This window comes from Gemmatimonadaceae bacterium (assembly GCA_035633115.1).
Lineage (GTDB): Bacteria > Gemmatimonadota > Gemmatimonadetes > Gemmatimonadales > Gemmatimonadaceae > UBA4720.
On record DASQFN010000045.1, the window covers coordinates 1 to 115,343 of the forward strand.

A 115,343-nucleotide genomic window follows, 5' to 3' on the forward strand; every position below is an offset into this window, starting at 1 on the left:
CAGGTCGTTACGCAGCAACGCCGTTCTGCGCTGGGAATGGCACCCGGGCAGCACGATGTTCGTGGTGTGGCAGCAGGACAAGAGCGCGAACCGCGAGCTGGGACTGGTACGGCCCGGCGACATCTTCGACGCATTCCGGGCGAAGGGTGACACCTTCCTCGCCGTGAAGGTGAGCTACTGGATTCCGCTGAAGTAAGTCAGCAGCAGCGAGTACCCGGCCTGCTGTACTTCCTTTCCAAGAGGTCCGCCGCGAACTGATCCTTCGTCATCGGTTTCGTATCCGGATGATGACTTTGGCAATGCGACATGTATCGCTCGTAGTCGGGCACGCCGAGCATCGCGCGCAAAGTGCGCGCGATCCCGGAGACGAGAGCGGTTAGTCGATTCACTGCGGCGGATCGGGTTGGAAGGGAACGCGTGACGGCAAGTTCCGCTCGAAGAGCTCGAAGATCCGGCGGTACTCGTCGGTCCATGACGATGGTCGCAGGAACGCGTGATCCTCAACCGGATAAACGGCAAGCTCCCAGCCCGTTGTACCGAGCTCGATGAACCGCTGCGTAAGACGAACGATGTCCTCGAAGTGCACGTTGATGTCCACCATCCCATGCGCCATCAGCAGCGGATCGCGAAGCCCCTCGGCAAAATAGATGGGCGATGACCGGCGGTAGGCAAGCGTGTCCGTCTGCGGAAAGTTGAGAATCCGCGACGTGTAGCCGTGGTTGTAATGCGCCCAGTCGGTGACGCTGCGGAGCGCCGCCCCAGCGCCGAAGAACTGCGGCTGAGTGAACAGCGCAAAGAGCGTTATGAATCCGCCGTAACTTCCCCCGTAGATTCCGATCCGCTCGGGGTTGATCGAGTATTCCTTCGTGAGGTATCGGGACGCGTCAACCTGGTCCTGAAGATCCCGGCCGCCCATGTATCTGTAGATCGCCGTCCGCCAGTCACGCCCGTATCCATCCGACGCGCGATAGTCCAGGTCTAGAACGACGTACCCCTTCGACGCGAGATACTGATTGAACATGTACTCGCGCGGATACTCCGACCAGAAATTGCCGACGTTGTGCAGATAGCCCGCTCCATGAACGAAGATCACGGCAGCGCCGTTTGGCTCGGCGTTCATGTCCTTCGGACGATAGATGTGCGCGGGAACTCCAACACCGTCCGAGGCGGGAATCTTGACGATCTCCGGCACGATCCACGGAAACGACAGCCACTCCGCGCTCGGCGATACAGTGAGCTGAACTGCGTCGGCACGCGCGCGGTTGCGCATCAGAAAGAGATCAGGCGGGCGATTCACGAAGGAGTAGACGTCGGCGATCCATTCACCGTTGGGCGACACGACGCCAAGGTGCCGGCCCGATTTCGTGGTGAGCCGCTCGCGCGAGCCGCCGTTCACGGACATGCGGTAGATCTGCTCCTCGGCCGGCGATATCTCGCTGGTGTGGAGATAGAACCATTTCTCATCGGGTGAAAAATCGACGTCACGGACTTCCCATCGACCGCTGGTGAGCTGGCGGCGGTCGGTGCCGTCGGCAGCAACCGTGTAGAGGTGTGCAAATCCCGTTGCCTCGGAGACATACCAGAAGCGCCGGCCGTTGGCGTACCATCCGCCGCATGAGCTGCAGGGACCGCCAACCCAGGCGCTGTCGCGCAGCGTCTCCAGCGTTCGGAGCGTACCCGTCGCCGCGTCGATCGACTGAAGCAGCCGGAGCTTGCTGTCGCCGGTGTAAGAATAAAACGCGGCGCGCGATCCGTCGGCGCTCCAGTCGAGGATCTGAACGAACCCGTTTGCTGTATCGGTGGGGAAGGGGTTGAGCCACTTGATCGTCCCGGATGGCAGGCTCAGGAAGCCAAGCCGTCCCCGAACCTGCACGTCACCAACGTTTGTCCGGCCGCGGATGACTTCGGGGTAACCGGTCTCTGTTACGAGCCGCACGACCTCCACAGCGCGCGTTCCCTGCGGCGGAATGCGCGTCTGCACCAGAAGCGCATTGCCGTCAGGCGCGACCGAGAGTGCGGAAAGCTCTTCGCCTCGCTGCGTGTAATGGATTTTGACCCCGCGGGCCTCACGCTCGCGCTCTGCAGCTTTGCGAATGCTGTCCGCGCTAACGCGGTCGCGGATTGCCTCGAAGAGGTCGCGTTGCTGCTGCTCGATCCGGCCGCGCTGGCCGGTGGCTCGGGCGGAGTCCACCGGTGCGGGCCCCGGACGAATATCGGTAAGCTGTCGAACAAGACCGCCCGAAAGATCTATCGAGTAAACGTTGTTGTCGCGCACGAAGAAAAGGCGGTTCGCGTCAACGGCGAATTCCGGGGTGTGCTCACGGGCAACCGTCTGCGTGAGCCGCCGCGTTGTTCCGTTCTGCAGATCGGTGACGTATATGTCGCCGTTGTGCTCGACCGCCATGTAGCGGCCGTTCCTCGATCGGTCGCCGCTCGAGATGAGTGCGCCGACCGAGTCGAATTGCGCGGGCGAGACGCGTTCCGGCTTCGAGCCGGGCGCCGCACGCACGCGGTATCGCTTCACCTGCTCGCGCCAGTCGGTGCCCGGCTCGAGCCAGTTGAAGTAGATCCACCTCGAATCCGCGCTCCATCGCACGTCAGCCGGCGGCCGGCCGTAGAGCTCCGGTCCGCGCATGATGTTCTTGATGGAAAAGTCGAAGCTGGACGTGCGCTGAGCGCCAGCAGGAGGCGCGGTTAGCGAAGCCGCGACAGCGAGGCAGCAACCAGCGGCGAAATACCGTAACAATTGACGCGAGACTCCCAAAAAAAACTCCGTGTTCTTCGTGGACTTCGTGGTCGCTTCCTCACGCATGTTCGCCCTCAGCCATGACTCACGTTCCGCCATGACTCACCCTCCGCCAGCTGCTTGAATGACAAAATCCCGAGTGTGACTGTATTCGACTTCAGTCGTGATTGCACTTTTCCGTCCACTCACGACGGAGAACCACTCGTGCGCGGAGGCTACGATGATCACTACAACCGAGATCATGAAGAACGCGGCAACTCCGGCATCGAGGTAGTCGTTGAAGATCATGCGTCGTGCCGCTTCAATGCTCGCGACGCCGGGCGGCACCGTTCCCGCGGCAACCATTCCCTCGAACAAACGCGCATGCGACAGAAATCCCAGCCGCGGACTATCGGAAAAGATCTTGATCCATCCGCCAGTGAGCGTTACGACCGCAAGCCACGTGAGAGGAAGAACCGTAACCCAGGCGTATCGCGCCTTGCCCATCTTGATGATGATCGTCGTCCCGACGCAGAGCGCGACGGCGGCCAGCAGCTGATTGGAGATTCCGAAAAGCGGCCAGAGAGAGTTGATGCCGCCGAGCGGGTCGAGGACGCCCTGATAGAGGAAGTAGCCCCACATCATCACGAACACGGCGCTGGAGATGACGACCGCCGGATACCACGATACACGGCCCATGGGAGCCCATACATGTTTGGCGAGGTCCTGGAGCATGAAGCGGCCGACCCTCGTCCCCGCGTCGAGTGTGGTGAGGATGAACAACGCCTCGAACATGATCGCGAAATGGTACCAGAGGGCCATGGCTTCGCTGCCGCCCAGCACGCGCGAGAAGAGGAGCGCCATTCCCACCGCGAGGCTTGGCGCACCCCCGGTGCGTGAGAGGAGCGAGCTCTCGCCAACCTGGCGAGCAAGATTTTCCATTTCACCCGGGACGAGCGTAAATCCCCAGTTGCTGATTGCCGCCGCCGCCGATGCCGCGGTTGTCCCGAGCGCGCCGACAGGGGCGTTGATTGCGAAGTAGACCCCGGGAGTGAGCAGGCACGCTGCAATGAGCGCCATCACCGCGACGAGCGACTCCATGAGCATCGCCCCGTACCCGACCATCCGCGCATCACTCTCGCACTCGATGATCTTTGGCGTGGTCCCAGACGCAATGAGAGCGTGAAACCCCGATATCGCCCCGCAGGCAATTGTAATGAACGCAAACGGGAACACCTTTCCGGCAAACACCGGCCCTGTTCCATCGGTGAAGCGCGTCAGCGCCGGCATCTGGAGCGGCGGCAGCACGAAGAGAATGCCCAGCGCCAGCGCGACTACGACTCCGATCTTTACGAATGCCGACAGGTAATCGCGCGGGGCGAGGAGCAGCCACACGGGAAGCACCGACGCTGCGAAGCCGTACGCCATGATGAGAAGAGCGATCGTCGTTGCCTTCAGAGTGAAGATCGGCGCCAGCGTCGGATTCTGCGCGACCCACTGGCCCGCGAACAGCGCAAGCGTAAGGAGAACAATTCCTATCGCGGTCGCTTCGAGAACGCGGTGCGGGCGGACCCACCGCAGGTATGCACCCATGAACATCGCGATGGGAATCGTGAGACCAATTGTCACAATCCCCCACGGGCTCGCCTTGAGCGCATTCACGACGACAAGAGCGAGCACGGCGATCAGGACGACCATTATGCCGAGCACAGCGACGAGTGCGGTCGCGCCCGCGACCTTTCCAATCTCGTCCCTCGCCATCTGCCCCAGCGATTTGCCGTCGCGCCGGATGGATGACGCGAGGATGACGAAGTCCTGCACCGCGCCGCCCAGCGCGACGCCGATGATGATCCAGAGAGCGCCGGGAAGGAATCCGAATTGCGCCGCGAGAGTAGGACCAACGAGAGGGCCGGGCCCGGCAATCGCAGCGAAGTGATGGCCGAACACGATCCACCTGTTCGTCGGCGAGTAGTCGCGGCCGTCGTTCAGACGCACAGCGGGGGTCGCACGATCGTCACGCAGGTCGAAGATCTTCGCCGCGATGAACTTGCTGTAGAACCTGTACGCCACGGCGTACGTGCAGATCGCCGCGGTGAGCAGCCACGCCGCGTTCACCGTCTCGCCGCGCGACAGGGCGAGCCGTGCGAAGCTGCCTGCACCGAGTAACGCGATCAGCGCGAAAATCAGCGGCTGAAGAAATCTGCGCATGTGTTTCGCTGGAGAGTGTGGCAGGTGGAGGCGGTGAAATTGTGTATCGGTTAACTTTCCCGCAATCAGCCCATGGGTTCACTCGCCAGACTGAAAGACACGCCGTTGGCAGTCGCCGCTGCAGTTGCCGGCCTCCTGTGTGCGGGTGCACTCATCGGATGCTCGGGCGGCGGCGTGCCTGGTGGCATTCCGCGGCCACAGAGTACCCCGCTCGCGTACATGGCCGGCCGACAGGTGGTGGTGCTTCCCGTTCAACGGAACATCTCGTTCCCGGACTCGACCTGGCAGCAGCCGCCCTCGGTAACGAGCCAGTTCCTTGCCGCCCTCGACGACTCCATCGCCTCCGCACTCGGCGACCGGGGGCTGAGAAGCACCTGGACATTCGCGCAGGAAATATCCGCCGCGGCACGGCGCAACACCGGGATGCTTCCTGACCCTCATGCGCTGGCCGCCGCTGGACTCCGCCGGCTCGTAAGGGCGGGCGACGACCCGCTGAGTGAGCCGCTCGCATCGCAGGTCCGCTCGCTCGTCTCGATGAGGGACGCGCGGTACGCCATTCTACCCGCGACGCTTGTGTTCGAGAAGGCGGCGGGAGGACTGCGCGGCACCGTTCTCGTCTATCTGATCGACGCGCGAACCGCGCGCATTCAGTGGTCCGGCGCAGTCACGGGCGAGGTTTCGCGAAGCCTTTCGCCGGCGATGGCGGGCGATATCGCGCAGCGCATCGCCGACCTCGTCGCGGCGCGATAGAGTGGAGGCGATTAAAGTCTTCCATGTTTCTGATCTGCACTTCGGACGGCCGGCCGTGCCGGCGCAGATCGAGGCCATCGAAGCAATAATTCAGAACGAGAAGTTCGACGTCGTTGCGATATCCGGAGACCTCTCGCAGCGCGCGCGGTCGGGTGAGTTTCAGCGTGCGGCCGTTTTTCTTCGCGACGCGCAGAAGGTGAGCAAGACTATCGTGGTGCCGGGAAACCACGACGTGGCGTGGTGGCATGCGCCGTTCGGGATCGGCCGGAAGGACAAGCTCTACGAGAACTACTCGAAGTTCATCTCGAGTGAGCTCGAGCCGGTGCTGAGATTACCCGGAACAACCTTTGTCGGCCTCAACACCTCGCATGGCGTGACCATGCGCACGCTCACCTGGAACGTTCGCGACATCTCCATCATCGGCGACATCAGGCGGGAGCAATTCAGAAAGGCGGAGATTGCGTTCAACCAGTCGCCGCCGCCCGACGCGCGGGTCATCGTGATGCACCACAATCCGGTGAAGGGTGAGCTCTCGCAGCGTCACGGCCTCAAGCGAACGAAGAAAATCCTCGGCGCTTTCGCCGCGATGGGAGTGGATCTCATCCTTTGCGGTCACGATCACCAGGAGTCGGTGCATTACATCGAGCACACCAAAAAGGGAACGGTCATCTCCACTGCGGGAACGGTGTCGAGCCGGTCACGCGGTGGCAGGCCGTCGTCCGTGAACGTGATTCGCATCCTGCCAGGGCAGGTCGAGGTAACGACGCACATCTGGTCGGAGGCGGGCAGGACCTTCGTGGCCGGCCCACACGAATGCTTCGAGCGCTAAAGCTTCTCCTCGGCCTCGGTCGTCGAAGACGCCGGGTAACTCGCGCATACGACGAGTCGCAGCTCACGCTGGAGCTCGAGGCGCCTCCGCGAAGGCGTCGCGCCACTGAAAGAACTCATCCTGACGATGACGCGATTGCTCAAAAGCTCGTGCGCGCTTACGAGGTGCTCAATCGCGAGCGGTTCGACGGCTCACTGTCGAGGATTCCGATACGCGTGTCGCGGCGCATGAAGAGCAGACTCGGTCACTACACTCACCGCGATCCATCGGGCGAGGGCGCCGAGATCGCTATCAGCCGCCGTCACATCCGACGACATGGTTGGGGCGAAGCGATCGAGACGTTGTTGCATGAGATGGTGCATCAGTGGCAGGACGAGAGCGGGCTGCGGGTGGACCACGGGCGGCAGTTCCGCGCCAAAGCGCGCACGGTCGGCATAAGCCCGAGAGCGCACCGCGACGTGGCTTAGCCGCGCCGGCGCGACGTATCTTTCCGCGATGCCCAAGGCCGACCTCTACAACATCGATTCCGCGTTCTCCGAGGAGGAGCGCGCGGTGCGCGACAGCATTCACCGCTTCGTCGACGAGCGTGTGCTTCCGGTCATCGGAAAGTGCTACGTCGAAGGACGATTCCCGAAGGAGATCGTGCCGCAGATGGCCGAGCTCGGCGTGCTCGGCGCGAATCTCCCCGAGGAGTACGGCTGCGCAGGCCTGAACAACGTCTCATACGGCCTCATCATGCAGGAGCTCGAGCGTGGGGACTCCGGCGTGCGATCGTTCGCGTCGGTGCAGGGCTCGCTCGTCATGTATCCGGTCTACGCATTCGGAAGTGAGGAGCAGAAGCGCGAGCTACTGCCGAAGATGGCGAGTGGCGAGGTGATCGGGTGTTTCGGACTGACGGAGGCCGATTACGGCTCCAACCCGTCGGGTATGATCACGCGCGCCCGGGAGGAGTCCGACGGGAGCTGGGTCCTGAATGGCGGGAAGATGTGGATCACGAACGGATCGACTGCGCAGGTTGCAATCGTGTGGGCGAAGACGGGCGACTCAAAAGAGGAGAGCTCCATTCGCGGATTCATCGTTCCGACCAACACGCCGGGCTTTTCAGCAAAGGATCAGAAGGGGAAGCTCTCGTTGCGTGCGTCGGACACCAGCGAGCTGGTGTTTCAGGACGTCCGGCTTCCCGCGACCGCGCTTCTGCCGAGGTCAGGCGGGCTCAAGAGTCCGTTGATGTGCCTGACGCAGGCGCGGTACGGAATTGCGTGGGGTGCTGTTGGCGCCGCGATGGCGTGCTACGAGGAGGCCCTGGCGTACGGAACGAACCGGGTGATGTTCGGCCGCCCGATCGCGGGATTTCAGCTTCAGCAGCAGCGCCTGGCAGACATGGTGACTGAGATCGTGAAGGCGCAGCTGCTGGCCCTGCATGTCGGGCGCCTCAAGGATGCGGGGACGTTCACGCCGCAGCAGGTCTCGCTCGCCAAGCGGAACAACGTGAACATCGCCACGGATATCGCGCGTGAGGCGCGCCGGCTGCTTGGTGCCAATGGAATTCTCGCCGAGTATGCGTCGATGCGTCACATGGAGAACCTCGAGAGCGTTTACACCTACGAGGGGACGCACGACATCCATACACTGATTATCGGCCAGGCAGTGACGGGGTTGTCCGCTTTCGAGTGAGACCGGATCCAGCGGATCAACGGATTAAGCGGATCAGGCGCACTGCGCGCATCAGGCGCATTGCCCGGTCAAGAGCGCACGGAGACCGCTGACGGCTCGCTGACGCACCCCGGATAGGTTCTTCGCATCGAGGAAGCTGTCCTCCGAGCGGAGCGAAGAGCGCGTTTTGGGCACGGGGTCCGGATTCGAATCCGGACCCCGCTTTGGTTTCCGGACCAGTAAACCATCCGACCCGCCTTCCGGTCGAACCGTTAGTACTTACTGTAACCACTTACCTAACTCAGCCTGGTTCACTCTCATGGACTACATCCGCCAGCTCGGCCCCGTTGTTCTCGACCACCGCTTCCGACGCCTCATGGAAGCCCTTCTCCGCACCGCGCAAAACGTCTACGACGTGCGAGACCTGGAATTCCGTTCGCGATGGGCCTCGACGTTCCAGCTTCTGCACGGTGGATCACCGCTCGCGGTGGGCGAGATCGCTGCCCGCCTACGCCTCACACACCCCGGCGTAATCGGCATCACCGACGAGATGATCTCGGCTGGAATCGTTCGCGCCGTACGCGATGAAGACGACGCCCGCCGGCGCATGATCGCTCTCACGCCAAAAGGACGGCGGATGGCGCCCGAGCTGTTCCGTGTCTGGAAAGAGCTCGGCGCCGCGCAGCGTGAGCGCTTTCTCGCGGCCGGATGCGATATCCTGCCGATCCTCGACAAGGTCGACGATGGACTGGAGCAGCGCAGTCTCGCGGAGGAAGTAATCGAGCGCCTTTCCCGAAAATCCAAAGACCGCAGTCTGAAAGAGCCCGGTAGGAAGTCCATCGCGAAAGGTCCTGCCCGGCGAGCACGCGCCGCCGCAGCTCGCTCGTTCTTGCTCCTCGCCGTTTGCGGATTCGGTGGTGTGGCGGTCCCTGCCTATGCTCAGTCGGGACAGCAGACCTCCACGCCGTCGCCACAGCTCACCGCGGTCGCAAAGGAAGCGGTCATCTCGGCGCTCACCGACACGCTCATCGCCGGCTACATCTACGAGAAAACCGCGCGGATGCTCGCGGACACATTGCGCGCCGAGCTCAAGGCTGGGGCGTTTGACTGTTTCGCGACCGGCGACTCATTCGCTGAGCGGGTAACCACGACGCTCCGTCGAATCAGCAACGACAGACATCTGGGGCTCCACTACGGCGGCGGATCAGCGGAAGCCGGGCCAGTGCTTCGCCGGGTGCCCCGCTCGAGCGGAACCATTCAAACAGGTCCGGCGACTCCTCGACCGCAGCCGTCTGCCTCCGCCACGCCGACGCCTCGCAGAGTGAGAGTTTCCGAGAGCGGCGCTTATGGGTTCGGCCGCGCCGAGATACTCCCGGGCAACATCGGGTACCTCGAGCTTCCCGGGTTCTCCGGATCTCCCGAAGCGGTTGCCGTCGCCGATTCGATCATGAAGATGTTCGCAAACGTGAAAGCGCTGATCATCGACGTCGGGCAGAATCGCGGCGGCGGACCCGAGATGGTCCGGTATCTGTCTTCATACCTGTTCGACAAGCCGACTCATCTCGTGTCGACCTTCGCTCGCGGAATGGACGGGCCCAGTGAGCGACGGACATCGGAACGAGTCGGCGGCAAACGTCTGCCGAACACTCCCGTTATTGTCCTCACGAGCAAGCGCACGATTTCGGCGGCCGAGTCGTTTGCCTTCGGGCTCAAGGTCAAAAATCGCATCACGATCGTTGGCGAGCGGACAGCTGGCGGAGGCCATTTCGGAGGGTTCGTCTCGCTCCCCGAAGGCTTCCGGGTGTTTCTGCCGCGCGGCCGGACGTACGATCCCAAAACGAACCAGGGGTGGGAAGCGCAGGGCCTGAAACCGGACGTCGAGGTTAAATACGAGGATGCCCTTCGCACCGCAACGGAGCTCATCAAACGTCGCTGACGCTTTTGTGACGCAACCAGCATATCTTCTGCTCCCCGAGTCTCGGTTCTCGGCAGCGGAGCTCACGGCAGGTCAGGTTGTTGGGTGTACGCAGGTCATGCTTTTGGATGTGCGCAGGTCATATTGTGAGTGCACGGCAGGTCATGATGATTGGACTACGGCGCGTCATGACAACGGAGTGAGGGTCCGGAAGAGGGAGCCGGACCCCGCTTTGCGTTCTGCACCCTCTGGCCCGCTTCTGGTATCTTTGTGTGAAATCTTTCACAAGGGATGCCGGGTTGAAGATTGCCGTTTGTATCAAGCGTGTTCCCGACATGGACGTTCGCTTCAGGATCGGGGCGGATGGCACATCGCTCGATGACTCCGGGCTCAAATACGACATCAATGATTTCGACGCCTGGGCCGTGGAGGCTGCACTCCAGCTCAAGGAAAAGGCGGGTCAGGGCGAGGTAGTCATCCTCTCGCTCGGACCCGATGCTGCCGCCGAGACGATTCGGAAGGCCCTCAGCATGGGGGCGGACCGTGGAATTCATCTCAAGACAGATCGCATCCCGTTCGACGGATTTGCTATTGCTTCGGCACTCGTCTCCGAGCTGAAGGACGGCGGTTACGATCTGATCTTCTTTGGCAAGATGTCCCCCGACTCGTCGAACGGAGTTGTCGGTCCAATCGTCGCGGAGCTCCTCGGTCTTCCCTGCGTCACCGCGATCTCGAAGCTCGACATCGCCGATGGAAAAGGAACGGCGAAGCGTGAGCTCGAGGGCGCGCAGGAAATCGTCGAGTTTCCCCTGCCGGCCGTGCTGACTGTCGACGAGGGCCTGAATACCGCGCGGTATCCCTCGCTCAAGGGCATCATGGCCGCCAAGAAAAAGCCGCTGGATGTAAAGCCTGCGACACTCGGCGAGAATAAGGTCACGGTGCAGAAGCTCGAGCTGCCGCCGGAGCGCGCAGCTGGGCGGATAATCGGCGAAGGCTCGGCCGCGGTGCCGGACCTGATCAAGGCTCTTCAGACCGAGGCGAAGGTTCTCTGATGGCGAACATCTTTGCATTCGCGGAAGCTCGAAACGGTGAGCTGCGAAAAGTCGCGCTGGAGACGATAACCGCCGCGCGCACGCTTGCCGACTCCACCGGTGGTGAAGTCCACGCACTCCTCGTCGGTGCACCTGGAATCGGCGCAAAGGCGGAACAGCTCGCGCAGCATGGTGCGGACATCGTGATCCTCTGCGAGCATCCGGGATTCACGCAATACAATCCCGAGGCGACTGCAGCGCTGGCGGCCGAGCGAATAAAGGGTGGCGGCTATCGAGCCGCGGTGTTCACGACATCGGCGCAGGGTCGCGATCTCGCGCCGCGTGTGGCCGCGAAGCTGGGCGTAGGGCTGGTCACCGACGTAACCGGCCTGGAGCTCACGGGGGATACGCTCATCGTGAAGCACCCGATGAACATCGGCAAATTGATCGCAACCATCGCCATCGCGCACACGCCCGCCGTGATCGCCATACGTCCCAACACGTTCACTCCGGCGCAGACGCCGACGGCCGGCCGCGTGGAAACGGCCGAGCCGGTTGGGGATCCGTCGGCATCGCGCGTCGTAGTGAAGGAGCTCGTGCAGGGAGGGGGAGGGAAACTCGACCTCGCGGATGCGCCGGTCATCGTCGCGGGCGGGCGTGGTCTCAAAGCGGCGGAGAACTTCAAGCTCGTCGAGGAGCTTGCCGACGCATTCGGCAACGCCGCCGTCGGCGCGACTCGCGCGGTGACCGACGACGGTTGGCGGCCGCACAGCGACCAGATCGGTCAGACGGGGCGCCTTGTGAGTCCCGATCTGTACATCGCGGTAGGAATCTCCGGTGCGGTGCAGCATCTCGCGGGAATGCGCACTTCGCGGACGATCGTTGCGATCAACAAAGACAAGGACGCGCCGATCTTCAATGTCGCGGACTACGGGATTGTCGGGGACGTCTTCGAAGTTGTCCCCGCTTTGACCGCGGCGGTGCGCGAAGCCAGAAAGGGACATTAATGGAAGAGGAAGCGACCGCGCGTAAATGAGCACCTTCCGCGTCGTTCCCAGCGAGTACCAGCCCCCACTTCCCACCGAGCGGCTGATCATTCGTGAGCCGCTCGATTCAGAAGCTGTTCCAATGGATGTCGTGTTCGTCGGTGGGGGACCGGCCGGACTTGCGGGCGCAATCGAGCTCGCCAATCTCGTAAAGCAAGACAATGAAGCCGGTGGATCACTTGGCGAGATACAGATCGCCGTCCTCGAGAAAGCCCCCGGACTCGGCGAGCATTCGCTCTCGGGCGCAGTCGTAAATCCGATCGCGCTGCGCGCGCTCTTTCTTCAGTTGAAGGACAGCGATTTTCCGTTTCGCGCGCCGGTCACCAATGAGCGGGTCTATTTCATGATGGGCGACCGCGCACAGCGGATCCCCGCGCCGCCGACGATGCAGAACCACGGCTACTTCATCGCGTCGCTGTCGGAGATCGTGCGGTGGCTCGGTGAGAAAGCCGAAGCGCTCGGCGTCAACGTCTTCACCGGATTTCCCGTTGCATCGCTGGCGATGGAGAACGACGAGGTGATCGGTGTGCGGACGGCGCCGGCTGGTCTGGGGCGCGACGGAACGCCGGGCAGCAGCTACTCGCCGCCGACGGACATTTCGGCGCGAGTCACCGTCCTTTCCGAAGGCACGCGCGGCTCGCTGTCGCAGGCGCTGATGGCATCCGAAAAAATCGGATCGGAGAATCCGCAGATCTTTGCTCTCGGTGTAAAGGAAATCTGGGAGACAAAAAAGCCGCTCGACGCGATCATTCACACGCTCGGCTGGCCGCTGCCGAAGGACGCGTTCGGCGGCAGCTTCATGTATCCGCTGACACCGACGCTCGTTGCGCTCGGCATCGTTGTCGGCATGGATTACAAGCAGACCACGCTCGACATCCACGAGCTGCTGCAGCGACTGAAGACTGCGCCGCTGTTTCGCGATTATCTCGAGGGCGGTGAAATGGTGGAGTGGGGCGCAAAGACGATTCCGGAAGGTGGTTATTACGCGCTGCCCGAGCGGCGCCACGGCAACGGATTTCTCATTGCGGGCGATGCCGCGGGATTCGTGGAAGTCGCATCGCTCAAGGGCGTCCACTACGCGATGCAATCGGGAATCTTCGCGGCGCGCACGATCTTCGATGCACTGAAGAAAAACGACACGTCGCGCGAGGCGCTCGCCGGTTATGACTCGCTTGTGAACTCGAGCTACATCGTCAGCGATCTGAAAAAACGGCGCAACATGCGGCTCGCATTCCAGAAGGGCGGCCTGTACGGCGGCGGATTCAAGGCAACGCTCATGACGCTGACTGGGGGCGCGCTGCTCGGGAGAAAGATCGAGTCCGAGCCCGACGCGCACGTGGCACGCGAGGTAGCGCCCGAGACTCGATTCGTCCCGGACGGCAAGCTGACCTTCAGCAAGCTCGACGCGAACTTCAAGTCACGCAACGCGACGCGCGATGATATTCCTTCACACCTCGTCATTGGAAAGGACATTCCGCCCGAAGTCGCGACGCTCTATCAGCACATGTGCCCAGCCGGTGTCTACGAACGTGACGGCGATCGTCTCGTCGTCAGTCCTGCCAACTGCATCGACTGCAAGGCAACGGACGTGATCGGTCCGCGGTGGACGCCCCGCGAAGGCGACGCCGGACCACGATATCGATTGATGTAGGTTCTCTATGGCGCTGGAGAAAGAGGGAGTGACAGGTTGCTCCAAACGTCCAACGCGCTTGGCGCAGCGATCCGACGCGCGCCTTCGGCTTATCCCGCGATAGTGATCTTTCCGCAGGTCCCCAGTGATTCCTCGTGGGTAGGGATCCCGGCGCAGGTCGCAATGGGCGCGCTCGATAAGGCGGTCGCCGAGTTCCGCATCGATCCCGATCGCGTCTATCTGACCGGTTTGTCCATGGGCGGCAACGGCACATGGCATCTCGCGTACAATCATGCCGACCGGTTCGCGGCGATTGCTCCGATTTGCGCGTTCGTCACCCCGCTTTCCACGAGGACTTTCAAGTCGGCAGTACCTGCGGACAGCGCCGCTGCGTTTTCAACGCTGGCGCGACGCATCGCAAAGCTTCCGACGTGGATCTTTCACGGCGAGATCGATCAGGCTGTCCCGGTGTCACAGTCCCGTCAGGCGGCGGAAGCCATCCGCAGCGCGGGAGGCGACGTCAGGTACACAGAGTTTCTCGGGATGGACCACAATGTCTGGGACGCGACGTATGCGTCACCACAATTTGTCACGTGGCTCTTCGCGCAGCGACGCAAGCGATGAGCGCTATCTGGTCCGACCCAGCTCGTAAATATCGATCTTCTGGCTGATCTCCCCTACCTCGTAGGGGAACGTCTCCTTTCCCAGGAGCTCCAGACCGACATTCTCGCACTTCTCCAGAAATTCCGGCGCGGCGATGCGACCGGGATCGGCGATCAACGCGACGCCGTGCAGTGACAGCGTTCCCATCAGCACTGCCGGAAGGATCTTCGCGTACTCGCTCTCATAGAGAACGTCCGACGCGATCACCTTGTCGAAGTTCGTCGCGTCCGCGGGAAAGCTCCGCCAGTTCAGCATCTTGGCCTCTGGCGATTTGCCGAGGTTCTGAAATGCGTTCGCGCGCGTGAACGCCAGCGCATCCGTGTAGTAGTCGGACGCAAGTACCTCGTGTCCCGACGCAATCGCGGCCGTCGTCACGAGGCCCACTCCGCATCCGAGCTCGAGCAGACGCCGCCCATGTCCATTTCTGGCGAGAATCTGCTCCGCCAGGATCGTCGACGCAGGCCAGATGTCCGCCCAGTAGGGAAGCCTCTCGTCCTCGACGAAATCCTCCTCTCGAATCAGATCGTCTGATTTCCGCGGCCGCAGAATGCTGAACGTCCGATCGCCGACAGGGACGTCTTCGATGACCGTGTCGAACCGCTTCTCCAGCGCCGCGACAAGGCGTTTGCCGCTGAGATCGTCGAGCGGCTGTGTCACGGCGTCACTGAATCGCGAAATGCGACGTCATGCCCATGTCGTCGGTCAGCGGAAGTGCGTTGAGCATCGTTCCAGCCGGATTCGATGCGCTGTCTGCCGGGACCACGAGCAATGCATTGGCGCGCGCCATCGCAGTGAGCACGGCGGAGCTCTGCGATCCGGCCAGGTGCGCGATGTAGGCACCGTCGTCGGCGCGCGTGACGGTTGCCCGAAGAAAATGTGTGAGCCGCGTGGCAATATCGACCGGCTCGCCAAGACGAACCGGAATCAGCGCTCGATGCAGCGTTTCGTGGCCTGACATCTTCCGTATTACCGGCCGGGCAAATACCTCGAACGATACCATCGCCGAAACCGGATTCCCCGAGAACCCAAGCCACGGAATTCCGCGAAGCGTGCCGAAGGCCATCGGCGCGCCGGGCCGCATGCGTACTCTCCAGAAGTCGAGCTCGCCGCCCATCTCCGCAAAGACTGAGCGCATGTGATCTAGGTCTCCGACTGAAACGCCCGCCGAGGTAATGATGAGATCGACGCGCTCGTGCTGCGTGAGCTCGAGCTTCTCGCGCAGTGAAGACGGCGTATCGGCCGCAACGCCGAGGTCCACAGGCTCGCCACCAGCGTCTGCAATGAGCTCACGAAGCGTCCATGAATTCGCGTTGATGATCTTCGCCGCAGAGTCGGCCGGCGAATAACCAGCGAGCTCGACGAGCTCGTCACCCGAGCTCAAGATTGCAACGCGGGGCGTGCGGTACGCCCGGATTTCGCGGACCGCCGCGGCCGCGAGCACGCCGAGATGCGCAGCGCGGACCTCCGTGCCCGGCTCGAACAGCGTCTGTCCCTCGTTGAAATCCTCGCCGGCCCGCCGAATATTCCTTCCAAGGTCGCGAAGATCAGTGACCCCGACGCGCTCTGCACCGCGGTCTGTATCCTCGATCCGAATTACCGTGTCGGCGCCGAGCGGAATTGGCGCGCCGGTCATTATCCGCATCGCTTCGCCTGCACCAAGCGGACGAAGCGCATGCTGTCCTGCCGCGATAGTAGCGACCACCTTCAGTTGTGGCCGCCCGGCGTCAATCGACGCCGCTCTTGGTGAGTGGAGATTATTCCCCGTCACAAGATCGGAGCTCCGCACGGCGTAGCCGTCCATGGACGAGTTGTCCCACGGCGGCGAGGTGGTGTTCGCCACAACCCTGTCCACCAGAACGCGTCCCGCGGCCCGCTCCAACGGCACGGCCTCGGCGTCGAGCGGCTGAATCTTCCTGAGGATCCTCGCGCTCGCTTCGCCGACTGTGATCATCAGCGGCGTCTGGCGCGATAGCCGGCGAGGAGCACACCGACGCTGTTCTGGAAGCGGCTCACACTGTCCACCGGCACCGTGAAGTGATTGTTGAGGATGCTGAATACGAGGCGATCGCCGTCGCCGTTGTTGACGTACCCCGACAATGAGCGCGCGAACTCGAGGCTCCCGGTCTTGGCGCGCATGTTCCCGGCGGCGGGAGTCCCGACCATGCGCGTTCTTATCGTGCCGTCGACGCCGGCAATTGGCAGCGCATCGTAGAAAACCTGAAACGCGGTGTCGCGCTGAATTGCGACGAGCGTTCTCACGACCGTTTCGGGCGTGAGCAGGTTATGACGCGAAAGTCCACTACCGTCGTACACGATGAATCCGTCCCGCTCCGCGCCCCACGCCACGAGCTGGCGCGAGACAACAGCTGATCCGCTGTCCGCGCTGCCAATACCCGAGCGCTCGAGGCCGATCGTTCGCAGCAACACTTCCGCGATCTGGTTTTGCGATGGCTTTTCCATGTAGCGAAGAATCTCACGCAGGGGTGGCGACGTGATTTTGAAGAGCTCGAAACCGTCAGTGATGAGTGGCTCATGGGTGTACGAAATTCCGCCGCTAATGACGATGCCCCGCGAGCTGAGCGCAGACGCGAGCGCTTCGAGGTACGTCCTTGCCGGCGAAGTTGTGGCTGTCGCTACGGTCGTGTCACGACCCGCGATACGGCGCGTCACTGTTGTCATTCCTTCGTTGTACAGCAGCTCGTCGATTGGTGCGGCACTCCCGCCACTCAGGTCGTCCCACTCCCACCCGTACCCATAGATCGTATCGGGAAACACATTGGGGCCACGCCACAGTTGGCCCGTCACGCGCTTGATGCCGTGGGCCAAGAGTGAGTCGGCTACACGCGCCATCCAGTTCATGGCGTTGCCTTGCTGGACCCGATCGCTCACAGTGGGGTCGCCTCGCGCGGCCACTACAAGATGCCCCTCGAGCACACTGTCCCGGATCAACCCATGTCCGACGAACGCCGTCTCGAACCTATAATCGGGCCCGAGCAGCGCGAGCGCGGATGCGCCGGTGATGATCTTCATGTTCGACGCCGGAATGAACAGCTTCCCGGCGTTGCGTGAATAGAGCGTGTCGCCGCTTGCCGGATTGACGACGAGAAGTCCGATGTGCGAACCCCGGAATTGCGGATTCGAGACGAGTGAGTCGATCGAATGCCTCAGCGTCTCCAACGGAGTTCGGACGGGAGCGATACCGCCCTGAGTAGTAGGCGCGCACCCCCAGAGGAACACCGTTAACGCCGCAAATCGAACCACAATGCGATATGCGGTCGCTCTCGTCGCGTCTCTCATTCGGAGCGATAAGACGCGCTGAGCGTTTTATCCTCGGCGACCCTGACCTCGGTCACTCGCGTTTCAGGTGGGAGTGAAGCCTGAACGCGCTCGCTGATGAAGCGGGCGATGTTCTCGCCTGTCGGCACCAGCTCGCCGTCGGCGAACTCAGGTACCTCGAGATTGATGTTGCGATGATCGAACCGCTGGCGCACTTCTGTCTCGAGCACGCGGTCGAGAAGGCCGAGATCGACGACGAATCCCGTGACGTCGTCAATCTCGCCCCGCACGGTGACATCGCACGTGTATGTGTGGCCGTGATAGCTCGGCCGGGCGCAGGCGCCGAACACGGCTTCGTTCTTTTCGTCGCTCCACTCGGGGCGACGATAGCGGTGCGCAGCGGCGAAGGTAACGCGTCGCGTCAGGTATGCGGTCGGCATAGGGGGTTAAATGTGCCGTCGCACTGCGGCAGCGGGGAGGTCCGCTATCTATCGCCCCCGCGCACGTGCACGCGGGCGCGACGCTCAGTCGAATGCGTCGCGCCGCGACTCCGGCTCATCGAGGCCTTCGGGCGTCGGCCCCTCGGGGGGAATCCACGGCTCCGCTTCCTGTATCGCCTGAGTGACGTCGTGTGTTGCGCGCGGGTTTTGATTGCGATCCCGCGTTAGGTGCTCCGCCTCCGGGTTCTGTTGACCCGGCCCATCGCCCAGAAGTATTCCGGAGTGCTCGTCCTCGTCGACGAGGTGCTCGTCGATCGCCTCGGGACTCTCGGCCCGCCGGATATCGTCCACAACGAGCAGGTTCTCGGCGTCCTTGAGTCCGATGAGGTCGGTCAACACATGATCGACCACGCGAAGCTCGACGTTGGTTCCGACCCGTCCGGAAACGCTCACGCGTCCGTCGCGGACGTTGACCGTGATGTCGTCGGCGTCGAATGCCTTCTGCGCGCGAAGCTCGGTTCTCACGAGCGTCCGAAGCTCATCGTCGGAGAGATTCGCGATCTCGTCGGTATTATCGTAGTCGTCGGCCATTTCGTCCTCGCGCTCCTGCCGGACGCGTGGAGCGCCGGCTGTTATCGGAAGAGGAGGTACGACACTCCGAGCGTGAACGCTCCGTTTCTCTTCCAGAAGTTCTTGGCCTGATCGGCGTCGAGCACCGCAGTATTGTCGCTCGTCAGAAAGTAATACTGACTCGGATACTTGATCTGATACATGTAAGTACCAACGTCCGCCCGAATCTGCAGACGGCCACCCGGTACGAACCGCAGGCCACCGGCAACCGAAATGGCAAATGTGGTGCCGAGTCTGTACGGATCCTCGTCGACTTTCTTGCCGGCGTCGGTGGCGATGCCCAGCCCCGTGTAAATCACAGGAACGATCCCGTGAAAGCTTCGCTGCCCCGTGAGGTTGAGGGAGATTCCGGCGTCCGCCAGATATACCGGCCAGCTGCGAACTCCAAGGCTACGCGTAGCAGCGGGCTCCGTCGGGTTGATCACGTTTCTCTCGCTGAATGCCTGCGCGAGGCGGACAACGAGCTGCGCCGGCCCTCCAACGACAACCTCGTAGCGGACTCCAGCGAGTCCGCCGCCTCTCGGTGCCACGCCGGCGGGATCGGAGCTCGGCCGAAAGTATCCTCCAAACAACGTTGCCTCATGATGGTACTCGAGATCGCGGTAAGGGCTCCTCTCCGGCGGGTACCCTGTGCTCACCTGCGCCGCCGCAGGGCTCGCTGCAATCGCCGCAAAAACTGCAAACACGAACAAGCTACGCTTCATCCGGTCTCTCCAAGTGGGGTTCCAGTCATCTCTTCCGGCTGATCCATGCCGAACATTCCTAATATAGTTGGCGCAACGTCGCACAAAGCGCCGCCGTCGCGAAAAGCGCGCACATCGTCAACGCCAATCGCCACGAACGGCACCGGATTCGATGTGTGCGCGGTGTGCGGACCACCGCTCTCGGGGTCGATCATCATCTCGGCGTTGCCGTGATCGGCCGTTATCAGTAGCCTGAGGCCTGCGCTCTCCGCCGAAGCGAGAACGCGCGCGAGACAGGTATCCACGGTTTCCACCGCGCGGATCGTCGCCGCCAGCGAGCCACTGTGTCCCACCATATCGGCGTTGGCGTAATTGCACAGAATGAAGTCGTGCTCCCTGCGGGCGATTGCCGAGCAAAGAACGTCGGTGATTCCGGGGGCGCTCATTTCCGGCATCAGATCGTATGTCGCAACCTTTTGACTCGGCACGAGAATCCGCTCCTCCCCTTTGCACTGTGCCTCGCGCCCTCCGTTAAAGAAGTAAGTCACATGCGGGTACTTCTCCGTTTCCGCCGTCTTCAGCATCGTCCGCCCGTTGTTCGATAGAACCTCGGCGAGAATGCGCGCCATCGATTGCGGCGCAAACGCAACGGCGACATTGAGGGTTGGGTCGTATTCCGTGAGTGTCGTCACGGAAACGCTCCGCCTGCTGGAGATGTCGAATCCGTCGAACTTCGGATCGGTGAGACCTCTCACGATCTGCCGCATTCTGTCCGAGCGGTAATTGAAGCAGATCACCTGATCGCCGTCATGCATCGGCGCGACAGCTACTCGATTCTCGACGATTACAACCGGCACGATGAACTCGTCGGTCACACCGGCGTCGTACGCAGCACGAATTGCTGCCAGTGGATCGGTCGCGCTCGGGCCAGTCCCGTCGACTATCGCCCGATAAGCCAGCTCAGTTCGCTGCCACCGGCGATCGCGATCCATCGCGTAATAGCGTCCCGATACCGACGCGACGCGCACACTCGTGGTCTCATTGCGTCGCTCGCCTCCGATCTCACCGAGCAGCTTCTGCATGTATCCCAGTGCTGAACGGGGCAGTGTATCGCGTCCATCGGTGAATGCATGAATCGCGACCCGCGGAACTCGCTCACGCCGGGCCAGCTCGATGACCGCGAGAAGGTGCGTGTCGATCGCGTGAACTCCACCCGACCCGATGAGTCCGAGCAGATGGAGCGGCCGACCGTGTTCACGCGCGGTGCGGCAGGCAGCGACCAGAGCGTCGTTTCGGAAGAATGATCCGTCAGCGATTGCGGTCGAGATACGCACGAGGTCCTGCATCACGACACGGCCAGCGCCGAGATTCAGGTGCCCGACCTCGCTGTTTCCCATCTGCCCTTGTGGCAGGCCTACGCGAGTGCCCGACGCGTCGAGCAGCGTGCGCACGGGATGCCGCCATATCGAGTCCCACGTGGGCGTGCTGGCCAGTGCAATCGCGTTCCCTTCGGTCTCTCTCCGGTAGCCCCAGCCGTCGAGGACGATCAGTGCAACCGGACGCGATATATCTCGGGCCATTATTGCTCGATGAGGGTAACATTGTACGTTAGAAGCCGGCCGCCAAATGTACCCCCCCTAAAAGACACCATCCAGCGATGCGCATTCTATTTGTTCTCGCGTTATTTGCCGCGCCCGCGGTCTCCGCGCAGGAGGCACTTTACAACGCGGCCCGGGTCACCCCGATGCGTTCGGCACCAGGCCCCGACGCAGCTCCCTCACCGGTAGTTGGTCAGGTGAACCGTGGCTCGACGGTCGAGGTAATCGCTCGCGATCGCGGCTGGGTGAGGGTAAAGCTCGAGGGATGGGTGCGCGAGTCGGACCTCGTGGTCGCCGACAGCTCGCTTCGTCCGTTGAGCGCCGCTGACATCCGAAGCGATCCCGGGGCTGCGCAAGGCAAGCTCGTGCGCTGGAACGTTCAGGCAGTGTCGCTTCAGACCGCCGACGCTTTGCGGGTTGGACTCTCGCCCGGCGAGCCCTATCTCCTGGCCCTCGGCCCCGGCGTCGAAAAGAGTCTGGTATACCTCACGGTGCCCCCGGGCCTCTTGCCGAGCGTTCGAAATCTTCCCGCGATGGCCGAGGTCGTGGTGGTTGCGAGAATCCGCAACGGGCGCAGTGAGCCGGCAGGAGTGCCCATTCTCGATCTTCAAAGCGTGACGAGAAAGTAGATGGAATCACCCGACAGCACTCGCGGCGGACCGGGTCAGCCGCAGGACGAGCCGGGCAGTCGTCGAGACCCTGCAAAGGGACGCGAGGGCGACCGCCGTCGCGGTAACTGGCGCGACTTCAGGCAGTCGTATCCCGGGTTCGTCTTCACGCTCATCCTCGCGCTGCTCGCCATTCTCATGCTCGACGGGTTTCTCGTCTATAAGCGCCGCGCATACACGGAAGAGGTGAACCGGCTGCGCGGGGCGATGACGGAAGCAGAGCGGGAAAGGACAGACGCCATAGTGCAGGCCGAGCAGGACAAAGCGCGCATTGCGATCGAGCTCGCGAAGCGACAGGCAAAGCTGGAGAAGTCTTTGCATCTGGGTGTGGCGCTCGACAGCGGGAGGATTTACCTCGAGCGGGAAGGCGCGGTTCTACGTGAGATGGCGGCGCTTTTCGGACCCGAGGTCGGTGTGACCCCGGGGTCGGATTCTCTCCCTGTGGTGATACCTCGCGGGCAGCGAACGGTTGTGCGACTCGATGAGAATAGAATCGTCCTTGAAGGGGGAAGTGCAATCGAAGCCGCGAGCACGGACGTGGCTTCCACGGATACCTCGCCAATACCTGCCGGCAACGTTCGCATCGGACTCACAGACATGAAGGCGATTCGCCCGAATCTGAGTCGCGGCATGCGCGTATACTTTTATTGAAGGTGTGACAATGGGTTTTGTTAATACTCTCACGCACGGCAGCAAGTGGATCTGGATCACGCTGCTTGGCTTCGCCGGGGCCACGGTGGCGAGCGCGATGCTGGTGACGAAAACAGCAGACCTTCGCTATCAGCGCGACGTGAATCGAATGGTCTTCAACGACAACCTGAACGTCCTTCAGGAAGTGAAGGCCAAGCTTGGCTTGACGACGGACAGTCTGAACCGCCTCGTGTCGAGCCCTGCGGCTCAACCCAATCAGCCTTACATCGTGATCAGCATCGCCGAACGCGAGCTGTGGTACAAGCGGGGCAACGAGGTGTTGTTCCATACGCAGGTTGCGACAGGCAGCGGGAAGACTCTCGTCTCGGGGGCCAGCGGCAAGGAGTGGAAGTTCGAGACGCCGCGGGGACGTCTCAGGGTGGAGGCGAAGGAAGTAGATCCGGCGTGGGTTCCTCCCGACTGGCACTTTCAGGAACAGGCGATGAAGCGCGGACTCGGCGTTGTCCGGCTCGAGCGCGGACGCGCGATTCCAAGCTCTGACGGGTCCGTGATAACGGTCTCGGGCACGGAGGTCGTGAGGCGGTATCCGAACGGGTCGGTCGTTCCACTGGAGGCGGCTGACGGACGGGAGATAGTCGCCAACGGCAACATCATCATTCCGCCGTTCGGCACGACGCAGCGGCGTTACCTCGGTGTCCTCGGAACCCGCCGGCTGAAGCTCGGCGACGGATACGGGCTGCATGGCACAAACCAGCCCGAAACAATCGGACGAGCAGTCAGCCACGGTTGTGTCCGCCTGCGCAACGAGGATATAGAAAAGCTCTACGAAATGGTACCGGTGGGGACGCCGGTTTTCATCTACTGATGTCCGGCCTGGCGCCGGAAGTTTCGCAAGACCTGGGCAACGTCGTGCAGGCCACGTTTTTCAAGCGGCCGAAGCCGGCAACCTTCGTTACCATCCTGCTGGTCGTCGCGGCCACGCTCGGCGCAGTCCAGTTCCGATCGAGCATCACGCCCTTCGCAGTGAAGCCGTTCGGCAAGTTTCTCTCTGAAGCGCTCCCCATTGCGGTCCCGTCATCAACCGCGTTCGGCACGAGTGGCGGAGTTCTCCTCCGTTTCGCACTGCCCGGCGAGCGAATCCGTTATCCGCTCGACGTGCATGGGGACCCAACCTCCCTGCAGTACGACTGGGTGAGACTCGGCGAAACCGTCGCGTCCGGCAGGCCGCAACCGCTCGTCGGCGCGGATGTGAATGCTCCGTTCAAGGCCGGCTTCTATCGCCTTGCACTCGTGCGGGGGGACCAGCTTCGCATCATCGACGGATTGACGCTCGCCGTGCTCGTGCCTTTCAAGGAAAAGGAAGGGACGATGCTCAACGGCTATCGCATCGGAACGTATCTCAAGGAGAAGCTAGCGGGCAATCAGGATCCTCCGGCCGGGTTTCTCGAGATTACCGAGCGCGACGTGAGTCTTCCGATAAGCAAGCACCTTCGGGTGGGCGATTTCCTGAGCCACGACAATCAGCAGACGTGGCCCCGGTATGCCGCTGTCAGTCCCCGCCTGCTGGACAAGCTGGAGCTCGTGATCTCCGAAATCATGAGATGGCACGGCTCGGCTGCGCCCAGGAGTCTGGCGCTCGACGTACATTCGGGGTTTCGCGCGCCCGCGTACAACAGCCGCATCAGGCGCGCGGCACGAGACAGCCAGCATCAATACGGTGACGCTGCAGACCTCATCCTTGACGCCAACGGCGACGGGAAGCTGACTTCACTCGACAGCCGGATGGTTGGGCTCGCGGTTGAGATCGTGGAACTCAAGCATCCCGAGCTCGTAGGTGGGTTGGGGGTCTACACGAGCGGGCACGCACGAACCACCTACGTGCACATCGACGCGCGCGGTAAGCGGGCGCGCTGGCGCGGATAAGCGGGCGAGGGAGGAGGGGGAGCCGACGATGAACGATATTCTGCGGGACAGGCTGATCAGGAAGCTGGACACTCTGCCTGAAGAGCGCGTGTACCAGATCTTCGACTTCATCGATTTTCTGGAGTCGAAGTACGCTCAACGGTCGAGCCAGTCCTCGAATCCTCTGAAAAGGTTCGCCGAGGGAATGGAGGACACGCTTCGAGCGGGGAAAATGTCGGCAAATGTGATTGGCGGCACGATGAACATCATGAACAAGGCAGTAGGCGCGATCAACGATGTCGCGGCGGCTGGCAAGTCTGTTGCAAGTGAAATCATCGGCGTTGCGACCGGAGGGCCGGCCGAGCCGAAGCCGCCGGAAGTCACTCCCCCGGACATACCGCGGGGCGGGCCGCACGAATTGGGGAGTCAGCTGCCAAAACCCCCGGGAGACGAGCGTAAGTGACAATCAACATTGGGCGGGTTACACCGACCGGAAAAGAGGTGACGTGATGGCCCGCAAGACTACTCCCTCGACGGCCGCTCCAACGGGCAGAAGGACGCGAGCCATCCCGGCCGAAGTAAAGAGCTCGAACCGTCCGAGAACCGGCGCAAAGCGAACCGTGATGGGAACCGTGAGCGAGATTCCGAATTTTCTGAGGCTTCTGTACGGTCTCATCACGGATCGCCGGGTTGCGAACATCGACAAGCTCGTCGTCGCCGGCGCGATCGCGTACATTCTGATGCCGCTCGACCTCATGCCCGACTTCATTCCGTTCCTGGGAGAAGTGGATGACGTCTTCCTGCTGATCTTTGCGATCCAGCGACTTATCAGCAACGCGGGCAAGGCGGTCGTCGCCGACCACTGGGTCGGCGATGCGGCTGAGCTCCGAGCGCTCAACCTCGAGCGCATTCTCGCGGCTTGCGCCTTTTTTCTCCCGCGGCGCATGCGACGTCGCCTCCGCGCAATAGGGCGCGTCTGAATTGGCGCCCGGTCGTTCTGCTGCGACGCGACGTATCACCGCGCTGTGCTGCACGTGCGCGGCCGTCGCGACGACGACGGGCTGCTCGATGATGATGAATATCCGGCCGGCCGCGGACAGCTACACGTACGATCTGGGAACGGCGTCGGCTCAGGACGCACGGGCGAAGGCGGAGACAACGTTGAAGCCTTTCGGCTACCGTTTTTCTGCCGACGACGGGCAGCCCGGCGTGCAAATGGAATCCCAATGGCAACCCCGCGAGCCAATCGATGAGCAGGAGCGCGCAAGCGGCTACGAGATCATCTCGAGGGTCAAGGTCACCGGGCACCGGAGTGAAGCAGCAGGCCAGCCGAAGCTCTATCACGTGCTGCTCACGATCGAAAATCGATTTGTGCCTTCGCGCGAAACGGGTCGCACGAGCCGCCGCCTCGGGACGCCCGTGGGATCGACTTACGCGCGGTCGATTGTGAAGCAGATGAGTCTTGCCTTCGGCGGAGCATCTCGCCCGATAGCGGACGAGCCTCGACCGTTCTGAGCCGGCGCACAAGGGCTCGAGCGCCTTCGCACTCCCGGTAGAGCTCCGAGCCACGCCGTGAGAGTGCACCGAGTCAGGAATCTTCTGTGGCTGGCGTGCGCTTCCGCAGCCGCGTCATGCACACCTTGGTCGGGACCAATCGCTTCGGCGCCCGAGCCATCCGCACCGTCCCGTTCAACACTACCGCAAAGGGTCGGCGCCGCACCCGGCGGTCGACAGCCAACGCCTCTCCCGGTGCCGCTGGCATCGGCGCCACAGGATCAGTTCGATCTCCAGCGCCTCTTCAAGCAGATGACAGACCTTTCCTTCATGACCCAGCTTGGCCCCGAGATGGTCGTGAGGAAAATCACCTACAGCGGCGCCGACAAGCTCCCGATCCCGGCCTACTTTTTTGCTCCGCGTGACACGAGCCGCAGGCGCGCGGCTCTCCTCTTCGTGCACGACGGCATCCATGGCGACCTCAAGGACATCTATGTGCGGCACATCCGCTCTCTCGTGCGCGAGGGGTACGTCATCGTCGCGCCGGAGTACCGGGGCAGCTCCGGTTACGGAAGAGCCTTTTACGATTCGATCGACTATGGCGGCAAGGAAATCGACGATGTGATCGCCGCGCGCGCGTATCTGCGATCATTCGTGCCGTACGTGGATCTCGGGCGCCTCGGCATCATCGGATGGAGTCACGGCGGTTTCATCACGCTGCACGCGATATTCAGGCATCCCGAGTTTTTCAAGGTTGCCGTCGCGCACGTACCGGTGGCGGACCTACCGACACGAATTCGCACGCACTCGCCTGCGTATGAGAGGCTCTTTGCCGCGCAAAAGGCGTTTGGCGGGACGCTCGCGGAGAGGCCGCAGCCTTACATCGAGCGCTCGCCGATCGCTCACGCGCGAAAGCTGCGCACTCCACTTCTCGTGCATGCGGCGACCAACGACGACGACGTGCTGATCATCGAGACTCGCAATCTCCGCGATTCGATGGTCGTCGCGGGGAAGCACACGGAGGGTCTGTTCTACTATCGTGAATGGGTCGATCCGCCCGGCGGCCACGCGTTCAACCGTATCGATACTCCGGAGGCGCGGGAGAGCTGGAACGCGACGCTGGCTTTCCTGAGGAGCTACCTGAATCCCGGGCGGCGCCCCTGACACTGGACTGAGAGCGGGCGCTGCCATACATTCAGCTATGGCGACTACAACTCGTCCGACAACCAGGCCCGCTCAACCGGCAGCAACCGGCAGCGGGCCTTCGCGTTTCAGGGAACAGCCCGACGCGGGCACACCTGAAAAAGTACCTGGACGAGTGCGCGAAGACGTCGTTCTCACATTCGACGACGTACTGCTTACGCCGCGCCATTCCGTAGTCCATCCGAAGGACGTCAGCACGAGCTCGCGTTTCACCCGCAGCATCAGGCTGAACGTTCCGTTCGCATCCGCGGCGATGGACACCGTCACCGAAGCGGAGATGGCGATGGCGATGGCCCGCGGCGGCGGCATCGGTGTGATCCACAAGAACATGTCGGTCGACCGGCAGGCTGCCGAGGTGGATCGGGTCAAGCGGTCGGAGAGCGGAATCATTCTGAATCCGATCACTCTGCCGCCCGAAGCGACGCTTCGCGAAGCTGCCACTCTGATGACACGATTCAGAATCTCCGGACTTCCGATCGTCAATCGGGAAGGTCACCTGGTCGGCATCATCACCAATCGCGATCTGCAGTTCGAGCGGAATCTCGACCAGGCACTTTCGGAGGCGATGACTTCGCAGCTGGTTACCGCGCCGGTTGGAACCACGCTCGAGGATGCCGAGCGTATACTTGGCAAACACCGGATCGAGAAGCTTCCGGTGGTGGACGAGAAGGGCACGCTTCGCGGATTGATTACTGCTCGCGACATTCACCAGCGGCGCGCATTTCCGAACGCGAACAAGGACGACCGCGGAAGACTGCGTGTGGCGGCGGCAATTGGCGCCACTGAATATCGTGATCGAGCGAAAGCGCTTGTTGACGCCGGAGTGGACGTGCTCGTGATCGACACGGCGCACGGGCACAGCGGCGGCGTGCTCGACGCGGTGGCCGACGTGCGCGAGATGTTCCCCGAGATTCAGCTCATCGCCGGAAACGTGGCGACGCGCGACGGTGCAGCGGCCCTTGTCGAGCGCGGAGTGGATGCGGTCAAGGTTGGAGTCGGGCCTGGCTCCATCTGCACGACGCGAGTGGTGACGGGCGTCGGAGTCCCGCAGCTGACGGCTGTGCTCGATGCCGTGGAGGGCGCCGGCGACGTACCGGTGATTGCCGACGGCGGAATCAAATACTCCGGCGACATCGTGAAGGCGCTCGCAGCGGGCGCATCGAGCGTGATGATGGGCTCGATGCTCGCGGGAACGGAGGAAAGTCCGGGCGAGTCGATTCTTCTGGAGGGCCGGCGGTTCAAGATGATTCGCGGCATGGGAAGTCTATCAGCGATGCAGGACGGAAGCGCCGATCGTTATTTCCAGGAAGGCGAGATGTCGGCGCGGAAGCTCGTACCCGAGGGAATCGAAGGGCGCGTGCCGTACAAGGGCCCCGTAGCGGACGTCCTCTTCCAGATGGTCGGTGGGCTCAGAGCGGGGATGGGTTACGTAGGGTGCGCGACGATCGATGAGCTGCGCACGAAGGCGGAGTTCGTGCGCATCACGGCCGCCGGTCTGCGGGAATCGCACCCGCACGACGTAACCATCACTCGCGAAGCCCCCAACTATTCGGTGTAGCCGAAGCAATTTGTAGTGAAGGTGTAAGAGTCCGGAACGCCCGGATGTTTCCTTGACAACCTCTCAGTTCGGGCAGCAACTTCTCCACGCATCCCGTTGTCTACTGTATAGTAGGCGCAGATTCTGCTGAGCGTCGCCGCGTCCCTCGCAGGTCCCACATCCGCCGGTTTCCGGAGAATCGCATGGGCATTTGGACTAAGAAGAGCATTGCCAGCCTGCAGGCTGAAGCCGGCGCCGAAGAGGGCGAGCACACTCTCAGGCGTGCGCTCGGCGCGCTGAACCTCACCACGCTTGGCATCGGCGCGATCATCGGCGCGGGAATCTTCGTTCTCACCGGAACAGCCGCGGCGAATTACGCCGGACCCGCCATCGTCTATTCGTTCATCCTCGCGGGACTCGGCTGCCTGTTCGCCGGACTTTGCTACGCGGAGTTCGCCGCGATGATCCCAATCGCGGGCAGCGCCTACACTTACGGATACGCGACGCTCGGCGAGCTCATAGCCTGGATCATCGGCTGGGATCTCATTCTGGAGTACCTCTTCGGCGCCGCTACGGTCGCCGTCGGCTGGTCAGGGTATTTCTCGGCGTTCATGAACGAGCTCGGCTTCCGGATACCGGTTCAGTTCACCGGAGCGCCACTCAGCGTCGCCGGAGGCTTCAACCTCGTTCCATCGCAGATCTGCTTCAACCCGACGACCAATGAAGTGATAAGCGTCGCCACGGGACAGGTTTGCCAATACTCCACGGTGCAGGGGGTGGTCAATCTGCCGGCGATGGTACTCATCGGCTTGGTGACCGCCCTGCTGGTGATCGGCATCCGCGAGTCGGCACGCTTCAACAACCTCATCGTGATCGTCAAGCTCGCAATCGTACTGCTCGTAATCGGATTCGGCTTCATGTACGTGAACTCCGACAACTGGCATCCGTTCATTCCCGAGAGCACGGGGGAGCGCGGGCAGTACGGATGGGGGGGCATCGTCCGCGGGGCGGCGGTGATCTTCTTCGCGTACATCGGATTCGACGCGGTATCGACGGCAGCGCAGGAAGCAAAGAACCCGCAGCGCGACATGCCGATTGGAATTCTGGGCTCGCTCGCCATCTGTACCGTTCTGTACATCCTGATGGCGCTCGTCATGACGGGCCTCACGAAGTACACGAATCTCAATGTTCCGCACCCGGTTTTCGTCGCGATCGCGGCTGCAGGTCCAGCCCTGGCGTGGCTGCGTCCGATCATCAACATCGGCGCGATTGCGGGACTCGCTTCGGTGGTGCTCGTGATGCTGCTGGCACAGCCCAGAATTTTCTACACGATGTCACGCGACGGCCTGCTGCCGCCGGTCTTCAGCAAGGTGCATCCGAAGTTCCGGACTCCGTACATCACGACGATTCTGACGGGAGTCGTCTGCGCCCTTATCGCAGGCGCGTTCCCGATCGCTTTGCTTGGAGAGCTCGTGTCGATCGGGACACTGCTGGCCTTCGTCATCGTATCGGCGGGAATTATCATGCTTCGCCGGACGAGTCCCGACATTCCACGACCGTTCCGGACGCCGCTCGTGCCGCTCGTTCCGATCCTGTCGATTCTCATCTGCGGCTACATGATGGTCAGTCTGCCCGGTGATACCTGGCTCCGTCTGATCGTGTGGCTCATACTCGGTTTCCTGATCTACTTCCTATATGGGAAGGCGCACTCGCGCGTGGCGGCCACCGAATCGAGTGGTTGATCTTCTATCGGTACCGCCACACCGAGCCGAAGCGATAGAGCGCCTCGCGCGGGAGTTCCGCGCGGGGCGCTCTGTCGCAATCAGCACTCACATCAACGCCGACGGTGACGGCTGCGGCTCCGAGGCAGCGCTCGCGCGGCTGCTCGAGAGTCGCGGGCTCAAGGCCCGAATCGTCAATCCCACACCGTGGCCCGAGACCTTCCGATTCCTGTTGGGAACGGATGTGACGGATGAAACGGATAAGGGACCTGCGGCGCTCGCCGGTATCGACCTTTTAATAGTCGTGGACATCGCTGATGTGAAGCGGCTTGGCTCGCTTGCCGAGACAGTGCGGAGCTTAAAAATCCCGAAGCTCGTAATTGACCATCACATCCCGAGCGACGAGCCGCCGTCCCAGAACATGCTGGCTGACACGACGGCCTGCGCGACGGGAGAGCTGATTTACGACGTCGCCGTCACGCTTGGACTCGAGATTACGCCGGAGATTGCGAGCGCCCTCTATGTCGCCGTGCTCACCGACACGGGCGGATTCCGGTTCAGCAACACGAGCGCCCGGTGCCTTGCCGTGGCGAGCCAGCTTCTCGCCGCCGGAGTCGAGCCGGAGGAGATGTACCGGCGCCTGTATGCATCCCTGCCCATTGGACGCCTGCATCTTTTGCGCGATGCGTTGGCGACTCTGGAAGTGGACCCCGCCTACGGAATCTCGTGGATTTCAGTCGCTGCAGGCGCTGCTGAAGAATACGGATTGAAGTCAGAGGATCTCGAGGGAATCGCCGAGCATCCGCGGTCTGTTGGCGGGACGAGGCTTGCGGTTTTCTTTCGCGATCTTGGTCACGGAAAGATCAAGGTTTCGTTCCGCAGCACCGGCAAGGTCAATGTCAACGAGTTTGCCCGGCTTTTTGGAGGGGGCGGGCACGCTCGCGCGTCCGGTGCTCTTGTTCCCGGGACGCTCGAGGAAGTGCGGCACAATGTCATTGCGGCTGCGAGGGAGTTTGTTGGGGCGATTGGAACTTCGAAAAGCTAAACAATCCGGTACGGGCAACGGCTTGACGGGATACGGGTTACGGGTTTTTCCCCGGTTATCCGTATCCCGTTGCGCGTCAGAAGCGCGATGCCGTCAGTTTGACGTCAGCTCCGGCCCATGCCTTGGCAAACCGCCTCTCAGCGGCGGCCGCTTCAGCCGACTTGCCCTGCGCCCGGAGTGCGGCAGCAAGACCGAACAGCGACCACCCGTTCTCGGGAAACCTCTTGAGGTCCTCGCGGTAGACGACTTCAGCTTCCGCGTTCCGCCCCGCCTTCAAGAGCGCAGCACCCAGTGACTGACGGATCGGGTAGTACCATTTCGGCGGCTCGAAATAGAGTCCGGCGTCCTCGATTTTCAGCGCCTCGCGGAAGTGCGCGATCGCCTCAGCGTGCTTGCCGCTCCGCGTTGCGATCTCCGCCATGAGAGCGTGGACGGCAATCGAGACGGGCGTCTTCGATTCAGCGTCGACCGGCGTGGCCCCGTCTATCGCCTTGACTGTGTCGAGAGCGACTGCCGCCTCGGCGAACTGACCCTTCGCTGCGTGTGCAACCCCGCGCGCGTAGTAGGCTATCGCAAGCGGGAAGCGGAGGTCGGACGGCGGGAGTGGTTCGGCGAGCACCTCATCCCAGCGCCCGAACGTCGTGAGCGTGAGCGCATAGTACGGAACCATCTCCTGGAGCATTCCGACCGATCGTGCGACGTCGAGATTGACCTTGGACTTCAGCGCCCGCGCATTCTCGATTGCCTGCGCGCTCTTCCCGGCCAACGTCGAGACAAATGCGAGGAAATGGATGTTGTGCGGATAGTAGGCCAGGGAATAGACCGTTGTCGGCTTCTGCCCCTCGATGAACACCTCGTCGGAGTGGATCGCGTGGACGTTGGCCGTCGCCGCGTCGCCATATCTACCCACGCGGACATAGATGTGGGCCGGCATGTGGACCATGTGGCCAACGCCCGGCATCAGACGGGCGAGTCGCTCCGCACAGGGGACGGCGAGCTGTGGAGTTGCTGCCTCGACTGCATGGATATAGTAATGACACGCTCCGGGGTGGCGCGGGTTGCGCGCTATCACCCGCTCGAGCTGGCGGACGATCTCACGCGTGCCGGGATACGGCTGCCCCGCCGGCGTCCAGTAATTCCAGGGTCGCAGATCCATCAGTGACTCGGCGTAGAGAGCAGCCGCGTCGAGATCGTTCGGATAACTCCGGGCAACTTCCCTCATCGCGTTGGCGTACGCGGTGTCCAGTCTGGCGCGATTTGCAGGCGGCACGGCCGCGTACCGGGCCGCCACAGCGCGAATGTATGCGCGCTCCCGCGGCGCAGCGTTGCGGCTTACCGAGAGAGCCTTCTGCGCCGCTTCATAGGCTTTGACCCCGCTCGCAGAGTCCATCCCGGCGTTCACGTGGGGGCCGTACGCGTACGCGATTCCCCAATAGCACATCGCGCAGGTGGGATCCAGCTCCGTCGCGCGCGTGAACGACCTGATCGCCTCCGCGTGATTGAAGCCGTACACCAGGCGAAACCCCTGATTGAAGTACTGCTGAGCGCCCGGGACTTTCGTGCTCACTACCTTGGCGTGGCTGCCGAGATCCTTGTAGAGTGGAACGGTCCCCTGCTGGCCGGGAAGGCTCGAGGCGACGAGCAGCAGGGCGGTGGTGATTCGAACGATCATATCAGCTCCCTTATTTCGTCTTTCTCCATCTTAGCGTCGCCTGCGTCGCCCGCAAGAGCCCCGGGCCCGGCTGTCGCCTGTTGCGCCGCCTCCCCGAGAGGAGCCTCTTGCCAGTCTTGGCAAGAAGGTCCCCGCCGACCAGGCAGCGCAGCCGGCTAGCGATCCAGCCGAAACACGAACTGCTGCTGAACCAGCTGCGCGACGGCGCGGCCGCCGATTGTCGCCGGGCGGAAGCGCATGCGTGGGAGAGCCCGTCGAATCGATTCGACGAATGCATCGTTAGTTGCTGTGATGATTCGTAACGAGCTCACATCCGCTCTGCCGGACTCGCGCACCACAAACTCCGCCGCGACCATTCCCTCAATTCCTGCAGCGCGCAACGCGGAAGGATAAACGGGGACTGTTTCGCCGATCATGCTGACAGCGGTTTCGACTTCCGTAATACTGTAGGCGCGCTGTCCCTCGCCGCCTGAGGCGGCGGATCGCGACAAACTGGTCGAGGCGCTATTCCCGGTCGCAGTCGGCACGAGCTCCGATGTCACCGGAGCAATCTGGACCTCGATCGAGGGAAGGGAGGTCGGAACGTCAACCGAGAACGCGGGGGACATCCGTATCAGGCCGACGTTCGCAGCGCGTGGCGAGTTATGTGGAGCCCTCGGAAAGACAGGGGCCGCCTGCTTCGGCATGGGCACCCAATGGATCACGACCGGCTCGTCCGGCTTGGCCTCCGCGGCCGCGCCGACTGCAGTGGCGTACACCGCGACAAAGATGATTGCGGTATGGACGGTCGCGCTCGCGACCATGAAGTGACTTGTTCGCGTACGATGTGCTCTCGATTCCAGCAGAGTAGTGAGCATGGCGTCTCCTCCGGTTGCCAATAGGTACTGCATATGAGACGCGGTGCGCCATCGCTCAAAACACGATTCACCGACTTGTAATGGTATGTAACGCCTAGCGATAATCCGGCGCTAACGCTGGCTTAATCCAGCTGATGGCTATCCGTGCGGACGGTTCAGACTGTTCTTGGTGCTGAACCCCTCGGGGTATCGCTTTCGGAGCTTCTCGACATTCATTCGCGCAATGTCCGAAAGGCTCACACCAATGCCCTTCGAGCCAACGGCGCAATACCACAGGATGTCACCGATCTCTTTCGCGATCTTGTCGCGCGTCGCGTCGTCCAGCGGATGACCGTGATACAGAATCTTCTTCACGTGGTCGGCGATCTCGCCTGATTCGCCCGACAGTCCAAGAGCAGCTGCGTCGAGCATTGTCTGCTCCGACTCCGTGCTCTGCGGCGACGCAGTACGCAATGCGAGCTCCTGATACTCGTCGAAGGCCTCGAAGTTCTCCATCAGCTTCCGGGTGAGCCGGTGACACGAATCCGGCCATACATGCCGAGGACCTGAAAGGCGTAGTCGCTTCCGACGACCTCTACAACCTGTCCCTCGGGCATGCTTTGTTTCGCGCTGCAACCGCTGAGGGCGAACAGCAAAGCGATGAGCGAAATCCTCAAGGCGCTACCAGGCCGCCGTAGGTCTCGGGCCGGCGGTCACGATAGAACTGCCAGACGTTCCGCACCTCGCGAATCTTGTCCAGATCGAGCTCAGCCGTTACAAGCTCTGTCTGATCGCGCGATCCGCTGGCGAGGAACTGACCGCGGGGGTCGCAGAAGTAGCTCTGGCCGTAGAACTCGCCGATATCCCACGGCTGCTCGTGTCCAACGCGATTGATGGCCCCAACGAAGTACGCGTTGGCGACAGCGTGCGCGGGCTGCTCGAGCTTCCACAGATACTCCGACAATCCGGCGACAGTGGCCGAGGGATTGAAGACGATCTCGGCACCGTTGAGGCCAAGCTCGCGCGCACCTTCGGGAAAATGACGATCGTAGCAGATGTACACGCCGACGTCGGCGTACTGCGTCTTGAACACCGGGTAACCGAGGTTGCCGGGCTTGAAGTAGAACTTCTCCCAGAATCCCGGTGCCACGTGAGGAATGTGGTTCTTTCTGTATTTCCCCAGGAACGTCCCGTCGGCGTCGATTACCGCCGCGGTATTGTAGTAGACGCCCGGTGACTCTTCCTCATAGATCGGGACGATGATCACCATGTTGTGCCGGCGGGCAAGCTCCTGCATCAGCTTGGTCGTCGGCCCATCCGGAATCTCCTCCGTCGACTCGTACCAGCGCGTGGTCTGCTCGGCGCAGAAGTACGGGCCGGTGAAGATCTCCTGCATGCAGATGATCTGGACGCCCTCGGCTGCTGCTTTCTCGATCAGTGGAACGTGCTTGGCGAGGTTCGCCTCGCGAATCGTGTCCAGCGACTCGTCAGTCCTGCAGGCATGAGTCGCCTGGATGAGGCCGCATTTTACGACTCGGGGCATACCGCTCAACTCTCTGTGATTGGATGACTGAATGAAGGCGCTTCAACCGGCCGCTCCGCCCGCTGCGTGCGCATCAACAAAAGATAAACCGCGAAGCTGAGGATGAACGTGACGAACCACGCATAAGTGTAGAGTGTGTCGAAAACGTTCGGATTAGCCACTTGGCCGCCGGGAGTGGTTGCGGCGCGGACGAAGCCCGGCACGACGGGAAGTATCGCGATGACGAGCGCGGCGATAGCCCGAATGTTAACACCGTTAACATAGGAGTACCGGCCCTCAAGCAGGAAGAGATCGCGGACCGACAGCTGCTGACGCCGGATTATCCAGTAGTCGGCAATGAGGATTCCGCCGAGAGCGCCCATCAGGCTCGAGTAACCGATTAGCCACGTGAAGATGTACGCCGCCGCATCGGAATACAGCCGCCAGGGCATCATGAGAATCCCGATGACCGCGGTGATGAGCCCGCCAGTGACATAGCTGATGCGCTTCGGGCTGAGATTCGAGAAATCATTTGCCGGCGAGACGACGTTCGCCGCCATGTTGGTCGTCAGCTGCGCGGCGAGAACAATGAGCGCGCCGAAAATTATCACGGCGGGCGAGCCGATCCGCGTGATGAGCTCGACCGGATCCCAGATCGCTTTGCCGAAGATGACGATGGTCGCGCTCGTGACGGCCACGCCGATGAATGCGAACAAAACCATCGTGCCCGGAAGGCCGAGCGCCTGACCCAGCGCCTGCGATCGCTGGCTCTTCGCGTAACGCGTGAAGTCGGGAATGTTGAGGGAAAGTGTCGCCCAGTAGCCCACATTCGCGGTGAGCGCGGCGGGGAAGAGCGTCCAGAAGGGCGTCGCGCCGCCCCGAAGCCTCGTCGACCCTTCCAGAATTGCCGTCAGTCCGCCACCGTTTCGTATCGCCCACACGAGAAGAGCGAGCCCGCCGGCGAGCAGCAGCGGCGCCGACCAGCTCTCGAGAACCTTGATGCCTTCGGTCCCCTTGAGAATGATGAAGACCTGAATCACCCAGAACACCGCAAAGGCGATGGCAGTGTGTATTCCGATCTGCGCCCATCCATCCCATGCCGCTGTCATGAGCGCGTCGAGCGCCAGGCCTCCGATCCACGTCTGAATGCCGAACCATCCGCAGGCGACGATTGCGCGCAGCATCGCCGCGACATTCGCACCGCGCACCCCGAAGCTCGCCCTGCACAGAACAGGAAACGAGATTCCATACTTCGTTCCGGCGTGGGCATTGAGAATCATCGGAACGAGCACGATGACGTTGCCGAGGAGAATCGTGAACAGCGCCTGGTACCAGTTCATGCCTTGCTGCATGAGACCGGACGCGAGCGTGTAGGTGGTGATGACGACGGCCATCCCGATCCACAGCGCGGCGATGTTGTAAGTGGACCATGTCCGGCGCGACGGCGGGGTCGGGGCGAGGTCCGGATTCCAGAGCGGGCTGGAGGCGAGCTCCTCATCGTGCGTCTCGTTTTCGACCATCGCTTCCTCGCGGTGAGTGAGCTCCAGCCCGGTCAATACAACTTGCCTGTACCCGGTGTCAAGAAACAGAAGAAAACGGCGCCGGGATAGCCACGTGTGTCTTTCTACGTTGCCGTCATTCCCAGCGGAATATCTTGGCCGACAGTGCGGTACATATCACGAACACGAGAGCAAGAGCGCCGATATCTCCAAGATGCATCGACCACGGGTTGCCCTTCCAGATTCCCTGAAGCAGCGAAACGGCGGGCGTCAATGGCAGCAGTCGCGCAAAGGTCCGAACCGACGGAGAGAAAGCGGACATCGGCACGAACAAGCCAGAGACAGCGATCATCGGGTAGAGCAGAATACTGGTGATCGGTTGAGCAAAACGCGCTGTGGGAACGATGCTCGCAATCACGAATCCCACTGACAGGATGCTTGCAGTGGCGATCAGCATTGCGACCGTGAATCGTCCGAGTGGAATACCCGAGTCAGTCAAGACCGATTCTCTCGCGAACATGAACGTGAGGGCAAGCGTCGCGCTCGTCAGCAGGAGCTTCACGATGACGTGCGCTGTCAGAATCGTTTGCGGTCTGAGCGGCGTGGTGCTCAACCGCTTCAGAATGCCGCTCTCCCGGTATATCGACATGATCGACACCAGCGACACAACGGCGTTGATCGCGATGAGTATCGCAACGAAAACCGGAACGTTGACCCTGAAGAAAGTGCTGGCGGCTGCCTGCGCTCGGGGAGCCACGGCGGTTCCGATCCGACCGAAAAGCACGAGGATGAGAACCGGAGCGATGACTGTGCCAAACGCTCCCATCGGCTCTCTGAAGAAAACCTTTATCTCGATCCAGATGAGGCGCCACAGCCCCTGCATTAGCACTTAATCACGGATGGAATGGCCCGTAACCTTGATGAACACGTCCTCGAGGTTGGGCAGAATAGTACGGAAGTCGCTTACACGAATTCGATTCTCAGACAGACACCACACCACGCTGGTGACGAGGTCCTCACCGCTGCCCCGAATCGTGAATCGGCCGTCGCGGGCTGTCACCTCCGCAACTCGAGGCATCGCCCGGAAAAGCACTTCAGCACCCTGGTCCTCCGTGAACAGCACCACGGTTCGCTCCGGACAATACTTGTTGATGAGTGCTTCGGGAGTGTCGATGTCTATGATCCGCCCGTGGTCGATGATCGCCACTCGATCGCACAGCCGCTCGGCCTCTTCCATCAGGTGCGTCGTCAGGAACACCGTCTTGCCGCGCTCACGGATGCCGCGCACGAGCTCCCAGATCGCGCGTCGCGCCTGCGGGTCGAGGCCGGTCGTAAGCTCATCGAGAAATACGACTTCAGGGTCGTTGATCAGCGCCAGAGCTACGAAGAGTCGTTGCTTCTGCCCACCGGACAGCTTCATGAACCACGCATTGCGCTTGTCGACCATGCCGAGCTGCTCGAGGAGACGATCGCCGTCCGACGACTTTTTCCTGTACAGCGACGCCCAGAGGTGTACAGCCTCCCATACCTTGATGCGCTTCTGAAGTTGCGCCTCCTGGAGCTGGACCCCCATCCGGTTCCGCAGGGTGTAGAGGTCACGAATGGGATCGAGGCCCAATACCGAAATTTTCCCGCGGTCGGGCGTGCGCAGGCCCTCGACGCACTCCATTGTCGTTGTCTTGCCTGCGCCGTTCGGGCCGATCAGGCCAAAGATCTCTCCGTCGCGGACCTCGAACGACACGTCATCCACCGCGACGATGGAGCCGTACGTCTTGCGAACTCCCGAAACCTGGATGACAGCACGGCCGGATTTGGTTCCGTTCATCCGCCCAATCTAGTCGCTGCGTCGAGACACGTCATCGCGGGTGGAGGCTGCTTACATTGCCTGGAATGACTCGGACTGCTGAAGTCAGCACCGCAACAGCAGGCCGCCGGGAGTGGATCGGATTATCCGTGCTTGCACTGCCCTGCATGCTGCTCGCGATGGACTTGACCGTCCTGCATGTGGCAGTTCCCGCATTGAGCGTCGATCTGAAGCCGAGCAGCGCGCAGCTTCTGTGGATCGTCGACATCTATGGATTTCTGATCGCCGGGTCGCTCATAACGATGGGAACTCTCGGCGATCGCATCGGGCGTCGGCGGCTGCTCCTGATTGGAGGAGCGGCGTTCGCCGTTGCGTCGGCCGTCGCCGCATTCTCGACGAGCGCAGAGATGCTCATCGCAACTCGTGCGCTTCTTGGCGTTGCCGGCGCGACGCTGATGCCATCCACGCTTGCGCTGATACGCAACATGTTCCACGACCAGCGCCAGCGTACGACGGCGATTGCGGTGTGGCTCAACAGCTTCATGGTGGGCAGTGCTGTCGGTCCACTCCTCGGCGGCGCGATGATCGAGCATTTCTGGTGGGGGTCAGTATTCCTGCTGAATGTCCCGGTGATGGCGCTGTTGCTCGTGCTCGGTCCGTTTCTGCTTCCGGAGAATCGCGACCCTAACGCGGGCCGGCTCGATCTGGCGAGTGCCGGGCTGTCCCTCGTTGCAATGCTGTCGATCGTCTACGGAATCAAGCGTCGTTGATCATCACTGCCCGGCGCCGCTCGCAGTACTCGATCGCCGCAGATCGATGGCTGACATCGACCTCACTGTCTGGCATTACCAGAATGTTGAACAGATCCACGTTATCGAACGCATGGATCCCGCTGCCGTCGGCTTCGCTTCCAATGAATCCGTCCGCATCGGGATCGACTCGGACGACGTACGCTTCCTTCCCACCGTTATCGAAGAAATGCTGAACCGCATGACCGAGCAGCATGGTGGAATGGAAGCCGCCAAAAGCGGGTGCGAAGTCACTCGCTTGCGACAATCGTACTGCGTGTTTTACAGGCCCTTGGGGAGCGAGGCCCACAAAGCCGGCGGTAGTGGTACCGACTGCTTCGATCGGGCGTGGCATTGTCTATCGGGGACGCGTCATCGTGGAGGATTCCTAGCGACCGCCCCCGCCGCCACCACCGCCACCGCCGCCGGACGAGCCGCCGCCACCACCACCGGAGCTACTCCCCGGCGGACTCGACGCGGAAGAAATCTGCGAGCTCAGGCTCGAGCCCATCGACTTACTGAAATCACCCAGGTTGGTGATGGGTCCGCGGCCGCTGTACCAGGACATGCGCGACGCCGCCTCGGCGGCAGCTGCCGCGCCCACCGCCGCGGTGAACTTCTCTGTCCACGCTTCCTCTACCTCGAGCGCCACCGCGTAAGGCAAAAGTGCCTCGTAACGCTCGGCGTCGAGCATCGGCGGCTGGCCCGGGCCGCGCATGCTCGCGAGCTCGTCTCTCTCCGCAACACTCAGGTAGAGCTTCAATCCCTCGATCTCGTCCATCAGCTCGCGGCCTTCCCTGGTGGGTGCGCGAACGAGGCGCCCGAACACGATCAGCGTCAAAACCATTGCGACGACAATCGCCACGATCACCGGAATGCCGAAGCCGCCGGAGATGACGAATGCGGCCGCCGCGGCGACAAGCGCGATCGCCGTCGCGATCACGAGGCTGCGTGTATTGCGCTGGAAGTAGCGCGGATGAAATTCGCGATCCAGCTCCTTCTTGTGCGCGTCCTGCGCCGCGGACACGATTGCTGCATTCGTGTTCTTGAGCTTGAGAGTCTTCCTGCCGTCGGGGAAGAGCAGAGTCAGCAGCACACTGTCCGCAGCCGATGCCGGTGCCGAGACGGATTCATTGCGATCGAGTCGCCACGAGTCCTTCAGAAGCTTCTTGTCGCGATTGATCCGCAGCTGGCCGCCAACCGCAAGATCCAGCACCTCGGCGGAGAAACATCGCGTGTCATAACCCATGCGCTGCACGAATCTCAAGCCTGCGGCAGTCTTGTCGGCGGGCGGCTCGTAACGCGCGAAGATCGCGCGCTTTTTCGGATCGCGGCCAACTCGCCGCCATTCCCTCACGCAGAACAGAATGAGCAGTACCAGACCCAAGAGCCCGACGAGCACGCCGCGGTTGTCGGCGAGGAACCATCGCGCGCGGTCGCCTTCTGTTGGCGCCGCGATCAACCCCTTGGGGAATTGCAAAACGGTAGTGAAGCCTTCGTTGGGGCCGAGGGGCTGTGTGAGGCGGTAGGTGGCAACTCCTGGGCGAGTGAGCTCCGCCACGTAGTTCGCACCTCTCGCTCCCTGGGGCCCGGTATAGGCTTCCGCCGTCATTCGATCGATGGGCACCGCGGCGGGCAACCGCACCTGCACCGTTGCGCTTTCGATCGGGAAAATCCACCCGGTGCCGATCGCGTTCCAGTACAGCTCGTCGTGATTGTCGAAGAATCCCAGCTGGCGAGTGGTGCGGTAGCGCAACGTATATGTGTAGCCGGCGGGGACAGGAAGGAAGTCGTCGTTGCCCGTGTTGATCCGCACGCCGTTGCTCATCCGCTCGGTAAACCACGGCTCCGGATTTCCGTCGCGCTCGACGCCGATCACGTCGAGTGCAACCCGGACGCGATTGCCGTAACGGTCCCGGTAGCGCGTGGGGAAGTCCCGGTAGATGCCACGGCGGATCTGCTGCCCTTCTGCGTGGACCGTGATTCGCTCGGTGACGTCCAGACTTCCGTCCGCGCGAACATCGACGTCGACATCGTAGGCGCGGATGCGCTCCTGCGCACTCGCCGGAAATGCGAGGAGCATCATCGCAAGGGCAAGGGCGGCTCTCTTCATGATGCGAGGTCCACTCTTACGCCGCGCCTGTCGTCTTCGTCGGCCTGGAAATATTCCTTCTCGGTGAAGCCGAAGCTTCGCGCGACGATCATGTCCGGCACGCGCTGTATCGCGGTGTTGTGGTCACGCACGGCACCATTGTAAAATCGACGCGCATACTGCAATTGATCCTCGACCCCGACGAGGTCGCGCTGAAGCTGAAGGAAAGTCTCGTTGGCTTTGAGATCAGGATACGCCTCCTTCAGTGCGAACAGTTGAACGATCGCCTGTTCGAGGGATGATTCGACGTTTCCGAGCTTCGCGGGACTATTCAGCGCCACGGCCTGCGTTCGCAATTCAGTTACGGCTTGCAGCACCCCGCGCTCGTGCCCGGTGTAGCCTTTCACCGCGGCGACGAGCTGGGGCACGAGATCGTGCCGGCGCTTGAGCTGGACATCGATATCTGCCCACGCGTTGCGCACCTGGTTGCGCAGGTGAACGAGACGATTGAACGCAAACACCGCCCATGCGCCGGCGGCGACGACGATCACCACCAGAAGAATGAGGAGGCTCATTCGGAGGTTGCGTCGGCGTTCTGACTAGAGATCGACCAGTACCTTTTTCTTTGGAACGGGCAGGACGAATCCATCGACGTAGCGGGGCATGGGTCGAGGCCTCCTCGGGTGATGTTGAAATGGTCTCGCATCAATGTACGAAGGTTCAAACGGGTTCGGACGACTTCGAGCCAGGAGTGCTCGACCTCAGTAGCACGTTCTTCAATTACTTCCCCGCAAAAGAGCACGCTCAGCACTGGTCTAACGTTGCGCAGACTCCACTCGGCGGAGAAACTCGCGCACCGTGCGCAGCAGCGCTTCCGGATTGTCGTTCTCCGTCGAGTGACCACTCTCAGAAATGACCTTGAACTCCGCGTTGGGCACAAGCCTTGAGAATTGCTCTGTGGAGGCCGGAGTTGCCTGATCGAACTCGCCCGTCACGAACAACGTCGGCACTCGCACGGCTCTGAGCCAGCTCGTCCCATCGAACGTCTTGAGCGTACCAGTCGACGTAAACTCGCTCGGTCCCCACATGTACTCGTACACCAGCCTGCCACGTGTCTTGCGCGCGCTGTCGGCGTCGGCGGGCGAGCGGGCCGGTTGTCGTCTGCCGTAGCGTTTGCTGTACTCGCTAGCGGCGGCAGCATAAGCGGGGGAACTCGTAGTACCCGCCGTCTCATGATGCGCGATCACCGCCTGCACCGAGTCCGGGAGCAACTTCACCAGAGAATCCGCGTCCCGCTCCCATTGCGCGGTGGTGACGAGCGGGCTGGAGAGCGTGAGGCTGCGTACTCCGGTCGGATTCGTACTCACGTATGCCTGGAGGAGCATCGCCCCCCACGACCGTCCATACAAATGCACTTCGCGCAGGCCGAGTGAATCGCGGATGGCCTGAAGCTCCTGCACTGCACGGTCGAGAGTGAACAGAGCCGTGTCCGTCGGATGATCGGACTTTCCTGAGCCAAGCTGATCGTAGCGGATTACGGGCCGATCGTCTCCCAGCGCCGCCCAGGGCTTGAGCCCGAAGCTGCCGCTTCCCGGTCCGCCGTGAATGACGAGAAGAGGAATGCCGGGACCGTCGCCCATTCTCGTCCACCAGATCCTGCCGCCAGGGACGGTGACGTATCCTTCGTTGCGTGGAGTCGCGGTCGAGCAGCTGACCAGTAGAACGAGAAAAGCTGCGGCGGCTCTGACGCTCCGCACGACTATTGCGGCCACCCCGTCTGCGGGAGACCGCGAGTGATCTTCAGCGCGTTCTGATAGTAGATCTTCTTCAGAATCCTGTCGGGCAGGTCGATTCCGTAGAGCTTCCACGACGCGTGGTAGTCGCGGTAGTAGTCGAAGTAATCGTCGCGCGTTTCGAACACGCGCCAGTAATACCGATACTCCTCGGGCTGGAACGAATCCTTGCCGAACAGGATCCGATTCTGATACTTCACGAAGAAGTCGTGTGCACTGCGCGGCTGGCGGCCGATATCGTACAGCACAGCACCGACTTCGGTGTACACATTCGGGAAAGCATCCAGAAGCTTGGCGAGCCTGCCCAGATCGTTGGCGTGCCAGCCCATGTGCGCGGCAACGAACGTCGTCCTCGGATGCCTGCGGAAAACATTGTCCCTTTCCTTCATGAGCTGATCGAAGCTCGGGAACTGGTCCTGGGGGTAGCGGCGGCCCGGGAACAGCGCGAGCTCGAGCCAACGCTCGTTGGTGTAGTCGACAACCGGGCGGAAGAATTCCTGGGGGTCGGCTGTGTGGATGAACACGGGAGCTCCGAGCCGCGCGGCTGCCCGCCAGACCGGATCCAGCTCAGGCGCGTCTATCCGCAGCCGCGACCCGTCAGCCTTCTTGATCGTCAGGCCGAGGCTCTTTGAGATCTCGCCAATGCCAACCGCGCCAGCCGCGATGTCCGCCTCCAACTGCTCGACAACCTTGGCTGCCCAGCCCGGGCCGCCGACGTTTCGAAAATCGATTCCGGCGAAGACGCGGACGCGATCCCTCATTCTCGGTGATGCGCGGATCGCGGCGACAGCTCGTTGCAGTCGTTCGCCGGAGAGGTTGTCTGCCGCCACCATGGCGCGCACGTTCAAGCTGTCGAGCGATGCGGCGAGCTGAGACAAGCCCTCGGCCGATGTGATCATGTCCCGGGGATGTCCGTGGAAATCGATGGCGGGATATTTCGCCATCCGCACTGGGTGCGCGGGCGTGACGAGCGTTGACCGCGGACGATAGTCCAGAATGCTTGGCGCCGGCATCTCCGGCGCTCTGCAGATTCCCGGGCGAATTTCGGTCGTCCCGGACGGACAGGATTCACCAGCGCGGATTCTTGTCTCGCGGTCGGGCTGACTGCCTGGCGCTTGTGAAGCTGCAACGCCAGCGAAGAGAAGCTCGGCGCCCACAGCCGCGTAGACCGTCAGTGTGCGCAGTCGTTGCATCCGTCTCACGGCGACGAGCCCCACGGCGGAGGCGGCGGCGCGACCGGGCGCTTCAAGTCGAACTCCACGCGGAAGCGCCGGTCGGTGCCCTCGCGCCTCAACGCGTAGGCGAAGCGGTGGGACGCAGGCACGATCTCTACAGTCCACACGTTGGTGCCGGCAGCGGGGATGAGTGACGCGGTGTGCGCATCAGCGTGGAACTCCTGCCGCGTCGGCAATCCCGGGTCGCGAGTATCTCCGCCGTATTGAGTGATGGGATCCTCTCTGCCGTCAGCATGGCGATGGTCGTGTTTGAGGCGGAGCCCGCCTTCAGTTCGTGTGAGCACCCATGTCCGCGACCGATCCGCGCCGAGATGGAATGGGATCCGGATCTCGGTCGGGGTGCAACGGCGGACGTGCATTGTCAGCGTCGCACGGCGGAACGCGCTGTCGCCAGCTGAGCCTTCGGTCATTTGGCCGTTGAACGCGCGGCCACAGAGCGCCTGCAGCTCGTTCCAGAAGGCGTCCTGTGGCGAAACGGCCGCCGTAGGCTGCGGCTGCGGCTCCGGCGCTTGCACCGGGCGACAGCTCATTGCGATGCAAAGCAGCGCTGCGCTCAGGTAAAAACGGTTCGTGGGAATCCGCACTGGATATGAGTCAGGCGTTGCGCTCGCGAGCTCGTGAACGTCGCTTCCACCAGATCGTGTAGACAATGATGTTGAGCGCGACAACCGCCGCGCCGAGAATGAACTGCACCTGCCTGGTAAGGCCTGCCGGATAAATCGCCGCGGTGATGTAGTGCTCGATGAATCCGCCTTCGTAGCCCGCCTCGCCACCCTGGCGGCGCAGGCTCACTTCCAGCGGCGTAAGCGGGCAGACGAATCCCATGAACTCGATGACTGCGCCGTAAACTGCGACGGGGACGTGGATCCAGGCGAGGCGAGACCAGCGCCACACAAGTGATCCGCCGAAGATTACGAAGAGGACAAACGCGAAGTGAGCGACGAGAACGAGATCGGCGAAAGCGCGATACCACATCAGCTATAACCAATCGCCGTCACATCACGCGACATTAACGGACGATCCGCTCCATCTGATAAACCGTGGTCTGTGGCCGCTGCTCTCGCCCGACGCATCGGTTGGTCATAAGGGCTGCCTCACTCCTTTGTGCTCAAGGTTGCGACGCGACTCGGGCGGATGCCTCGGCGGACGTCATTACAGGGTGTACCTCGAACTCCATGAGATCTTCCCATGCCGCCATCCATGTGTCGAGCAGCGCTCTATCGTCACACTCCATGACCTGGTAACAGCGGGACAGGTCAGATGTGATCCAGCTGTTGACATACATGAGACCCTCAGGCATCAGGCGTCCCTGAGCGCGAAACCGTGAGTAAACCGGTGTCGCATCTCCATTCCTGAAATGCTCGACGACCATGTAAAGCATACGCCGCTAGCGAATCAACGTTTGGGTTTGCCGCTGCGGGATGGGGCATACGCGCTGAAATGCGTCGTGTGGTGCAGCCTCTGCTCGTCGGTCCAGTCGTCTGCTTCCGGCGACGGCTCTGTCTCACCCAGCCGTCGAACATCAATTGCGACCGTCCCATCGGCATGCACGGGCTTATAGATGTTCACGAAGCGATGGCCGAACACAATCTCCGACGGCTTGTACGACGTCCGCGCATGAACCAGCTGCGAGAACGTCTCGTCGATGCCTGACAGGAGGACGAGAAACTCGGCATCCCTCTCTGCAAGCTCGTCGGCGGTCATGCCCCACATCGGGCTCTTCTCATCGATCGGATGAACTATAGTCCAGCTCAACGGGAAAAAGACCACGCGCTTCCGCTCGAGAGCGAGCTGGTCGTACTGCCGGGAATCGCCTTCCATGCGACTGAATAAGACTTTTGCTTCGAGCTCGAGCAGCTGATTCGCGCGGGCGTTTGTAAGGCGGAACATGAGCCCGGTCTGACCTCGATAACCCGTAACGACTGCCCGCCTGCTGAAGACTATGGCGGCTGTAGGGCGGGAAAACCGCGCAAAAAAGAGGCCCGTCATCAGGGCGAGCATGAGAAGTCCACTAAGTGACTCCACCGCGATGATTACGTTCGGTGCAACTCCGATAGGATAGATATTGCCATAGCCGATGGTTCCGAGGGTCTCGACACTCAGAAAGAAGGCGCGACCAAATTGACCGCCGAAGAGCTCAGGTGCCTGTCCGCCTATTGCGTCCGGACCGCAGGCAAGGTAAGCAAGCGCGAAAAGGAGGTTGGCCGAAACATATCCGGAAACCACTACGACGAAGAAACGCCGCCAGGAAATCGTGAGAAGCAGGTGGTAGGGATGCAGTCTCGAGAAGAAAGGCATCCCTTCGCGCCGCGGGTTGAACGAGCCGTCGCGATTAAGCAGACGCTTTTCGTTGGCGCCTCCAACAACGGTGCCAAATCCGAGGTCGTCGTATGCCTGCGACTCAGCTGTGATGAGAGTTGGATCGGACATGTGGGCCGCTCGCGATTGAGTGAATGCCAGCCCTGAAAATGTAGGGCGGCGGAGCGGCCTCTGCTCGTGCCCCCGTTCAGGCGCCCGATATCGACCTTAGTCTCTCAGAAGGTCGCCAACAGTACCGACCGTGTAGCCGCGCGCATGAAGGCTGTCGATCAGAGGGCCCACGGCAGCGAGTGAGGTCGCGCGACGTTCATACCAGGGGTGCAGGAGGATGATGGAGCCCGGTCGAACCCGCTCCAGAACGTGGCGGACAATTCCGTCCGCAGTTGCCGACACTTCCGGATACGAGTCAGGCTCGACGTCCCACATGACAGTCGTTCGATTCGTGCGATCGAGATGCCACGGCAGCAGGAACAGCTTGTACCCGTAAGGCGGCCGAAAGAAAATCTGTCCGCGATAGCCGGCTACCCTGATGAGCGAATCCGTTCGATCAATCTGCGATCGAATGAAGCCGGGCGAGTGCAGCACCATGTGCGGATGTGTGAACGTGTGGTTGCCGAGCTCGTGTCCTGCCGCGGCGAGAAGATGACCGGCTTGTGGTGCGGCTGCCAGGTCGGCGCCGATAACGAAGAACGTTGCCCTTACGCGACGAGCTGAGAGAAGACGCGCGAGACTGTCAGCGAGCCTCGATGTCGGTCCATCATCGAAAGTCAGGGCCACTCTGCGGTCGGGAGTATCGACATGAGCGACGAGTCGGCCAAACAGCTGAAACGTGCGAGCGCGGGCGAGCTCGCGAAGCCCGGCGATTACGAGGATTGCGAGCAGAACCCCGACACCGGCGTGAATGAGCCTCCTTTTCAATGACCCGCGCCTTATTCTCGGCGCGTTACGTCAATGAGTTTGGTCGGCTCGGCAGCCACCGGTGCACGCGCTCGCAGCGCCAGGCCATCAGCCCGCCGGCACGCAGCGCACATCAGTCTTGACCGAGCTGGCAATGTAGCATTGCTCGTGAGAGTCGTGGTGTATTTCGGCGAGCTCATCGGGCGTCGGTCGCGTTCCACCGCCGAACGTGATGTCTGGATGAAGCGTTACGTGCGTCATCGCGAGCTTCCCGGATGAGTCCTTTGCCAGCAATCCGACCGCTTCGTCGCGGTAGCTGTCCACGACAAAGCCGCGCTTTGCGGCGAGGAAAAGGAACATCAGCATGTGACAGCTGGAGAGGCTGGCGACGAAGGCTTCCTCCGGATCCACAGCTGCCGCGACCGACAGCGGGAGTGGAACGACACTTGGCGATGCCGACGCGGGCACTTCGACGCCTCCATCGAACAGCCATCGATGGCCGCGGCTGTAACGCGAATCCGTGAAGACTGCGTCAGCTCGGCTCCATTCAACTACAGCCTTGTACTCGCTCATGGAGTGCTTCTCCTACTCGCCGTACATCTCAGTGATCAGACGTCGGAGCGCGGTAGCTTCTTCGTCGGAAAGGGTGCCGACTTTTCGGCCGAGGCGTGACTTGCTGATGGTTCGGATCTGATCGACCGCAATCTCCCCGTTCTTTCGCCCAACGCGGATTCCAAGCCGGGCTCGCCACGACGGGTGGAGCTGACTGGTAATCGGGCAGACGGTGATTGTCTGAAGGACATCGTTGAGTGCATCGAGGCTTACGATAACTACTGGCCGGGTCTTCGCCATCTCCGCACCTCGCACGGGATCGAGCGAAGCCCAGCGCACCTCGTAACGTTTCATTTCTTTCGCGGCCGCCGAGCATTGTATGCAGCTCCCTTTTCGGCGATGCGACGGCCGGCCTGGAGCTGCCACGGGATGACCTCGAGGCCATCGGCCGTCAGGGCGTCCCATTCGCTCCAGTCCTCCTCGGATGCCGCCATCGCGCGGGCCGTATCTTCCCACGAGAGCTTTGGCTGCACGGATCCCGGCGGGCGGAGAAGGATTCCATCGCTGCGCTCTTCCATGATCAGGCTCGTCCCGACGTCGTAGCGCTCCAAAGTGTCGGCAGGAATGCGCACGCCTCTGGAATTGCCGATCCGCGCCACTTTCAGCTCTTTGGGCTTCATGTAATAACTGTAATTACATCGTCTCCCGTCGGCAAGCCGTCGCTACGGCTTGGCAGCGGTACGGTCGAGGACTCGCGGGCACGCTTCTGGATGCGAAAAGTGCTTTCGCTACTTGAACAACGCCACAGTCAGGAGGTACGATGCTGGTCGTCCGCGAAGTGTTTCACTGCAAGCCGGGAAAAGTGCGTCCCATGGTCGAAAAGTCGCTCGCAATGTCGAAGCTCATGGAGCAGTCGGGCATGGGCACGATGAAAGTCATGACCGACTTCTGCGCAGAGCGCTACTGGACCATCGTGTACGAGTACGACGTCCCGAGCATGCAGGCGTTCGAGGAGATGATGAAGGGTGAAGGGCAGACTCCCGAGCAGCAGAAGGAGTTCGAGAAGATCATGGAAGGCTATCATGATCTCATCGATAGCGGGCGGCGGGAGATCTACAAGATCGAGGGGTGAGCAGGCGAAGGCGATTCGGTGTCGAAGCCTTCGAAGAGCCAGTCGTCGCCGGCGTGCGAATGACGTTCGCCGAGACGCTATAGCTCCTTCACTTCGACGACTTCCGCAATGCGCGCGGTTGGGTTCTGCATGACCGATTTGCCCGGCCCGCCCCAGATGCGTCGCATGGTTGCGACAAACGCTTCCGCCTCAGGCATGGTGTCGAACTCGAGGTCGATCATCACGTAGTTCGGGTCATCCCGAAGGCGAAAGACCCGGTAGCGGCGGACGCCGGATCCCTTCCGGTCGGCGGGATCGCTGTCGAATGCCTGTCTCCACCTCTCGAAGCTCGGGACCGAGTGCTCGATTCTTACAATGGGCATGGACGTTCTCCCCCGTTAACGGCGATTGCTAGGTCCGGGAACCTCATCGCGTGCTCCGATCCACGATGGCGGAATAGGGTTGTTCGGCCGCTCTTCGTCCCAGACCCATGCGGTCATCCACCATCGCTTTCCATCCCAGTTTAGCGTGATATAGTTGACATAGCGCCCAATGACCGGTCCGTCAGGCGTGCGGCGCGATTCACTTATGCTCCGCACCTGCGCGACGTTGCCAAACCGCTCGATCCTTGATCCTACCTGTGTCTCGAACAACCCGTTCTTCACGAAGCTCGAGTCGTTGGCTCGCCGGTACGACTCGGGTGTCATCTGCTTGACGACTGTCTTCCCATCCTTCTCACTCGTAGCCGTGAACGTTGCGGCGAGGGCGTAAAGCGTGCTGTCGCGCCGCCATTGGCGTGGAGCGCCGATCGGACCACTGATCACTTCGTACGACGCGCGCACGATATCGGCTATTGTTCCCACATCGCGAGGGTCGGCGACGGGGGTTTGCGCAGCCAGCGAACCTGGGGCAACGGCAACGAGTACAACGAGACCCTGAAGGACGCGCATTTGCCACGGCACGAAACACCTCGTTGGACATTTGAGCCGTGAAATTACCGCGCAGCGGAGTAGGTGCATACCATTTGCGTAATGCTGGTAGATTGTCCGTACTCACCCTCCGTGGCGTTCCAGGCTCAAGGAAACCAGGCATTAGAGGCTCCCATGAAATACAGGTTTCATCTCGTCACATTACTCGCGATCAGCGCATGCACGCCAACGGTTAACACAGCCGTTGCGCCGTCCGGCTCGTCCGCCACCACTGACCGTATCGCCGCCGATATCCGTACCGTGTCGTCGGACGCGTTCCTCGGCCGCGGCCCGGCTACGCCAGCTGAGGAAATGACCGTCAACTACATTCGAGACCGTCTCCAGGCGGCGGGCGTGCAGCCCGGTGGTCCGAACGGCTCGTGGTTTCAGGAGGTGCCGCTCGTAAAGGCCGACATCGTCGGCGCGCCGTCGCTCACGGTCAATGTGAATGGGCAGCCGACATCGCTCAGGCAGGGGGAACAGATTGCCGTCCGCGCCTCGATGCAGAACGTCGACCGCGTGAGCATTCAGAACGCGCCCATCGTTTTTCTCGGCTACGGTGTGCGTGCCCCCGAGCGCAACTGGGACGACTTCAAGGGTGAGAACGTGCGTGGGAAGGTCGGCCTGGTTCTCATCAACGATCCGGATTTCGAGACGGGGCAGGGCGACTTCGGCGGCAAGGCGATGACCTACTACGGCCGCTGGACCTACAAGTACGAGGAAGCCGCGCGTCAGGGACTCGCCGGCATGCTCGTGGTTCACGAGACTGCTCCGGCGTCGTACGGCTGGGCGACCGTTAAGAATTCCAACACCAACACGATGTTCGACATCGTGCGATCCAATCCCGCGGAGGTGCACCCGTTGCTCGAAGGGTGGGTTCAGAGGGACGATGTCGTGCGGTTGCTCACCGCTGTTGGTCAGGATTTCGAGGCGCTCAAGAAACGCGCGCAGACGCGTGACTTCAGGCCGGTCACGCTCGGCAATGCGACCTTCTCGGCGAGCTATCAGGTGAAGCGCGAGACGATTCGCTCGAAGAATGTGCTCGGTCGCCTGCCGGGTACGACGCACCCCGACGAGAGAATTCTCTTCGGTGCACACTGGGATCACCTCGGCGTTGGCGCACCGGATGCGCGCGGCGACACGATTTACAATGGCGCGGTGGACAATGGGACTGGCATCGGCGCAGTGCTGGAGCTTGCGCGCCTGTTTGCGGCCGGTCCGCGCACGCAGCGCTCGCTCGTCTTCGCGTTCTGGACCGCGGAAGAGAAGGGACTTCTCGGCTCGGAGTACTACGCGAGCAATCCCGTCTATCCGCTCGAGACGACCGTCGCCGGCTTCAATATCGACGCGCTGAGCCCGACAGGACGCGCGCGGGATGTGCGCGTTGTCGGCTCGGGTCAGACTGATATCGAGGACCGACTCAAGACTGTTCTGGCATCGACCAATCGCGTGATAACGCCCGATCCGAATCCGGAGGCGGGCTACTTCTTCCGTTCCGACCATTTCCCGATGGCCAAGCGTGGCGTGCCGATGCTGTACATGGGTAGCGGGATCGACCTGTTCAACGGTGGCACCGCGGCGGGCCGAGCCGCCGGCGAAGCCTATAGGCGCGACGCGTACCATCAGCCGGCGGATGAGTTCAGGCCGACCTGGAATCTCGCGGGCATAGCTGAAGACGTGTCCGTGCTGCATCAGCTCGGATTGCAGCTCGCGAATTCCCGGGAGTGGCCGAATTATCGGGAGACGTCAGAGTTCCGTCCCGTGAGAGACAAGTCGGCGGCGAGGCGACAGTAATCCTCTCGGCTGCTTTACCCGGCGGAAGCCGTCTTCCTGGGTGGTGCTCGGGATCTACGTGCGAGGCGGCGGAATCGCGCCGGGGCGGGGATGACTCTGGATAATCTTCGAGTGCGGCATCCGCGCCGACGAATCTGCCACAGCGGGATCCAGCCTCCTGATGCGGGGCAATGTTTCTTCGGAGAGCTTTGAGTCCTTTGTAACGTCCGCCACCATCATTATTCCAAGAAGCGGTGCAAGCTCATCAGGAGCAAGCTGCGCCGACCGACGGTATTGCGAGAGCGCCCGATCGTATGTCTTCACCCGAAAGAGCATGTTGCCGCTGTCGAGCGCCAGCTTCGCCGCACCCGTTATTGCCGGTGTGGCTTCGTCTGCGGCCACCCCGCTCGAGCTTCTCTCACCGAGGGGCGTCTTCGGCGCATCAGTCCCTCCGCACGCCAGGGTGCCGACGACTGCCGCGAACGAGTAGAGGCGTAACGCTCTCATAAGGGAAACCTGCAGGCCTGTTAACGGAAAAGCTATGTTTCCCTGACTTGATATCAGGCCGTTGCTGACAGCGCGCCCGCTCACCCGCCTGCAGCGTTAAGGTTCACAATTGGCTTTCGCTCGAAGGAGCATGAGCACATGAAATTCCAGACAATCATCGAGCCTTTCCGCATAAAGACGGTCGAGCCGATACGAAAGACCACGCTGGAAGAGCGGAAAGCTGCGCTCGAAGCCGCCCACAACAACGTGTTCCTGCTGCACTCCCGCGATGTGCTCATCGATCTGCTCACCGATTCCGGAACCGGCGCGATGTCAGTCTACCAGTGGTCGGGAATGATGAAAGGTGACGAGTCATACGCGGGCGCCCGGTCATTCGATGTGTTCGAGAAATCGGTGCGCGATATCACGGGATTCACTCACGTTATACCGACGCATCAGGGCAGGGCCGCGGAGCACATTCTCTTCCACGCCATCGTCCGTCCCGGCGACATAGTCCCGAACAACACGCATTTCGACACGACGCGCGCCAACGTCGAGGACGTCGGAGGAATCGCGCTCGATCTGCCGATTCAGGAGGGACGTCAAGCCGTGTCGAGCCATCCCTTCAAGGGGAACATGGACGTCGCAGCGCTGGAAGCGACACTCGAGAAGTATGGCGACCGCGTCCCCCTGGTCATGCTCACTGTAACGAACAATTCCGAGGGGGGTCAGCCGGTAAGCCTCCTGAACATCCGCGAGGTAAGTGCGCTCTGTCATCGCTATGGAGTCCCGCTTTTCATAGACGCCTGCCGGTTCGCCGAGAATGCGTGGCTCATCAAGACGCGCGAGGCGTCACTGTCGCACCGCTCGGCGCGGTCGATTGCGCAGGAGATGTTCAGCCTTGCCGATGGATGCACGATGAGCGCGAAGAAGGACGGAATGTCGAACATCGGCGGCTTCCTGGCGATGAACAACGGATCGCTCGCGGTGAAATGCCGGACGCGTCTCGTTTTAACGGAGGGCTTCACGACTTACGGAGGCCTCGCCGGGTATGACCTCGAGGCAATTGCCGTTGGACTCAACGAAGCGCTCGATGAGGACTACCTCCACTATCGGATTCGCTCCATCGAATATCTCGGAGAAAAGCTACTGGATGCAGGCGTGCCGATTGTGACGCCGACCGGAGGACACGCGCTGTATCTCGATGCGAAGCGGATGCTGCCGCACGTGCCGCAGCGCGAGTACCCCGCGTGGGCGCTGTCGCTCGTCCTCTATATAGAAGGTGGAATTCGGGCGGCGGAGATAGGCTCGATGATGTTTGGCCGACGGTCCGATGGCACCGAGCGACCAGCCGCGCTGGAGCTCGTACGCCTGGCGTTCCCACGCCGCGTCTATACCCAGAGTCACGTCGACTACGTCGCAGAGGTGGTGCAGCATGTGAATGCGATTGCGCCGCATATCCGCGGGGTGCGGATCGTTGAAGCTCCAGCGGTTCTTCGCCACTTCACGGCGCACATGGCGCCAGCGCACGGCCGGCTTGTGGCCTAGATCCGCCAGCGTGATTAGTTAGAGCTAACGCGCGTCTGGTATGACCCGTCCGTGGCACGCAATACAGACGGACGGGTTCTTCGACCGTGCGCGCGCCGCGTTGAAGCCAGGGCCATGGGGACTGAAGCGGAATCCACCGCCAACGGCAGAGTGACATGCGGTGCAGTCGCGCTCCGCATGGCATGACGCACACGACTCGAGACTCTGACGCGCTGCCTGCCCGTGCCCGAGGCTGAACCCGCGAAATGCGTCGTGGTATCCGGTAGTGCCGATTCGCCCGATGGCGACGAGGCCCGCCTGCCGATGGCACGACTGGCAAAACTGAGCGGGATTGTGACAATCGCTGCAGGTCGCTTCGCGAGTGTAGGCCGAGCTCGGGTGGCGTGTCAGGAAATTCTGAGGGTGGTAGCTGGACTGCCGCGCAACTTCGGGGCGATGACACTCGAAACACGTGGAGCGCACGTGGCAGGTCTCGCACGTCGTCGGGCGCGCGCTCGCCTCGGCCCCGTGTCGCTCCCTGAAGTCCCACGTGTGACTCGACGGCGGGGTGCGCGTCCACTGCGCGGCTACCGTACGTCCCGTCGCAGCGGCCGGCATGGTAGCGACAACCCGCGGCACCGACCCGACGTGACAGCTCGTGCAACTCTCTCTAGCGTGACAGCTCGCGCACGCCATCGGGCGGGCGTTCGCTGCCGCCCCGTGCCGTTCCTTGAAGTCGCGTGTGTGACTCGATGGTTTGGCACGCGTCAACAGCGCGCCGGCCGCGCGACCCGGCCCGGCAGCCGGCAGCGCCGCAATGGCGCGCGGCGGCACCCCGATGTGGCAGCTCGCGCAGCTCTCTCTCGCGTGACAGGTCGCGCATGTCGCCGCGGGTTGCTGCGCAAGCCGGCCATGTGCCCGTAGAAAATCGCGAGCCGTGTGACTTGGCGGCACGGGTTGCGTCGTCGCGTAAACCGGTGTTCGTTCGTCGAGCGCAAGCGCGGCAATCACGGGTGACTCAGGGGCGTTCACATGGCACGTGATGCACAGATTCCGCGAGTGGCATGTTGCGCAGCTGAACGCGATGCCGCCCTCATTAGGCGACGTTCCCGCCACTCGTGCCAGCCTGCCGTGACCGGCAAGCCGAAAATCCGGCGCGTCGTGCGAGCGGGGACGAGGAAAGCGCGCGATGTCGGCCCGAGTCAAGCTGGGCGCGTCGGTCAAGCGCACGTGACAGGTTGCACATGCCTGGCTTGGAACATCCACATGAGGATCTTTCAATCCGTGACAGCTGAGACATTGTCCAACAACTGCACTGCGCACCGCCATCCGGGCGGTTCCGGCCTGGTTGTGACAGGCGGAACAGTTTCTGATCGAGGCGCTGTCGGCCGGATTCTTCACTGTCACCGCGCGGTCATGATTCTGATGGGTGAAGCGTCGATTCCCGGGGCGCGGTCCATTTCGCGGCTCCCACGTCACTTTCGGCTGCACGACGCCATCGTGGCACGACGCGCACCCCTTTGGCTCTGGAAACATGGCCTGTCCGGGCTCGACTACTCCCGCATGGCAGGTCGTACAAAGCGGAAAGACTTTGGAATGCTTTTCGTGCGGAAATCGCCCCTCCGGCGCCCGGCCGACAAGCGGCGCCGCGAACAACGCCCCGGCCGCGAGGACGCCAAAACCAAGCGCCGGCCAAACCCGTCGTGCCAGCTTCACCGAAGCGTGGGGCGGGCCGGAGGCAGGGGCGTTCGGTCGGCCCCCGACCCGAACGCGAGACTTAGCCCTGCCCGGACACGGACCTGGTCAAGCGATGACGCACTCGCATCGGGTCGGTCGCGATCGTCATTGACCATCGAGACATCGCCCCATACCCGTCGCTGCGTGCTATGCTGCCACTGAATCCGGCCGCCTACCCAGCGACTTGTCGCGTCGTAAAACCGAAGCTCGAGTGGCCGTGCGAGACTTCCACCGTACAGATCCAATGCCAGCCTCTCATTCGGAGTGAACGTCAGGGCGGCATCGGCCGAACGAGCTGAGGCGCCCGGTCCATACTCCAGACCATAGTTGCCGTCGAACGTCCAGCGCTCAGTCATTGTCGCCGTGGCGCCTATCCGTGCGCGCCATCCGCGATCTTCCAGTTCCGGGACGAGAGCGGTCGAGACCCCCGCGCTCTCGTAGCTGTAGCGCTCAGCGCGTCCATGCAGCGACAGCCACTCCGCGGGGCGGATCTGCGCGGAGATGTTCACGGCATTGTAAGGCACCGGACTGAACGCGCCCCAGAGTGTCCACAAGCTGAAGTACGGGCGATATCGTCTCGCGCCGGCGGACACCGAGAATGTCCGGCGCGGGTAGGTGATTGCCACATCCGCATTTCCCAGCTGGCCGTCGGCCATGTTGTAATCCAATCCAGCGTTGAGCCGAAAAGCTCTGATGAGCGCGCCAATCGAGAGTGCCGTCCGCTCCGACACGAAATAGTCATTCTCAGGGTCTACCTCACGCCGATATTCGCCGTGAACGTCAACGTTACGGAAGAGCCACGCAGCTTCGGCCCCGGCTACGATCTGCCGGTTGCGCGGTCGCCACTCGTCGAGAGGATTGAGCGCGGGACTCAGCGGCGTGACCGCAGTCGCCTGTCCGAGTCCCCAACCGCCGTAGCCGGTGATCTCGATTCGCGGCTGTTCCCACCGGTATCTCAACCAGCCGCCGTCAAAACCCATTGACTCGAGGCGCGATGAGACCAGTTGACGTCCGACACGGGCGACAATCGCTGAGCGTTGGTACTCGAGGAGGCCTTCGATAAGCTGCATTGAAGGCTCGGTGCCCGGCCACGCTTCGTCACTCCCGAGATTTCCCAGGACCCGCCCCGTTGCGCGGAGCGAAAGGCCGTCGACGCCCAAGCCCCACATGATCAGGCTTGCCGCAGCGGTCACCGGCACGCCGCGCATCACGGGGCCTGGCCTCAGGAAATAGCAGTACTCGCCTGCGCTGCAGCGCACGGCATGCCCATCCGGAGTCTCGAAGCCCCCGCTCGTCCCCGGGACCGCGTCTGCAACCAGAATGCTGTCGGAGATGAGACCGCGAAATGAGACTGACTGAGCGCGTGCGTCGAGACGCACGCGATAATCCTGCGCGGGAAGGGAAGCGACCCGAAGAAAAACAACGCACACGCTGATGAGAGGCAGAGCACGCTTCATTCTCGCGATCGCGTGACGAGCTTAGAGCGATAAGTGACCGGGTCCGCGAGGAAATGGCAGACCGTGCATTCCTTTGCGTCGTAATGGTTCTTTGACTTTGCGGCGTGACAGGTGCTGCAAAAGCTGCGTGTCGGCGTCAGCCGCGCGACCGTCGTCGCGGTGTGGCATGCGTCGCAGCGCTGATGTGCTGTCTCCAGCGTCCGGTGCGCTGCCGCAGGCTGCGCGGGCGCGTGACATGTGGAACAGCTTCGCTCGGCGGCATGATGGTCTTCGTGGCAATCCCGGCATTCGGCGTTCGCCCGCGATGGCTCGAGCGTGACCGGCGTCGTGTGACACTCGATGCACGTTCGCTTCGCGTGCCGAGCGTGTAAAAAATCAACTGAACGGGGCTTCGGCTTGTGACCCGCGACCGTGACCACTGCCGTCATCTGCTTCGGCGCCGCATACTCGGAGGAGCGATGGCAGGACGCGCATCGTGCGCTTGCGGGTGCCTGATGATGGCATATGGCGCAGCCTCGCGGTGCCTTGAACGTAAGTTCGCCGTGGGCATCGCCGGTCGCATGACACACGAGGCACGCAATTTTCTCGTGCCTCGAGTGGGGAAAGCTGTCGGGCTCAGCACTGGCGGGCCCGGGTGGGCCGATTCCCATGAATACCGCCGCCGGCCGGAGTGGGTCGAAGACGGATCGCAGCAGATTGTGTCCGGACTGCGATGCCGTTTGCTCGAAGCTCGCCAAAGCCAATCTGACTGGAGCCGACGCCCGCCGGCCTTTTATCGCCAGGTCTTTTCGCGCCGTGTTGGCTTCGGTGCGCCGCAGCGCCTTCGTCGTATCGAAAGGCAAGGGCGGCTGAAACTTTCCTCGCGCCCGAACGCTCACGTGGCAACCCTGACACTGGCTTGCATCGACCTTTGCTGCGTGCGGAACGTGACATGTAAGACACTGTGACGCGACTCTCCGATGACTGGCGCCCATGTGGAACGGCTCATCCCGCCAGTTCGAGTGGCAACCGGCCGTCGCGCACGAATTCGCAGCTTCCATCGCATTCTTCTGCGTGTGCGGGTTGTGGCATGTGCCGCACTTTCCACCGTGAGGATCTTTTGCCTCGCTGAAATCGGCGAGAATCTTTCGCATCTGGTGGCAGCCGAGGCACTGTGGCGCGCCGGGTACGAGAGTGCCGCTTGCGGAATCGCGCGTTGCGAGGTCGGGTACTGCGGCGGTGAACTCGTGGCAGACCGTGCAATGCCGCACCGTTTGTCCCGCCATCTTGGCGATGGCGATGCCCGTTTCCTTTGGATCGTGGCATCCGACTTCACCGCATGTCTGCTTCACCGGCTGGAACTGATGGAGCTCGGTGCCATGGCACTCTACGCAATTCATGTTCTTGAGCACGCTCGAGTCAGACTCGAGATGCACGCGGTGTCCGGCGGTTGAGGCTATTCGCTGCCACGCGGCCGTGTCTCTGGTGACGTGACAGTTTTCGCACACGCCATTTGGCACGTTCGCATGCTTCTCGATCTTTTCCGGACGCTCCGCCACCCACACGTAAAGCTGCCACGCGCTCGCGGCCAGAGACTGCTGATGACATGAGTGGCACGAGAGCTTCGAGTGCTTGCTTTCGCCGCCAGTCATTCTCTCGACCGCGCTATCCATCACGTGACACCCGGTGCAGAAGTCGTTCGAGTGCTGCGTGTAGTTCCAGGTAGTTGCTCCAGCCACGCCGGCCACCGCGACGGTAAAAATGGCGGCGACAGCAAGCGCGACTTTGACGGCGGTGGATCGCGTCGTGAGCCAGCCGGCGATCGCGCGACGGCGCGCGATCATCCACCAGAGGATCGCCACACCAGCGACGACCGCGAGGACGACTCCTCCGATCTGAATCCACGGCGGTACTGACGACAGGAGGAACCGAACAACGTCGGCGACCCCGCCGGGCAGTGGAGACTCGACCCTTACCGAGTCGATTGCTGAAGCGTGGGGTTGCTGAAGCGCCGCGGCCGAGCTGAGTGCTCGGCCGGTCCCCTTGAACTGTGCTCCGATCACATCATACAGCGCAATCGGATCAACTACCTCCGAGGCGTGCGAGCGACGTGCATCGAGCTGTTGAACTCTCCGCCGATTGGACGATTCATGCGGGCCTCGACGCCAGCCGACGGGGCCGGCAAGTTGTAGTAGGTCCGAACGTACTTGATAGTGGCGCTGAGCAACGCCTCGCACAAGAACGAGTTGTGGACGCCCTTCGAGTTGTCGGCGTTTGACTGGTTGTATTCCCCGCAGAGCCGCGCGTTGAACTCGGCGCCCTCGGCCGGCGTGATGGTGTTGTCCGTGTTGCTCCATTCGCCTGGCCGCGTTGCTTTCAGTGTAGCGAGCCAGCCACCATCGGTGGGCGCTGCCTGGAGAGTACCGTCATTGTTCGAGTTGAGCCACAGCACGCCGGTGAGGTCCTTCATGCGGGCTCGAACAACCGCAAACCGGGTTGCGGCTACGTTGGCATCACCGTGACATCCGGCAGTAGTGCATGTCTGCCACGACCGCGCCGTCGCCGTGTATTCGCAGGTCTTGACACCCGTCGGCTGACCCGTTGCGACGTCGAGACACGGAATCGGACGCATCAGGTGGCCAGTCGACTGGAAGCTGAATGCTCCCGTCAGCTTATCAGTAACCGTGAACTTCGCGACGTGACATCCGGCACAAAGCTTCGGGTTCCTGGTTGACGCGTGCGTTCCGTAGATGCGGGCCGTGTCATACGCGAATCCCGGCGGCCGGTAGCCGGCAAAACCGAGCAGTACCGCTCCCTGCGGGGCGTGCGGTGAGCTGGTACCGAACTCCGGCTCGACTCGTCGCAGATGACACTGCATGCAGAGATTCTGGTCCGGATCCGGTGATGTTACAGAGAAGCGAAGCTGGGCCGGATTGCCCGAGCCGTGCGGATTGTGACAGATGGCACAAGTCACTGCCTGGTAATTAGTCGGGTTAGCCTTCTCCTGGTAGTTGTCCGTCACCCCCCACCGCGCGAGCGTTCCCCGGCCGTCGTGGCAGCCGGCGCACGTGGGATTCGATCCGCGCGTTGTGACCTTGCCGTGTCCGGAAGCTTTCCACTCTTCAGCGAACGGCTGGTGCGCACCGGAGTGGCAGTCACCACAGTTGCCGGTACCAGTCATGCTCACCTTCGCGAGCGGCCTGATAAGGTTTGCCTGTCCGACACCCTCGACATGCTCCAGCCCTGGGCCGTGACAGCTCTCGCATTGCACGTCGTAATACGTGTTGGATTTAACAGCATCGTGACCGGCTGCCGCGGTCGTCGCGGCGTTTCCTCTGGTGTTGACGGTATGACAGCCTTCGCACTCCGCGCCTTTGGCGGTGCTCGCGTTCAGCACCGCCCAGGCACTTGCGTGCTTGGTCTCGTGCCAGCTTCCCTGAATTTCGGCGTGGCAGTTACCGCATGTCGTTTGCTTGGTGGCTGCGTCGTAGTAGCCGAGAAATCCCTGCGCGGCAGCAGGCGGCTCATTGAAGGGCTGCCGGTCCCGGAAAACGATGTCCTTGCTCGTACATCCAACGAGCCACATCGCTGTGAGGAGCGCTGCCGTAAGCAGGGCTGGAGCTCGGACGGCCGATGATGCCTTGAGCATGGCTGATTCTCGGAGAGAAGTGCGCCTGCAAGCCCAGTCGCCACTGCGAAGTGAAGCAAATGCCGAAAAGGCTCACCGGAATAATAGGCCGAATGTCCGCGATTGAACAGTCAGGGTTTCCCCTGCGTGCAGTCGGATTAATGCTGATTCTGAATCAGGCTTATTGGTCGAAGTGTTCCGGTGTTCCACTGCATACCTCTCGTTCTCGACGTGGTATTCATCTCAGGCAGCTGAATTCGCGAGAAGCCGACCGTAAAAATCTCGACGCTAAGGGCAACCATGAGCGCTGTCGATCGTAGGACGTTCCTGCGGGGAATGGCTGCGATGTCGGCAGCTACGGTTGGGTCTGCTCTGGCGCCAGGCGTCGTGCTCCCCGCCAGCGACGACGCTCCACCCACGATAAAGGCCGATCCAACCTGGAAGAAATCTCCGTGTCGGTTGTGCGGCGTGGGGTGTGGGTTGCTCGTGGGAATAGAGAGTGGACGCGCCGGCGCCGTGAAGGGCGACCCCGATTCGGCCGTCAGCGCCGGCCTCGCCTGCGCGAAAGGTTACTACTCGGTGCAGGCATTGTACGGGCGTGATCGAATCACCAGAGCGATGATCCGCCGCGGAAACTCGCTTGTCGGAGTGCCGATCGCAGAAGCGCTCGACCTCGTTGCCAGCCGCATCCGCGAAACAACACGCCGGTACGGAAAGGACAGTGTCGCGATCTACGGCTCGGCGCAGTGGTCGATCCCCGACGCGTATATCGCGTCGAAGCTGTTCAAGGGTGGACTCGGGACGAACAACGTCGAGAGCAGCAGCCGACTGTACGGTGCCAGCGCGATGGCAGGCCTCGAAACCACCTTCGGACTCGACGGATCGTTGGGATGCTATGAGGACATCGATCACGCCGACCTGTTCATCCTCTGGGATGCAAATCTAGCTGAGACTGATCCGGTTCTGTTCTCGCGAATGCTGGATCGTCGGCGAAAGGACCGGGCCGTGCGAATCATCGATCTCACCCGACGAACAACTCGCACGAGCTACGCAGCAGACCACTCGCTCGTGCACGCGCCACATTCGACGCTCGCAATTGCGAACGCAATCTGTAATGAGATCGTCGAGCGGAATTGGTCAGACCGCGAATTCATCGAGCGACATGTGGCGTTCAAGCGCGGCAAAACCGGCATCGGCCACGGTCTCAGCGACGACGGCCTCGTCGCCGACGAGGCCACGACCGTCGGCTGGCAGGATTACGTGAAGTTCCTCTCCGCGTCTACGCCTGAGCGAGCTCAGCGGATATCCGGAATCCCGGCTGCCCGCATCCGATGGCTGGCGTCACTCTATGCTGATCGAGCGCGTAAGGTCATGTCTGTGTGGGGAGCGAACGCGAATCGGCACGCGCGCGGGACGTGGACGAATAACGCCCTGTACAACATCCACCTTCTCGTTGGAAGGGTCGCCTCGCCCGGTAACACTGCATTCTGCACTACGGGGCAGCCTAGTGGAGGAGGCTCGGTACACGATGCAGGCACACTGGCTCACACGCTTCCGCGCGGAGTTGTCCAGAACGAGCGCGACCGCCGTCTTGCCGCATCGATCTGGCGCGTTCCCGTCGCGAGGATAGATCCTCGACCAGCGCCGTCTGCGCTTGCCATGTTCCGCGCGCTCGATCGCGGGGACATCCGGTTCCTGTGGATACAGGGAACCAATCCAATGATGAGCCTCCCCAACGTCGACCGCTACCGCGGCGCCGCGCGAAAGGCTGACCGATTCATCGTCGTCTCGGAAGCGTATCCGACGCCTACTACCGACGTTGCGGATGTCGTGCTTCCCGCAGCGATGTGGTTCGAGCGTGAAGGCGTGTTCGCGAACGCGGAGCGCCGCACTCAGCAATTCGATCAAATGGTTGCGCCGCCAGGTGACGCGATGAGCGACGGGTGGCAGATGATCGAGATTGCGCGCCGGCTCGGATTGTCCGGGATGTTTCCAGCGGACCGACGGAATCACGTCGCGGAGATGTGGGAGGAGTATCGCCGGTTTCACCAGGACCGGCCAACCGCGCTCGCCCCGTTCTCCGAGCTGCGCGCGCGGCCCGGTGTGATGTGGCCCTTCGTCAATGGGCGCGAGACGAAGTGGCGCTATAACACGTCGTTCGACCCGGCAGCAGATCGATCTCACGGCGCATTCGATTTCTACGGGCATGCGGATCACCGCGCGTGGATCTGGTTACGACCGTACGATCCGCCGGTCGAGTCACCGAATAACCAATACCCTCTCTGGCTGAGCACAGGGCCGGTGCTCGAGCATTGGGGCTCGGGCTCCATGACGCAGCGCATTCCCACCCTGCACCGGGCCGCGCCTCGCGCATACCTGGAAATGAACCGCGACGATGCTGCGCGATTGGGGATTCGAAGCGGCGATATGGCGCGAGTCTCGAGCAGGCGCGGATCGATGGAGATCGAAGCTCGGATCGATTACCGGTCGCAGCTCCCCCGTGGTCAGCTCTTCATGCCGTCATTCGACGAAGGGCATCCGGTGCAGCGGCTGATGCTCGATTCGTTCTGCCCACTTTCAGGCCAACCCGACACCACAACATGCGCCGTGCGCGTTGAGCAGTTGGGCGTCAGGGGCAACGCGTGATCCCCCATCGGGCGTCCACGGCGAGAATTCTCTTCTACTTGCTGCTGCTGGCCTCCACAGCGACTGCTGTGGTCGCACTCGTCGCATTGTCGCGGCGAGCGTCAGCCGATCAGGATGATTTGCCGGGCACGATTTCGCAGGCGGCGAAAGTCAATGACGATGAGCCCATCGCGAGTGAGGCTGGCGTGTTCCGCACACAGCTCGCCGACCTCGCAATCGATCCGACGTCAGAGACTCGACGAGGCGCGCACCCCCGCACGCTGGCGACCTATCGCGGGCTCCGTGCATACCCGGGCGCGCCGCCGCGGATTCCACACGGACTTACGCCAGCTGAGACGCTGAGAGGTGGATGTAAGACCTGCCACGAGCGAGGCGGATACTCCCAACGTTTCGGCGCGTACGTGCCTGTGACTCCTCACCCGGAAATGGGCCAGTGCCTCCAGTGCCATGTCGGCGATGCCAGGCTCCTCTCGATTCCGCTTCCGAGCATGGACCCGAGTGCGCGATGCCGCCAGTGTCACACTGCGGGTACCACGGTCTTGAAAGATTCTGCGACGAGCTTTAAGCCGTTGCCCTGGCCGCAGCTGGCCGCCGGGGTTTCTGGAGAACACACGCCTCCGCCCATTCCGCACACACTCGAGCTGCGAGGGAATTGCCTGTCGTGTCACTCCGCTCCAGCGGGAGTGAAGGAGATCAGGACTTCGCACCCGGAGCGGGCGAATTGCCGCCAATGTCACGTGGAGACCGCTGGTGCCGAAAACGAATTCGTTCGCCCGCCAGAGCGGTCCGGTAGCGGCAGGGGCGCCCGGTGATGCGACGGGTGATCCGCGCAGCGGGAATCGGCCTCGCTCTCGCCTTGATGAGCTCCGCGTGCGGCAGAAATGATACGGCCGCTGCGCCTCGGCACTCACGGCTGGCCACGCCGCGAGACACAGCGGGCACCGCGACCCGGGAGCCCGGTGTCCTCGCGACGGTTCCCGCCGCGGCCGTTACCAACTGGAAGGGACCCGGCGACAGGCCATTCGAAGTAACCGTCCGCACGGAGGATCCGGCTTCGGCGCTCTCGCAGAGGTTCGGGACCATCACGAGGCGCACAACGCTGCGCACGCGCACTGCCGATCTTGGCCAGTTCCCTTGCACGTCCTGCCACCTCGGAAGGGCGATCGTCCTGGCTGATGAGCGCGTAAAGGACGCTCACCAGAACATCAAGGCCGTGCACCCCGTGCAGACGGGCGGCGTTTGCTCCACCTGCCACGCTGCCGACAACGTCGAGCTGCTCACGCTCAAGAGTGGAGAGCGCGCAACGCTGGATCACACTTACCGCCTCTGCGCGCAGTGCCACTTCTCTCAGGCTGAAGCGTGGGCGGGCGGAGCGCACGGAAAGCGACTTGATGGCTGGCAGGGGCGCCGCGTGGTCATGGGCTGCGCCGACTGTCACGACCCGCACAAGCCGACTATCGAGCGGCGCATCCCGTTCCGGGCACCGCAGATCGAGCGGACACGAGGCGACAACAGATGAGCGCTGAAAAAGTCACTGGAACTCCGGCCACGGCTGAAGACAACACGCGCCTCGGACAACGCGTCGATCGCCGGCGCGCTCTTCAGATCCTGATCGGTGGAATTGCGGCCGGCACACAAGCGGCCACCGCATGCTCGCCGGTCAGCGCAATGACGGACGAAGAGCGCGAGGTGAAACAGCTCGCGTGGCGTGAATACATCAAGGGCAACTACCGCTTCATGACCGAGGCCGAGAGGGCTGAGACGATTGCGCGGTTAGAGCGCGTAGCGGAGTTGAAACGCGGTGTGGACGTGACGATACAGTCGACCGGCGCGCAGCCCGGCGTGGAATTCGGCTACGCATTCAACATCTCGAAGTGCAAGGGCTTTCGCAGCTGCGTGGAGGCATGCATCAACGAGAACAATCTCGATCGCAACGCGGCCACACAATATATCCGCATCTTCGAGATGGACGACGGCGTCGTGGATCTCGACGAAGCCGATGCGAGCTTCCAGCACGAAGCGCCGGCCGAGGGTCATTTCTACATGGGGACGCAGTGCTTCCAATGTGCCGATCCCCCGTGCGTGAAGGTGTGCCCCGTTGGCGCCACGTGGCAGGAGCCCGACGGCATCACCGTCGTCGACTACGACTGGTGTATTGGCTGCCGCTATTGCATGGCCGCGTGCCCCTACTGGGCGCGCCGCTTCAACTGGAGCGAGCCCGAAGTTCCGGTCGCTGAGGTCAACACGAACCAGCACTACCTGGGAAATCGCGCCCGCAAGGCGGGCGTAGTCGAGAAGTGCACGTTCTGCATCCACCGCACCCGTCAGGGCCGGCTCCCTGCGTGCGCGGAGGCCTGTCCTACGGGCGCGCGAGTATTCGGAAACCTTCTCGACCCCAACTCCGAGATCAGGTGGGTGCTCGCCAACAAGAAAGTGTTTCGTCTGAAGGAAGATCTGAAGACGGAGCCTCGCTTCTGGTACTTCACCGACTGAGGCGAGAATGCACCTGAAGCCTTTCGCGCTCAGCGCCCTGCACTCCGCCACTACAGGCGGCCGTCGGTACCACATGTACATGGGGACCCTCACGCTCATCATGCTCATCGGCGCTTACGCATACTCCCTGCAGCTGCGTTACGGACTCGCGGTAACCGGAATGAACGATCACGTGAGCTGGGGGCTCTACATCTCCAACTTCACGTTTCTCGTCGGGCTTGCGGCGGCGGCAATGATGCTGGTGCTGCCCGCGTATGTCCTGAAAGACGTCGACTTCTCGCGTGCGGTGCTCATGGCTGAGGCTGTTGCAGTGGCCGCACTCGTGATGTGCCTGTCATTCGTCGTTGTCGACATCGGCAATCCGATCGCCGCGTGGCACCTCATCCCGGGGATTGGTTACCTCAACTGGCCGCGCTCGCTTCTCGCGTGGGATATTCTCGTGCTGAACGGTTATCTGGCGATCAATCTCGCAATTCCTTTCTACATTCTGTACAGCCGCTTCTCGGGCCGTCAGCCTGATAAGAGGAAGTACATACCGTGGATGTATATCGCGGTCATGTGGGCGGTGAGCATCCATCTCGTCACAGCGTTCCTGCTCGCCGGGTTGCCTGCGCGCCCCTTCTGGAACACGGCGCTGCTCGGTCCTCGTTTCCTCGCGTCTGCGTTCACCGCGGGGCCTGCGTTCGTGATACTGCTTCTGTCGCTCATCCGCAAAGAGACGAAGTACGAGATCTCGGACGGTGCTTTCTCGAAGCTCGCGTTGATCACCACCGCGGCCGCGCAGGTAAACCTCGTGATGCTGATCTCGGAGCTGTTTTACAAGTTCTACTCGCCGACGCATCACGGCATCAACGCGAGATACCTGTTCTTCGGGATCGAGGGTCACAATGCACTCGTCCCATGGATCTGGTCGGCGATTGCGGTGAACGCCATCGCGACGATCGCGCTGATGATACATCCGATCCGGCGCAATCCGCGATGGCTGGTGATCGCAAGCGCCGCACTGTTCATCGGCATCTGGGTCGAGAAGGGAATCGGCCTGGTGGTTCCCGGATTCATTCCATCTCCCCTTGGAGAGATCGTCGAATACACGCCAAGTCTGGTGGAGATCGCCGTCACGGCCGGAGTCTGGGCTCTCGGATTGTTCGTTCTCACCATCCTCGTTCGTGTCGCGCTTCCAATCGAGCTCGGTGAGTCACGCAGTCCATACATCGATGGCGCGACGTCCGCGCCGTTAGTACGTCCCCGCAGCACCCGCGGCCTCACAAGGGATGTCCGGCCGGTGCGGACACGGTGATGCACGCCGCTGGGGTCCTTGAAGACTTTCTCTCATGAGGTGATGAACATGACGCGACACAGAGCGAACGACACTCGTTATCCAGTCCCCGCAATCGCTGCGGGACTGATCGTCGGCGCAGGCGTGGCAGGAGCACTCTTCCTGCTTGGTCTTCCCGTTCCATTAGTCGTAGTCGTTGCCGGCTGTGCGGCGGTGTTTGTCCTCAGCTCCATCAAGTACGCCGACCAATGGGAGAAGGCCGTTCTCATGCGGCTCGGCAGATACAGGGGGCTGCGTGGCCCAGGATACTTCGGCGTAATACCGATCCTTGATCGAGTCGCGTACACAATCGATCAGCGCATACGCACCACTGCATTCGGAGCCGAGTCGTGCCTGACGCGTGACACGGTGCCGGTGAACGTAGACGCGATCGCCTTCTGGATCGTACGTGACGCAGAGCGTGCCGCGCTCGAGGTGCAGGACTACGACGAAGCAGTTGTTCTTTCAGCGCAGACCCAGCTGCGCGACGCAATCGGCAAGCACGATCTTGCCGAGCTGATTCAGTCGCGGGTGGAGCTCGGACACGGGCTCAAGATTGCGCTCGAGCAGAAGATGCAGAACTGGGGGATCGAGGTGCAGTCGGTCGAGATTCGCGACGTAATAATTCCGGCCGCGCTCGAGGACGCCATGTCACGACAGGCGCAGGCGGAGCGGGAGCGGCAGGCGCGAATCATTCTCGGAACTGCTGAGACGGAAATCGCTCACAAGTTCGTTGAAGCGGCAGGCGCGTACCGCGACCATCCTGAGGCAATGAACCTGCGCGCCATGAACATGCTGTACGAGAGCATCGTCAAGCGTGGCTCGCTGATGGTCGTGCCATCGGGCCTCGCGGACTCGCTTAATGTTCCATCGCTGCTCGGAATGGCGGGCGCTGGTGGCATCGTGCCGCACACTGGCGCGACCGAGAAGTCAAGGGAAGAAGCTGACGCTGTAGTGCTTCCATCGTCGCCGGCGACCGTCGTGCATTAGCGCAACAACGGATCAGAGCTTTCGCGCCTGCTCCAGGGCGGCGCGAAGGTCCGCGTCGTGATCGTTGTATTCCGGAAGCGCAGCTGCGCGCTCCGCCTTTTCCGCTCCGAGCAGCCGTTGTCGCGCAGCTCTGCCGGCGGCCGAATCGCCGCGCGCATCCGCTACACGCGCAGCGAGCGCCAGGCCGAGGAGGTGGGTGGGGCGCTCGAGGAGAATGCTGTCGCTCTGAGCCGCTGCGCGCCCCCCGTCTCCTGACACGAGAGCGACGAGTCCAAGGTCGTAGCGCGTGTGCGCGCTCAACGGCGCGAGCGCCTCGAAAGCTGCGATCGCCATCGGTGCAAAGAACGCCGCACTGTCGGTCTTTCCTTCGCTCGAAAGGCTCATGACTCTGTTGAACAGTCGGTCGGCTCGCTCTGCTGGACTCATCGACGAAATGTCAGGAGCTGTCATGCCAGCTCCTGTCAATGGAGTGACAGGGGCCGACTCGGGTGCCGCACTCCCGGACCCGAGACGGAAGAACGTGAGCACGATCAAGGCGCCAACCGCAGCCAGGGGCACCGCCCATCGCAACACCGGCGACAACGTCGGCGCCGGCGCCGTTGAAACGGCGCGCGCGTCGACTGCCACACCACAGTTGTGGCAGAACAGCGCGTCCGGAAGGAATTGCGTTCCGCATTCACTGCAGAACCGCGCCTTTGCCCCGGACGGATTGCTGGTCATCGATTGACCGTCGCCGGCTCACCGTCCGCGTCGGCGGTGACTGACGCGGGTTCCGCAGAGGCTTGTCCTGTCCAGCGACGCACGAGAAACACAACCAGCAGAAGTCCTCCACCGATGAGGACTACCGGGAGAACGTACAGCACGACGTTGAGTCCCTTCATCGTCGGCTCGAGCAGGATCCACTCGCCGTAACGCGAAACGAAATACGCTCTCACCTCATCGGGAGTCTGGCCGGCACTCAACCGATCTCTCACGACGGCGCGCATCTGCTGTGCAAGCGCAGATGGGGATTCCTGGATCGATTCGCCCTGACACACGGGACAGCGAAGTGTCGCAGCCACGGCTGATGTTCGCGCTTCCAGCGCCGTGTCAGCGGACCTTGCCCGCGCGCGCTCGGCTATGCTTGGAGGCTGTGATTCCGCCGACGTTCCGGAGAAAAAGGCAAATGCCAGAGGGATACCCGCGGCGATGATGCGGTGCCTCATCTGGTTTGCGCGCTCGCCATACTATCGGCACTGACCAACACCGAGTCGATCACGCGCCGAAGAACCGGCATCGTTACGGGGCCGAGCTGCTTGTGCGCAACTCGTCCCGATGGGTCGATGATAAAAGTCTCGGGAACTCCGTAAACTCCGTAATCGATCGCTGTGTGCGACTCCGAGTCGGTTACGGCGGGATAGCTCATGCCGCCCATCTCTGCGATCCAGCGCGTTCCCGCGGCTGTTTCATCCATATAGAGAACACCGATGAACTGCGTCGGTTTGTCGGCGTAATACTGCGCCGCTTCCGACAACGCGGCGTGCTCGGAGCGGCAAGGCAGACACCACGACGCCCAGAAATTCAGAACGACGACTTTTCCCCGGAGATCCGCGAGGCGTATTGTGTCGCCGACGGGCCGCGCGGATGGCGCTTCTCCAGGAGTAAAGACCGCAAGCTGGAACGATGGCGCCTTCCGCCCCGGCATCGGCGAGGGGATCTCGGCCGGGTTGCGCGTGAAGCCATACGCGAAAAGCGCGATCAGCGGCGCTGCCGCGAGCACGGCGATCGCGGCGCGCTTCCAGTTCACGATGCTGCCTTGATTACTTCAGTATCTACCGCGGGCGCGATCAATGCTCCGGGCGGAGCGCTCACGCGCCTCGGAGGCGCCGCTACCTTTCGCCGGCCCCCGTGGAGCATCCCGATCGTGGCGCCGAGCACCATGACGAAGCCGCCGAACCAGATCCATGGAACGAGCGGCTCGACGATAACCTTCACCGTAGCGTTTGCCCCGCTCGGCTCGAACGCCATGAGGTTGACGTAGAGATCGCCCTTGATATTGCTCCGCACATCGGGTGTGGGAACGGGCTGGTCGGAAACTCTATAGAAGTTCATTCGCGGCTCGAGAATTCCAGCCACCTTGCCGTCCTTTGCGAGGACCTCGACCGTCGCGCCGATAACAGAGCGCTGCGGCTCCTCCCGTCCCCAGACTCCCTTGAGTCGCACCGTTTTGCCCGCAACTGTGAGCGTCTCACCCGGAAGCAGCGTCGCTTCACGCTCCGTACGGAATGTCGCCGACGCGGTCACACCCACCGCGACCAACAGCATGCCGATGTGTGCGACATATCCGCCGTAGCGACGGCGGTTTCCGCCGATGAGCCGCACGAAAGCGGTGGGCCAGCTTTCACCGTGCGCGCGGCGCCGCGCACGCATGCCGATCCAGTACTCGCGAAGATTTCCCATCGCCGCGTAACCGACGAAAGCAAAAGCCAGAATTGCGTAGATGCCGCGCGCGCCGGCGAGGATTGCGATCGCGCCCATGATGAACGCGCCAATGAGAGGTGGTACGAGCCGCTTGAGCGCATCTGCCCACGTGGTGCTGCCCCAGGGCAGCGAAGGGCCAACGCCCATCAGAAAGATCAGCGCCACCATCGCCGGGACCGCCATGCGGTTGAAGAACGGCTCGCCGACGCTGACCTTCACGCCACGGATCGCTTCGGCAATGAGCGGATAGAGCGTCCCCACCAGCACGGTGAGCATCACCGCGGTGAGGAAGAGATTGTTCAGCAGAAACACGGTTTCCCGGGAGGCGGCGCCGCCAAGACTGCCTTTCGTCCGGATGCGATCGGAATGGCCGGCGACAAGCACCAGCGTCGCACCCAGCACAAGAGCGATGAAGGCGAGGAAGTAGTACCCGATCGCGCCGGTCGTGAACGCGTGCACCGACGAAAGAATTCCGGAGCGCGTGAGGAAGGTGCCGAGGATCGTCAGCACGAACGTCGCGACGCAGAGATTCAGCGTCCACAGGCGGAGCATGTCCCGCCGTTCCTGCACCATCACCGAGTGCAGATAGGCGGTCGCGGTGAGCCATGGGAGGAACGACGCGTTCTCGACAGGGTCCCAGGCCCAGTATCCGCCCCAGCCCAGCACCTCGTACGACCACCACATTCCGGCGATGATCGCGGCGGACAGGAAACCCCAGGACGCGAGCATCCAGCGGCGCGAGAGCACAGCCCATTCGTTTGACGTCGCTTCATTGGAAACGATCGCGCCGATCGCGAACGCAAAGGGTACCGACATTCCGACGTAGCCGAGGTACAGCAAGGGCGGATGGACCGCCATCAGAATGTGGTTCTGTAGCAGTGTGTTGGGTCCCGGTCCGTCAGCGGGTACCGGGAACACAGGCCGGAACGGATCGGCTGGACCAACGAGGAGTATTGCGAAGAAGGCCGTTACAGCGAGCAGCGTCATCGCAGCGTACGGAATGAGATTTCCCGGGCGGCGATGATGCAGCCACACGACGGCGGCCGAGTACATCGCGAGCACCCATGCCCAGAAAAGAATCGACCCTTCGAGCGCTCCCCACAGCGAGATGATCGTGAAGAGCAGGGGAGTCGAGCGACTTCCCACCGCCGCGACGTACGACACCGAGAAATCATGCGTGACCAGAGCGACAACCATCGCGACCGTTGCTATGGTCACGAGCATGAAATTCGTGTAGACCGCACCGTACACGAGCTGCAGCCATTCGCGCCGGTCGCTGCGAATTGCGACCGGCGTAAGAATCATCCCCAACGCAACGACGGCGACGGATACGAGCAGCGCGCTGTGCGCGATAGTGCCGATCACTGAGAGCCTTGCTTCAGGAGCGTCTTGTACTTCTCGTGCGCTTCCTCGCCGGGCTTCGGAGCGCGGTACTCGTTCGAGTGCTTCACCATCAGGTTCGTCGCCTGGAACACGCCGGCCTGACCGACTCGCCCTTCGACGATGACTCCCATACCGTCACGGAACATCTGCGGCGGAGCGCCGGTCGAGTGCACCGGAATTTCCTTGGCGCCGTCGGTGACCGTGAAGCGGAGATCGAGAGTCTTCGCGTCCCACGTCATCGAGCCCGGCTTTACCTGACCGCCAAGCCGCACGGGAACGCCGACGCCGTCAGGTCCCTTTGCCAGCAGCTCCTTCGGCGTGAGAAAGAACACAACGTTTTTCTCGAGCCCGCCGAACAGCAGCCACGCGAATACGGCTACCAGCACGGCCGCTCCGCCAATGATCCAGGACTTCTTCATCGCGGGCCGCCCCCCGGAATCTCACGAGACATGTGGTCGTAATCAGCGCGCGCCAGCGAGCCCTTCCTCATGAGCCGCGCCAGATATCCGAGGATCACCAGCCACGACACGGAGTATGCGGCGATGATGAATTTCAGGTTCAACTCTTCCATTATTACCTGCCTCCCATTGCAGCCGCTTCCGCAAGATGCTCCACGGCGCGCTCCAGTCGGGCTATCTCGTAGCGCTTTCTTATGAAGTAAATCGTCACCAGCAGCAGCGCTATCGCGTTCAGCCGCAGGCCCATCGTGTACATTGGATCCAGCGTTGCGGGGCTCGACGGTGGCTGGTGAAGAGTCCGCCACCATTTCACGGACATGTAAACTATCGGAACGTTGATTGCGCCGATGGCACCCACGGCGGCGCTCCACCTCGCTCGCTGTTCCGCGTCGTCAACGAAAGCGCGAAGCGCAAGATAGCCGACGAAGATGAGGAAAAGCACTAGCGTTGATGTCAGCCGCGCGTCCCATACCCACCAGACTCCCCACGCCGGGCGCCCCCAGATCATTCCCAGGATGAGCGTCAGGCCGGTGAATGTGGCACCGACCTCGGCTGCGGACGCAGCCAGCAGATCGTCGTTCTCACGCTTTTGCCAGAGATACCGCACGCTGAATACGAGCACGACGAAGAACGAGATGAACGCCATCCACGCCGCGGGCACGTGCACGTACATGATCTTCTGCAGGTGCCCCATGTCTCCCTCTGCCGGTGAAGTCAGAATCGAGAACACCTGCGCCGCGATCAGGGCGGCAAACGCGATGAACCCAAACAATGCACTAGTGCGTGGTGGTGGCGCTGCACGTGTCTCGCTCGAAAGCTCGGACTCAGGCATCAGTTGAGCCTCAGGCCTCGATGACATGCTCGAACGCAATGAACGTCGCGATCAGGAATACCAGATCGTATCCGATGAGCAGTCGAGTCCACGCGCCGGCCTCGTGCATCAGGTCAGCGCCGAGAAGCGCCTTGGACGCCGTAGTCGCTGCGAGCAACACCGGTACGAGCATTGGGAATAGAAGCAGCGGAAGCAGGACTTCGCGAGCGCGGCTTCTGCTCGCCATCGACGCGTAGAACGTCCCGAGCACCACCAGCCCCGCGACACCGAGAGCGACAACGGCAAGTATCGCCGGCCACCGCGCGGGAATGGTAATACCGAACAGGACAACGCCTGCCACCATTACTATCATGACCATCAGGCCAACGAATGTGAGATTGGCGAGCAGCTTTCCGGCGAAAATCGTCCATCGCGGCCCAGGATAAAGCAGCAGCGGCTCGAGCGCTCCGCTCTCCAGCTCGACCTGGAATGAGCGGTTGAATGCAAGCACTCCGGAGAAAAGTGTCGCGAGCCACACAGCGCCCACGGCTGCGTTACGCAACGCATCAGCATCCGGCCCAAGTGCCAGTCCGAGGAGGATGAGGATGGTGACGGCCAGCGAAGCGACACCGTTAAAGCCGGCCTTGGCGCGGAGCTCAGTGGTAAGATCCTTCTTCGCGATGGCGCGAACGCGCCGCCAGTCATCTTCCCAGGACATCAGACCGAAGCGAGCGAGGCTTGTTTTCGACCCGCGCGTTCAGAATTGCTGGTCGCAATGCGTCCTTCCGCGAGTGTAAGCGTGCGATCGAGAATCGCGCGAGCGGGGGCGAGCTCGTGCAGAGCAAGCAATGCTGCGCCTCCTGACGCGATGACGTCGCGAATCACGGAATTCATCAGCTCGACGCCGTCTTCGTCGAGGTTTGCGTATGGCTCGTCGAGCAGAAGTACGCCCGGGCTTCGCATGATGAGACGAGCGAGCGCGAGCCGACGCTGCATCCCAGCGGAAAAGCCCCGCACACGGCTGCCCGCCATTTCACCGAGGCCTACGCGGGCGAGGTTTCCATCGACGGACGCGTGCGGCAACCCAAGCATGTCCGCGGCGAACAGCAGGTTTTCGCGCGCAGTGAGGTCATCATACAATCCAGGCGTATGCGCGAGATAGCCGATTTGACCGCGGACGCTCGCAGCTTCCCTCACGATGTCCCGTCCGTTCACCGTTGCGGTGCCGGCACTCGGACGGAGAAGTGTCCCGAGAATTCTGAGTACGGTACTCTTTCCGCTGCCGTTCGGCCCGAGCAGCGCTGCCGCCTCTCCGTGCCCGACGCCAAACGTCACGCCCCGCAGCACCCATCGGATGCCGAAGCGTTTTCCGAGGCCACGAGCGTCGATCGCTTGATCGGGCTGACCGTTGTACATGGAGTGGGGTGGCGGAGAGGTGTGCGCGCGAGGAGACGCGCCATGAACGCCCCTAATATACGATCGGGAACGTCGTACTTCCCGAAAAAATCGCTGCTTTCCCTGCCTACTCCTCGACGAAGCGGTAGCTCGCGTGGCTGTCGTAGTCGATGCCGTGCTTCTTCTTCAGCTCCTGAATGTGTCTGAGCTGTCCCTTGGTGTGAGGGCTGGCGACACCGTCGCCGAAGGGCTCGTTCGTATGCAGTAGAATCTCCTCAAGACAGCTCGAGATGCTCATCCGCTTGTACTCGGCGAGATCGATGAGCAGAGCCGCGAGACGCTTCTCGAGGCGAACGGGAACCTCCACGCGCTCGATCTTGAGCGGCGGGCCGGTGTTGAAGAGCGGGTGTCCGAATCCAAGATGGTAGCCGTGAAGATCCTTCACAGTGTAATCACGGATTCCGTACTCTCTGTCGCCCGGCGGCTGAACCACTTCGACACCGTTTGCTCGATGGAATTCGTAGAGCTCGTCGGCGTTGCCGACGATGAAGAACACCGAGAGCCCTTTAGGACTTGGCGTGCCCTTCTCCAGAAAAATCTGGACGTTCCCGAGGTTCACGCCTGCCATCGCCGGCGGCTCGCCCCACGTGAAGCTCTGGCTGAAGCCTAGCTTTTTCGTGTAGAACTCAGCGGCCGCGGCGACATCCTCGACCGACAGGCTCGGGTGCACCTGGTCACACTCGACCTGCAGGCTGGCGGGAATTGACATGTGCGCTTCGATCAGCGACCTGTGCCCGCGTAGGCCCGCTCGATCTCCGCGATGTCGATTTTTTTCATCGGTAGCATCGCCTCCATCACTCTTCCGGCCTTAACGGGATCGGGGTCGCTGAGCCTCTTTCCGAGAACGCGGGGAACGACCTGCCACGAGAGACCGTACTTGTCCTTCAGCCATCCGCATTGCTGCGCCTGCGGATCACCACCCTCCGACAGCTTGTCCCAGTAATGGTCGACCTCGTCCTGCGTCTCGCAGTCGATCTGAAACGAAATCGCTTCGGTGAACTTGAATTGCGGGCCGCCGTTCAGTGCCGTGAATGTCTGACCGTCCAGGTCGAATTCCACGGTCATTGCTGATCCCGGCGGCCGTCCGTGAACTTCACGTCCGGCCTCTGTATACCTGCTGACTTTGCCAATCTTCGAGTTCTTGAAAATCGACGTATAGAAGTTGGCTGCTTTTTCTCCTTGGCTGTCAAACCACTAACAGGGGGTGATGCGATTTCCAATCGGCACTGGACGTCTCCTGGCGGGCAGAGAGACCGCCTTTTGACATCAAGAACCATGCACCGCTGCCCCGGACAGTTGTTCCACGACCTGGCACTGGAGCCCAGATCGTGGAATGCAGAAAGCGTCGCTACGCCAGAGCGTCGCTCAGCGCGTCAAACTGCTCGGACCAGTACTGCTTGAGACGGTCTGCCGTCACGCGATCCGGCAGCTTCGTGTGCTGCACCGCGACGGAGCTCTTTTTCGCGCCCTTCGGCGTGAAGCCCACCGCGACGATGGTGCCGTCGCTCCAGCCGAGCCGCATCGATTTAGGCGCGGTGGCGGTGCGGACTTTCACACCCGTCTCATCGAGCCAGCGCTTTCGGACATTCGCATCCTTCCACGCGTCGAACAGTTTTGTCACGGGGACGTTGAACGTGCGCGACTTGCTTGCTTCGTAGGTTCCGTCGCGTCGCTGACCGCGCGCGCGAAGTCCTTTGATCCGTTCGTAGCCGACGGTGACGGTCTGGCTCCACCATCCCGGGATCTTGTACTTCTCGTTCACGAGCCTGGCGATATCGCCATGTGCCATCTGCTCGGCGCCGTGGTAATCGAGCGCCGTCACCCATCGCACCCAGGTGCATCCTGTCCTTTGCTTGATGACCTCGTCGCTCATGCCCGCGAGCGTCGCGTACTCTTTTGGGTTTGTTGTTGCAGCGGGGGCAGACGCAGTGGCGGTTCTCTTTCTTGCCGCGGTCTTTCTTGTGATCTGCGCGCGAGCGGTGGTGTATGCTTCGCCCGTCTTTTTCATGCGCGTGCGGACCAGGCGCTTGAGATCTTTATTTCGAGTCATCGTGAAATCTCCTTTGGGTACACCACGGGCCACTCCCCAGCAGCGCGCCAATGGTGACGCAAAGGACCGACGATGCTCATCCGGGAGTCTGCCCCCCTTTGCCTCGCTGAGGACTTCGGCTGGGGCGAAGTCTGTAGAGGTTGGGCGTGGATTGCCGCCACCAAAACGATGTTGGTTTCGGTAGCCTATGTCAAGTTGGAGCCCTATTCCGACCGACCGTCTGAACGAGCTCTAACCGTGCATCGACGAAGTTTCGGCCTGATGTAACGAGTCGCACCGCGAATCAATGAGCTGAAATGACAGAGCAATTGGGTGCTCTGCTTCTGCGCAAAACGACCTTGTTGGTGTCTGAAACCATCCAGACCGATGGCCAACAGTGTAATCCGCTCGTATACTCGACGCTGATTCTCTCCGAGAGACGCCAACGATGCAGCGATTTACGTTCTCCACGATCACGGCATTACTCCTGGCCTGCGCCTCCGGCCCGCGAACTGAACCCGCTGTCACGGCGGCGCCCCAACCCGCTCAGGCATCTCCCTCCGAAGATCCATACCTGTGGCTGGAAGAAGTCGAGAGTCCTCGCGCGATGGCATGGGTGAAGAGTCACAACACGAAATCACTCGGCATTCTCCAGAGCGATCCCCGTTACGAGCGCTACCACGCCGAGGCGCTGAAAATACTCGAAGCCACCGACCGCATCGCCACTCCGCAATTTCGCGGACACACGATCTACAACTTCTGGCAGGACCCCACCCACGTTCGAGGCATTCTCCGTCGCACGTCCCTCGAGAGCTACCGCACGGCGAATCCGCGATGGACTGTGGTGCTCGACGTTGACTCACTCTCTGCGAAGGAAAGCGCGAACTGGGTCTACCGCGGAGCTAACTGTCTCAGGCCGGCGGACCGTCTGTGCATGATCACGCTCTCCAATGGCGGCAAGGACGCCAACGAGATGCGCGAATTCGATATGGAGACGATGAGCTTCGTGCCCAACGGGTTCCGCCTGCCCGAGTCGAAAGGCGGCATCACCTGGATCGACGCGAACACGATCCTCGTCAGTCGCAACTTCGGGCCGGGATCGCTCACGCGGTCCGGCTATCCGTTCGTCACGCGCCGCCTCAGGCGTGGACAGCCACTCGAGGAGGGGCCGGAAGTCTTCCGCGGTGACTCAGCCGACGTCTCAGCGGGGGCATTCGTCCTCCGCGACGCCGACGGACGCATTCAAGCGACGATGGGGAGTCGCGGCCTCACCTTCTACGAGGGCGAGTACTGGCTTCTCGACGGCGATGGGCGAAAGGTCAAGCTGCCGTTCCCTGGCCGCATGAGTATCCAGGCACTGGTAGACGACCAGCTCGTATTCACTACCCAGAGCGACTGGATGGGCTTCAAGGTTGGGGACCTGCTCGGCTTCGACCTCTCGGATCTCAAGGCAAATCCGGCAGCCGCCAGAGCATACCTCGTTCTTCGCCCGGGGCCGCGCGAGGCGATCGAAGGCGTATCCAGCACTCGCAACAAGCTGGTGGTTGCTCTGTACGAGAACGTGAAGGGCGCCGTCTACGTCTACGATCGTTCAGGGAGCGAGTGGAAGCGCCGCAAGCTCGATCTGCCGGCCAATTCCACAATCGGTATCGGCTCGTCGAACAGTCTCACCGACGACATTTTCTTCTCCGTTTCCAACTACGTGCAGCCGAACAGCCTGTGGCTAGCCAATTCTGCCACCGGCAGGGTCGAGAAGGTAAAGGCGATTCCTGATCGCTTCGACGCCTCGAAGATCACTGTCGACCAGTTCGAGGCAACGTCACCCGACGGGACAAAGATTCCCTACTTCGTCGTCCGCCCCAGGACGATGCCTCTCGACGGAAATAAGGCGACACTGCTCTACGGCTATGGCGGCTTTCAGAGCAGCCTGTTACCAGCGTACTCCGCGACCGTCGGCAAACTGTGGCTCGAGGATGGCGGCGCGTACGTGGTGGCGAACACCCGGGGCGGCGGGGAGTTCGGTCCTGCGTGGCATCAGGCTGCGCTGCAGGCGAATCGCTACAAGGCTCACGAGGACTTCATCGCGGTCGCGAAGGACATCATCGCGCGGAAGATCACGTCGCCCCGCCGGCTCGGCATTATCGGCGGGTCTCAGGGAGGCCTCTTCATGGGCGTAGCGATGACGTCGTACCCGGAGCTGTTCAACGCCGCGGTGATTCAGGTGCCGCTGTTCGACATGCTGCGCTATCACAAGATGCCGCCTGGCGCCTCCTGGATTGCTGAATACGGCGATCCTGAAAAGCCGGAGGAGCGAGCCTGGATCGCGAAGTACTCGCCCTATCAGGCGATTCGATCGGGGCAAAAGTATCCGGAGGCGTTCATCCACACGTCGACGAAGGATGACCGGGTGCATCCGGGCCACGCTCGCAAGGCCGTGGCGCGGCTCGAGGAGCTTGGCTACCCGGTTCTTTTCTACGAGAACACCGATGGCGGTCATTCCGCCGCGGCAAACCTCAAGGAGACGGCGCGACGGCTTGCGCTCGAGTACACGTACCTCTCTCGCAAGCTGAAGGGAGATTAAAGCGCGTTTCTACCAGGAATAGCGTTGCCTCAGGACTTTTGTGTGGTGAGTGACGTGGCCGGCGGCAATGTAAGCAAGCGCGCGCACGGAGAACGGATTTCCACTGGCAATGCCGCGGCGCTCCCACGCCTGCGCCGGAAGGTTATCGAAGAACGCAAGTGTCGCCGCGCGCACGGCACCGAATTCTTCGATGTGGCTGCTCCACGATCGTTCATGGGCGCCGGCCGCCGAGGCGGCGATGTCCTGGTCGAAGCTGGGCATCGGAGTGTCGAAGCCCCGCGCAAACCAGAAAGCCCGCGACATGTAAAGGCGCTCGCAGTCGTTAACGTGGCCCACAACCTCTCGGATACTCCACTTGTCCGGAGCATAGCGGTGCAATGACTTGTCGTCCGGGATTTCGCGCAGCAGTCCAAGCGTTTCAGGTAGCTGTGCACGGAGTATTTCGCAGATGTCTCCCGCGGGGACCTGATCGATGTACGTGAAGTAGTACTCGGCTGCCTCGCTGCGATCGGGAATCGTCGTCATGCTTGATTATTGTCAATATTTCCGGCTGTCGCCACTTCACCGCGCATTTTCCTCCCAACCCCTATGGGCGCAGAATGATACAGGACTGGGTGCCGCTGCTCACGATCGTCGCGTCATTGCTGCTCGTCGTCACCAGCGCGCTCAACTTTTCCGTTTTTCTAAGGCAGCTGCGCGCCTCGAAGGAGCAGCTCGAGACCGCCCGGCGCCAGCTGGAGGAGGCGCGGCAGGGGCCGGAGATCCTGCTCGTTCAGCGCGCGATGTCGGAGACGTCCGATCACCTCAAGACCCTCATCGACAGGCCGTATTTGCGTCCGTACTTCTACGACAACAAAGCATGGGCGGAAGGCGACAAGGCCAGCCTCGATGAGGTGAAGACGATGGCAGAGCTCATGCTGAACAATTTTGCCTCAGCCATCATTCATTCTGCCGCGTTTCCGCAATATCCCGTGCGCAGCGTCGAGCAGACAATCCGCTTCCATCTGCGGCAGAGCCCGGCCATGCGGGAGTTTTTGATGGAGGGCTTCGAGCACTATCAGCTCGCCGGTCTCGCTCTCCTGTGTCTCAAGAATGAATCGAAAGCGGAAACGGAAAGAGATCTCGCCGACTTGATCGCCGCGTCACCGAGCGATGTGCGGGAGCGAGCGCGGCGCGAGCGCCTGCTTCAATATCTGAGATCGACAAACGAGACGGATGCGATCGAGCTCGCGAAACACAGCTTGAGCGCCACGGGGGACCATCCTGTATTCTCCGTCAAAAACCTGCCTGCCAAAGCCACCCATTGACCCTTTGCTGCTCATCCCATGCGCCAGTTACAACGAGACCTGTACCAGCAGTTGCGCGTTGAAGCGATCGAAACGCGCGAGCGAATTGCCGCCATGGTGCGGCCGCTCGACCCGGCAAAGCTGAACGAGCATCCCGAGCCGAATGGCTGGAGCGTCGGCCAGGTGCTCGAGCATCTCTTCGTGGCCGATGAGAGATATGAAGCGCCGCTTGCCGCCCTCTTGCGCCGCGCGAGCAAGGATGCGGACGCGCCTGAACGAGAGTGGAAGCCATCGTTCATCGGCGGCCTTATTGCCGGCGGGCTGCTCAGGCCCAAGCCGCTCAAATCTCCCAAGGTGTTTCGACCCGGGCCAACGCCGCGCAACGGCGTGGTGGAAGAGCTCCTGGCCCGCGAGAAGAATTTCGTGAAGGCGATGGATGACGCAGCGTCACTGGATTGGCGGGCGCTGCGAATCAGCTCGCCGGCGTTGCCCTCGTGGGCGCCGAAGATGAATCTCGGTGACGGGTTCCGCATCCACATCGTACATCTCACGAGGCACTCGCATCAGATTGAACGGCTTGTCGCGAAGTTGTGAGCCCGGACGAATGGTCGTCTGCTGTCAGGACCTCGAGAACTTGAGGTGCGTGACGCCCGGCGCAGCGACGGTGCGCACAAGCTCCAGCCCGTGAAGGTCGTCGCCGACGTTATCGAACAGCCGTTCGCCGCCGCCGAGTAGCGTCGGTACAACGCCGATCTCCATCTCGTCAACGAGCCCGCGTGCGAGATATTGCTGCGCCGCACTGGCTCCGCCCGCGAGCGATACATCCTTGCCGCTCGCGGCTCGCCGTGCCTGTTCGAGCGCGGCGTCGATTCCCTCAGTGACGAACGTGAATGTCGTGCCGCCTTCGAGTGGGAGCGGCTCGCGCGCGTGATGCGTGAGCACGAACACCGGGTGATGATACGGCGGGCTGTCTCCCCACCAGCCGTTCCACGGTTTCTTGGAATCCCATGGGCCGGGATGGCCGCCAAACATGTTGCGGCCCATGATCGTGGAACCGATGTTGGCGAGCGATTCCTCGACGACACGATTGCTTTCGTTGGTCTCTCCGCCGGCCTCGCCATGCACGGCGCGCCATGCCTTGAGTGGAAATGCCCACTGGTGCAGACGCATGCCGCCGATTCCGAGCGGATTGTCCACGCTCTGGTTGGGGCCGGCGACGAAGCCGTCGAGCGACATTGAGATCTTCAGGCGCAGCCTGGACACGCGTTAACCTCCATGGAAACGGGACAGCCGCCGCGAGATACGACTCTTCGCTAAGCGGCGCCGCCCGGGAAAGCGCGCGCAACAGCAATCGATGCGCGCAGGAAACCCGCGAGGAGCGGGCCATGAACCACGAGCGCCGCTGGCAGGACGGTCAAAAACGCACCGGAAGAAATCCAGGATTCTCGTCGGCCACGAATCAGAACGAGAGCTGAAGTCGGAAGCGTGAGAAGGATAGCAGTCAACAATCCGGGCATATACGCGCGAAACACGACGGTCAGAGCCATGTGTGCAAGAGCGTTAAGGCCGATCAACGCCGCAAAGACGAGCATCGTGTAGGAGCTGCCCGGTGCTTCTGGTCTCCGTGAGGCTATCATGGCTGTAATGACACCAAGGGCAGTTACGATCAGGAGGCTGAACCGTAGCTGCGGGACTTCAATGCCCGCATAGAATGCGCGGAGGAACGCTGGGGCGCTGGTCTGCATAAGCTCGAGCATCCGGGGCGCGGCGATGGCTTCCTCGAGGTTGTGCAATGCGAACACCGAAGCGACGAGCAGGTACCAGAAACGCCGCGTATCCAGCGTCAGGCCGTTGCTCATGAGTCTTGCGTCAGACGTAAAGTGAACTCGAACGGCTGCCATACCCGTTATTCCTCTTCGCGTAACTCGGCGATACGTGCCTTCACGAGTCGCTTCACGAGACTTGGTGGTGGCGGCTCGCTGAGTGGAAATCGAATCGTCCCCTTCGATACCTCATATCCCTCGAGCTCGGCCGCGTAGGCCCTTTTGATCGCCGCCGTTATCGGGTACAGGCTGAGGTGGTTTTTCCAGGCAGCGTACCATAGAAGCGTTTTCCCGTTGAGTCTGAAGCCGGGAATCCCGTAGCTGAAGTGCTCGACTGCACCGGGCGCCGCATCGCGAATGCTATCGCGGATGCTCTTGAGGCTCTTGCGAGCATTCGGCGGCAATGCCGCAAGGTACGTTCGAACTTGCGCTCCAATCCGCCTTGCGTCGTTCCTTGAAGAAGGCGAGGGTATCATGATCTGCTCCAATTGAAGGCTTCAGTACGCATGCCGGTCCCCTTACTCGGCCAATCGTGGGATGAACCGCAACAGCTTCTCTGTACCATCGCCGTCGATTGACTTCATGAACGAGTACTGCGTCTTGATTTTCGCGTATCCCCGCTCCTGATAGAACTGATGCGCCGCCGTACGGCTGGTACTCGACGATAATCGGACAATTGAGCAGCCCTGAGCCTTCGCCCACACTTCGGCATGCTCCATGAGCAGGCTTCCAACTCCCTTTCGCCTGTGGTTGCTGTCTACCACCAGTCCGCCGATTACGACGAATGCCCCTGTTTCTACGTACTCTGCGATTAGCGCGTGGAGCCACCCGACCGGACGACCCTCGAGCTCAGCAACAAAGAACTGTTGATCCCGGCGCGACTGGATGCGCGCCAGCGTCGCTGCAACGGTGGAAGGCTCAGCATCGTACCCGAGTTGTGTCGTCAATCGTGCTACGTCATCTGCGTCCAGGATCCGTGCAGGGCGCACGGAAACTGCGATCTCACTTTCACTTCCTTCCGGAATCATGATTGTCTCGCCCTCGAGCCGCGGCGTCCGACGATCTTATAACGAAAGCAGTTGGTAGTGTGATCGTTGACCAGTCCGACAGCCTGCATGAAGGCGTAACAGATCGTCGAGCCGACGAACTTGAATCCCCGCCGGAGGAGATCGCGGCTGAGCGCGTCCGAATCCACGGTGCGGGCAGGAAGCGCGTCGAGCGCCGGCCAGCGATTTACACGAGGGGCTCCCCCGGCGAAATCCCAGACGTACGCGTCGAAGGTGCCGAACTCCTTCTGAACGGCGAGGAAGGCCCTCGCATTCCGGACAGTACTTTCGATTTTGAGCCGGTTGCGAACAATCCCCGGGTTGAGCAGCAGCCGTTCGACTCGTGCGCGTGTAAACCGCGCAACCCTCGCTGGATCAAAGTCGACGAACGCGTCACGATAGGCCTCGCGCTTCTTCAGAATGGTCTCCCAGCTAAGGCCGGCCTGCGCCCCTTCGAGTGTCAGGAACTCGAACAGGACCCTGTCATCGTGCGCGGGGACGCCCCACTCAGCGTCGTGATACGCAATGCTGAGCGGTGTTCGTGCCCAGGTGCAGCGCGTGAGGTTGTCTTCCGTCGTTCGTCCTGGCGGCTCGTGCATTCCACCTAATCTCTTCAGGAAGGCTTCTTAAGTCTGCGGGTCCGTGATGCCTTGTTCAACCAGTGGCGACGCGCGTTTCCAAGCAAACATTAGACTATATTTTTTGCGTCGCTGCCGTACATGACTCTACCGAATTTCAAGGAGGTTCTCATGCAGGACGGGTCTAATTCCTCCACCCCGCGCCGCGGCTTCATAGGCCGAGTAGCCGCGGCCGCGATGGGTATCAGTGTGGCCAGCCTGGTGCCCGAAGAAGCCGACGCTGCCACATCGCGTGCGGCCGATGCAAAACTGGAGGCCTGGTTTGGCAAGCTCAACGGCAAGCATCGGGCGGTCTTCGATGCGCCGGAGCCCAACTCCGGATACCCGGCGATCTGGCCGCGAGTTTATCGCATGACCACCGAGGCGAGCTACCCTGGAGAAACGTCAAGCGCCATGGTGATCCTGCGGCATTCGGCCTTGCCCCTGGCATTCCAGGACCACCTGTGGTCGAAATACAAGCTCGGGGAGCAGTTCGACCTCAAGATCGGTGATGTGCCCGCAACGAAAAACCCGTACGCGGCAATGACCGGCCTGCCGATTACGGGTGTTGGCATCGCTGAGCTGATGAAGGGCGGCGTGCTCGTAGGCGCGTGCGATATTGCGATGACGGTTTACAGCAGCGGTGCGGCGGCCAAGATGGGACTGGATCCCGCGGCAGTGAGAAAGGATTGGGTTGCCGGGCTGCTGCCCGGAGTCGTGCTGGTTCCGTCGGGCGTGATGGCTGTGGCCCGCGCGCAGGAGCTCGGGGCGCAATACATCTTCGCCGGGTGATTTGAACCGGGACGGGGGCTCTAGCGCCCCCGTTCCTCACGCCTGCTCGCCCGTTCCAACACCCGGGCGCTTTCATAATCAATGCGCGTCTGAGAGGACGCGCTCGTAATCCGTGATGTAGCTCTCCGCCTGCCTTCTCCGGTATTGAAGAATGAAGCGCGGATGATCCAGCGGATGAACCGACTCGAACCACCGGTGTCCGTCGTTGAGCCGCCTGAAGAACTTTGCATTTTTTCCCCGGCCCAGCACGATCACACGCTCGCGGCTGCAACCGAGGGCGATCTGCGCATCAATTGACGCGGCAATAAATGGCGTAACTGCGCGCTCGAGCTTTCGGTCATCGTAGTAGTTGAGATTTTTTCCATGGCGCGTGAATCCGAGCGGGCACACAGCCGATAACAGGAATTTTCGAAAGAAAGCGTCGGGGCCTCCAAGGTGCTTGATGACCGAGTAGATGAACCTGGACGACAGCTCCCGCTTGCGGGCGAAGTCGTTAGGGATTCCGCATTCGTCGGCCAGCGCCACTGGATCCGTAAACGTCACGCCGGTGATTCCGGCACCGAAGCGACCGGGGTTGATGCCGAGGATGAGGGTGCGCTCACGGTTGTCGGAGAAGTAGCCGTCGAGGAACAGGCGTACGTATCTCTGGACGCGCTTGTCCACGTAAGGATTCATTACGGTGACGCCTCGCGGCACGCGTGGAGACGCCAGCGACTTATAGAAGCGGAACGCGCGTTCGGCGAAGGTGTCTGAGGTGACCATCAAGGGTGGAAGCGTAGCGGAATGATCGAGGCGAAAACTGGCGCTTGGTGACAAGGACCTTGCTGACCTGGCGTCAGTCGCGCCGTGGGCCGACGCGGTGGAAATGTCATTCGTGCAGCGTGAGGACGACATTCTGAGTCTGCACCGCGCACTACGGGAGCTTGGCAGGGAGGACCTCGGAGTCGTACTCAAGATCGAGAAGCAGCGGGCGTTCGACGAGCTACCTCGGCTTCTTCTTGCGGCGATGCGCCAGCGAAAGTGCGGCGTGATGATCGCGCGCGGCGACCTTGCCGTCGAGACAGGCGTGTTCTAGCACGCTGTACCGGCCGCATCAACAATTCAGATCGAGCTGACCGCCACCCTGACCAGGGAATCGCCCAACTTGCAAATGCAAGAAAACAACAATAACTTGCAGCTGTATGGCACGACCTTTCCTTTTGCGACCGTCGAAGCCGGCGCCGGTCCTGGCGAAGGCAGCCCTCGCCGCGGCAGCCCGGCTAGGCCTGCGTAACAAGCAGCTCGGCGAAATCATCGGAACGAGCGAAGCGTCGGTGTCCCGGCTGCGAAGCGGCCGTGGACTCGATCCCGAGCGCAAAGAAGGCGAGCTCGCACTTCTCTTACTTCGTTTGTATCGGTCGCTCGACACACTGGTTGGCGGCGACGACGTCAAGGCGCGTCTGTGGCTGCACTCTGCCAACGATCACCTCGGCGGAATTCCCTCCGATCGGATCCGAACAGTGGAGGGACTCATCGATGTCGTCCAGTATCTGGACGCGATGCGCGGGCGACTCTGAGATACGATCGCTCCGCCTCTCGCCGTGGCGGGTGGTGGAGGCGCAGCATCAGGTTTCCACGCGCAAGCTCGTCGATTCGGCCGAGGAGCAGGCGCTGCTCGAGGAGATGATTGATCGCGTGAAGCCGCCGGACCTCACGGGAGGCGGACTGCACTATCTGCTTTTCACGCCTTTCCGCTATCCGCCGCTGGCGCACGGCTCGCGGTTTGGCGGCCGGCACGAGCGCGGGATCTGGTACGGCTCGGTCGAACGCCGGTCGGCATTCGCCGAGGTCGCGTACTATCGGCTCCTGTTTCTCGAGGGAACTCAAGCGTCGCTCGGCACCGTGACCACGGCGCTCACCGCGTTCACGGCGCGAGTGCGCACCGCGCGCGGCGTGGATCTGGTTGCGCCTCCGTTTGACGCTCACCGTCGATCCATCGCGTCGCCGACGAGGTATGCATCGTCGCAGCCGATTGGCACTGCCATGCGTGGCGCGGGCGTCGAGGCGTTTCGCTATCCATCCGCGCGCGACGCCGAGGGTGGGATAAATGTTGCGGCGTTCGTCGCGTCGGTGTTCGGGAATACGAAACCCACGTCAGTCGAGACGTGGCATTGTACGGCAGCGCGTGAGCGGGTGGAGATCATGCAGGGCGATTACTTCAAGCGCGACAGGTTTGCGTTTCCGCGAGAACAGTTTCTGGTGAAGGGAGTGCTGCCGGCGCCGGCATTGTAAAAACGATCCGACCGCCAGGGTCGGAGAGTGACCACCGGTCTTCTGGCGCAACTCATTCCCCGCCTGTAACGTGAGGAGTCGCCTTCGTGGGTAGTGTCATGAACCGCTCTCCAGAGCTGTCCGTTCCTCTTCTCATTCTGTTGCTGGCCGCGTGCTCGGATGCGTCTAACGGGCCCAGTGATCCGGCCGCCCCCAGACCTGATGTGTCCATGGGTCGCGCTGCATTCGTGCAGGACTGCTCGACGTGTCATGCCTCGGGCGACGGCTTCGACCTCAAGACGTTCAGCTTCAGCGACACGACGATCATTCGTCGCGCAGTGAAGCACGTCGATACTGCGACTGCGCATAACATCGTCGCGTACATCCAGAGCATAGCCGCTCCGCGAAACGACGAGAACCTGCGCCTGTTTCAGCCAAAGGGCGCGCCGCTCGCGGGAGACGTAGAGTTTGCGACCGCTCTCTTCGGGCGTGATGCGTGGCCGGCAGAGCTGACATCGGCAGAGCTTGCGGCAATCGACCCTCGCCGGGTTCAAGTCGCGATTCGGCTACCGGTCTGGTCGGACGAAGGCTCGAACACTGACTGGATGCCGGACTTCGCTCTGCCGGCCGGAGTGCTGGACTACTCGGGCGGCCTCGCTGCGGGTGCGATCGCAGGGTATCGCGCATCACCCACGAGTGAGAATCTCGGGCGGGCGGTGAAGGCCCTTCGAACCGCCGATCGCGCGAGCGCGAACGTGGCCGCACCTTGCATTCTCGACGACGCGGCGCGAGCAAAATTTCGGGAGTGCTTCGAGGTCCGCCGCTGGACATCGAGTCTGGTTGCCCTGCACATGCTTCGCTACGGAGTGAACGCCGATCTCGGCACCCAGGCTCACGATGTCTGGTGGGATGTTGGCGACGCCGCACGCAAGTCTCGCGGTGTTGCAGGCGTACCGATCGCCAACGCGACCGAGAATTGGACGAGCTGGATGTTCCTGGGCTGGAGCTTCGATCCATCGAGGCACTCCAGCACATACACGGCCGGTGGCTTCAGACAGCTCGGGTTGAGCCGACATGCAACGTTCGTAGCGCTGCGCAGCCAGGTTGCCAGGCCACGAAACAGCGTGAACGTGTATGAGGATCTTCTGAATGCGGTGCGATTCGCTCCGTCGGGCTGGACGCTGCCGGTCGCGAGCTTCGCCCTGCGAAACGTGGGCTCACGTCTGGCGCAGGGAGACCGCCCGTCGTTGACCGACATTGCAAAGGCAATCGCGTCGGTCTATGGAGCTCTCGCCGAAGCGAACAAGAAGGTGCCCGTAGGGGACCGCGCAACACTCGACGCTCTCGGACAGCCAGTCCTGGCGGCCCTGGCGCCGCACTGACCGCTGTGGCGCTGGGAATCCCAAGGTTCGTTCGACACCATTCATGTTAGCATTCAGCCCACGTCGCTCGCTCACGAGCTGAACGGCCTTGTCGCTCAAATCCCCTGATCCGAGGTTGGTATGCAACGAAAACTGACGATCGCCGCCTGCATGCTGCTCGCCGCCTCCTCGGCTCATGCGCAGGCCGCCAAGGAATCCGTCGTATCAGCTCCACGTGCTGAACGACGGGCGCACGTGGATTCAGTCCACGAAGACATTCGCAGCGACGACTACTTCTGGCTGCGGGTCAAGACGGATCCCGCCGTGCGGTCTTATCTCGAAAATGAGAATGCGTACGCCGAAGCGGTGACGGCTCCGCTGGCCCCGTTACGGGAGAAGCTCTACGACGAGATGCTCGCGCGCATCAAGCAGACCGACCTCTCGGTGCCGTATCGCCGGGACGGCTACTTCTACTATTCGCGCACCGTCGAGGGCAAACAGTATCCGATCTACGCCCGGAAGCGAGGTTCGCTTGACGCACCGGAGCAGGTCACGCTCGACCTCAACGAGATGGCAAAGGGCAAGACGTTCATGGCCCTCGGCAGCTACGAGGTCAGCGATGACGGGAATCTCCTGGCTTACTCGTTCGACTCGACGGGCTACCGCCAATACGTCCTCCAGGTCAAGGACCTTCGCACGGGGAAGCTGCTCGGCACGCGAGCCGAGCGCGTAGTGAGCGCCGCCTGGGCGGCGGACAATCGCACGATTTTCTATTCGGTCGAGGATCCGGTCGCAAAGCGGTCCTACCGCGTGTATCGCCACGTCCTCGGCCGGAACAGTGACACGCTGCTGTATGAGGAAAAAGACGAGCGTTTCAGCGTTTATTTGGAGCGCTCACGCAGCCGCGAGTACGTCTTCATGTCCGTTGGAAGCCTGACGGCCTCAGAGCAGTATTTCCTACCGGCCAGGAATCCGGTTGCCCGCTGGACGCTCATGAGTCCCCGACGCGCCAAGCGTGAATACTATGCCGATCATCATAGCGACAAGTTCTACATCCGCGTAAACGACGCCGGACCGAACTTCCGTATCGTAACAGCTCCTGTAACTGATCCAGCCGAGAAGAGCTGGACGGAGCTGGTGCCGCACCGGGCCGACGTGATGCTGTCGAACTTCACGCTGTTCGCCAATCATCTCGTGCGCAGCGAGCGACAGAACGCCTTGCCGCAGATAGTCGTCACGGACCTGCGAAGCACCGCAACGCATTCGCTTGCGTTTCCGGAGCCAGTATACAGTGCCGGGCTGACCGGTAACGCGGAGTGGAATACGAAGACATTACGGTACAACTACCAGTCGTTCACCGCGCCGAGCTCGGTCTTCGACTACGACATGGAAACGAAGCAATCGAAGCTGTTGAAGGAAACCGAGGTCCTCGGTGGCTACGATCGCAGCCGCTACGTTTCCGAGCGCGTCACCGCCATCGCGCGTGACGGCACGAAGGTCCCGGTGTCACTCGTTTACCGGAAAGGCCAGAAGCGCGACGGGAGCGCGGCGATGCTGCTGACCGCCTACGGCTCGTACGGCTCGCCGTCGAACGTCTCTTTCAGTTCCAATCGCTTCAGCCTGATCGATCGCGGAATGATCTACGCGATCGCTCACATTCGCGGCGGCGGCGACCTCGGGAAGCCATGGCACGAGCAGGGACGCATGTTGACCAAGATGAATACCTTCACCGACTTCATCGACGTCGCGGAGCATCTGTTGAAGGAGCGCTACGCGTCGAAGAGCCGGCTGGTGATCGAGGGCGGCAGCGCCGGCGGCCTCCTCATGGGCGCCGTGACCAACATGCGGCCCGATCTCTTCAAGGCGGTCGTCAGCCACGTACCGTTCCTGGACGTCATCAACACCATGCTCGACGAATCACTGCCGCTGACGGTGGCTGAGTTCGAGGAGTGGGGCAACCCCAAGAAGAAAGCGGAATACGACTACATGAAGCAATACGATCCATACGGCAACATCGCCGCAAGGGACTATCCCGCGATCCTCGTGCGCACGTCATTCAACGACAGTCAGGTGATGTACCATGAGCCGGCCAAGTACACGGCGAGAATGCGGGCGATGAAGACGGACAGGAATCCTCTGCTGCTGGTGACGAACATGGGCGCTGGACACGGCGGCGCGTCCGGCCGCTACGATCGCTTGCGCGAAGTAGCGCATACTTACGCCTTCGTGCTCTGGCAGGTCGGCCTGCAATAAGCTCCAGGGTCGCCCGGCTTTGCAGGAAGCCTGCGCCACTGCCTACCGAGTCAGCGAGAAATTGCGCCCTCAGAGCGCGAACACGAAAGGTGATGGCCGAGCATGCGCATCGCCCTAGCTGTCGCCGGGTCAGCGGCCCAGTATTGTGAACTCGTGAACGACCTGCAGCAGCGCCTCGAATCCGGTCTTGCCGGCCGCTACGTCGTGGAGCGCCCCCTTGGTGAGGGCGGCATGGCGGTTGTGTTCCTCGCGCGTGATCTCCGCCACGACCGCGCCGTTGCCGTGAAAGTGCTTCGTCCCGATATCTCCGCGGAGATTGGTGCTGAGCGATTCCTCCGCGAGATCAAGATGGCGGCGAACCTCAACCACCCGCACATCCTTCCGGTCTTCGACTCGGGGAGTGCGGACGGCTTGCTCTTCTACGTCATGCCGAACATGGAAGGGCAGTCGCTTCGCGACAAGCTGGAGAAGGAACGACAGCTCGCGCTCGATGACGCGCTACGCATTACGGCCGAGGTTGCATCGGCGCTCGACTACTCGCACCGTCAGCATGTGATCCATCGCGATATCAAGCCGGAGAACATCCTTCTTCACGAGGGCGCGGCGCTGGTGGCGGACTTCGGCATCGGCAAGGCGCTGAGCAGCGGCAAGGCCATCACCCACACGGGCCTCGCCGTCGGTACGCCAGCCTACATGAGTCCCGAGCAGGCGAGTGGGGAGACAGCGATCGATGGCCGGAGCGATCTGTACAGTCTGGGGTGTGTTTTGTACGAGATGTTGAGCGGAGAACCTCCGTTCACCGGCCCGAATGCACAGTCCGTTATCGCGAAGCGCTTCATGTCGCCTGTTCCGAGCGTAAAGGTGACACGCGATGTGCCGGATACAGTCGAAGCCGCTCTCAGTCGCGCGCTGGCGCGATCGCCCGCGGACCGTTATCGCACCGGGGCCGAGTTCGCGGATGCTCTCCGAAGCATTCTTCGAACGGGAGAAGGGACCACGTTTCACACCCCGCCCGAGGTAAAGAGCTCCGCCGCTCCAAAGGCGATCGCCGTGCTTCCGCTCGCGAACATGAGCGCCGATCCAGAGAACGAGTATTTCAGCGATGGCATGACTGAGGAGATCATCAACGCGCTCGCCAAGGTTCCGGGCGTGCATGTGGCGTCACGCTCATCGTCGTTCGCCTTCAAGGGCAAGAAGGATGTTGATGCGCGGCAAGTGGGTGAGCGACTGGGCGTGACGTCGGTGCTGGAAGGGAGCGTTCGCAAGATCGGCAACCGCATTCGCATAGCGGCGCAGCTCGTGAACGTGGGGAACGGGTATCAGCTATGGTCGGAGACGTATGATCGCCAGCTGGAGGACGTCTTCGCCGTGCAGGACGAGATATCGAGGTCGATCGTCGAGGCGCTGAAGGTTCAGCTCGTGGGCGCGACGAGTCAGGTGGTGGCACCGACCAAGAACCTTGAAGCCTACACGACCTACCTGAAGGGCCGTTACCACTTCAACAAGTTCAGCGAGCAGAGCCTTCGAAAGGCGCTCGATTTGTTTCAGCATGCGCTGCTTCAGGATCCGGGTTTTGCGCGAGCGTATGCCGGCATATCGGACGTGTGGTGCGATCTCGCGGACGACTGGGTTGCGCCGGACGACGCGTATCCGCGAGCGAAAGCGGCCGCCGAGCGCGCTTTGCAGCGCGACCCAGACCTTGCCGATGCGATGATCTCCATCGGCAAGGTGTTGTGCTGGCACGAGTGGAAGTTTGCGGAAGGAGTTGAGCGGCTCGATCGCGCCGTGGCGGTGAGTCCAAACAACTCCGAGGCGCAGTGGGTTCTTGGGACAGCGTTGCCGCTGGTCGGCCGAATGCGCGAAGGTGTCGAGGCCGTAAGACGGGCCGTCGAGCTGGACCCGCTGCGCGTCGAGTACGCGGGGTGGCTGACTCGTTTCCTGCTGTATGACAAGCAGTACGACGCCGCGATCGCATCCGGGAAGGAATTGTTGGAGGTGGACGAGGAGTATGGCCGCGGCTTCGTGTGGATGGGGTCGGCTCACCTTGCATTGGGGGATCCAACCGCTGCGCTCGACTGGTTCCAGCGTGGTCAGGCTCTGGACCGTGCAGTTCGTTCGTACGACGCGATGATCGTCCGTGCGCTAGCCGCGCTGGACCGGCGCGAGGAAGCCGAAGAGATCATGAGCCGTCTTGAGGCCGAATCGCGGCAGCAGTATATCCGCTCCGAGTACCTCGCCATGGGACACGCGGCGCTGGGCAACCTGGACAAGGCGTTCGAATCGCTGGAGCGGGCATACCAGGCTCGGTCGGGGGGCCTGATCTACCTGCACCTCGATCCTGGCTACGATTCGCTGCGCGGGGATCCTCGGTACACTGAGATGCTCGCGCGGATAGGAGTACGATAGGGCGTGGGCCGCGGCGAGGGCGGCCGGGCCGGACTCTTACCGCAACGGCACGACGCGAACGCCAGGGCACTTCCCCGCCTGTCCAGCGCCAATCCAATGCCTTCGGGGCAACTATTCCACCGGCTCCGATTTGTTGATAATGACATCGACATTCAATCCCGAATCAGAACCGGCGAAAAAATTGTCGATATCGTCGATCGCTTCGTACGCCAAAAACCGCACCGTCCGATCCAACCCAAGACGTTTGAACGCTGGGCGGCGGAGTTGTTCGCGCAGTCGGTTCTTTCGGTCCTTTGGTGCCACAATGAACATCGGATATAGCGTATTAGGGGCTATGACATTCAGATCGGCAAACCTCAGTAGACCGGAGTAGATCGAGGTAGAGTTTTCGATTTCATATGCAGCGGCGATTCGGAACTCCTGCTTCCAGACGACGTCGATATTCTCGACATACGAATGTGGGAGATCGATCCCGGAGGAGAATTCCGGATCGAATTGGTCGAACTGATAAGCCTGACGAAGCCTTGTCTGGTCGCCGACTGGAACCCAAACCCTTTCTCCGGCCTTTATGCCGAGCCGGGCGAGTTTCCATTGCATTGTGACGTGATCGGAAACGAGTGTCGTTCTCAGCGCTTCGTCTATTTCTTCCGCTCGTATCTCCGCAAGCTGAGTCGGCGGCTGAATAGTTGGCGACATGGTATCCAGTGCCTTTAGCGACACCGCCTCACCCTTTTGAAGTCTTACGAGGACTGAGTAGAGATCATCGTAACGCGCATAAAATTGCTCGAGCTTATCGGGCGCGACGGTAGTGAATCCGCGTAGTCGGTAAGAATCCGCGTAGCCAAACAGCCGACAGAATTCTTTGAACGAAAGATCGAGCTCTCTTGGGTTGGCGATGAAGTAGATCAACTTCCAAGCCGTGCTACCGTTTCCCGTTATTGGTTTCCAGAGCTCTTGCGAGAGTTCCTCGCTTTCAACTTTTGTGGCAATCTTTCCGATCAGCTTCACACGATCGCCTTCCACAATGAGAATGTCGTCGCCCGGCGACATTCGCTCAAAGTTGGCCCGGTTCCTAGGTCCGCCTTCCGAGCCCCACACGGTGACCGGTGCGCTGCCAAAGACAGAGGTGAGTTTCGCCCTCACGTTTTGCGAAACGAATGGCGTGATTCGGCGCAGCGCCACTTTGTTTTTGATTGTGTCCTGGTAGTGCACCATCGCCTGCGGATTTCCCGGAGGCATGTAAAGCAGGAATACGTTGCGCATGTCTTAACCTAGGGCCGCATGGCCGTGTCGATAGAGCGAAGCGTGGTTGCAGAAATTGCAGTCAACCGATGGGAGGCTCCTTTCGATTCGATTGGCCGCTGCGCCCCAGTTTGGGAGCGGCGGGTCTTGCTCAGCGGGATTGCTTTCCCTACTGCAGCCCAGCCGTGGCCCTCGGCAGCCACTGGCCGCGCCCTTCCTTTCCCACGACCGCGTAGTCGTCAACAATTACTTCACCGCGCGACAGCGTTGTGCGCGCGAATCCCGCGAGGTCCCACCCATCAAACGGGGACCAGTCCGCGTTCGTCTCCATTGTGTCGCAGCTCACGGTGCGCGTTGAGCTCGGATGAATGATCGCCAGATCAGCGTCGCTGCCCACCTCGATCACTCCCTTCCGCGGATAGAGTCCCATGATCTTCGCCGGGTTCGTGCTCAGCTTCGAGACCATCTCCTCCAGCGAAAGCCGCTTCTTCAGAACGCCGTGCGTGTAGGTCACCGGGAGAAGCGTCTCGAGACCCGGCATTCCCATCGGGATCTTCGTCCAGTCGCCCTCCCACATCGCCTTCTGATCGCGGGTAAACGTGCACGTATCAGTCGAGACGACTGAAACCTCTCCATCCCTCAATCCCTTCCACAGACGGGCCGAGTCCTTCGGCTTCTTGAGCTGAGGACAGCAGGCATAGAGATGACCGTCCTCGCGATCGAAGCACGTGTCATCGAGAACCAGGTACTGTGCACAGGTCTCAGCAACGACTGGCACTCCACGCGCCTGCGCCGCCTTCACTATCTCCGTGCCCTCAGCGGTTGACATGTGGACGATATACAACTGCCCACCCGTCACCTCCGACCACGTCACCACCCGCTGGATCGCCTCGGCCTCGATGAAGTTGGGTCGCGTCATCGCATGAAGCCGAGCGCCATGCTTCTTCATCAGCTCCGGGGTGTGATGCCGAGCGATCAGCTCGTCGAGCACGCGCGCCGACTCGGCGTGCACGAGGAGCATCGTCCCGTACTCCTTCATCTTCTCCAGCGTGCCAAACAGTGCGCGATCGTCCGACTGCCAACCCTCGGACTCGTAGATCATGAACTCCTTGAAGGTGGTGAAGCCGCGGTCCACCATCCCCTTGATCTGATCCTTGTGCTCGTTCCATCGCGTGATGCAGATGTGGAACGTGTAATCGATCAGCGCTTTCCCTGCGGCCTTCTTCATCCAGTTGTCTGCGGCCATCTCCAGCGAATCGCCGGCGTATGGGATCGCGAAGTCGATGAGCGTGGTGACGCCACCGCGAGCGCCGGCGCGAGTGCCGCTTCGATAGTCGTCCGACGATACAGTGCCGCAGAACGGCAGCTCCAGGTGTACATGGACGTCGAGAACACCAGGGATTACGTGATATCCCGCCGCGTCAATCACGCGAGTGTTTTGCGTCGGCTGAAGATTCGGGGCAATCGAGGCGATTTTCTCGCCTACGATACCGATGTCGTTGGTGCCCGAGCCCTGCGGCGTGACGACGTTACCGCCGCGGACTATCGTATCGAAGTTCATTTTGCGGTCGCTCAGGTTGACTCTACGGCTTGCAACGCACGATGCAGAACCTCGAGCGCATAATCAGCGTCCTCGGCCGTGATGCACATTGGCGGCTTGATCCTTACCACGTTGCCGTCGATTCCACCCTTGCCGAGCAATACGCCCATCCCTCGGGCTTCCTCGAGAATCTGAAGCGTTTCCGCCTTGGCCGGCTCCTTCGTCGCCCGGTCGCGCACGAACTCGATGCCCAGCATCAGCCCCATTCCACGCACGTCCCCTATCAGATCGTGCTCGTTCATCAGACGTCTAAGGCCGTCCTTGAGGCGTTTCCCGATGATCTTCGAGTTTTCCTTTAGTCCGTCCTCGTCGATCACCTCGAGGACCGCAAGACCCGCCGCCATGCACACGGGGTTCCCGCCGAAGGTATTGAAGTGAACGCGCTGGGTGAGAGCCTGCGCAATTTCCATCCTCGTCGTCACTGCCGCGAGCGGAACGCCGTTGCCGATCCCCTTCGCCATAACTACGAAATCCGGAACGACGTCGAAGTTCTGGAATCCCCAGTAATGCTCGCCCGTGCGGCCGAATCCGGTCTGCACTTCATCGGCGATGCAGAGGCCGCCGTGCTCACGCACGACCGCGTACGCTTCCTTCAGATAATTCGGCGCACCGTACGTCGTGCCGCCGACTCCCTGAATCGGCTCCATGATAAAGGCGGCAATCGATCCTGAGGTACCAAAGCGAATGAGATCCTTCAGGTCGGCGACGCTCTTGGTTGCAATCTCCTCCGGCGTACCCGTGTACGGGCTACGATAGGGATCGGGACACACGGTGTGGTGCACTCCAGTCGCCACGTTGACCGGGTACTTCCACGTGCTGTGCGACGTGATCGTGTTGCTCGACGGCGAGGCGCCGTGATATGAGTTCCGAACAGCGATAACGTCGGCATTGCCCGTGTAAAGGCGAGCCATCTGAATCGCGAGATCGTTCGCCTCGCTGCCGCTGTTGACGAAGTACGTGACGTCGAGGCCTTTCGGCATCTTCGACGCGAGCTTCTTCGCCATCGCTGGCATGTTCGGATGCAGGTAGATCGTAGTTGCATGCTGCAGCGTGTCCACCTGCTCCTTGATCTTCGCGGTCACCTTCGGATGGCAGTGGCCACAGGAAACCGTGACTATGCCGGCTAGCATGTCGAGATACCGGCGCCCTGCCTCATCGTAGAGGTACTGCATGTATCCCTCGACGATCATCAGCGGCTCCTTGTAGAGCGTGAAGATCGCGGGGTTGCAGTACTCCTTTCGCATCGCCAGTACCTCGGCGCGCGACGGGCCGGTGTAGGCGCGCGGACGATGATCCGTGTATGGAAGAGTCAGTGTGTCGCTCGGGCGCGGGGCCAATGTGCTCGTCATATCTTGATTAGGTATTGTCGGGCCTCGGTAACCGGCGACCGGTTACCGGTGACCGGCTACCGAGGCCCGAAAAACTATGCAGTGGCTTGCGCAGTTTCGGGCGCCGCATATCCCTCCACCACCTCATAGCCACCCGCATAGTCCTCCGGATTCGGGCGGCGGATCTGCGACTGGAGTACAACCCGATCGCGGCGCAGCCCGCGGAAATCGTCCAGCGAATGCCAGCCGTCGGTTGCCTCGTGCTTCTCCAGGAAATCCTTGTACTGCTGGTTCAGCCGCTTGATCACGTTCGGGCCGATCGCGTGATCCAGCATCGCGGCCGTGCACACCTGTATTGTGCCGCAGCCGAGGAGGAAGTAGCTGATCGCCTGGTTCATGTCGGAAATGCCGCCGATTCCGGAGAAGCTCTTGTCGGGGAACGCCTGCGTGAGCTGCGCCATCTTCGCCAGCGCGAGCGGAAGGATTGCGGGGCCGCCAAGGCCGCCGCTGGAAACGAAGCCGTCGACGTTGATCTCGAAATCGAGAGTCTCGGGATCGATCAGCGGTAGAGAAGGGAAGGTGTTCGATGAAACGATCGCATCGGCGCCACCGCGGAAACACGCTGCCGCTTCCTCAACGATGTTCGCGGTCGCCGGAGTGAGCTTGCACCAGACAGGAACTGTCGCGACTGCCTTCACCGACTCGGTTACGGTCGAGCAGAGAACCTTGTCCTTACCGATGTTCGACCCCATGTCCTTTCGGTCCATGTGAGGGCACGAGAAGTTGAGCTCCAGCCCGTCGGCACCGGCGTTCTGACACGCCTGCGCAAGGAGCTGCCAATTGTCATGCTCCTTGTCGTTTCCGGAGCCGGCCATGATTGACGCGATCAGCACTCGGTCTGGATATGCCTCCTTGATCCGGCGAATCCGCGGCTCCCACCAGTCGATCGCCTTGTCGGAGATGAGCTCCCAGTTCCATGACGAATGGAGCGCCGCGTTGGGCTGCTTCTTCATCGAGACGCGCGAGTCTTCAGGGGAAGTTCGCAGGAATTTCGCTTTCGCGCCGTAGACGTTCACCACCGGGTGCAGCCCGATGGTCTTCGTGACGACTCCGCCCCATCCCGCCTCGAACGCGCGTAGGATATTGCTCTCGGACTCGGTAGGCGGCGCCGAGGAGAGCATGAACGGGTTCTCGAAATGAATCCCCGTGAATTGTATGGAGGTGTCAACAGCCATCGCTATCTCCTGATTGTTAATCCGTAGTCCGAAGTTCAGTCCGCAGTCCGCAGTGTCGTACCGCAGTCCGCAGTGTCAGCTCATCCAGTTAGTGCCGTGCTCCACGTTCCACTTCGTCGTCATCTTCTTGGAGCGAGTCCAGAACTCGATCGACCCCTTTCCGGTGATATCGCCAACACCGAAACGAGACTCGTTCCATCCCCCAAAAGAGAACGGCTCACGAGGAACGGGCACGCCGACGTTTACGCCGACCATCCCCGCACTCGCATTCTCCATCACGTACCGGGCTGTCCCGCCGCTTTCCGTAAACACCGACGCGGCGTTCCCATACGGCGACGCGTTCTCGATCTCGAGCGCCTTGTCGATATTGTTCGCCCGCACAATCGCGAGCACCGGCCCGAATACCTCTTCCTGGGCAATCCGCATGTCAGGAGTGACGTGATCGATGATCGTCGGCCCGACGTAATAACCCTTCTCCTTGCCGGGCACGACCGTCTTTCTACCGTCAACGAGCACCGTCGCACCCGCCTGTTCGGCTTCAGTGATGTACTTCTCGATTCTCTCGCGCGCTTCCTCAGAGATGACCGGTCCGAGATTCTCTCCGGGCACGATCTTTTTCGCGTAATCGATCATCCGCTGGATGATGTGATCGGTGTCGGAGACAGCGACCATCACGGACGCAGCCATGCAGCGCTGGCCGGCGCAGCCGGACATCGACGCGACGACATTGGATGAAGTCATCTCCAGATCGGCGTCCGGCATGACGATCAGATGATTCTTCGCCCCGCCAAGCGCCAGCACCCGCTTGAGATTCGCCGTCCCCCTGCGATAGACGAGCTTCGCAACCTTGGTCGAGCCGACGAAGCTGATTGCCTCGATCCCCGAGTGATCGCAAATCGCCTCTACGACATCTCTGCCGCCGTGGACCACCTGGAACACGCCCTCCGGCAATCCCGCCTCGCGCAGCAGCTCGGCGATGCGATTGCTCGATAGGGGAACCAGCTCCGACGGCTTGAGGATCATGCAGTTGCCGAGCGCGACCGCGTTTGGGATCGTCCAGTTCGGCACCATGTTCGGAAAGTTGAACGGCGTGATGGACGCTACGACTCCAATCGGGAACCGCTCGATCCGGCACTCGACGCCGCGGCTCACCTCGAGGACTTCGCCGGCCGCAATCTGAGGCAGCGAACAGGCGAACTCCGTCAGCTCCATGGACTTGAGAATCTCGGCCCGCGCCTCGCCGTGGACTTTTCCATTCTCTTCGGTGACCAGAGCGGTCAGCTCGTCGATGTTCTTCTCGAGGAGCGTCCGGTAGCGGAAGAAAACCTGAACACGCTCCTTGATCGGGAGTTGAGACCATGCGGGGAAGGCAGCGCGGGCGGCGGTAACCGCGGCGTCGACGTCATCGCGCGAGGAAAGGGGCACGCGCGAAATGACAGACCCGTCGCCAGGGTTGTAGACGTCAATAAACGAATGGCCGCCTGCGACAAATCGGCCGCCGACATAGTTCCTGACTTCAGGGTATTTCATGCCCATACCATAGAGGAAGGACTGTTCTGAAACTGCTATCGAAACCACGACCGGGCAAGGGATTGTACTCCGCTGCGGCGAGCGATTCGCCGCACTCCGGATGGGCTCTCAGACAGCTCGCGGGCGGCGCGCTGGCACCCCGTCGAGCATTCCTCGCACGCTGATATCCTCATCAAGGTCCGGCCAGTGAATTCCCTGGCCATCGCCGATAATCTCGTAGTTGCAGCGCTGCGCCGGTGTTGCTTCGGAGAGGCGCCATGACCAAGTCAAAGGCACGCTTATGGCACGCCCGTCAGCGAGATGCGCGGTTATGGAGTCGGCTGAGACTTCCAGCGATTGTACCCGAGGATCACTACCTGTTTTCGCCGCAGTGCTCATACCATGCCTCCAGAACGCGATGGCGATGCTCAAAGATAAAAATGAATGCGCCAACTGACGAATCGTTGCCGCCAACCCAGGCTTGAGCACCGGGAGTCAACGACCCCCGGCTATCCTCCGCGCGGCGATCAGCTCTGGGCGACCGGGCTTGTCAGCACGCGCGGCGATCTTCGAGAGCTGCGCGTAGTACAATCGGGCGGCGGCACGATTTCCGGCCGCCATCGCGGCCCTGGCGGCTCCGGCCACAGCGCGGAATCGGCGGGGCTCGATCCTTAGCGTAAGCTCGAATTCCTTCAGCGCTTCGGCGGGCCGGTTCAGCTCCAGCAGCATCTCGCCGAGTAGCTCGCGAGCCGGGGCGATCGGGCCCGGTGTGACAGCGCTTTTCTCAGTCGCGTACTCACGCTCGGCTGCCTCGCGCATCGTGGCCAGGGCCTCGTCTTTTCTTCCTCGAGCAAGCGCCAGCCATGCCGACGCGCCGCGAATCTGAATTTCGGTCTGCTCGGTCCAGTACTTCTCATTTTGTCGGGCGAGCTCGTCGCGGATTCTATGGAGCTTGTCGATCTCAGACTTCGCGATCGCGGTGTCGCTGATGCGCGCTGCCCCGATCGCGCGAGCGAAATGCGTGATAGCGTCGGCGAAAGGGAATGGACTCTTCTTGACGGTGAGTTGCGCGGCGTCACGCCATGAGCCGCGCTCCAGTGCGTAACGAGCCGGCATCGCGGCCATCGCGAAATATCCGGCCATCGGCGGAGCTGCCGAAGCTGGTTTCGTCGGATCGAAGCGTGTAACGATCTGCGGGATGCTTTCGCGCAGCGCCCGCGCAGCGCGGTCCTGACCCGTCTGAAGGTACGCGTACATCATATAGTCGCTGGCATGCAGCTCTTCAGCACCGGAAAGTTCCCGCCGCGCCGCGACCTTACTGGCGAAGTTGCCCTCGATCGACTGCTGCCAGTCCCCGACACGCGTGTACGTATGCGACGGCATGTGAAGCGCGTGCGGGATGGATGGAGCGATTTTCGAGTAAGCGTCCGCGGCTTTAAGCGCGCGCGAGGCGAGCGGCGGGATGTCGTAGCTGTGGATGATGTAATGCGCGAGTCCCGGATGATCCGGATACTTTCTTACGAGACTCTCGAGGATTGCGCCGGCCTCGAGCTGATTCGCATAGGTCTTGTCGGCGGGATCGGCCGCTATCGCGAGTGCAAGCGCGTGGAATAGCGCAGCTTCCGTGTCATCGGGATAGCGCCTTGCAAGCGCGCTCATTGCATCGCGATATGCGGCGAGGCGCTTCAGCTGATCGATTGTCCCGGCGTTTTCGTAGAGGAGTGCCACCGCGGCAACGTAGTCCTTCTCGCGCTGGGTCCGGCTGCCCGTCGTCCTCGCATGCTGCACCGCGTCGAGCGCGGTCTCGATCGCCTTCGCGGTTTTCATGCCCGGAGCAAACGGGTTACCCCACGCGCTCAGGGCGAGACCCCAGTACGCGATCCCGCAAGTGGGGTCGGCCTTGAGAGTGGCGTTGAAGCCTTCGATCGCGTTGCGGAACTCGAATGAGTGAAGAAAGGCGACAGCGCGGTTGAACACCGGCTGCGCTCCACGGGAGCACGATGTCGCGAAGTGAACGGTGCCGAGCTTCTGCTGCGGCGGTACACCCTGCGCATGGAGCCGCGAGCCGAAGCTCCATAGAGCGAGGAGCATGACAACAGTCACGCGGAGTGTTTGCGAAGTCACCTCTCTCAACACCATTCGATAAAATCGCATCATCGGTACTCCGGCGGTGCGGCGTTCGGCGACGGGTACCACCTTGGTTTCGCAAGCTGATCGCTCCAGCGAAGCCAGACGGCAGCGAGCTCGCGAACCTTGTCGGGGTTCGCGGCCGCGAGGTTCTTTGTCTCGCCGATGTCAGTTTTCAGGTTGTAAAGCTCCGCGGCGAGCAGGTCTTTCATGCCGACGCTGTCCTTCCGGGGCAGTCCATCGTGCATCTTCACAAGCTTCCAGTCACCCTGGCGAACAGCCATCATCCCGCCGAGCCGCCAGTAGAGCACGTCGTGTGGCGATCCGGACGCCGCACCGGTGAGGAAGGGGAGAAGGTTCACGCCGTCGAGCTTCCATTCGGAATTCACCGGTATCCCTGCCGCTGCGAGCGAAGTTGCGAACACATCATGCTGAATGATCGGGCGCGAGTCTGTTCGCCCCTCGGGAATGTGTCCCTTCCAGCGTATGATGAATGGCACGCGGACCCCGCCTTCCCACATTTGTCGCTTTGAGCCTCGTAACGGCGCATTGCTCGAGGCGTTGTCGCCTGCCATTCTTATCGGCCCCCCGTTGTCGCTGAAGAAGAAGATCAGCGTGTTCTCATCCAGCCCCTCGGTGCGCAGCGCCGCCATCGTTTTGCCGATGCCGTCGTCCATAGCGGACAACATTGCAGCATACGTGCGACGCCGTTGGTCGGCGATGCGGGGAAATCTCGCGACGTAACGTTCGGTCGCCTCGAGCGGCAAGTGCGGGGCATTGAAGGCGAGATAGAGAAAGAACGGCCGCGACCGGTGCCGCTTGATGAAATCGGCTGACCGGTCGGCAAGCGCTTCCGTGAGGTAAGCCGCTGCAGGCACGACTGACCTTCCGTCGACCATATCAGTGGTGGTGTCGCCGGCATGGGATGGCATGTACGAATGCGCAGCACCCAGAAAGCCGAAAAACTCGTCGAATCCCCGCTCCAGCGGATGAAATCGAGGAGCGGATCCAAGGTGCCATTTGCCGATTACGGCCGTTCGGTAGCCCGCTGCCTTTAGACGATCCGCAATAGTGCGTTCCTCCACAGGCAGGCCCCACTCGTTAGAGCCCGGACCGACGATATTCATCTCGTGTCCGAACCGTTGCGGATAGCGCCCCGTCATTAGCCCGGCACGAGTGGGGCTGCAGAAGGGTCCGCTGACGTAGCCGTCAGTGAATCGAATACCGGTCGCGGCCAGCGCATCGATGTTGGGCGTGGAAATGTCCTTGCTGCCGTGCACGCCGATATCCGCGTAACCCATGTCGTCGGCGACGATGACGACGATGTTGGGTAGCCTGGTCTGGGCGTCTGCCGAACGACTGAGTGTCGCAAGAGCGAATGCGACGACGACCGACGCGGCTAACCATGCGACTCGCTTCATGAAGTCCTCCAACAGGAAATCTATGATGGATTCACCATGAGGTAGCGACCACATTGCCGCTACTCTATCTTGCGACGCATGAGCGTTCTTCGACGGAGAAGCGAGCGTGCCGCCGCGGCGGTCGAGCGTAATATCACAAATGTGCTCGCCGAAGTCGGTCCATTGCTGAGGATCGAGCACTGTCGTATCGAAGTCGCTGAATACTTCGGCGCCACCGGCCAGGTGACGCTGCGAATAGACGGCACCTGCCCCGATTGCGATCTCTCGCCAGCTACTTTCATGCCGGCGATCGAGGCGCATCTCAAGCTGCGAGTTCCGGAGGTGCGAGAAGTCCGCGTGATCGACAAGTGACGGCCGCGCCGAATCTGCAGGAGCGCGTGAACGCAGCGCTCGCGAGCGTGCGCAACAATCGGCTCGGCATCAACGTCCTCGAGGCCGAGATGATCCGCGACGTTGCGACTACTGTCGACGGGAAAGTGAGATTCACGATACTTCTCGCGCCAAGCGATGATGCTCGTCTCGTGCGTGATGTCCGGCAGGTCGTCGAGCAGGTGGACGGCGTTCGCGAGGTACGCGTTGATGTGAAGGATGCTTCGCAGGCTACACTGCGAGCTGCGGACGAAACTGCACTAACTTCGAACGAACCGCGGACCGGGGACCAGCTGCGCACTGCGGACCAACCGCCGACTGCGGACAAACCTCGTCCCAAACCGCGCTCCCTGCCGGTGATGGGGCAGGAGCCTGCTTCAAAGCGCGCTGCGGTTCCGGCACCGACGCCGGTTACCTACCCCAACCTCGGCAACATTCTCGCGATCTCCAGCGGGAAGGGAGGCGTCGGGAAATCCACCGTCGCGAGCAATGTCGCAATCGCGCTTGCCCGGCAGGGCGCACGGGTCGGGTTGATGGATGCGGATATCTACGGCCCCAACATCCCACGGATGATGGGCGTCGATGAACAGCCCAGAGTCGAGAACGAGAAGATCATTCCTCTCGAGGCGCACGGTGTCAAGGTGATGAGCCTCGGCTTTTTAATCGAGCGTGACCAGCCGGCGATATGGCGTGGCCCGATCATCATGAAGATCATCACGCAGTTCGTGAGGGACGTGGTATGGGGCCAGCTCGATTTCTTTCTCGTCGATCTTCCGCCTGGTACCGGCGACGCGCAGCTCTCGCTCGTTCAGGCAACGCGCGTTGCGGGTGCGTTGATCGTGACTACTCCGCAGGAAGTTGCGATCGGCGATGCGCTGCGCGGTGCCAAGATGTTTCAGCGTGTCGATGTGCCGGTGCTCGGTGTGATCGAGAACATGAGCTGGCTCGACTGCGCGCACTGTGGCGAGCGGACCTTCCTTTTTGGCTCGGGCGGCGGTGCTCGCCTTGCCGCGGAGCTTGGCGTCCCCCTGCTGGGGCAGATCCCGCTCTACGCACCTGTGCTCGCTGGCGGAGACACCGGGATGCCCATCGTGGTGGGTGAGCCTGAGTCACCTGCCGCTGTTGAGCTGACCAGGACTGCCGAGCGTGTTGCGACGATGCACGCAGCACCGGCGATGTAACTCGTGTGTGAATCTCCAATCGTGGAGGACTGATGACGTTTCTCGGCTTGCTTGGAGTGCTTTTGATCATCGTGCTCCTGCTGAGACTCGTGCGTCACTTCGAAGGCGGGGGTACGCCCTCGAGAATCAGTTCGAGAGGTAGTCTCATCTCGGCGGTTCTCACCGCGCTGGGCGCACCGTCGAGAATCGTGATCAATGGACAGACCTACTCAAGTGTCGACGAGATGCCGCCCGAAGTGCGCGCGCAGTACGAACACGCGATGAGCGTTGCGCTCGACGCAACGAACCGTGATGGGATACTCGACTTTTCACGGAGTGCTCGTGCTCGCAACCGAATTGCCGGGGCGAGCGCTCCCTCCGACCCCGCGACGAGAATGAAGCAGCTGGAGGAGATGAGAGAATCGGGTCTGATAACCGCCGAAGAGTACGAGGCGAAGCGAGCTCAGATCCTCGAGGCTCTATGAGGCCTGACGCAGTCCTTGTTGCGGCTCTGATTGCGTGTTCGACGAAGCCACCTGACGACACTCGATTCCGGGAAGAGCTAACCCTGGCACCCGGCTCGATCCCGAACGTCGCTCCGCCGCGGGCGACAGGCGGATACGTGCGCGGACCCGGTGGAAAACGTGTCATCGTTTTTGTAAATGGCCTCTTCGGCGATGCGCTTTCGACATGGACCAACACCAACGGCGCCTATTGGCCGGCCATGATCGCCCACGACCCCGATTTCGACAGCGTAGACGTCTACGTGCACAGTTTCCAGTCGCCGAAACTTGCGCGTGCCCAGCAAATACAGGATCTCGCGTCGAGGCTCAAGGATTTCCTCGTTACCGATCGCGTGCTCGACCACGACGAGATTGTGTTCATCGCCCACAGCATGGGCGGCCTGGTAACGCGCGCATTCCTGCTCAAGCAGCGCAGTCGCCCCCAGAAAACTCCAATGCTCTACTTCTTCGCCACGCCTACGGCCGGAGCGAATGTGACGGAGATCGCGCAGCATCTGAGCGAGAACCCGCAGCTCGAGGACATGCAGCCGCTTTCCGACGGAGGCTACGTCAAGACCCTTCGTGAGGACTGGCTGCAGACCAGCGACGATGCCGCCCTCAACTATCCGAATGCGATTGCCTCCTTCTGTGCCTACGAGCTCCTCGACGTCTGGCGCGTGAGGATTGTAACCGAGCTCAGCGCCACATATCTGTGCAACAGGTCAACGCGAGCCGTGCGGGCTGACCACATTGGAATCGTCAAGCCAGCGGGATTTGGTGACGACCCTTACGTATTCTTCAAGGCGGCGTATGTCAGCACCTTTGGTCCAACCGCCAGGACAATGTCGAGAACCGTCACGAGGGCAATAACGCTCTCACCAGGGTCCATGAGATTCGAAACGCGCGTCGTGCCGCTCGGCTCGGTTGGTCGAGACACCTTCCTTCTGAGGCAGGTCAAGGGAAGAGGTGCGGCCATCGATGTTGCATGCGGCGAAGTAAAGAAGGGTGATGTAGTCATCAGCCTCGACAGCGCGAGGAACGAGGAAATCGTCGAGGTTCGTCCATCTCTCGTGAACGTGACCAACCTCAAATCCTCTTCTGTCGCGCTGATACGCCATGGGCAGGGTTCTGCCCTGGTGCGGTACGTGGCCCGCGGACTCGATCGAGTCGGCTCGCGCTGCGCTGGCCGCGGCCACGCTGAGGTTGTTGCAAACTTCGTCGCAGCCAGGCGAGCGAGGATCGAGGTGCGTCCGCGATGACCAGAACACATTGCCTTATTGGCGGACTTGTATTCGCTGCCGCGGCGACCGCAGTCGCCCCTAGCGGGCGCAGCGCTATGGTGCGGGAACAGCCGCGGCAGGATCCGGAGTGGGGAATTGCCATCCACGGCGGTGCAGGCAGCATCGACACGCTCAGGATGTCAGCGGCCGAGCGGCAACTCCGTCGCGACGCGCTGATGCGGTCGCTTAGAGCGGGACACAAAATCCTCGCAGCGGGCGGAAGCAGCCTCGATGCAGTCCAGGCGGCGATAATGGTTCTCGAGGACGATTCCATGTTCAACGCCGGCAAGGGAGCTGTGCTGAACGCCGAGGGGAAGACCGAGCTCGATGCCGCAATCATGGATGGAAAGACTCTCAATGCAGGTGCCGTGGCCGGCCTTCATCGCATCAGGAATCCAATTGCGCTGGCGCGCCTCGTCATGGAGAAATCGCCGCACGTGATGATGATAGGCGACGGCGCGGAGGCATTCGCGCGAGAGCAGGGCGTAACGATGACGCCTGAAAGCTATTTCATCACTGCAGCGCGCTTGAAGCAATACCTCGACGCAAAAAAGGCAGACGCGGAGAGGACTAGAACCGCTGCGCCGCCCAAGCCGGGATTCGGAACTGTGGGCGCAGTCGCGCTCGACAAATCAGGCAACCTGGCCGCAGGGACATCTACCGGCGGCATTTCGATGAAGCGGTTCGGCAGGGTGGGCGATGCGCCGATCATCGGCGCGGGAACCTACGCCAGCGCGACCTGCGCCGTGTCCGCGACGGGAGCGGGCGAGTATTTCATCCGCCTCACAATTGCGCGGGACATCTGCGCGCGCATGCAGTACCAGAAGCTCACCGTTCGCCAGGCGGCCGATACGGTTATTTACGGGGTGCTTGGTAAAACGAAAGGAACCGGCGGCGTGATCGTGCTGGACAACCGCGGGAACGCCGCAATGCCATTCAACACGACTGGCATGTATCGGGGGATGATGAGCTCTGATGGGACTGCGGTTGTGTTGATGGTCAAATAAGGACGTCATCTCCACGCGCTGCGTTTCTCCCACACGGCTGCGAATTTCGTCAACGAAAGTTGCTCAAGCAGCGCGTCGTATCGGGGATCCGCGCGGACGTGCCCGATGCCGGGCCAGCCGATCAGGAACGCGACAGCCGGGTCGTGCTGCTCAACCGCCACGTCGAGCTGCCTGAAGCCCTGGTCGAGGTCGCCCATGTGCAGGAGCAGCCACGCTTTTGATGCCGGCCGGTCACCGCCCTTGGCTCCTTTCTCGAAGATCTCACGAAGAATCTGTCGGGCTTCATCCTTGCGCCCGCTCCACCACAGCATCTCGCCGACGAGCATGAGAATGTGCGGAATCCGCTGCATGCGCACCGCAGTCTCATCGAGGATTCTGAGACCATCGTCGAAATGACCCTGCCCCGCGCGCGAGAACGCCAGAAGATACTGGGCAGTGTTCTGCGCGGGATCGATCGCCACCGCCTGCTGACACGCAACCTCCGTCAGCTCGAGTCGCCCGAGCAGATAATAGCCCATGCTTGCCGTCGTGCTGATCAAGGGCGACAGGGGCTCCAGCTCCTGCGCGCGCGGCCCCGCGGCAAGCGCGGTCACTTCGTCGCCGATAAGTCCCGACAGGGCGCACAGATAAGAGTGTGCCATAGCGAGCCGCGGGTTGACGTCGATCGCCTGCCGAAAGGCCGCAATCGCATCGTCGAACGCATACTCGAAGAAATACTTCACCAGACCGCGCGAGTAGTGAACCTCCGCAGCCGTATCGTCGCCCGAGAGGGCGCGCTCGACCATTGCCCTGGCTTTCTCGTACGCCACCGCTGTCGGGATCATGCCCACCAGGGCGAGACTGGAATACGTGTCTGCCAGCCCGCAATAGGCCAGCGCGTAGTTCGAGTCCCTGGCAACGGCCTCTTCGAAGCACGTGATCGCGTTCTGAAGATCCCGCCGATACCAGTGGAAGCGTCCTCGCAGATAGAGGTGATATGCATCGAGGTTGGTCGTGCCCGGCTTGGCCGCAGGCGCCTCGTCTGCGGTCATGAGCTTGCCCTTCACTGTAGTTGCAATTGCCGCCGAGATCTCGTCCTGGATCTCGAACACGTCCTTCATGTCGCGGTCGTATCGCTCCGACCACAGGTGAAAGCCGTTCCGCACGTCGATCAGCTGTGTCGTCACGCGCAGGCGATTGCCGGATCGCCGAATCGTTCCCTCGAGCACCGACGAGACGCCGAGCTTCTGGCCGACGCTGCGGACGTCCTCCGTCGAGCGCTTGAACGCGAAGGACGACGTGCGAGCCGGAACCCGCAAGCGCGGTACGTGGGAGAGCGCGTTGATCAACTCTTCGGTCATCCCGTCGGCGAAGTATTCGGCTTCCTGATCCCCCGACATATTGGTGAACGGCAGGACGGCTACAGCATATTCGCCCGCGCTTCGATCACGACCATAAGCGAAAAGGCGCCCATCGGAGATGGTAGCGGCATCGCCCTCAAGGGCGAGCCCGAACTCAGCCGCCGAGGGGAAGCGCTTCTCCGCGTCGCGCTCGAGCGCGCGCTCGACAGCGGCGGCGACGGAAGCGGGGACGCCCTCGCGCAGTGACGAAACGAGCACGGGGCGCTCGACGAATCGCTTGGCGATGATCTCGTTCTTTGTCCGGCCCGTGAACGGCGGGTCGCCAACGAGCATCTCGTAGATCATGCATCCCAGCGAATAGATGTCGGAGCGCGCATCCACACTCGGGTCCCCGGCCGCCTGTTCGGGACTGATGTACGCCGGCGTCCCGACCGCGATACCCAGCATTGTAAGGCGCTCATTCGATGCGACGTCGATTGCGCGCGCTATTCCGAAATCGGTGATCACCGCGTGTCCGCCGGCGAGGAGAATGTTCTCGGGCTTGACGTCGCGATGGATGACACCCTGCTCGTGCGCGAATTCCAATGCGCCGGCAATCTCTCTCCCGATTCTGATCGCGTCCAATATTGGCAGCTGGCGCTGCCGGTCCATCCGGCCACGCAGCGATTCTCCCGCCACGTAGGGCATGACGTAATACGGAACGCCATTCGCGTCCCCGGAGTCGAAGAGCGGGAGAATGTGGGGATGGCTCAGGCGGGCGACGATCTCGATTTCGAGAAGGAAGCGCTCAGTGCCGAGCATCGCGGCGAGCTCCGGCTTGAGAAGCTTGATCGCAACCCGTCGCGAGTGCCGGATATCCTCGGCGAGCCAGACGGTAGCAGTGCCTCCTCGTCCGATCTCGCGCTCGATAGTGTAACGTCCGGCGAGGGCGCCGCCTAAAGTCGGTGTTGCCTCTGTCATGGAGCCTGCAAGATGGACGGCCGCCGAGCGGGAGGGAAGCGGTCCGCAGCATCCAATACGGGCGTCAGAACGTCGCGGTTACACCCCCGATAAGGCGCCGTCCGATAACCGAGCCTCCATAGAGCTGGAAGCGACGCTGATCGAACACATTTGTCCCGGTGACGAACGCCTTGAGCTGCTCTGTCGCTCTGTAGGCAGCGTTTGCATTCACGAATTGAGAGGCGGGTACGTACCCGCTGAATACACCGGCGGCCCAGGGGTACCCGCTTACCAGGCGCACGCTGGCGTTGAGCTCGATCCGGCGCGGCGAATCATAGAAGAGAGCGAGGCTCCCCTTGTGCTCCGGTGTGTTCGGGAGCAACGCATCGTTGCCGAGGCTGGCATCCTCGACGCTGAAATCGAAGAAGGCGTAGCTCGCCTCGCCGCGAAGGACATCGGAGAACTGCATTACCGACCCGAGCTCCACGCCGCGCTCTTTCACCCTGCCGGCGTTGGCGTATGACACGACAAGCGCGCGGTGACCATCGACGGTTGCCAAAAGCGGCTGCGTTCCCGCAACGAGGGCGTTGTAGCCGCTCTTCAGGGCCGCGGCACCGCCGATGATCGCTTGTCGCTGCGCCTCGGGAATCGCTCCCGCCAGAGCGGCCGCTCGGGCCGCAATCGCGTCGAGGTACGCCGGGACATTCGTACCTGCATCCGTGTAGCTGTACTGCGGGTACGCGGGGTTGACGTTCGGCAGCAGGTCAGTGACGAAGTCTTTCTTGTCGTTGAGGAACACGTCGACGGTTACATAACCGCGACGGGTCAAAGGTCCTTTGTAGCCGAGCTCGTACCCGATGATCTTCTCGACGTCGAGTGCCCGATTACCCAGGGCGCGAACTCTGGTCTGTGCGTCGAAATTCCATGGCAGATCGTTCGTCGGAGGCAGGCCTGCTGTGCCGATCGCTCGACCGGTAGCGAGGAAATTCTCAAGCGCAACCTCGAGCGTACGAGGGCTTGCCGTCGGCGCTGCCGCCGCGGCGTCAAGGAAGAACTCGGAGTAATTCGGCGTCTGGAAGGCTTTGTTCACCGAGGCGCGGAAGGAGCTGTTCCGGCTGGGGGAGAACACCACGGCTGCCTTTGGCGAGAACTGCGGATCGAACAGGTCACCGTCGTCCCAGCGTGTCGCGGCCACCAGCTTGAGCCTGGGGGACAGGCGGAACTCGACTTGCCCGTACGATGAATAGAGAACATCGTCGCGGTTGTCGTTTGCCGGCGCAATGAGGGTCTGTGACGTGTTCATGTGGGTCGAGCGCGCGGACGCCCCGACAATCCACGTGCCGAGGTCATTCGGCAGCACGTTGTTGTACTGCGCTTCGCCGTGCACGATGGACGAGTGCTCGAGGAAGAAGACGCCGGATGGAAGCGACCACTGCGGCTCGCGTGTCTGGCGACCCGTGTACCACGTAAGAAGATTGAGTCGCTTTGTGGCCCAGGCGGCTCTGCCCCACGGCCTCTGGACGCCGGCTACCTGCACGCGTCCGAGGCCGGTCACGAAAGTCTCGTTGCGCAAATCCACAAGCCCGCCCTCGACGGTGCCAAGTGCCCCGCTCGGCGCGTAGTAATCGAAGCGCGCCGAAGCGTACCCGGTTGATACGGGCGTCCGGTCGCCGATTGCGTTGAGCGAGCCCGGCTGAACCTGTTGCCCAACCAGCGGACGCGCCTCGCGCGACTTTCGTACCACGGAATCAGTGACCGGATCGTATTCACGGACAATGTCGAGGCTGTCGATGGCCGTCCTCGATCGCGACCACGTATCGCTCGAGCTGTAGCCGAGGCCGAGCTTGTAGCCGAAACGCTCGCCGGCGAAAACTCCCGCGTGGCGAGCATCGATGCGCTTCGTAGCCAGCTCACCCATTGCGAGTGTAAGGCGCGAGCCCGAGGCTTCGCGCGCTGTCTTCGACGTGAGAGCGAGCACACCGGAGAACGCGTTCGCACCGTAGAGCGCCGAGCCGGGCCCTCGCACCATCTCAATCCGCGAGTAATCATCGAGCGACATTCCCATCGCGCTCCACTCCTGTGATCCGAGGAATGCGATCGCTACGTCGCGCCCGTCTTCGAGGACGAGCACGCGCCGCGTCAACGATGAATTGAATCCCCGCGAGTTGACGTTGAAGTCGTTGATGCCATTCTGCACGACGTCCACGCCCGGGACCGTGGCGAGTGCGAGAGGCGCTTGTCCGGTTGGCGCCATTGCTCGTATCAGGTCGGGCGGCACGACGGTAATTGCCGCCGGCGCTTCAGTTATACGCTCGGGGGCCCTCGACGCCGAGGAGACAATCATGTCGCTCAGCCGAATCACGTTTGCTTCGAGCGTCGCGTTGACGGTGAGTGTCTGCCCTCCGGCTACGACGACCGAAGTACGGTACGGCGCAAAGCCGATCGACCGAAATTCGATTGTCTGAGCGCCGGCGGGCACGCGAACGAGGTTGTAGCGGCCGTCCTGACCGGTGGATGTCGTCATCCCGGTGCCTACGACTTCCACGAGTGCGCCCGGGAGCGGGGAAATCGTGTTGCTGCGAACGACCGTGCCGCCTACGACGCCAGTCGCCTGGGCGTATGCGGTGAAGGGCACCACAAAGAGCGTCGCTGCTGTGGCGAGCATCGCGGCGGAGAGGCGTTTCATATCGGCAAATTTACGGTGGAACCGGGCAAGCCGGAATCCCGGAAGCGCTCGCTCTACGCTATTCGATCGGCTTGAGCCCTCTGCCGGCGAGCAGCCTGTTGAACGCGACGAGATCAGTCTGCATCACCCTGTCCAGGGCTGTACGCGTGTCGGCGACCCCCTTTGCGAGCAGCTGCTGAACTTCACGCTGCTGAACGGTGGGGGTGAAGTCCGATGCCGCGACGCCATTCGCAAGATGGCTCAGCCTCGCGCCCAGCATCGCCGGCCAGCGTACCTCGTCCTGCCCGCGACCGGAAAGCCGCAGATCGACGATGTTCTGCTCGACCGCGATGAGCTTCTGCTCCAGCGAATCGGCCGCTGCACGCAGATCAGCCGAGCCGGTGAGATTCTGGACCTGTTGTCGCACGGACTCGATGCTGATGAGCATCCGCGCGGTCGCATCGATATCGCGTTGCAGCTCGAGCAGAAGTGCGTTCGCGGCGCGTATGTCCTGATCGGTCGCATTGGAGTTGGGGTCCTTTCGCACCTCGAGGGGCTGCGAGTACGACTGCCCATCGGCGGTGAGCTTCACAGTGTATGAGCCAGGAGGCATGAGCACTGTCAGTCGGCCGACGCCGGGCGCGCTGCGCGTGCCGTCCCGCTCCATCGCGAATTCGGAGTTATGGAGAGGCCTGGTTCTGAGGCGGGGCGCGACGGTCGTATCGTTGCGGAGATTCCAGTGCACGCGATTGATCCCCCTGCTTCCCGTGCCGCGAAACGTGCGAATCGTTTTCCCCGCCGCGTCGAGAATCGAAATGGAAGGTGCTGTGGCGCCGGTATCAGAGCGCTGTGCCTTCAGCCAGTAGTTGATCGCGGCACCGTACGGCGGATTCGTCCCCTCCGTTGGATCGTTGACCACCGTGTAATTCCCTGCGATCTCGGTGAATCGATAGGCGGGTCGTGGCGTGAAGAGATGGACAGTCGACGAAGTCACTGCCGGCGTCAGCTTCTGCAGCGGACTGAGATCGTCGAGGATCCAGAACCCGCGGCCGTACGTGCCGATGACGAGATCGTTGAAGTGCTCCTGAATAACCATTCCGTACACTGGCGCAGGCGGAAGATTCATCTGCAGGGGTTGCCAGCGATCGCCATCGTCGAACGAGACGTACATCGCGTTTTCGGTTCCGGCGTAGAGCAGTCCCCGCCGGACCGGATCCTCGCGAATGATGTGCACGTAGCTCAGCGGACTTTTTGGAATCCCTGTAACGATGAGCTTCCAGGTCTTCCCGAAGTCTTTTGTTCGGTAGATCCACGGATCGCGGTTGTTCTCCTGGTGTCCGTCGACGATGAAGTACGCCGAGCCTGCGTCGTAGCGCGACGGCTCGATGTGGCGCACCGAGCCCCACTCGAGCAGTCCTGGCACGTTCGCCGTGACGTTCGTCCACGTCTTGCCGCCATCGCGCGTCACGTGAACGAGCCCGTCGTTGCTTCCAGCCCACATGAGTCCTGCCTGAAGCCGCGATTCGGCGAGCGCGTAGATCGTTCCTCCATACTCCACGCCGATATTGTCGGGCGTGAGTCCGCCGGATATCTGTTGCTTCGATTTGTCGTTGCGGGTGAGATCGGGGCTGATGACCTGCCAGCTGCGGCCTCCGTTCGTCGTCGTGTGGACGAACTGGCTCGCGATGTAAACCTTGTTGTGGTCGTGCGGCGAGATGAGAAACGGCGCATCCCAGATGAATCGGTACTTGAGTCCCGCGGCGGGATGCCCACCAGTGCTCAGCGGCCACACCTCGACGTTCTGGCCCTGGCGCGTCCGTTCGTCGAAGCGAACCACGATGCCGCCTCGGCTGCCTGATCCGGAAGCCGTCGACCAGATGATGTTCGGATCCACCGGGTCGGGCGTTGCCCACCCGCTCTCGCCGCCTCCCACTCCGTGCCACTCGCTTCGGGCGATCGTGTTACCGGACCGGCTGTTGCTCGGCCCGCGATACGATGGACCGTCCTGCTTGTTCCCGTAAACGAAGTAGGGGATGCGGTTGTCGGCGGTGACGTGATACATCTGCGCGATGGGCAGCTGGACGCGAAGCCACGTCCGCCCTCGCGTGGTCGAAATCGAGACGCCGGGGTCGTTCGCAACAATCATTCGGTTGGCGTTGCCGGGATCGATCCACATGTCATGGTTGTCTC

General features: G+C 61.9%; 113 protein-coding genes and 1 pseudogene (1 of these 114 running past the window's edge). 47 read left to right on the top strand and 67 right to left on the bottom strand.

What is annotated here, in order from left to right; genetic code table 11:
* On the top strand, positions 1–196 hold a 196-nt coding region (locus VES88_03575; GenBank protein HYN80556.1), incomplete at its 5' end, for a hypothetical protein.
* Position 197: 1 nt separating this feature from the next.
* Here the strand turns inward: VES88_03575 and VES88_03580 are convergent.
* From VES88_03580 to VES88_03590, 3 genes are read right to left on the bottom strand one after another with little or no spacing between them, the layout of a single operon-like run.
* Complete coding sequence (locus VES88_03580; protein ID HYN80557.1) at positions 198–389, bottom strand: YbdD/YjiX family protein; 192 nt, start codon at positions 387–389, stop codon at positions 198–200.
* Entirely contained in the window at positions 386–2,845 is a 2,460-nt protein-coding gene (locus VES88_03585) for a prolyl oligopeptidase family serine peptidase (GenBank protein ID HYN80558.1), read from the bottom strand. Before VES88_03585 ends, VES88_03580 begins: the two co-directional genes overlap by 4 nt.
* Before the next feature lie 3 nt (positions 2,846–2,848).
* The gene (locus VES88_03590; protein ID HYN80559.1) at positions 2,849–4,933 is read right to left on the bottom strand and encodes a carbon starvation CstA family protein; all 2,085 of its coding nucleotides are present in this window, start codon (positions 4,931–4,933) and stop codon (positions 2,849–2,851) included.
* A 72-nt stretch (positions 4,934–5,005) separates the two neighbouring features.
* Here VES88_03590 and VES88_03595 point away from each other — a divergent pair, with 72 nt between their 5' ends.
* The 9 genes from VES88_03595 to VES88_03635 all read left to right on the top strand — a co-directional run bounded on the left by VES88_03595 (position 5,006) and on the right by VES88_03635 (position 14,411).
* Positions 5,006–5,683, top strand: a complete 678-nt coding sequence (locus tag VES88_03595; protein ID HYN80560.1) for a hypothetical protein — start codon at positions 5,006–5,008, stop codon at positions 5,681–5,683.
* Position 5,684: 1 nt separating this feature from the next.
* Entirely contained in the window at positions 5,685–6,512 is an 828-nt protein-coding gene (locus VES88_03600; protein ID HYN80561.1) for a metallophosphoesterase, read from the top strand.
* Positions 6,497–6,979, top strand: a complete 483-nt coding sequence (locus VES88_03605; GenBank protein ID HYN80562.1) for a SprT-like domain-containing protein — start codon at positions 6,497–6,499, stop codon at positions 6,977–6,979. Before VES88_03600 ends, VES88_03605 begins: the two co-directional genes overlap by 16 nt.
* Positions 6,980–7,007: 28 nt before the next feature.
* Positions 7,008–8,186, top strand: a complete 1,179-nt coding sequence (locus tag VES88_03610) for an acyl-CoA dehydrogenase family protein (protein HYN80563.1) — start codon at positions 7,008–7,010, stop codon at positions 8,184–8,186.
* A gap of 298 nt (positions 8,187–8,484) precedes the next feature.
* Positions 8,485–10,101, top strand: a complete 1,617-nt coding sequence (locus VES88_03615) for a S41 family peptidase (GenBank protein ID HYN80564.1) — start codon at positions 8,485–8,487, stop codon at positions 10,099–10,101.
* Between the two features lie 278 nt (positions 10,102–10,379).
* The gene (locus tag VES88_03620) at positions 10,380–11,132 is read left to right on the top strand and encodes an electron transfer flavoprotein subunit beta/FixA family protein (protein HYN80565.1); all 753 of its coding nucleotides are present in this window, start codon (positions 10,380–10,382) and stop codon (positions 11,130–11,132) included.
* A complete protein-coding gene (locus VES88_03625) occupies positions 11,132–12,118 on the top strand; it encodes an electron transfer flavoprotein subunit alpha/FixB family protein (protein ID HYN80566.1) in 987 nt (328 codons plus the stop codon). Before VES88_03620 ends, VES88_03625 begins: the two co-directional genes overlap by 1 nt.
* Positions 12,119–12,143: 25 nt before the next feature.
* The gene (locus VES88_03630; GenBank protein ID HYN80567.1) at positions 12,144–13,808 is read left to right on the top strand and encodes an electron-transfer flavoprotein:ubiquinone oxidoreductase; all 1,665 of its coding nucleotides are present in this window, start codon (positions 12,144–12,146) and stop codon (positions 13,806–13,808) included.
* Between the two features lie 36 nt (positions 13,809–13,844).
* Positions 13,845–14,411, top strand: coding sequence for a prolyl oligopeptidase family serine peptidase (locus tag VES88_03635; protein HYN80568.1), 567 nt, complete (start codon positions 13,845–13,847; stop codon positions 14,409–14,411).
* Between the two features lie 3 nt (positions 14,412–14,414).
* Here VES88_03635 and VES88_03640 read toward each other — a convergent pair whose 3' ends face one another.
* The 7 genes from VES88_03640 to gpmI all read right to left on the bottom strand — a co-directional run bounded on the left by VES88_03640 (position 14,415) and on the right by gpmI (position 21,059).
* A complete protein-coding gene (locus VES88_03640; protein ID HYN80569.1) occupies positions 14,415–15,107 on the bottom strand; it encodes a methyltransferase domain-containing protein in 693 nt (230 codons plus the stop codon).
* Positions 15,108–15,111: 4 nt separating this feature from the next.
* A complete protein-coding gene (gene glp, locus VES88_03645) occupies positions 15,112–16,401 on the bottom strand; it encodes a gephyrin-like molybdotransferase Glp (GenBank protein HYN80570.1) in 1,290 nt (429 codons plus the stop codon).
* A complete protein-coding gene (gene dacB / locus VES88_03650; GenBank protein HYN80571.1) occupies positions 16,401–17,747 on the bottom strand; it encodes a D-alanyl-D-alanine carboxypeptidase/D-alanyl-D-alanine-endopeptidase in 1,347 nt (448 codons plus the stop codon). The genes glp and dacB overlap by 1 nt, the downstream gene beginning before the upstream one ends.
* A complete protein-coding gene (locus VES88_03655) occupies positions 17,744–18,166 on the bottom strand; it encodes a 6-carboxytetrahydropterin synthase (GenBank protein HYN80572.1) in 423 nt (140 codons plus the stop codon). The genes dacB and VES88_03655 overlap by 4 nt, the downstream gene beginning before the upstream one ends.
* 84 nt (positions 18,167–18,250) lie before the next feature.
* Complete coding sequence (locus VES88_03660; GenBank protein ID HYN80573.1) at positions 18,251–18,757, bottom strand: BON domain-containing protein; 507 nt, start codon at positions 18,755–18,757, stop codon at positions 18,251–18,253.
* A gap of 41 nt (positions 18,758–18,798) precedes the next feature.
* Complete coding sequence (locus VES88_03665; protein ID HYN80574.1) at positions 18,799–19,500, bottom strand: hypothetical protein; 702 nt, start codon at positions 19,498–19,500, stop codon at positions 18,799–18,801.
* On the bottom strand, positions 19,497–21,059 hold the full coding sequence (gene gpmI / locus VES88_03670; GenBank protein HYN80575.1) for a 2,3-bisphosphoglycerate-independent phosphoglycerate mutase: 1,563 nt from the start codon (positions 21,057–21,059) through the stop codon (positions 19,497–19,499). Before gpmI ends, VES88_03665 begins: the two co-directional genes overlap by 4 nt.
* Before the next feature lie 77 nt (positions 21,060–21,136).
* On the opposite strand from gpmI, the gene VES88_03675 reads away from it, so the two are divergent.
* The 11 genes from VES88_03675 (at position 21,137) to VES88_03725 (ending at position 31,298) form a co-directional block, all read left to right on the top strand.
* A complete protein-coding gene (locus tag VES88_03675) occupies positions 21,137–21,706 on the top strand; it encodes an SH3 domain-containing protein (GenBank protein HYN80576.1) in 570 nt (189 codons plus the stop codon).
* Entirely contained in the window at positions 21,707–22,396 is a 690-nt protein-coding gene (locus VES88_03680; GenBank protein ID HYN80577.1) for a hypothetical protein, read from the top strand.
* 10 nt (positions 22,397–22,406) lie between these two features.
* Positions 22,407–23,261 carry a L,D-transpeptidase gene (locus tag VES88_03685; GenBank protein ID HYN80578.1) on the top strand — a complete coding sequence of 285 codons (855 nt, stop codon included), beginning with the start codon at positions 22,407–22,409 and terminating at the stop codon, positions 23,259–23,261.
* A complete protein-coding gene (locus VES88_03690) occupies positions 23,261–24,319 on the top strand; it encodes a D-Ala-D-Ala carboxypeptidase family metallohydrolase (protein HYN80579.1) in 1,059 nt (352 codons plus the stop codon). The genes VES88_03685 and VES88_03690 overlap by 1 nt, the downstream gene beginning before the upstream one ends.
* Before the next feature lie 28 nt (positions 24,320–24,347).
* A complete protein-coding gene (locus VES88_03695; protein HYN80580.1) occupies positions 24,348–24,761 on the top strand; it encodes a DUF2281 domain-containing protein in 414 nt (137 codons plus the stop codon).
* 46 nt (positions 24,762–24,807) lie between these two features.
* Positions 24,808–25,278, top strand: coding sequence for a DUF1232 domain-containing protein (locus tag VES88_03700; protein HYN80581.1), 471 nt, complete (start codon positions 24,808–24,810; stop codon positions 25,276–25,278).
* A gap of 88 nt (positions 25,279–25,366) precedes the next feature.
* A complete protein-coding gene (locus VES88_03705) occupies positions 25,367–25,813 on the top strand; it encodes a hypothetical protein (protein ID HYN80582.1) in 447 nt (148 codons plus the stop codon).
* 309 nt (positions 25,814–26,122) lie between these two features.
* The gene (locus tag VES88_03710) at positions 26,123–26,956 is read left to right on the top strand and encodes an alpha/beta fold hydrolase (GenBank protein HYN80583.1); all 834 of its coding nucleotides are present in this window, start codon (positions 26,123–26,125) and stop codon (positions 26,954–26,956) included.
* Positions 26,957–26,993: 37 nt separating this feature from the next.
* Positions 26,994–28,553 carry an IMP dehydrogenase gene (guaB, locus tag VES88_03715; GenBank protein HYN80584.1) on the top strand — a complete coding sequence of 520 codons (1,560 nt, stop codon included), beginning with the start codon at positions 26,994–26,996 and terminating at the stop codon, positions 28,551–28,553.
* A gap of 182 nt (positions 28,554–28,735) precedes the next feature.
* On the top strand, positions 28,736–30,274 hold the full coding sequence (locus VES88_03720; GenBank protein ID HYN80585.1) for an amino acid permease: 1,539 nt from the start codon (positions 28,736–28,738) through the stop codon (positions 30,272–30,274).
* On the top strand, positions 30,267–31,298 hold the full coding sequence (locus tag VES88_03725) for a bifunctional oligoribonuclease/PAP phosphatase NrnA (protein HYN80586.1): 1,032 nt from the start codon (positions 30,267–30,269) through the stop codon (positions 31,296–31,298). The genes VES88_03720 and VES88_03725 overlap by 8 nt, the downstream gene beginning before the upstream one ends.
* Before the next feature lie 76 nt (positions 31,299–31,374).
* Here the strand turns inward: VES88_03725 and VES88_03730 are convergent, their stop codons facing one another.
* From VES88_03730 to VES88_03760, 7 genes are all read right to left on the bottom strand, one after another.
* On the bottom strand, positions 31,375–32,970 hold the full coding sequence (locus tag VES88_03730) for a tetratricopeptide repeat protein (GenBank protein HYN80587.1): 1,596 nt from the start codon (positions 32,968–32,970) through the stop codon (positions 31,375–31,377).
* A gap of 155 nt (positions 32,971–33,125) precedes the next feature.
* A complete protein-coding gene (locus VES88_03735; GenBank protein ID HYN80588.1) occupies positions 33,126–33,827 on the bottom strand; it encodes a TonB family protein in 702 nt (233 codons plus the stop codon).
* A 138-nt stretch (positions 33,828–33,965) separates the two neighbouring features.
* Positions 33,966–34,322: a nucleoside triphosphate pyrophosphohydrolase family protein gene (locus tag VES88_03740; GenBank protein ID HYN80589.1), complete on the bottom strand. Its 357-nt coding sequence runs from the start codon at positions 34,320–34,322 to the stop codon at positions 33,966–33,968.
* A gap of 157 nt (positions 34,323–34,479) precedes the next feature.
* A complete protein-coding gene (locus VES88_03745; GenBank protein ID HYN80590.1) occupies positions 34,480–35,349 on the bottom strand; it encodes a nitrilase-related carbon-nitrogen hydrolase in 870 nt (289 codons plus the stop codon).
* Between the two features lie 5 nt (positions 35,350–35,354).
* On the bottom strand, positions 35,355–36,884 hold the full coding sequence (locus VES88_03750) for an NCS1 family nucleobase:cation symporter-1 (protein ID HYN80591.1): 1,530 nt from the start codon (positions 36,882–36,884) through the stop codon (positions 35,355–35,357).
* Positions 36,885–36,963: 79 nt separating this feature from the next.
* Positions 36,964–37,710: an ABC transporter permease gene (locus VES88_03755; protein ID HYN80592.1), complete on the bottom strand. Its 747-nt coding sequence runs from the start codon at positions 37,708–37,710 to the stop codon at positions 36,964–36,966.
* A 6-nt stretch (positions 37,711–37,716) separates the two neighbouring features.
* Positions 37,717–38,652: an ABC transporter ATP-binding protein gene (locus tag VES88_03760; protein HYN80593.1), complete on the bottom strand. Its 936-nt coding sequence runs from the start codon at positions 38,650–38,652 to the stop codon at positions 37,717–37,719.
* Between the two features lie 65 nt (positions 38,653–38,717).
* On the opposite strand from VES88_03760, the gene VES88_03765 reads away from it, so the two are divergent.
* The gene (locus tag VES88_03765) at positions 38,718–39,401 is read left to right on the top strand and encodes an MFS transporter (GenBank protein HYN80594.1); all 684 of its coding nucleotides are present in this window, start codon (positions 38,718–38,720) and stop codon (positions 39,399–39,401) included.
* Here VES88_03765 and VES88_03770 read toward each other — a convergent pair.
* The 13 genes from VES88_03770 to VES88_03830 form a co-directional block, all read right to left on the bottom strand.
* Positions 39,388–39,774 carry a hypothetical protein gene (locus tag VES88_03770; protein HYN80595.1) on the bottom strand — a complete coding sequence of 129 codons (387 nt, stop codon included), beginning with the start codon at positions 39,772–39,774 and terminating at the stop codon, positions 39,388–39,390. The two genes, VES88_03765 and VES88_03770, sit on opposite strands and share 14 nt — an antisense overlap.
* Positions 39,775–39,807: 33 nt before the next feature.
* A complete protein-coding gene (locus VES88_03775) occupies positions 39,808–41,532 on the bottom strand; it encodes a DUF2207 domain-containing protein (protein HYN80596.1) in 1,725 nt (574 codons plus the stop codon).
* Positions 41,529–42,086, bottom strand: coding sequence for a LemA family protein (locus VES88_03780; protein HYN80597.1), 558 nt, complete (start codon positions 42,084–42,086; stop codon positions 41,529–41,531). Before VES88_03780 ends, VES88_03775 begins: the two co-directional genes overlap by 4 nt.
* 240 nt (positions 42,087–42,326) lie before the next feature.
* A complete protein-coding gene (locus tag VES88_03785) occupies positions 42,327–43,283 on the bottom strand; it encodes a proline iminopeptidase-family hydrolase (protein ID HYN80598.1) in 957 nt (318 codons plus the stop codon).
* Complete coding sequence (locus VES88_03790) at positions 43,271–44,497, bottom strand: amidohydrolase family protein (protein ID HYN80599.1); 1,227 nt, start codon at positions 44,495–44,497, stop codon at positions 43,271–43,273. The genes VES88_03785 and VES88_03790 overlap by 13 nt, the downstream gene beginning before the upstream one ends.
* Positions 44,498–44,502: 5 nt before the next feature.
* Positions 44,503–45,069, bottom strand: a complete 567-nt coding sequence (locus tag VES88_03795) for a hypothetical protein (GenBank protein ID HYN80600.1) — start codon at positions 45,067–45,069, stop codon at positions 44,503–44,505.
* Positions 45,070–45,133: 64 nt separating this feature from the next.
* Entirely contained in the window at positions 45,134–45,514 is a 381-nt protein-coding gene (locus VES88_03800; GenBank protein ID HYN80601.1) for a DUF2784 domain-containing protein, read from the bottom strand.
* A gap of 133 nt (positions 45,515–45,647) precedes the next feature.
* Entirely contained in the window at positions 45,648–45,920 is a 273-nt protein-coding gene (locus tag VES88_03805) for a DUF3303 family protein (protein HYN80602.1), read from the bottom strand.
* A gap of 14 nt (positions 45,921–45,934) precedes the next feature.
* Positions 45,935–46,969: an ion channel gene (locus VES88_03810; GenBank protein ID HYN80603.1), complete on the bottom strand. Its 1,035-nt coding sequence runs from the start codon at positions 46,967–46,969 to the stop codon at positions 45,935–45,937.
* A gap of 96 nt (positions 46,970–47,065) precedes the next feature.
* On the bottom strand, positions 47,066–47,776 hold the full coding sequence (locus VES88_03815) for a polysaccharide deacetylase family protein (protein ID HYN80604.1): 711 nt from the start codon (positions 47,774–47,776) through the stop codon (positions 47,066–47,068).
* Positions 47,777–47,863: 87 nt separating this feature from the next.
* The gene (locus VES88_03820; GenBank protein ID HYN80605.1) at positions 47,864–48,328 is read right to left on the bottom strand and encodes an OsmC family protein; all 465 of its coding nucleotides are present in this window, start codon (positions 48,326–48,328) and stop codon (positions 47,864–47,866) included.
* Between the two features lie 12 nt (positions 48,329–48,340).
* Positions 48,341–48,661, bottom strand: a complete 321-nt coding sequence (locus VES88_03825; protein HYN80606.1) for a type II toxin-antitoxin system PemK/MazF family toxin — start codon at positions 48,659–48,661, stop codon at positions 48,341–48,343.
* A complete protein-coding gene (locus VES88_03830; protein HYN80607.1) occupies positions 48,658–48,987 on the bottom strand; it encodes a hypothetical protein in 330 nt (109 codons plus the stop codon). The genes VES88_03825 and VES88_03830 overlap by 4 nt, the downstream gene beginning before the upstream one ends.
* Before the next feature lie 140 nt (positions 48,988–49,127).
* Between VES88_03830 and VES88_03835 the strand changes: the two genes are divergently transcribed.
* On the top strand, positions 49,128–49,439 hold the full coding sequence (locus tag VES88_03835) for a hypothetical protein (protein HYN80608.1): 312 nt from the start codon (positions 49,128–49,130) through the stop codon (positions 49,437–49,439).
* Positions 49,440–49,516: 77 nt separating this feature from the next.
* On the opposite strand, the gene VES88_03840 is transcribed toward VES88_03835, so the two are convergent.
* Complete coding sequence (locus tag VES88_03840) at positions 49,517–49,801, bottom strand: hypothetical protein (protein HYN80609.1); 285 nt, start codon at positions 49,799–49,801, stop codon at positions 49,517–49,519.
* Between the two features lie 15 nt (positions 49,802–49,816).
* The gene (locus VES88_03845) at positions 49,817–50,368 is read right to left on the bottom strand and encodes a hypothetical protein (protein HYN80610.1); all 552 of its coding nucleotides are present in this window, start codon (positions 50,366–50,368) and stop codon (positions 49,817–49,819) included.
* 153 nt (positions 50,369–50,521) lie between these two features.
* Between VES88_03845 and VES88_03850 the strand changes: the two genes are divergently transcribed.
* The gene (locus VES88_03850; protein ID HYN80611.1) at positions 50,522–52,180 is read left to right on the top strand and encodes a M28 family metallopeptidase; all 1,659 of its coding nucleotides are present in this window, start codon (positions 50,522–50,524) and stop codon (positions 52,178–52,180) included.
* 54 nt (positions 52,181–52,234) lie between these two features.
* Here the strand turns inward: VES88_03850 and VES88_03855 are convergent, their stop codons facing one another.
* A complete protein-coding gene (locus tag VES88_03855) occupies positions 52,235–52,666 on the bottom strand; it encodes a hypothetical protein (GenBank protein HYN80612.1) in 432 nt (143 codons plus the stop codon).
* Positions 52,667–52,804: 138 nt separating this feature from the next.
* On the opposite strand from VES88_03855, the gene VES88_03860 reads away from it, so the two are divergent.
* Positions 52,805–54,193: a tryptophanase gene (locus VES88_03860; GenBank protein HYN80613.1), complete on the top strand. Its 1,389-nt coding sequence runs from the start codon at positions 52,805–52,807 to the stop codon at positions 54,191–54,193.
* A gap of 24 nt (positions 54,194–54,217) precedes the next feature.
* On the opposite strand, the gene VES88_03865 is transcribed toward VES88_03860, so the two are convergent.
* The 4 genes from VES88_03865 to VES88_03880 all read right to left on the bottom strand — a co-directional run bounded on the left by VES88_03865 (position 54,218) and on the right by VES88_03880 (position 60,994).
* Positions 54,218–55,378 (bottom strand): hypothetical protein, encoded by a 1,161-nt coding sequence (locus VES88_03865; GenBank protein HYN80614.1) that lies wholly within the window; start codon positions 55,376–55,378, stop codon positions 54,218–54,220.
* Between the two features lie 506 nt (positions 55,379–55,884).
* A complete protein-coding gene (locus VES88_03870) occupies positions 55,885–57,366 on the bottom strand; it encodes a hypothetical protein (protein ID HYN80615.1) in 1,482 nt (493 codons plus the stop codon).
* On the bottom strand, positions 57,363–59,408 hold the full coding sequence (locus VES88_03875) for a hypothetical protein (protein HYN80616.1): 2,046 nt from the start codon (positions 59,406–59,408) through the stop codon (positions 57,363–57,365). Before VES88_03875 ends, VES88_03870 begins: the two co-directional genes overlap by 4 nt.
* Positions 59,409–59,431: 23 nt before the next feature.
* Positions 59,432–60,994, bottom strand: coding sequence for a cytochrome c3 family protein (locus VES88_03880; GenBank protein ID HYN80617.1), 1,563 nt, complete (start codon positions 60,992–60,994; stop codon positions 59,432–59,434).
* Positions 60,995–61,273: 279 nt separating this feature from the next.
* Here VES88_03880 and VES88_03885 point away from each other — a divergent pair, with 279 nt between their 5' ends.
* The 6 genes from VES88_03885 to VES88_03910 are packed head-to-tail and all read left to right on the top strand — an operon-like array spanning position 61,274 to position 68,417.
* A complete protein-coding gene (locus VES88_03885; protein HYN80618.1) occupies positions 61,274–63,619 on the top strand; it encodes a molybdopterin-dependent oxidoreductase in 2,346 nt (781 codons plus the stop codon).
* Positions 63,616–64,431, top strand: coding sequence for a hypothetical protein (locus tag VES88_03890; protein ID HYN80619.1), 816 nt, complete (start codon positions 63,616–63,618; stop codon positions 64,429–64,431). Before VES88_03885 ends, VES88_03890 begins: the two co-directional genes overlap by 4 nt.
* A complete protein-coding gene (locus tag VES88_03895) occupies positions 64,428–65,138 on the top strand; it encodes a hypothetical protein (protein HYN80620.1) in 711 nt (236 codons plus the stop codon). The genes VES88_03890 and VES88_03895 overlap by 4 nt, the downstream gene beginning before the upstream one ends.
* Entirely contained in the window at positions 65,135–66,112 is a 978-nt protein-coding gene (locus tag VES88_03900; protein ID HYN80621.1) for a 4Fe-4S dicluster domain-containing protein, read from the top strand. The genes VES88_03895 and VES88_03900 overlap by 4 nt, the downstream gene beginning before the upstream one ends.
* Before the next feature lie 7 nt (positions 66,113–66,119).
* Positions 66,120–67,409: an NrfD/PsrC family molybdoenzyme membrane anchor subunit gene (nrfD, locus tag VES88_03905; protein ID HYN80622.1), complete on the top strand. Its 1,290-nt coding sequence runs from the start codon at positions 66,120–66,122 to the stop codon at positions 67,407–67,409.
* 48 nt (positions 67,410–67,457) lie between these two features.
* Positions 67,458–68,417, top strand: a complete 960-nt coding sequence (locus tag VES88_03910) for a slipin family protein (GenBank protein ID HYN80623.1) — start codon at positions 67,458–67,460, stop codon at positions 68,415–68,417.
* Between the two features lie 12 nt (positions 68,418–68,429).
* On the opposite strand, the gene VES88_03915 is transcribed toward VES88_03910, so the two are convergent.
* Positions 68,430–68,867, bottom strand: a complete 438-nt coding sequence (locus tag VES88_03915) for a hypothetical protein (protein ID HYN80624.1) — start codon at positions 68,865–68,867, stop codon at positions 68,430–68,432.
* Between VES88_03915 and VES88_03920 the strand changes: the two genes are divergently transcribed.
* Entirely contained in the window at positions 68,866–69,144 is a 279-nt protein-coding gene (locus VES88_03920; GenBank protein HYN80625.1) for a hypothetical protein, read from the top strand. The two genes, VES88_03915 and VES88_03920, sit on opposite strands and share 2 nt — an antisense overlap.
* Here the strand turns inward: VES88_03920 and VES88_03925 are convergent.
* The 11 genes and pseudogenes from VES88_03925 to VES88_03975 all read right to left on the bottom strand — a co-directional run bounded on the left by VES88_03925 (position 69,134) and on the right by VES88_03975 (position 77,034).
* A complete protein-coding gene (locus VES88_03925; protein ID HYN80626.1) occupies positions 69,134–69,622 on the bottom strand; it encodes a cytochrome c-type biogenesis protein CcmH in 489 nt (162 codons plus the stop codon). The two genes, VES88_03920 and VES88_03925, sit on opposite strands and share 11 nt — an antisense overlap.
* Positions 69,619–70,203, bottom strand: coding sequence for a redoxin domain-containing protein (locus VES88_03930; protein HYN80627.1), 585 nt, complete (start codon positions 70,201–70,203; stop codon positions 69,619–69,621). Before VES88_03930 ends, VES88_03925 begins: the two co-directional genes overlap by 4 nt.
* Positions 70,200–72,242 carry a heme lyase CcmF/NrfE family subunit gene (locus VES88_03935; GenBank protein HYN80628.1) on the bottom strand — a complete coding sequence of 681 codons (2,043 nt, stop codon included), beginning with the start codon at positions 72,240–72,242 and terminating at the stop codon, positions 70,200–70,202. Before VES88_03935 ends, VES88_03930 begins: the two co-directional genes overlap by 4 nt.
* On the bottom strand, positions 72,239–72,679 hold the full coding sequence (locus VES88_03940) for a cytochrome c maturation protein CcmE (GenBank protein HYN80629.1): 441 nt from the start codon (positions 72,677–72,679) through the stop codon (positions 72,239–72,241). The genes VES88_03935 and VES88_03940 overlap by 4 nt, the downstream gene beginning before the upstream one ends.
* On the bottom strand, positions 72,676–72,831 hold the full coding sequence (locus tag VES88_03945; GenBank protein HYN80630.1) for a CcmD family protein: 156 nt from the start codon (positions 72,829–72,831) through the stop codon (positions 72,676–72,678). Before VES88_03945 ends, VES88_03940 begins: the two co-directional genes overlap by 4 nt.
* A 2-nt stretch (positions 72,832–72,833) precedes the next feature.
* The gene (gene ccsA / locus VES88_03950) at positions 72,834–73,550 is read right to left on the bottom strand and encodes a cytochrome c biogenesis protein CcsA (GenBank protein HYN80631.1); all 717 of its coding nucleotides are present in this window, start codon (positions 73,548–73,550) and stop codon (positions 72,834–72,836) included.
* Positions 73,551–73,560: 10 nt separating this feature from the next.
* Positions 73,561–74,247 carry a heme exporter protein CcmB gene (locus VES88_03955; protein ID HYN80632.1) on the bottom strand — a complete coding sequence of 229 codons (687 nt, stop codon included), beginning with the start codon at positions 74,245–74,247 and terminating at the stop codon, positions 73,561–73,563.
* The gene (ccmA, locus tag VES88_03960) at positions 74,247–74,945 is read right to left on the bottom strand and encodes a heme ABC exporter ATP-binding protein CcmA (protein ID HYN80633.1); all 699 of its coding nucleotides are present in this window, start codon (positions 74,943–74,945) and stop codon (positions 74,247–74,249) included. The genes VES88_03955 and ccmA overlap by 1 nt, the downstream gene beginning before the upstream one ends.
* A 106-nt stretch (positions 74,946–75,051) precedes the next feature.
* The gene (locus VES88_03965; protein HYN80634.1) at positions 75,052–75,693 is read right to left on the bottom strand and encodes a VOC family protein; all 642 of its coding nucleotides are present in this window, start codon (positions 75,691–75,693) and stop codon (positions 75,052–75,054) included.
* Between the two features lie 11 nt (positions 75,694–75,704).
* Positions 75,705–76,166 (bottom strand): annotated as a pseudogene (locus VES88_03970) (VOC family protein).
* Between the two features lie 166 nt (positions 76,167–76,332).
* A complete protein-coding gene (locus VES88_03975; protein ID HYN80635.1) occupies positions 76,333–77,034 on the bottom strand; it encodes a hypothetical protein in 702 nt (233 codons plus the stop codon).
* A 427-nt stretch (positions 77,035–77,461) separates the two neighbouring features.
* On the opposite strand from VES88_03975, the gene VES88_03980 reads away from it, so the two are divergent.
* Positions 77,462–79,594, top strand: coding sequence for a prolyl oligopeptidase family serine peptidase (locus VES88_03980; protein ID HYN80636.1), 2,133 nt, complete (start codon positions 77,462–77,464; stop codon positions 79,592–79,594).
* A gap of 9 nt (positions 79,595–79,603) precedes the next feature.
* On the opposite strand, the gene VES88_03985 is transcribed toward VES88_03980, so the two are convergent.
* A complete protein-coding gene (locus VES88_03985) occupies positions 79,604–80,119 on the bottom strand; it encodes a DinB family protein (GenBank protein ID HYN80637.1) in 516 nt (171 codons plus the stop codon).
* A 74-nt stretch (positions 80,120–80,193) separates the two neighbouring features.
* On the opposite strand from VES88_03985, the gene VES88_03990 reads away from it, so the two are divergent.
* Together VES88_03990 and VES88_03995 are read left to right on the top strand one after the other, a co-directional pair.
* Positions 80,194–80,901 (top strand): hypothetical protein, encoded by a 708-nt coding sequence (locus VES88_03990; protein HYN80638.1) that lies wholly within the window; start codon positions 80,194–80,196, stop codon positions 80,899–80,901.
* Positions 80,902–80,919: 18 nt separating this feature from the next.
* Positions 80,920–81,474, top strand: a complete 555-nt coding sequence (locus VES88_03995; protein ID HYN80639.1) for a DinB family protein — start codon at positions 80,920–80,922, stop codon at positions 81,472–81,474.
* Between the two features lie 24 nt (positions 81,475–81,498).
* On the opposite strand, the gene VES88_04000 is transcribed toward VES88_03995, so the two are convergent.
* Genes VES88_04000 through VES88_04020 form a run of 5 tightly spaced genes read right to left on the bottom strand, consistent with a single transcriptional unit; the run spans position 81,499 to position 84,348 of the window.
* Complete coding sequence (locus VES88_04000) at positions 81,499–82,143, bottom strand: dihydrofolate reductase family protein (protein HYN80640.1); 645 nt, start codon at positions 82,141–82,143, stop codon at positions 81,499–81,501.
* 50 nt (positions 82,144–82,193) lie between these two features.
* Entirely contained in the window at positions 82,194–82,739 is a 546-nt protein-coding gene (locus VES88_04005; protein HYN80641.1) for an HXXEE domain-containing protein, read from the bottom strand.
* A 47-nt stretch (positions 82,740–82,786) separates the two neighbouring features.
* Positions 82,787–83,179, bottom strand: a complete 393-nt coding sequence (locus VES88_04010; GenBank protein HYN80642.1) for a DUF1801 domain-containing protein — start codon at positions 83,177–83,179, stop codon at positions 82,787–82,789.
* 42 nt (positions 83,180–83,221) lie between these two features.
* Complete coding sequence (locus VES88_04015; protein HYN80643.1) at positions 83,222–83,731, bottom strand: GNAT family N-acetyltransferase; 510 nt, start codon at positions 83,729–83,731, stop codon at positions 83,222–83,224.
* On the bottom strand, positions 83,728–84,348 hold the full coding sequence (locus VES88_04020) for a DNA-3-methyladenine glycosylase I (protein HYN80644.1): 621 nt from the start codon (positions 84,346–84,348) through the stop codon (positions 83,728–83,730). Before VES88_04020 ends, VES88_04015 begins: the two co-directional genes overlap by 4 nt.
* 120 nt (positions 84,349–84,468) lie before the next feature.
* Here VES88_04020 and VES88_04025 point away from each other — a divergent pair, with 120 nt between their 5' ends.
* Entirely contained in the window at positions 84,469–85,158 is a 690-nt protein-coding gene (locus VES88_04025) for a hypothetical protein (GenBank protein ID HYN80645.1), read from the top strand.
* 78 nt (positions 85,159–85,236) lie between these two features.
* Here VES88_04025 and VES88_04030 read toward each other — a convergent pair whose 3' ends face one another.
* Positions 85,237–85,920, bottom strand: coding sequence for a uracil-DNA glycosylase family protein (locus VES88_04030; GenBank protein HYN80646.1), 684 nt, complete (start codon positions 85,918–85,920; stop codon positions 85,237–85,239).
* 37 nt (positions 85,921–85,957) lie between these two features.
* Here VES88_04030 and VES88_04035 point away from each other — a divergent pair, with 37 nt between their 5' ends.
* The 6 genes from VES88_04035 (at position 85,958) to VES88_04060 (ending at position 93,428) form a co-directional block, all read left to right on the top strand.
* Entirely contained in the window at positions 85,958–86,233 is a 276-nt protein-coding gene (locus VES88_04035) for a pyruvate kinase (GenBank protein ID HYN80647.1), read from the top strand.
* Between the two features lie 106 nt (positions 86,234–86,339).
* Positions 86,340–86,714, top strand: coding sequence for an MbcA/ParS/Xre antitoxin family protein (locus VES88_04040; GenBank protein HYN80648.1), 375 nt, complete (start codon positions 86,340–86,342; stop codon positions 86,712–86,714).
* Positions 86,674–87,429 carry an RES family NAD+ phosphorylase gene (locus tag VES88_04045; protein HYN80649.1) on the top strand — a complete coding sequence of 252 codons (756 nt, stop codon included), beginning with the start codon at positions 86,674–86,676 and terminating at the stop codon, positions 87,427–87,429. Before VES88_04040 ends, VES88_04045 begins: the two co-directional genes overlap by 41 nt.
* Before the next feature lie 209 nt (positions 87,430–87,638).
* The gene (locus VES88_04050; protein HYN80650.1) at positions 87,639–88,790 is read left to right on the top strand and encodes a hypothetical protein; all 1,152 of its coding nucleotides are present in this window, start codon (positions 87,639–87,641) and stop codon (positions 88,788–88,790) included.
* A 120-nt stretch (positions 88,791–88,910) separates the two neighbouring features.
* On the top strand, positions 88,911–91,022 hold the full coding sequence (locus VES88_04055) for a S9 family peptidase (protein HYN80651.1): 2,112 nt from the start codon (positions 88,911–88,913) through the stop codon (positions 91,020–91,022).
* A 153-nt stretch (positions 91,023–91,175) separates the two neighbouring features.
* Positions 91,176–93,428 carry a protein kinase gene (locus tag VES88_04060; GenBank protein ID HYN80652.1) on the top strand — a complete coding sequence of 751 codons (2,253 nt, stop codon included), beginning with the start codon at positions 91,176–91,178 and terminating at the stop codon, positions 93,426–93,428.
* A 111-nt stretch (positions 93,429–93,539) separates the two neighbouring features.
* On the opposite strand, the gene VES88_04065 is transcribed toward VES88_04060, so the two are convergent.
* The 8 genes from VES88_04065 to VES88_04100 form a co-directional block, all read right to left on the bottom strand.
* Positions 93,540–94,691, bottom strand: coding sequence for a hypothetical protein (locus VES88_04065; GenBank protein ID HYN80653.1), 1,152 nt, complete (start codon positions 94,689–94,691; stop codon positions 93,540–93,542).
* A 148-nt stretch (positions 94,692–94,839) separates the two neighbouring features.
* Positions 94,840–96,231, bottom strand: coding sequence for a dihydropyrimidinase (hydA, locus tag VES88_04070; protein ID HYN80654.1), 1,392 nt, complete (start codon positions 96,229–96,231; stop codon positions 94,840–94,842).
* A gap of 11 nt (positions 96,232–96,242) precedes the next feature.
* Positions 96,243–97,619 (bottom strand): aspartate aminotransferase family protein, encoded by a 1,377-nt coding sequence (locus tag VES88_04075; protein HYN80655.1) that lies wholly within the window; start codon positions 97,617–97,619, stop codon positions 96,243–96,245.
* 74 nt (positions 97,620–97,693) lie between these two features.
* The gene (locus VES88_04080) at positions 97,694–98,833 is read right to left on the bottom strand and encodes a hypothetical protein (GenBank protein ID HYN80656.1); all 1,140 of its coding nucleotides are present in this window, start codon (positions 98,831–98,833) and stop codon (positions 97,694–97,696) included.
* Between the two features lie 75 nt (positions 98,834–98,908).
* Positions 98,909–100,363 carry a CoA-acylating methylmalonate-semialdehyde dehydrogenase gene (locus tag VES88_04085; GenBank protein ID HYN80657.1) on the bottom strand — a complete coding sequence of 485 codons (1,455 nt, stop codon included), beginning with the start codon at positions 100,361–100,363 and terminating at the stop codon, positions 98,909–98,911.
* A 108-nt stretch (positions 100,364–100,471) separates the two neighbouring features.
* Positions 100,472–100,741: a DUF2442 domain-containing protein gene (locus tag VES88_04090; protein ID HYN80658.1), complete on the bottom strand. Its 270-nt coding sequence runs from the start codon at positions 100,739–100,741 to the stop codon at positions 100,472–100,474.
* 96 nt (positions 100,742–100,837) lie between these two features.
* Positions 100,838–102,499 carry a hypothetical protein gene (locus VES88_04095; protein HYN80659.1) on the bottom strand — a complete coding sequence of 554 codons (1,662 nt, stop codon included), beginning with the start codon at positions 102,497–102,499 and terminating at the stop codon, positions 100,838–100,840.
* Positions 102,496–103,890 carry a sulfatase gene (locus tag VES88_04100; GenBank protein HYN80660.1) on the bottom strand — a complete coding sequence of 465 codons (1,395 nt, stop codon included), beginning with the start codon at positions 103,888–103,890 and terminating at the stop codon, positions 102,496–102,498. The genes VES88_04095 and VES88_04100 overlap by 4 nt, the downstream gene beginning before the upstream one ends.
* 78 nt (positions 103,891–103,968) lie before the next feature.
* Between VES88_04100 and VES88_04105 the strand changes: the two genes are divergently transcribed.
* Genes VES88_04105 through VES88_04125 form a run of 5 tightly spaced genes read left to right on the top strand, consistent with a single transcriptional unit; the run spans position 103,969 to position 108,209 of the window.
* Positions 103,969–104,241, top strand: a complete 273-nt coding sequence (locus tag VES88_04105; protein HYN80661.1) for a NifU family protein — start codon at positions 103,969–103,971, stop codon at positions 104,239–104,241.
* On the top strand, positions 104,238–105,440 hold the full coding sequence (locus tag VES88_04110; protein HYN80662.1) for an Mrp/NBP35 family ATP-binding protein: 1,203 nt from the start codon (positions 104,238–104,240) through the stop codon (positions 105,438–105,440). Before VES88_04105 ends, VES88_04110 begins: the two co-directional genes overlap by 4 nt.
* 32 nt (positions 105,441–105,472) lie before the next feature.
* Positions 105,473–105,904, top strand: a complete 432-nt coding sequence (locus VES88_04115; protein ID HYN80663.1) for an SHOCT domain-containing protein — start codon at positions 105,473–105,475, stop codon at positions 105,902–105,904.
* Complete coding sequence (locus tag VES88_04120; protein HYN80664.1) at positions 105,901–107,181, top strand: alpha/beta hydrolase; 1,281 nt, start codon at positions 105,901–105,903, stop codon at positions 107,179–107,181. The genes VES88_04115 and VES88_04120 overlap by 4 nt, the downstream gene beginning before the upstream one ends.
* Complete coding sequence (locus tag VES88_04125) at positions 107,178–108,209, top strand: isoaspartyl peptidase/L-asparaginase (protein HYN80665.1); 1,032 nt, start codon at positions 107,178–107,180, stop codon at positions 108,207–108,209. Before VES88_04120 ends, VES88_04125 begins: the two co-directional genes overlap by 4 nt.
* Before the next feature lie 5 nt (positions 108,210–108,214).
* Here the strand turns inward: VES88_04125 and VES88_04130 are convergent, their stop codons facing one another.
* From VES88_04130 to VES88_04140, 3 genes are all read right to left on the bottom strand, one after another.
* A complete protein-coding gene (locus VES88_04130; protein HYN80666.1) occupies positions 108,215–110,509 on the bottom strand; it encodes a protein kinase in 2,295 nt (764 codons plus the stop codon).
* 64 nt (positions 110,510–110,573) lie between these two features.
* Positions 110,574–113,174 (bottom strand): TonB-dependent receptor, encoded by a 2,601-nt coding sequence (locus tag VES88_04135; protein HYN80667.1) that lies wholly within the window; start codon positions 113,172–113,174, stop codon positions 110,574–110,576.
* A 58-nt stretch (positions 113,175–113,232) separates the two neighbouring features.
* Positions 113,233–115,343, bottom strand: partial view of a hypothetical protein gene (locus VES88_04140; GenBank protein HYN80668.1) — the 3' portion only. It continues 1,180 nt past the right edge of the window; only the last 2,111 of its 3,291 coding nucleotides appear in the window; its start codon lies off the right edge, out of view — the gene reads right to left on this strand; it ends in the stop codon at positions 113,233–113,235.

Coding starts and splice junctions, on each gene's coding strand:
- VES88_03585 (HYN80558.1), bottom strand. CDS start 2,845: ATGGCGGAACGTGAGTCATGGCTGAGGGCGAACATGCGTGAGGAAGCG.
- VES88_03590 (HYN80559.1), bottom strand. CDS start 4,933: ATGCGCAGATTTCTTCAGCCGCTGATTTTCGCGCTGATCGCGTTACTC.
- VES88_03595 (HYN80560.1), top strand. CDS start 5,006: ATGGGTTCACTCGCCAGACTGAAAGACACGCCGTTGGCAGTCGCCGCT.
- VES88_03605 (HYN80562.1), top strand. CDS start 6,497: ATGCTTCGAGCGCTAAAGCTTCTCCTCGGCCTCGGTCGTCGAAGACGC.
- VES88_03610 (HYN80563.1), top strand. CDS start 7,008: ATGCCCAAGGCCGACCTCTACAACATCGATTCCGCGTTCTCCGAGGAG.
- VES88_03615 (HYN80564.1), top strand. CDS start 8,485: ATGGACTACATCCGCCAGCTCGGCCCCGTTGTTCTCGACCACCGCTTC.
- VES88_03625 (HYN80566.1), top strand. CDS start 11,132: ATGGCGAACATCTTTGCATTCGCGGAAGCTCGAAACGGTGAGCTGCGA.
- VES88_03630 (HYN80567.1), top strand. CDS start 12,144: ATGAGCACCTTCCGCGTCGTTCCCAGCGAGTACCAGCCCCCACTTCCC.
- glp (HYN80570.1), bottom strand. CDS start 16,401: ATGATCACAGTCGGCGAAGCGAGCGCGAGGATCCTCAGGAAGATTCAG.
- dacB (HYN80571.1), bottom strand. CDS start 17,747: ATGAGAGACGCGACGAGAGCGACCGCATATCGCATTGTGGTTCGATTT.
- VES88_03655 (HYN80572.1), bottom strand. CDS start 18,166: ATGCCGACCGCATACCTGACGCGACGCGTTACCTTCGCCGCTGCGCAC.
- VES88_03660 (HYN80573.1), bottom strand. CDS start 18,757: ATGGCCGACGACTACGATAATACCGACGAGATCGCGAATCTCTCCGAC.
- VES88_03665 (HYN80574.1), bottom strand. CDS start 19,500: ATGAAGCGTAGCTTGTTCGTGTTTGCAGTTTTTGCGGCGATTGCAGCG.
- gpmI (HYN80575.1), bottom strand. CDS start 21,059: ATGGCCCGAGATATATCGCGTCCGGTTGCACTGATCGTCCTCGACGGC.
- VES88_03675 (HYN80576.1), top strand. CDS start 21,137: ATGCGCATTCTATTTGTTCTCGCGTTATTTGCCGCGCCCGCGGTCTCC.
- VES88_03680 (HYN80577.1), top strand. CDS start 21,707: ATGGAATCACCCGACAGCACTCGCGGCGGACCGGGTCAGCCGCAGGAC.
- VES88_03685 (HYN80578.1), top strand. CDS start 22,407: ATGGGTTTTGTTAATACTCTCACGCACGGCAGCAAGTGGATCTGGATC.
- VES88_03690 (HYN80579.1), top strand. CDS start 23,261: ATGTCCGGCCTGGCGCCGGAAGTTTCGCAAGACCTGGGCAACGTCGTG.
- VES88_03695 (HYN80580.1), top strand. CDS start 24,348: ATGAACGATATTCTGCGGGACAGGCTGATCAGGAAGCTGGACACTCTG.
- VES88_03700 (HYN80581.1), top strand. CDS start 24,808: ATGGCCCGCAAGACTACTCCCTCGACGGCCGCTCCAACGGGCAGAAGG.
- VES88_03705 (HYN80582.1), top strand. CDS start 25,367: ATGATGATGAATATCCGGCCGGCCGCGGACAGCTACACGTACGATCTG.
- VES88_03710 (HYN80583.1), top strand. CDS start 26,123: ATGACCCAGCTTGGCCCCGAGATGGTCGTGAGGAAAATCACCTACAGC.
- guaB (HYN80584.1), top strand. CDS start 26,994: ATGGCGACTACAACTCGTCCGACAACCAGGCCCGCTCAACCGGCAGCA.
- VES88_03720 (HYN80585.1), top strand. CDS start 28,736: ATGGGCATTTGGACTAAGAAGAGCATTGCCAGCCTGCAGGCTGAAGCC.
- VES88_03730 (HYN80587.1), bottom strand. CDS start 32,970: ATGATCGTTCGAATCACCACCGCCCTGCTGCTCGTCGCCTCGAGCCTT.
- VES88_03735 (HYN80588.1), bottom strand. CDS start 33,827: ATGCTCACTACTCTGCTGGAATCGAGAGCACATCGTACGCGAACAAGT.
- VES88_03740 (HYN80589.1), bottom strand. CDS start 34,322: ATGGAGAACTTCGAGGCCTTCGACGAGTATCAGGAGCTCGCATTGCGT.
- VES88_03745 (HYN80590.1), bottom strand. CDS start 35,349: ATGCCCCGAGTCGTAAAATGCGGCCTCATCCAGGCGACTCATGCCTGC.
- VES88_03755 (HYN80592.1), bottom strand. CDS start 37,710: ATGCAGGGGCTGTGGCGCCTCATCTGGATCGAGATAAAGGTTTTCTTC.
- VES88_03760 (HYN80593.1), bottom strand. CDS start 38,652: ATGAACGGAACCAAATCCGGCCGTGCTGTCATCCAGGTTTCGGGAGTT.
- VES88_03765 (HYN80594.1), top strand. CDS start 38,718: ATGACTCGGACTGCTGAAGTCAGCACCGCAACAGCAGGCCGCCGGGAG.
- VES88_03770 (HYN80595.1), bottom strand. CDS start 39,774: ATGCCACGCCCGATCGAAGCAGTCGGTACCACTACCGCCGGCTTTGTG.
- VES88_03775 (HYN80596.1), bottom strand. CDS start 41,532: ATGAAGAGAGCCGCCCTTGCCCTTGCGATGATGCTCCTCGCATTTCCG.
- VES88_03780 (HYN80597.1), bottom strand. CDS start 42,086: ATGAGCCTCCTCATTCTTCTGGTGGTGATCGTCGTCGCCGCCGGCGCA.
- VES88_03790 (HYN80599.1), bottom strand. CDS start 44,497: ATGCAACGACTGCGCACACTGACGGTCTACGCGGCTGTGGGCGCCGAG.
- VES88_03795 (HYN80600.1), bottom strand. CDS start 45,069: ATGAGCTGTCGCCCGGTGCAAGCGCCGGAGCCGCAGCCGCAGCCTACG.
- VES88_03800 (HYN80601.1), bottom strand. CDS start 45,514: ATGTGGTATCGCGCTTTCGCCGATCTCGTTCTCGTCGCTCACTTCGCG.
- VES88_03805 (HYN80602.1), bottom strand. CDS start 45,920: ATGCTTTACATGGTCGTCGAGCATTTCAGGAATGGAGATGCGACACCG.
- VES88_03810 (HYN80603.1), bottom strand. CDS start 46,969: ATGTCCGATCCAACTCTCATCACAGCTGAGTCGCAGGCATACGACGAC.
- VES88_03820 (HYN80605.1), bottom strand. CDS start 48,328: ATGAGCGAGTACAAGGCTGTAGTTGAATGGAGCCGAGCTGACGCAGTC.
- VES88_03825 (HYN80606.1), bottom strand. CDS start 48,661: ATGAAACGTTACGAGGTGCGCTGGGCTTCGCTCGATCCCGTGCGAGGT.
- VES88_03830 (HYN80607.1), bottom strand. CDS start 48,987: ATGAAGCCCAAAGAGCTGAAAGTGGCGCGGATCGGCAATTCCAGAGGC.
- VES88_03835 (HYN80608.1), top strand. CDS start 49,128: ATGCTGGTCGTCCGCGAAGTGTTTCACTGCAAGCCGGGAAAAGTGCGT.
- VES88_03840 (HYN80609.1), bottom strand. CDS start 49,801: ATGCCCATTGTAAGAATCGAGCACTCGGTCCCGAGCTTCGAGAGGTGG.
- VES88_03845 (HYN80610.1), bottom strand. CDS start 50,368: ATGCGCGTCCTTCAGGGTCTCGTTGTACTCGTTGCCGTTGCCCCAGGT.
- VES88_03850 (HYN80611.1), top strand. CDS start 50,522: ATGAAATACAGGTTTCATCTCGTCACATTACTCGCGATCAGCGCATGC.
- VES88_03855 (HYN80612.1), bottom strand. CDS start 52,666: ATGAGAGCGTTACGCCTCTACTCGTTCGCGGCAGTCGTCGGCACCCTG.
- VES88_03860 (HYN80613.1), top strand. CDS start 52,805: ATGAAATTCCAGACAATCATCGAGCCTTTCCGCATAAAGACGGTCGAG.
- VES88_03870 (HYN80615.1), bottom strand. CDS start 57,366: ATGAAGCGTGCTCTGCCTCTCATCAGCGTGTGCGTTGTTTTTCTTCGG.
- VES88_03880 (HYN80617.1), bottom strand. CDS start 60,994: ATGCTCAAGGCATCATCGGCCGTCCGAGCTCCAGCCCTGCTTACGGCA.
- VES88_03885 (HYN80618.1), top strand. CDS start 61,274: ATGAGCGCTGTCGATCGTAGGACGTTCCTGCGGGGAATGGCTGCGATG.
- VES88_03900 (HYN80621.1), top strand. CDS start 65,135: ATGAGCGCTGAAAAAGTCACTGGAACTCCGGCCACGGCTGAAGACAAC.
- nrfD (HYN80622.1), top strand. CDS start 66,120: ATGCACCTGAAGCCTTTCGCGCTCAGCGCCCTGCACTCCGCCACTACA.
- VES88_03910 (HYN80623.1), top strand. CDS start 67,458: ATGACGCGACACAGAGCGAACGACACTCGTTATCCAGTCCCCGCAATC.
- VES88_03920 (HYN80625.1), top strand. CDS start 68,866: ATGCCAGCTCCTGTCAATGGAGTGACAGGGGCCGACTCGGGTGCCGCA.
- VES88_03915 (HYN80624.1), bottom strand. CDS start 68,867: ATGACAGCTCCTGACATTTCGTCGATGAGTCCAGCAGAGCGAGCCGAC.
- VES88_03925 (HYN80626.1), bottom strand. CDS start 69,622: ATGAGGCACCGCATCATCGCCGCGGGTATCCCTCTGGCATTTGCCTTT.
- VES88_03940 (HYN80629.1), bottom strand. CDS start 72,679: ATGAAGAAGTCCTGGATCATTGGCGGAGCGGCCGTGCTGGTAGCCGTA.
- VES88_03945 (HYN80630.1), bottom strand. CDS start 72,831: ATGGAAGAGTTGAACCTGAAATTCATCATCGCCGCATACTCCGTGTCG.
- ccsA (HYN80631.1), bottom strand. CDS start 73,550: ATGCCTGAGTCCGAGCTTTCGAGCGAGACACGTGCAGCGCCACCACCA.
- VES88_03955 (HYN80632.1), bottom strand. CDS start 74,247: ATGTCCTGGGAAGATGACTGGCGGCGCGTTCGCGCCATCGCGAAGAAG.
- ccmA (HYN80633.1), bottom strand. CDS start 74,945: ATGTACAACGGTCAGCCCGATCAAGCGATCGACGCTCGTGGCCTCGGA.
- VES88_03965 (HYN80634.1), bottom strand. CDS start 75,693: ATGTCAATTCCCGCCAGCCTGCAGGTCGAGTGTGACCAGGTGCACCCG.
- VES88_03975 (HYN80635.1), bottom strand. CDS start 77,034: ATGACTCGAAATAAAGATCTCAAGCGCCTGGTCCGCACGCGCATGAAA.
- VES88_03980 (HYN80636.1), top strand. CDS start 77,462: ATGCAGCGATTTACGTTCTCCACGATCACGGCATTACTCCTGGCCTGC.
- VES88_03985 (HYN80637.1), bottom strand. CDS start 80,119: ATGACGACGATTCCCGATCGCAGCGAGGCAGCCGAGTACTACTTCACG.
- VES88_03990 (HYN80638.1), top strand. CDS start 80,194: ATGATACAGGACTGGGTGCCGCTGCTCACGATCGTCGCGTCATTGCTG.
- VES88_03995 (HYN80639.1), top strand. CDS start 80,920: ATGCGCCAGTTACAACGAGACCTGTACCAGCAGTTGCGCGTTGAAGCG.
- VES88_04005 (HYN80641.1), bottom strand. CDS start 82,739: ATGAGCAACGGCCTGACGCTGGATACGCGGCGTTTCTGGTACCTGCTC.
- VES88_04010 (HYN80642.1), bottom strand. CDS start 83,179: ATGATACCCTCGCCTTCTTCAAGGAACGACGCAAGGCGGATTGGAGCG.
- VES88_04015 (HYN80643.1), bottom strand. CDS start 83,731: ATGATTCCGGAAGGAAGTGAAAGTGAGATCGCAGTTTCCGTGCGCCCT.
- VES88_04020 (HYN80644.1), bottom strand. CDS start 84,348: ATGCACGAGCCGCCAGGACGAACGACGGAAGACAACCTCACGCGCTGC.
- VES88_04025 (HYN80645.1), top strand. CDS start 84,469: ATGACTCTACCGAATTTCAAGGAGGTTCTCATGCAGGACGGGTCTAAT.
- VES88_04030 (HYN80646.1), bottom strand. CDS start 85,920: ATGGTCACCTCAGACACCTTCGCCGAACGCGCGTTCCGCTTCTATAAG.
- VES88_04040 (HYN80648.1), top strand. CDS start 86,340: ATGGCACGACCTTTCCTTTTGCGACCGTCGAAGCCGGCGCCGGTCCTG.
- VES88_04045 (HYN80649.1), top strand. CDS start 86,674: ATGTCGTCCAGTATCTGGACGCGATGCGCGGGCGACTCTGAGATACGA.
- VES88_04050 (HYN80650.1), top strand. CDS start 87,639: ATGGGTCGCGCTGCATTCGTGCAGGACTGCTCGACGTGTCATGCCTCG.
- VES88_04055 (HYN80651.1), top strand. CDS start 88,911: ATGCAACGAAAACTGACGATCGCCGCCTGCATGCTGCTCGCCGCCTCC.
- VES88_04065 (HYN80653.1), bottom strand. CDS start 94,691: ATGCGCAACGTATTCCTGCTTTACATGCCTCCGGGAAATCCGCAGGCG.
- hydA (HYN80654.1), bottom strand. CDS start 96,231: ATGAACTTCGATACGATAGTCCGCGGCGGTAACGTCGTCACGCCGCAG.
- VES88_04075 (HYN80655.1), bottom strand. CDS start 97,619: ATGACGAGCACATTGGCCCCGCGCCCGAGCGACACACTGACTCTTCCA.
- VES88_04080 (HYN80656.1), bottom strand. CDS start 98,833: ATGGCTGTTGACACCTCCATACAATTCACGGGGATTCATTTCGAGAAC.
- VES88_04085 (HYN80657.1), bottom strand. CDS start 100,363: ATGAAATACCCTGAAGTCAGGAACTATGTCGGCGGCCGATTTGTCGCA.
- VES88_04090 (HYN80658.1), bottom strand. CDS start 100,741: ATGAGCACTGCGGCGAAAACAGGTAGTGATCCTCGGGTACAATCGCTG.
- VES88_04095 (HYN80659.1), bottom strand. CDS start 102,499: ATGATGCGATTTTATCGAATGGTGTTGAGAGAGGTGACTTCGCAAACA.
- VES88_04100 (HYN80660.1), bottom strand. CDS start 103,890: ATGAAGCGAGTCGCATGGTTAGCCGCGTCGGTCGTCGTCGCATTCGCT.
- VES88_04105 (HYN80661.1), top strand. CDS start 103,969: ATGAGCGTTCTTCGACGGAGAAGCGAGCGTGCCGCCGCGGCGGTCGAG.
- VES88_04115 (HYN80663.1), top strand. CDS start 105,473: ATGACGTTTCTCGGCTTGCTTGGAGTGCTTTTGATCATCGTGCTCCTG.
- VES88_04120 (HYN80664.1), top strand. CDS start 105,901: ATGAGGCCTGACGCAGTCCTTGTTGCGGCTCTGATTGCGTGTTCGACG.
- VES88_04125 (HYN80665.1), top strand. CDS start 107,178: ATGACCAGAACACATTGCCTTATTGGCGGACTTGTATTCGCTGCCGCG.
- VES88_04130 (HYN80666.1), bottom strand. CDS start 110,509: ATGACAGAGGCAACACCGACTTTAGGCGGCGCCCTCGCCGGACGTTAC.
- VES88_04135 (HYN80667.1), bottom strand. CDS start 113,174: ATGAAACGCCTCTCCGCCGCGATGCTCGCCACAGCAGCGACGCTCTTT.